The 95,958-nt window shown below is 32.7% G+C and carries 85 protein-coding genes, 4 tRNA genes and 3 rRNA genes (2 of these 92 only partly in view); 44 read left to right on the plus strand and 48 right to left on the minus strand.

Features of this window, described 5'->3' with window-relative positions:
• The 6 genes from JM82_RS02555 to rlmB form a co-directional block, all read left to right on the plus strand.
• Positions 1-680 carry the 3' end of a SusC/RagA family TonB-linked outer membrane protein gene (locus tag JM82_RS02555; RefSeq protein WP_145000920.1) on the plus strand. It extends 2,383 nt beyond the left edge of the window, so 680 of the gene's 3,063 nt are visible here — the last part of the coding sequence; the start codon falls outside the window, past its left edge; it ends in the stop codon at positions 678-680.
• Between the two features lie 12 nt (positions 681-692).
• The gene (locus tag JM82_RS02560; RefSeq protein WP_145000922.1) at positions 693-1,316 is read left to right on the plus strand and encodes a SusD/RagB family nutrient-binding outer membrane lipoprotein; all 624 of its coding nucleotides are present in this window, start codon (positions 693-695) and stop codon (positions 1,314-1,316) included.
• Positions 1,282-2,181 carry a SusD/RagB family nutrient-binding outer membrane lipoprotein gene (locus tag JM82_RS02565; RefSeq protein WP_145000924.1) on the plus strand — a complete coding sequence of 300 codons (900 nt, stop codon included), beginning with the start codon at positions 1,282-1,284 and terminating at the stop codon, positions 2,179-2,181. The genes JM82_RS02560 and JM82_RS02565 overlap by 35 nt, the downstream gene beginning before the upstream one ends.
• A 19-nt stretch (positions 2,182-2,200) precedes the next feature.
• Positions 2,201-3,100 carry a hypothetical protein gene (locus JM82_RS02570; protein WP_145000926.1) on the plus strand — a complete coding sequence of 300 codons (900 nt, stop codon included), beginning with the start codon at positions 2,201-2,203 and terminating at the stop codon, positions 3,098-3,100.
• A 13-nt stretch (positions 3,101-3,113) separates the two neighbouring features.
• Positions 3,114-4,127, plus strand: a complete 1,014-nt coding sequence (locus JM82_RS02575; protein ID WP_145000928.1) for a hypothetical protein — start codon at positions 3,114-3,116, stop codon at positions 4,125-4,127.
• 74 nt (positions 4,128-4,201) lie between these two features.
• On the plus strand, positions 4,202-4,936 hold the full coding sequence (rlmB, locus tag JM82_RS02580) for a 23S rRNA (guanosine(2251)-2'-O)-methyltransferase RlmB (RefSeq protein ID WP_145000930.1): 735 nt from the start codon (positions 4,202-4,204) through the stop codon (positions 4,934-4,936).
• Here rlmB and JM82_RS02585 read toward each other — a convergent pair.
• Positions 4,931-5,683 carry a rhomboid family intramembrane serine protease gene (locus tag JM82_RS02585; RefSeq protein ID WP_145000932.1) on the minus strand — a complete coding sequence of 251 codons (753 nt, stop codon included), beginning with the start codon at positions 5,681-5,683 and terminating at the stop codon, positions 4,931-4,933. The genes rlmB and JM82_RS02585 overlap by 6 nt on opposite strands.
• Before the next feature lie 243 nt (positions 5,684-5,926).
• Here JM82_RS02585 and JM82_RS02590 point away from each other — a divergent pair, with 243 nt between their 5' ends.
• The gene (locus JM82_RS02590) at positions 5,927-7,204 is read left to right on the plus strand and encodes a replication-associated recombination protein A (RefSeq protein WP_145000934.1); all 1,278 of its coding nucleotides are present in this window, start codon (positions 5,927-5,929) and stop codon (positions 7,202-7,204) included.
• Here JM82_RS02590 and JM82_RS02595 read toward each other — a convergent pair.
• Genes JM82_RS02595 through radC form a run of 4 tightly spaced genes read right to left on the minus strand, consistent with a single transcriptional unit; the run spans position 7,201 to position 10,729 of the window.
• Positions 7,201-8,052, minus strand: a complete 852-nt coding sequence (locus JM82_RS02595; protein WP_145000936.1) for a hypothetical protein — start codon at positions 8,050-8,052, stop codon at positions 7,201-7,203. The two genes, JM82_RS02590 and JM82_RS02595, sit on opposite strands and share 4 nt — an antisense overlap.
• A 2-nt stretch (positions 8,053-8,054) precedes the next feature.
• Positions 8,055-8,747 (minus strand): YjjG family noncanonical pyrimidine nucleotidase, encoded by a 693-nt coding sequence (locus JM82_RS02600; protein ID WP_145000938.1) that lies wholly within the window; start codon positions 8,745-8,747, stop codon positions 8,055-8,057.
• A complete protein-coding gene (locus JM82_RS02605; protein WP_145000940.1) occupies positions 8,731-10,029 on the minus strand; it encodes a polysaccharide deacetylase family protein in 1,299 nt (432 codons plus the stop codon). The genes JM82_RS02600 and JM82_RS02605 overlap by 17 nt, the downstream gene beginning before the upstream one ends.
• A gap of 1 nt (position 10,030) precedes the next feature.
• Complete coding sequence (gene radC / locus JM82_RS02610) at positions 10,031-10,729, minus strand: RadC family protein (RefSeq protein ID WP_145000942.1); 699 nt, start codon at positions 10,727-10,729, stop codon at positions 10,031-10,033.
• A 74-nt stretch (positions 10,730-10,803) separates the two neighbouring features.
• Between radC and JM82_RS02615 the strand changes: the two genes are divergently transcribed.
• Both JM82_RS02615 and JM82_RS02620 read left to right on the plus strand, forming a co-directional pair.
• Positions 10,804-11,397 (plus strand): FMN-binding negative transcriptional regulator, encoded by a 594-nt coding sequence (locus tag JM82_RS02615; protein ID WP_145000943.1) that lies wholly within the window; start codon positions 10,804-10,806, stop codon positions 11,395-11,397.
• A gap of 10 nt (positions 11,398-11,407) precedes the next feature.
• On the plus strand, positions 11,408-11,776 hold the full coding sequence (locus JM82_RS02620) for a DUF1304 domain-containing protein (protein WP_145000946.1): 369 nt from the start codon (positions 11,408-11,410) through the stop codon (positions 11,774-11,776).
• Here the strand turns inward: JM82_RS02620 and JM82_RS02625 are convergent.
• Positions 11,773-12,480, minus strand: coding sequence for a uracil-DNA glycosylase family protein (locus tag JM82_RS02625; protein WP_145000947.1), 708 nt, complete (start codon positions 12,478-12,480; stop codon positions 11,773-11,775). The genes JM82_RS02620 and JM82_RS02625 overlap by 4 nt on opposite strands.
• Before the next feature lie 118 nt (positions 12,481-12,598).
• On the opposite strand from JM82_RS02625, the gene JM82_RS02630 reads away from it, so the two are divergent.
• Positions 12,599-12,736 carry a 30S ribosomal protein THX gene (locus JM82_RS02630; RefSeq protein ID WP_145000950.1) on the plus strand — a complete coding sequence of 46 codons (138 nt, stop codon included), beginning with the start codon at positions 12,599-12,601 and terminating at the stop codon, positions 12,734-12,736.
• Here the strand turns inward: JM82_RS02630 and JM82_RS02635 are convergent.
• The 4 genes from JM82_RS02635 to JM82_RS02650 form a co-directional block, all read right to left on the minus strand.
• Positions 12,726-13,064: a hypothetical protein gene (locus JM82_RS02635; protein ID WP_145000952.1), complete on the minus strand. Its 339-nt coding sequence runs from the start codon at positions 13,062-13,064 to the stop codon at positions 12,726-12,728. The genes JM82_RS02630 and JM82_RS02635 overlap by 11 nt on opposite strands.
• Positions 13,021-13,779, minus strand: a complete 759-nt coding sequence (gene yaaA, locus JM82_RS02640) for a peroxide stress protein YaaA (RefSeq protein WP_145000953.1) — start codon at positions 13,777-13,779, stop codon at positions 13,021-13,023. Before yaaA ends, JM82_RS02635 begins: the two co-directional genes overlap by 44 nt.
• Positions 13,780-13,991: 212 nt before the next feature.
• Entirely contained in the window at positions 13,992-15,029 is a 1,038-nt protein-coding gene (locus tag JM82_RS02645) for an RluA family pseudouridine synthase (protein ID WP_145000955.1), read from the minus strand.
• A gap of 3 nt (positions 15,030-15,032) precedes the next feature.
• Positions 15,033-15,596 (minus strand): PASTA domain-containing protein, encoded by a 564-nt coding sequence (locus JM82_RS02650; protein ID WP_145000957.1) that lies wholly within the window; start codon positions 15,594-15,596, stop codon positions 15,033-15,035.
• A gap of 126 nt (positions 15,597-15,722) precedes the next feature.
• Between JM82_RS02650 and JM82_RS02655 the strand changes: the two genes are divergently transcribed.
• Genes JM82_RS02655 through coaD form a run of 3 tightly spaced genes read left to right on the plus strand, consistent with a single transcriptional unit; the run spans position 15,723 to position 17,813 of the window.
• Positions 15,723-16,697: a D-alanine--D-alanine ligase gene (locus tag JM82_RS02655; RefSeq protein WP_145000959.1), complete on the plus strand. Its 975-nt coding sequence runs from the start codon at positions 15,723-15,725 to the stop codon at positions 16,695-16,697.
• A gap of 39 nt (positions 16,698-16,736) precedes the next feature.
• On the plus strand, positions 16,737-17,345 hold the full coding sequence (locus JM82_RS02660; protein ID WP_145000961.1) for a zinc-ribbon domain-containing protein: 609 nt from the start codon (positions 16,737-16,739) through the stop codon (positions 17,343-17,345).
• Positions 17,346-17,357: 12 nt separating this feature from the next.
• A complete protein-coding gene (coaD, locus tag JM82_RS02665) occupies positions 17,358-17,813 on the plus strand; it encodes a pantetheine-phosphate adenylyltransferase (RefSeq protein WP_145000963.1) in 456 nt (151 codons plus the stop codon).
• A 46-nt stretch (positions 17,814-17,859) separates the two neighbouring features.
• On the opposite strand, the gene JM82_RS02670 is transcribed toward coaD, so the two are convergent.
• On the minus strand, positions 17,860-19,521 hold the full coding sequence (locus JM82_RS02670) for a SulP family inorganic anion transporter (protein ID WP_145000965.1): 1,662 nt from the start codon (positions 19,519-19,521) through the stop codon (positions 17,860-17,862).
• 96 nt (positions 19,522-19,617) lie between these two features.
• On the opposite strand from JM82_RS02670, the gene JM82_RS02675 reads away from it, so the two are divergent.
• From JM82_RS02675 to JM82_RS02695, 5 genes are all read left to right on the plus strand, one after another.
• Complete coding sequence (locus JM82_RS02675; protein WP_145000966.1) at positions 19,618-21,348, plus strand: M14 family metallopeptidase; 1,731 nt, start codon at positions 19,618-19,620, stop codon at positions 21,346-21,348.
• 79 nt (positions 21,349-21,427) lie between these two features.
• The gene (locus tag JM82_RS02680) at positions 21,428-22,954 is read left to right on the plus strand and encodes a carbon-nitrogen hydrolase family protein (RefSeq protein ID WP_145000968.1); all 1,527 of its coding nucleotides are present in this window, start codon (positions 21,428-21,430) and stop codon (positions 22,952-22,954) included.
• 107 nt (positions 22,955-23,061) lie between these two features.
• A complete protein-coding gene (locus JM82_RS02685) occupies positions 23,062-24,507 on the plus strand; it encodes a RimK family protein (protein WP_145000970.1) in 1,446 nt (481 codons plus the stop codon).
• 2 nt (positions 24,508-24,509) lie between these two features.
• Positions 24,510-25,742, plus strand: a complete 1,233-nt coding sequence (locus tag JM82_RS02690; protein ID WP_145000972.1) for a glutamate-cysteine ligase family protein — start codon at positions 24,510-24,512, stop codon at positions 25,740-25,742.
• Between the two features lies 1 nt (position 25,743).
• Complete coding sequence (locus JM82_RS02695) at positions 25,744-26,418, plus strand: N-formylglutamate amidohydrolase (protein ID WP_145000974.1); 675 nt, start codon at positions 25,744-25,746, stop codon at positions 26,416-26,418.
• Positions 26,419-26,473: 55 nt separating this feature from the next.
• On the opposite strand, the gene JM82_RS02700 is transcribed toward JM82_RS02695, so the two are convergent.
• Both JM82_RS02700 and JM82_RS02705 read right to left on the minus strand, forming a co-directional pair.
• Positions 26,474-28,645, minus strand: a complete 2,172-nt coding sequence (locus JM82_RS02700; RefSeq protein ID WP_145000976.1) for a T9SS type A sorting domain-containing protein — start codon at positions 28,643-28,645, stop codon at positions 26,474-26,476.
• A 168-nt stretch (positions 28,646-28,813) separates the two neighbouring features.
• A complete protein-coding gene (locus JM82_RS02705) occupies positions 28,814-29,395 on the minus strand; it encodes an NUDIX hydrolase (protein ID WP_145000978.1) in 582 nt (193 codons plus the stop codon).
• Positions 29,396-29,515: 120 nt separating this feature from the next.
• Between JM82_RS02705 and pyrE the strand changes: the two genes are divergently transcribed.
• Both pyrE and JM82_RS02715 read left to right on the plus strand, forming a co-directional pair.
• A complete protein-coding gene (gene pyrE, locus JM82_RS02710) occupies positions 29,516-30,160 on the plus strand; it encodes an orotate phosphoribosyltransferase (protein ID WP_145000980.1) in 645 nt (214 codons plus the stop codon).
• A gap of 59 nt (positions 30,161-30,219) precedes the next feature.
• Positions 30,220-30,627, plus strand: a complete 408-nt coding sequence (locus JM82_RS02715; RefSeq protein ID WP_145000982.1) for an SRPBCC family protein — start codon at positions 30,220-30,222, stop codon at positions 30,625-30,627.
• Here JM82_RS02715 and JM82_RS02720 read toward each other — a convergent pair.
• Positions 30,611-31,336, minus strand: a complete 726-nt coding sequence (locus JM82_RS02720) for a biotin--[acetyl-CoA-carboxylase] ligase (protein WP_145000984.1) — start codon at positions 31,334-31,336, stop codon at positions 30,611-30,613. The genes JM82_RS02715 and JM82_RS02720 overlap by 17 nt on opposite strands.
• A gap of 95 nt (positions 31,337-31,431) precedes the next feature.
• Between JM82_RS02720 and rsfS the strand changes: the two genes are divergently transcribed.
• The 7 genes from rsfS to JM82_RS02755 all read left to right on the plus strand — a co-directional run bounded on the left by rsfS (position 31,432) and on the right by JM82_RS02755 (position 36,589).
• Positions 31,432-31,803, plus strand: a complete 372-nt coding sequence (gene rsfS, locus JM82_RS02725) for a ribosome silencing factor (RefSeq protein ID WP_028283834.1) — start codon at positions 31,432-31,434, stop codon at positions 31,801-31,803.
• 9 nt (positions 31,804-31,812) lie between these two features.
• Positions 31,813-33,777: an ATP-dependent zinc metalloprotease FtsH gene (gene ftsH, locus JM82_RS02730; RefSeq protein WP_145000986.1), complete on the plus strand. Its 1,965-nt coding sequence runs from the start codon at positions 31,813-31,815 to the stop codon at positions 33,775-33,777.
• Between the two features lie 111 nt (positions 33,778-33,888).
• Positions 33,889-34,497 (plus strand): LUD domain-containing protein, encoded by a 609-nt coding sequence (locus JM82_RS02735; protein WP_145000988.1) that lies wholly within the window; start codon positions 33,889-33,891, stop codon positions 34,495-34,497.
• Between the two features lie 4 nt (positions 34,498-34,501).
• Entirely contained in the window at positions 34,502-35,323 is an 822-nt protein-coding gene (locus tag JM82_RS02740) for a phosphatidate cytidylyltransferase (RefSeq protein ID WP_145000989.1), read from the plus strand.
• A complete protein-coding gene (locus JM82_RS02745) occupies positions 35,313-35,963 on the plus strand; it encodes a phosphatidylserine decarboxylase family protein (protein ID WP_145000990.1) in 651 nt (216 codons plus the stop codon). Before JM82_RS02740 ends, JM82_RS02745 begins: the two co-directional genes overlap by 11 nt.
• Positions 35,964-35,967: 4 nt before the next feature.
• On the plus strand, positions 35,968-36,234 hold the full coding sequence (locus JM82_RS02750) for an acyl-CoA-binding protein (protein WP_145000992.1): 267 nt from the start codon (positions 35,968-35,970) through the stop codon (positions 36,232-36,234).
• Between the two features lie 7 nt (positions 36,235-36,241).
• Positions 36,242-36,589, plus strand: coding sequence for an SdpI family protein (locus JM82_RS02755; RefSeq protein WP_145000994.1), 348 nt, complete (start codon positions 36,242-36,244; stop codon positions 36,587-36,589).
• Here the strand turns inward: JM82_RS02755 and pafA are convergent.
• Positions 36,586-38,241, minus strand: a complete 1,656-nt coding sequence (gene pafA, locus JM82_RS02760) for an alkaline phosphatase PafA (protein ID WP_145000996.1) — start codon at positions 38,239-38,241, stop codon at positions 36,586-36,588. The two genes, JM82_RS02755 and pafA, sit on opposite strands and share 4 nt — an antisense overlap.
• 110 nt (positions 38,242-38,351) lie before the next feature.
• On the opposite strand from pafA, the gene JM82_RS02765 reads away from it, so the two are divergent.
• Both JM82_RS02765 and JM82_RS02770 read left to right on the plus strand, forming a co-directional pair.
• The gene (locus JM82_RS02765; RefSeq protein ID WP_028283826.1) at positions 38,352-39,092 is read left to right on the plus strand and encodes an MlaE family ABC transporter permease; all 741 of its coding nucleotides are present in this window, start codon (positions 38,352-38,354) and stop codon (positions 39,090-39,092) included.
• Positions 39,089-39,856, plus strand: coding sequence for an ABC transporter ATP-binding protein (locus JM82_RS02770; RefSeq protein ID WP_145000998.1), 768 nt, complete (start codon positions 39,089-39,091; stop codon positions 39,854-39,856). Before JM82_RS02765 ends, JM82_RS02770 begins: the two co-directional genes overlap by 4 nt.
• Positions 39,857-39,944: 88 nt before the next feature.
• Here JM82_RS02770 and JM82_RS02775 read toward each other — a convergent pair whose 3' ends face one another.
• The 3 genes from JM82_RS02775 to JM82_RS02785 are packed head-to-tail and all read right to left on the minus strand — an operon-like array spanning position 39,945 to position 43,144.
• Positions 39,945-41,426, minus strand: a complete 1,482-nt coding sequence (locus JM82_RS02775; RefSeq protein WP_145001000.1) for a DUF389 domain-containing protein — start codon at positions 41,424-41,426, stop codon at positions 39,945-39,947.
• 9 nt (positions 41,427-41,435) lie between these two features.
• A complete protein-coding gene (locus JM82_RS02780; RefSeq protein ID WP_145001002.1) occupies positions 41,436-42,518 on the minus strand; it encodes a mannose-1-phosphate guanylyltransferase in 1,083 nt (360 codons plus the stop codon).
• A 26-nt stretch (positions 42,519-42,544) separates the two neighbouring features.
• A complete protein-coding gene (locus JM82_RS02785; protein WP_145001004.1) occupies positions 42,545-43,144 on the minus strand; it encodes a SprT-like domain-containing protein in 600 nt (199 codons plus the stop codon).
• A gap of 125 nt (positions 43,145-43,269) precedes the next feature.
• On the opposite strand from JM82_RS02785, the gene JM82_RS02790 reads away from it, so the two are divergent.
• Positions 43,270-43,815, plus strand: a complete 546-nt coding sequence (locus JM82_RS02790; protein ID WP_145001006.1) for a CIA30 family protein — start codon at positions 43,270-43,272, stop codon at positions 43,813-43,815.
• 109 nt (positions 43,816-43,924) lie between these two features.
• Here JM82_RS02790 and JM82_RS02795 read toward each other — a convergent pair whose 3' ends face one another.
• From JM82_RS02795 to JM82_RS02810, 4 genes are all read right to left on the minus strand, one after another.
• The gene (locus JM82_RS02795; protein WP_145001008.1) at positions 43,925-44,524 is read right to left on the minus strand and encodes a fasciclin domain-containing protein; all 600 of its coding nucleotides are present in this window, start codon (positions 44,522-44,524) and stop codon (positions 43,925-43,927) included.
• Between the two features lie 161 nt (positions 44,525-44,685).
• Positions 44,686-45,276, minus strand: coding sequence for a porin family protein (locus JM82_RS02800; RefSeq protein ID WP_145001010.1), 591 nt, complete (start codon positions 45,274-45,276; stop codon positions 44,686-44,688).
• Between the two features lie 37 nt (positions 45,277-45,313).
• Positions 45,314-46,072 (minus strand): membrane metalloprotease, encoded by a 759-nt coding sequence (locus tag JM82_RS02805; RefSeq protein WP_145001012.1) that lies wholly within the window; start codon positions 46,070-46,072, stop codon positions 45,314-45,316.
• An 88-nt stretch (positions 46,073-46,160) separates the two neighbouring features.
• Positions 46,161-47,219, minus strand: coding sequence for a hypothetical protein (locus JM82_RS02810; RefSeq protein WP_145001014.1), 1,059 nt, complete (start codon positions 47,217-47,219; stop codon positions 46,161-46,163).
• A 333-nt stretch (positions 47,220-47,552) separates the two neighbouring features.
• On the opposite strand from JM82_RS02810, the gene JM82_RS02815 reads away from it, so the two are divergent.
• From JM82_RS02815 to JM82_RS02845, 7 genes are all read left to right on the plus strand, one after another.
• Positions 47,553-48,068: an RNA polymerase sigma factor gene (locus JM82_RS02815; RefSeq protein ID WP_145001016.1), complete on the plus strand. Its 516-nt coding sequence runs from the start codon at positions 47,553-47,555 to the stop codon at positions 48,066-48,068.
• A gap of 52 nt (positions 48,069-48,120) precedes the next feature.
• Positions 48,121-49,032: a FecR family protein gene (locus JM82_RS02820; protein ID WP_145001019.1), complete on the plus strand. Its 912-nt coding sequence runs from the start codon at positions 48,121-48,123 to the stop codon at positions 49,030-49,032.
• A complete protein-coding gene (locus JM82_RS02825; RefSeq protein WP_315897447.1) occupies positions 48,992-51,559 on the plus strand; it encodes a TonB-dependent receptor domain-containing protein in 2,568 nt (855 codons plus the stop codon). The genes JM82_RS02820 and JM82_RS02825 overlap by 41 nt, the downstream gene beginning before the upstream one ends.
• A 77-nt stretch (positions 51,560-51,636) precedes the next feature.
• A complete protein-coding gene (locus tag JM82_RS02830) occupies positions 51,637-52,566 on the plus strand; it encodes a hypothetical protein (protein ID WP_145001021.1) in 930 nt (309 codons plus the stop codon).
• A 90-nt stretch (positions 52,567-52,656) separates the two neighbouring features.
• Positions 52,657-53,319 carry a 3,4-dihydroxy-2-butanone-4-phosphate synthase gene (gene ribB, locus JM82_RS02835; RefSeq protein ID WP_145001023.1) on the plus strand — a complete coding sequence of 221 codons (663 nt, stop codon included), beginning with the start codon at positions 52,657-52,659 and terminating at the stop codon, positions 53,317-53,319.
• On the plus strand, positions 53,320-53,895 hold the full coding sequence (locus JM82_RS02840) for a Crp/Fnr family transcriptional regulator (protein WP_145001025.1): 576 nt from the start codon (positions 53,320-53,322) through the stop codon (positions 53,893-53,895).
• Between the two features lie 109 nt (positions 53,896-54,004).
• Positions 54,005-54,772: a hypothetical protein gene (locus JM82_RS02845; protein WP_145001027.1), complete on the plus strand. Its 768-nt coding sequence runs from the start codon at positions 54,005-54,007 to the stop codon at positions 54,770-54,772.
• Positions 54,773-54,869: 97 nt separating this feature from the next.
• On the opposite strand, the gene argS is transcribed toward JM82_RS02845, so the two are convergent.
• Positions 54,870-56,654: an arginine--tRNA ligase gene (argS, locus tag JM82_RS02850; RefSeq protein ID WP_145001029.1), complete on the minus strand. Its 1,785-nt coding sequence runs from the start codon at positions 56,652-56,654 to the stop codon at positions 54,870-54,872.
• 356 nt (positions 56,655-57,010) lie between these two features.
• Here argS and JM82_RS02855 point away from each other — a divergent pair, with 356 nt between their 5' ends.
• Entirely contained in the window at positions 57,011-59,143 is a 2,133-nt protein-coding gene (locus tag JM82_RS02855) for a tetratricopeptide repeat-containing sensor histidine kinase (protein ID WP_145001031.1), read from the plus strand.
• Here JM82_RS02855 and ctlX read toward each other — a convergent pair.
• Positions 59,076-60,008 (minus strand): citrulline utilization hydrolase CtlX, encoded by a 933-nt coding sequence (gene ctlX, locus JM82_RS02860; RefSeq protein WP_145001033.1) that lies wholly within the window; start codon positions 60,006-60,008, stop codon positions 59,076-59,078. The genes JM82_RS02855 and ctlX overlap by 68 nt on opposite strands.
• 83 nt (positions 60,009-60,091) lie before the next feature.
• Here ctlX and JM82_RS02865 point away from each other — a divergent pair, with 83 nt between their 5' ends.
• Complete coding sequence (locus tag JM82_RS02865) at positions 60,092-60,586, plus strand: hypothetical protein (RefSeq protein WP_145001035.1); 495 nt, start codon at positions 60,092-60,094, stop codon at positions 60,584-60,586.
• A 241-nt stretch (positions 60,587-60,827) separates the two neighbouring features.
• On the plus strand, positions 60,828-61,265 hold the full coding sequence (locus JM82_RS02870; protein WP_145001037.1) for a hypothetical protein: 438 nt from the start codon (positions 60,828-60,830) through the stop codon (positions 61,263-61,265).
• A gap of 69 nt (positions 61,266-61,334) precedes the next feature.
• On the opposite strand, the gene JM82_RS02875 is transcribed toward JM82_RS02870, so the two are convergent.
• The 7 genes from JM82_RS02875 to porU form a co-directional block, all read right to left on the minus strand.
• Entirely contained in the window at positions 61,335-62,021 is a 687-nt protein-coding gene (locus JM82_RS02875) for an SDR family NAD(P)-dependent oxidoreductase (protein WP_145001039.1), read from the minus strand.
• Positions 62,011-62,973: a M28 family peptidase gene (locus tag JM82_RS02880; RefSeq protein ID WP_145001041.1), complete on the minus strand. Its 963-nt coding sequence runs from the start codon at positions 62,971-62,973 to the stop codon at positions 62,011-62,013. The genes JM82_RS02875 and JM82_RS02880 overlap by 11 nt, the downstream gene beginning before the upstream one ends.
• Before the next feature lie 95 nt (positions 62,974-63,068).
• Positions 63,069-64,712, minus strand: coding sequence for a pyruvate dehydrogenase complex dihydrolipoamide acetyltransferase (locus JM82_RS02885; RefSeq protein WP_145001043.1), 1,644 nt, complete (start codon positions 64,710-64,712; stop codon positions 63,069-63,071).
• A 3-nt stretch (positions 64,713-64,715) separates the two neighbouring features.
• Positions 64,716-65,717: a pyruvate dehydrogenase (acetyl-transferring) E1 component subunit alpha gene (gene pdhA / locus JM82_RS02890; protein WP_145001045.1), complete on the minus strand. Its 1,002-nt coding sequence runs from the start codon at positions 65,715-65,717 to the stop codon at positions 64,716-64,718.
• A gap of 98 nt (positions 65,718-65,815) precedes the next feature.
• Positions 65,816-66,298 (minus strand): cytidine deaminase, encoded by a 483-nt coding sequence (gene cdd, locus JM82_RS02895; RefSeq protein ID WP_145001047.1) that lies wholly within the window; start codon positions 66,296-66,298, stop codon positions 65,816-65,818.
• 80 nt (positions 66,299-66,378) lie between these two features.
• Positions 66,379-67,578 (minus strand): type IX secretion system outer membrane channel protein PorV, encoded by a 1,200-nt coding sequence (gene porV / locus JM82_RS02900; RefSeq protein WP_145001049.1) that lies wholly within the window; start codon positions 67,576-67,578, stop codon positions 66,379-66,381.
• Between the two features lie 33 nt (positions 67,579-67,611).
• Complete coding sequence (gene porU, locus JM82_RS02905; protein WP_145001051.1) at positions 67,612-71,505, minus strand: type IX secretion system sortase PorU; 3,894 nt, start codon at positions 71,503-71,505, stop codon at positions 67,612-67,614.
• 266 nt (positions 71,506-71,771) lie between these two features.
• Between porU and gldJ the strand changes: the two genes are divergently transcribed.
• Positions 71,772-73,454 carry a gliding motility lipoprotein GldJ gene (gene gldJ, locus JM82_RS02910; protein ID WP_186439169.1) on the plus strand — a complete coding sequence of 561 codons (1,683 nt, stop codon included), beginning with the start codon at positions 71,772-71,774 and terminating at the stop codon, positions 73,452-73,454.
• A gap of 66 nt (positions 73,455-73,520) precedes the next feature.
• A complete protein-coding gene (gene murF / locus JM82_RS02915) occupies positions 73,521-74,798 on the plus strand; it encodes a UDP-N-acetylmuramoyl-tripeptide--D-alanyl-D-alanine ligase (protein WP_145001055.1) in 1,278 nt (425 codons plus the stop codon).
• A gap of 37 nt (positions 74,799-74,835) precedes the next feature.
• Here the strand turns inward: murF and JM82_RS02920 are convergent.
• Together JM82_RS02920 and JM82_RS02925 are read right to left on the minus strand one after the other, a co-directional pair.
• Positions 74,836-74,910: transfer RNA gene (locus JM82_RS02920), tRNA-Val, on the minus strand.
• Positions 74,911-75,012: 102 nt separating this feature from the next.
• Positions 75,013-75,087 (minus strand) — tRNA-Val (locus tag JM82_RS02925).
• 168 nt (positions 75,088-75,255) lie between these two features.
• On the opposite strand from JM82_RS02925, the gene JM82_RS02930 reads away from it, so the two are divergent.
• Positions 75,256-76,920 carry a hypothetical protein gene (locus JM82_RS02930; RefSeq protein ID WP_145001057.1) on the plus strand — a complete coding sequence of 555 codons (1,665 nt, stop codon included), beginning with the start codon at positions 75,256-75,258 and terminating at the stop codon, positions 76,918-76,920.
• Here the strand turns inward: JM82_RS02930 and JM82_RS02935 are convergent.
• The 9 genes from JM82_RS02935 to JM82_RS02975 all read right to left on the minus strand — a co-directional run bounded on the left by JM82_RS02935 (position 76,917) and on the right by JM82_RS02975 (position 86,913).
• On the minus strand, positions 76,917-79,406 hold the full coding sequence (locus tag JM82_RS02935; protein WP_145001059.1) for an Hsp70 family protein: 2,490 nt from the start codon (positions 79,404-79,406) through the stop codon (positions 76,917-76,919). The genes JM82_RS02930 and JM82_RS02935 overlap by 4 nt on opposite strands.
• 6 nt (positions 79,407-79,412) lie before the next feature.
• Positions 79,413-79,706 (minus strand): hypothetical protein, encoded by a 294-nt coding sequence (locus JM82_RS02940; RefSeq protein WP_145001061.1) that lies wholly within the window; start codon positions 79,704-79,706, stop codon positions 79,413-79,415.
• A gap of 45 nt (positions 79,707-79,751) precedes the next feature.
• A complete protein-coding gene (locus tag JM82_RS02945; RefSeq protein WP_145001063.1) occupies positions 79,752-80,969 on the minus strand; it encodes a bifunctional folylpolyglutamate synthase/dihydrofolate synthase in 1,218 nt (405 codons plus the stop codon).
• Positions 80,970-80,974: 5 nt separating this feature from the next.
• Positions 80,975-81,859, minus strand: coding sequence for an energy transducer TonB (locus JM82_RS02950; protein WP_145001065.1), 885 nt, complete (start codon positions 81,857-81,859; stop codon positions 80,975-80,977).
• 2 nt (positions 81,860-81,861) lie between these two features.
• Positions 81,862-82,254, minus strand: a complete 393-nt coding sequence (locus tag JM82_RS02955; RefSeq protein ID WP_028283795.1) for an ExbD/TolR family protein — start codon at positions 82,252-82,254, stop codon at positions 81,862-81,864.
• A 1-nt stretch (position 82,255) separates the two neighbouring features.
• The gene (locus JM82_RS02960) at positions 82,256-82,957 is read right to left on the minus strand and encodes a MotA/TolQ/ExbB proton channel family protein (RefSeq protein ID WP_145001067.1); all 702 of its coding nucleotides are present in this window, start codon (positions 82,955-82,957) and stop codon (positions 82,256-82,258) included.
• A 51-nt stretch (positions 82,958-83,008) separates the two neighbouring features.
• On the minus strand, positions 83,009-84,403 hold the full coding sequence (gene nhaD / locus JM82_RS02965; RefSeq protein WP_145001069.1) for a sodium:proton antiporter NhaD: 1,395 nt from the start codon (positions 84,401-84,403) through the stop codon (positions 83,009-83,011).
• Position 84,404: 1 nt separating this feature from the next.
• Complete coding sequence (locus tag JM82_RS02970; RefSeq protein ID WP_145001071.1) at positions 84,405-85,631, minus strand: Glu/Leu/Phe/Val dehydrogenase dimerization domain-containing protein; 1,227 nt, start codon at positions 85,629-85,631, stop codon at positions 84,405-84,407.
• 211 nt (positions 85,632-85,842) lie between these two features.
• On the minus strand, positions 85,843-86,913 hold the full coding sequence (locus JM82_RS02975) for an anhydro-N-acetylmuramic acid kinase (protein WP_145001073.1): 1,071 nt from the start codon (positions 86,911-86,913) through the stop codon (positions 85,843-85,845).
• Positions 86,914-87,006: 93 nt separating this feature from the next.
• Here JM82_RS02975 and JM82_RS02980 point away from each other — a divergent pair, with 93 nt between their 5' ends.
• Positions 87,007-88,149, plus strand: a complete 1,143-nt coding sequence (locus JM82_RS02980; RefSeq protein WP_145001075.1) for an acyl-CoA dehydrogenase — start codon at positions 87,007-87,009, stop codon at positions 88,147-88,149.
• Positions 88,150-88,208: 59 nt separating this feature from the next.
• On the opposite strand, the gene JM82_RS02985 is transcribed toward JM82_RS02980, so the two are convergent.
• The 6 genes from JM82_RS02985 to JM82_RS03010 form a co-directional block, all read right to left on the minus strand.
• Positions 88,209-90,641, minus strand: a complete 2,433-nt coding sequence (locus tag JM82_RS02985; protein ID WP_145001078.1) for a helix-turn-helix domain-containing protein — start codon at positions 90,639-90,641, stop codon at positions 88,209-88,211.
• A 358-nt stretch (positions 90,642-90,999) separates the two neighbouring features.
• Positions 91,000-91,106 (minus strand): 5S ribosomal RNA (gene rrf, locus JM82_RS02990).
• Positions 91,107-91,208: 102 nt separating this feature from the next.
• A 23S ribosomal RNA gene (locus JM82_RS02995) occupies positions 91,209-94,027 on the minus strand.
• 145 nt (positions 94,028-94,172) lie between these two features.
• Positions 94,173-94,246: transfer RNA gene (locus tag JM82_RS03000), tRNA-Ala, on the minus strand.
• 82 nt (positions 94,247-94,328) lie between these two features.
• A tRNA-Ile gene (locus tag JM82_RS03005) sits at positions 94,329-94,402 on the minus strand.
• Between the two features lie 82 nt (positions 94,403-94,484).
• Positions 94,485-95,958 (minus strand): 16S ribosomal RNA (locus tag JM82_RS03010); it runs 44 nt beyond the window's last position.
• The 16S, 23S and 5S rRNA genes sit together here with 2 tRNA genes alongside, the layout of an rRNA operon.

Consider the following 95,958-nt stretch of genomic DNA (forward strand, 5'->3'; position numbering starts at 1 on the left):
CTTTCCCTTTAATTAAAGGTACAGGTTACCAAAGAGATCCTAATGGACGTGTCTTAATTGACCCTTCTACAGGAAACCCATTAAAAACGTCTGAGTTTATTAATTTAGGAGTTGCAAACCCTGACTATGTATTAGGATTAAGTACTTCTTTAACTTATAAAGGATTTAGATTAGCTGGTGTATTTGATTACAGAACAGGAGGTCAATTCTGGGCTGGTACTAAAGACTGGTTATCATGGAGTGGACACTTAGTAGAATCTGCTGAAAACGGAAGAAGAGGATTTATTTTCCCTAACTCTGCTATCGAAACTTCTCCAGGAGTTTATGCTGCTAACACAAACGTTGTTACAGGTGGAACTACTTACGCTAACTACTTAGATTATTTCTCTAATGAATATAGAGATGTATCAGAAAACTTTGTATTAGATGCAACTGCATTTAAAGTAAGAGAGCTTTCATTAAGTTATAGCCTTAACCAAAAAGCATTAGATGCTATTGGATTTAGCTCAGTAAGAGTAGGTGTAAATGCAAGAAACCCGTTTGTTGTATTACCTAAAGAAAACAGAGGATACGCTGATCCAGAATTCTCTAACACTACAGGAAATGCTCAAGGTTTAAGTGTATCTGGACAATATCCAGCAACTAGAAGTTACGGACTAAGTGTTAATTTAACTTTTTAATAAAATTCAAAGATGAAAACAAAATTTAATATTATATTATTAGTAATTCTTACAATTACTATGTCATGTAGTAATTATTTGGATATCAATGACAATCCAAATAGTCCATCTGCAGATGTTGTAACGCCTGATTTAGTATTAGCAGGTGCATTAGCATCAACATACAGACAACAAGCTAGAAGAATGAACATTCTAGGAAACGTAATGATGAACAGATGGGGAGCTAACGTAAATGCTTTTACAGGTGGTTTCTCTGAAGAATTCTCATTAGCGATCGACAATGGATTTTACGATGACATTTACGATGGTCTTTATTTAACGACTGCTAACTTTCAAGCAATCATAGATTACGATGGTAGTGAGTATAACAACCATAAAGCGATTGCTAAAATTATGAAAGCATATTACTTTCAGTATTTAGTAGATTTATATGGTGATATTCCTTACACAGAAGCACATAAAGGTATTGATAACTTAACACCTTCTTATGATGATGATGCTACGATTTACAGATCTTTAGTAACTGAAATTGATGAAGCAATTGCTTTAATAGCTTCTTCTGGATCAGCAACAGCTGTAGGATCAGAGGATATCGTTTACGGTGGAGCAATGTCAAATTGGGCTACTTGTAGGTAACACAATTAAATTAAGACTATTATTAAGACAAGCAACTAAAGCTTATACTTTAGGAAATGACGCTGAATTAGCAACGTATTTAGATGCACAATTTGCTGCACTAGATGGTAGTAACTTTATTGCAGTTGATGCTGTAATTAATCCAGGATATTCTGATGGACAAGTTGCACAACAAAATCCATTTTACGCTTTAATGTTCTCTAATGATGAGTCTACTTCAGTAAGTTATAATTTTTACAGAGGATCTGATTACGCAATTGAATTCTTAAAAGGTAACTTCCCTGGAGCTGTACCAGATGCTAGATTAAGTGCACTTTACGGATTAAATGATGATGACCAATATGTTGGACATACACAAGGTTTTGATGGTACTCAATCTCCAGAAAGTCTTTCTCCAATTGGACCAGGTTTAGTAATAAACTCTGCTCAAGATGGTTATTTAATGACAGCTGCTGAATCTTTCTTATTACAAGCTGAAGCACAATTATTAAGTAAATTAAGTGGTGATGCTCAAACATCATTTCAAGCTGGTATTGATGCGTCTTTCAACTTATTTGGATTAGATTCTTCTACTTATAACCCAACTGCTCCAACTATTGGATGGGCTGGAACAGATGCTGAGAAAACTGAAGCTATCATGAGACAAAAATGGGTTGCTTTAAATGGAATTAATGGTTTAGAATCTTATATCGAGTTTACAAGAACTGGATATCCTTCAGGAATACCTTTAGCTACAACAGCGCAATCATCAACTAGACCAAAAAGATTATTATATCCTTCGTCTGAGTTAATATCAAATGCTTCTAATGTTCCTCCAGTAAGCAGTGCACAAGCATTTGCAACAGGACCATTCTGGGCACAATAAACTATAAAAAAGAAAAGAAATGAAAAATTTAAGAACTTATTTGTTAGCAGTTTTAAGCTGCTCGCTTTTAGCATCATGTATCGTTGATGACGAAATTGATGTAGACAATGAAACATTTAACGGTCCTTTAGTAGTTGGTTTTAAAACTGACGATAACTTAGGGAACTTTGTTGAAGAGCCAGGTGCTCAGTTTGATTTTGATATTCCTGTTCACCTTATTGGTGGACAATCAGGACAACCTTCAGGATCAACGATCACTATGTCTTATGAAATTGGAACATTTGCAGATTTAAAAATATCTGACGATGAATTAGCTGATTTAGAAACAATGTTAGATATTAATAATACACCACTTGATCCAAGTGATGATGTTAGAAAATATCCTATAGCTGTTCCTGGAACACATTTTGACTGGGTTGATACAACTTTAGAAACAACTATACCTGCTAACTCAACATTTGATTTAATTCCAATTAAAGTTAATAACGATGCTTTAGATAATGCAAAAACTACTGTTTTTGTAGTTAACCTAAAAACATTAGTAACAGTAGATAACGTAGTAATTTCTGAGCAATTAGAATCTACTTTAGTAAGATTACAATTATGTCGTACTGATTTAGCTGGAACGTATAGTGTAAACTATGCAACACCTGCTAACCACACGATTGTACACTTAGGAGCTGGTAACTATGAATTAAATAGTATGTTTGGATGGCCAAACAACACTTACAAGTCTTACTTCTATGCTTGTGCTGGTAACTTAATCTTTACTGAATGGCAATTTTCTAACGAAATTATCCAAGGTAGTCCAGGTTATGTTGACCAAGCTACAGGACAATTAGTATTCCCTGAATTTGGTATTGGTGGATCTGCTGGACCTATATATTCTGGAAGTACTTGGATATTAACTTTACAATAAAAAATATAAGACGATGAAATACATTAAAAATATATTATTATCATGTACTGTTGTAGCGCTTACATCATGTGTTAATGATGATGTAAATTACACTACTACAGATAAGCCTACTGTATCTATGACAGGGCAATCTGCTACTAGTATAATGGAAGGAGAAACAATTACTGTTTCTTTAACAACAGATGCTACTTATAAAGAAGAAATGGACTTTAAACTAGAATTAGTTTCTGGTGGTTCTAACTCTGACTATATTGTTAGCGATGCTGACGGATTAGCTACTGGTGCAACATCTGTGGATGATGGTTTTGGAGCGTTTGGTTACAAAATTGAATTTCCTGCATATGCAGAAAACCATACTTTTAACATTACTGCTGTACAAGACGTTCTAAAAGAAGGTACTGAAAATTTAAGATTTAAATTAACAAGTGCTGACAACAAAAATGGATTAGCTGCAGGTGGAGCTATCTTTATTGACCTAGAGGTGACTAACTTTGTTAGTGATTTACCATCTATCGTTGTTGATTGGGATATCCCTGTAACATATGTTACATTAGAACAAAACATACTTGAAACAACTTTAGATGATGTAGAGGTTTCTCATACTGAAAGTTTATGTGGTATTGCAGATTTCGACTTTTATTTAAACTCTTTTGATGCTTATGCATTTACAGGTGATTGTCCTGAAGTTGTTGATCAAAACACAGTTAATAGTGGTAGTATCGGAAACGGTGTATTAGCTGATGGTACATATGACTTAGTAGTTGACTTATGGGATTTCGACTTAGGTTTAGATGCTGATGTTAATGAAGTGTTAACTGGAGATTTTGCATTTCCTTTTAACGTTGAAATTTCTCATATTGGAACTTTTAACTCTGGAGTAATAAATATTCCTGCATTATATTTTTCAAATTCTTCAACTAGCGCAGCTGCTGGAGGATCGGGAGAAACTGTAGTTGCTACGATTGAAGTAGTAGGTGGAAAATATAAAGTTTACGATATGTTAGGTGAACTAGTTGCTGCTGAGTAATTATTATATTTCTTTTACAAGAAACTCATTAAAGAGCCTGCAATTTGCAGGCTCTTTTTTTATACCTTTGCGTCATGGATAAAACAACTCAAATATTTGGACTTAGAGCTATTATTGAAGCTTTAAATGCTGGCGAACATGTAGATAAAGTCTTTTTGCAAAAAGGACTTAAAGGCGACTTGTTTCAAGAATTAGAAACGGTATTAAAAGACAAGAGAATTAACTCGTCTTACGTTCCGGTTGAAAAATTAAATAGATTAACAAAAAACAATCACCAAGGTGCTGTTGCACAAATTGCTCCTGTTAAGTTTTATGATATTGAGGAATTGTTTGACATGGTGTCTAAAAAAAATACAACTCCGCTTTTTTTATTATTAGATCAACTTAGTGATGTTAGAAACTTTGGTGCTATAATACGTACTGCAGAATGTACTGGAGTAGACGGAATAATAATACAAAGTAAAGGTGCTGCTCCTGTAAATGGTGATACTATTAAAACAAGTGCTGGTGCAGTATTTAAAGTGCCTATTTGTAGAGTGGATCACATTAAAGACGCTGTGTTTTTTCTGCAAGCGTCAGATATTAAAGTTATTGCTGCGACAGAGAAAACGGATAATACATTATTTGATGTTTCGTTTAAAGAGCCCTGTGCTATTATAATGGGATCTGAAGGTCGTGGTATAAATCCATCTATATTAAAAATAGCTAATGAGAAAGCTAAACTACCTTTATTAGGTGAAATAGAATCTTTAAATGTTAGTGTTGCTTGTGGTGCCTTTTTATATGAAGCGGTAAGACAACGTCTATAACTCTTTATTTTTTTTATAAGTATAACTAATAGTAACAGGAAGCGTTACTTCTGGAAGATTATTTTCAGGTAACTCCTCCTCTACTGTGGTTTCGATAAAATTACCGTTTTCATCAAAATGTTTTAAAAACTCGTCATCGTCTTCGTTGTAATCGGGTTCTTCCCAAACATACCTTTTTGGTTTTGCTATTTGTTTTCTAAAAAATAAAGCAAATACTAATCCCACGATTAAACCACTTAAATGACCTTCCCAAGAGATACCTTCCTCCAAAGGAATAGTATTCCATATCATACTACCATATAAAAAAGCGACTAGTAAGGACAATGCAATTAGCCTATAGTGTTTGGCAAAAACACCTTTAAAAAAAACAAAACTAGCTAATACATATATTAATCCGCTTGCTCCTATGTGGTAAGATGGTCTACCAATGCACCAAGTTAAAAAACCAGATAATAGTATGCCATACAACAGTACTTTAAATGCGATAGGTCTATAAAAATAAAACAAGGCTGTACTTAACACAAATAAAGGTATGGTATTATGCCATAAATGGGAAATCCCAGAATGTATAAACGGACTGCAAATCACGCCTATTAACCCTGTTATTTTTTGAGGATAGATGCCTAAAAAATTAAGGGAAAATCCAAACCTAATTTCGATAGCAAAAATTAACCATAGCAATATTACAAACCCTATTGGATAAGCAATAACGTCTATGGTAAACTTAAAAGGTTCTTGTTGTTTCATTTGCAATACATATAGCAAATAGTTAACCACTTTTAATGTCTTGCAATAATGTCAGTCGGTTACTGCGTGAAGGATTACTCATGAATACTATTTAGAAAGAAATCGTGATGACTTCGTAATTGAATGATTTGTCTAAAATCCTTTTTGCCTTAGCAAAAAGATTGAGTAATGAAAGCCAGACTTTTTTGTTAAGAATGCGCAAAAAAGACACGCCTAAACAAAATTTAATTTAATTTTACAGTTATGAACACGCCTTTAGCAGAACGATTACGTCCACAAACTTTAGACGACTATATAAGTCAGTCACATTTAGTAGGTCCAAACGGGACTTTAACCAGTCATATTAATCAAGGCATTATACCTAGTATGATACTTTGGGGACCTCCTGGTATTGGAAAAACAACGTTGGCTAATATTATTGCGCAAACCTCTAAGCGTCCTTTTTATACTTTAAGCGCAATTAGCTCTGGTGTTAAAGATGTGCGAGAGGTTATTGAGAAGGCTAAAAATAGTGGTGGTTTATTTACTGCTAAAAACCCAATTTTGTTTATTGATGAGATTCATAGATTTAGCAAATCACAGCAAGATAGTTTATTACAAGCTGTAGAAAAGGGTTGGGTAACGCTAATTGGTGCAACGACTGAAAATCCAAGTTTTGAGGTAATATCGGCATTATTGTCACGCTGTCAGGTTTATATTTTAAAAGCTTTTGAAAAAAGTGATTTAGAGGACCTTTTAAAGCGTGCGATTGAAAAAGACGAATACTTATCTAAAAAGACTATAAAACTTAATGAAACGAGTGCCTTATTGCGTTTGTCAGGTGGTGATGCTAGAAAACTTTTAAACATCTTTGAACTAGTTGTTAATAGTGAGGATAAACCTATTATTACAATAACAGATGCTATGGTTTTAGACAAGGTACAAAATAATACTGTGCGTTATGATAAAACTGGAGAGCAGCATTATGATATTGTGTCTGCTTTTATAAAATCCATTAGAGGTAGCGACCCAAATGCTGCTGTGTATTATTTGGCTAGAATGGTTGAAGGTGGTGAGGATGTAAAATTTATTGCTAGACGTATGCTAATTTTAGCTAGTGAAGATATTGGTAATGCTAATCCAACTGCATTGGTTATGGCTAATACAACGTTTCAGGCTGTAAGCACGATTGGTTACCCTGAGTCTAGAATTATATTAAGTCAGTGTGCCACTTATTTAGCAAGTTCGCCAAAAAGTAATGCTGCTTATATGGCTATTAACCATGCTCAACAATTGGTTAAACAAACAGGAGATTTAAGTGTGCCTTTAAATATTAGAAATGCACCAACTAAATTAATGAAAGAGATTGGTTATGGCGAAGACTACAAGTACAGTCATAATTATGAAAATAATTTTGCTAGTCAAGAGTTTTTACCAAAAGAGGTTAGTAATACTAAGTTATACGACCCAGGAAATAATGCTAGGGAAAATGCCCAACGCGACTTTTTAAGGTCACGTTGGAAGGAAAAATATGGTTACTAAAACTTAATATTAATTGCCTTTATCTGTAAGTCATTATTAACGTAGTGTGCCAATACCCATTGATTATTCATTTTATAGATTAAAGCGTCTTGTCCTTTTACAATGTAATAATCCTCTTTACCTGAAAATAGAATAGTATAAACAACAGTGTTATTTGCGTCTAATAGATTATAACTAAATACAGATCCTGTTATTAATTGGGCTTTTAAGGTGTTATCTGCTGTAGTAGCTGCCTCTAAATTACTATTGGATTTGACAGCTGTATTGGTTGCTTTAACAACCTCATCTTTAGTTTTATCTATAGCTGTTACTTTAGGACTCTCTTCAGTTACTTTATTAGCTTTTAAAGTTTCTATTTCTTGTTTTAGCGCTTCCACTTGCGTTGTTGTACTATTTTCTGTTGTCGCTTTATAGGTGTGCTCAAAACTTGAAAAGGTATTAAATGCATTACGTGTTGCTTCGTTATAGGCTACGATGTACTTTTTATCTCTAGACTCGCCAATATCCGAAGTAAAGACAATTTCTTTTTTACAGTTTTCAAATTGGACGTTTACTTTGGTCTTAAATAATGAAGATGAATTTTTTAATGTTGCATACAATACTAAACAACCATTTGCTATAGCATCGTCTGGTAAAACATCGGTATTACTAAATACAGTGAAATTTTGTTTTTGTAATAAAAACGTAGTCAAACCATTTAATCTATATTGATCAGGTTCTGACTGAAAATCAAATTGATTAGCAACTACAACATACTTGTAATTATTTAACTTGTCTTGTGCGTTGACACTTGTTAGTAAGCTTACTAACATAATAACAATTACACTTACTTTATTTGAAATTTTCATAATTATAAATATTTTTTAATGTCTAATAAATGATTAACAACCTTAATTTCTGGACTAATTTCTGCTTTGTGGTAATTAAAACAAATGGCATCCAATCCAATATCTAATGCGCCTAAAATATCTGCTTCATAATTATCTCCTATCATGATACTGTTAGCTGAATTGGCATTAGCTAACTTTAATGCAAAATTAAAAATTTGAGGGTTAGGTTTTTTAACACCTGCAACCTCTGCACTTGTAACTGTAGTAAAATAATGATCTAACTTAGATCCTTTTAATTTATTGTTTTGTGCTTCCTTAAATCCATTTGTAATAATATGTAAATTATATTTGGTTTTTAGGTAATCCAACAACTCTACAGTGCCATCAAATACATGATTAAAACTGCTTAGATGGTTAATATAATCTTCAGACAATGTGTTAATCAAATCATCTTCAATGCTAAATTGTAAAGCATCGAAGGTTTCTTTTAATCTATTGTAACGCAAATTGTCTTTAGATACTTTTTCATCTCTATATAATTTCCAATATTTAAGATTTATGGGTTCGTAAAATTTTAAAAAATCGGCTAATTTAGTATTAACCTCATGTTTCTTAAAAAGAAAATCAAAGGTTAAAGCAGAGTTTTTGTCAAAGTCCCAAAGCGTATGATCTAAATCAAAAAATATATGTTCTACTTTATTTTTTTTTAACATCTAACATAATATTGAATAAGGTTTTAAAATGTTTCCAACGTTCTTGTTTATTAAAGGTGTAGTTATGAAACACAGGTACAAAAGTACCATTTACATTTTTGATACTTTTAATTAATCTTTTTAAAGATTGTTGTTTATCTAATAACGAGTGATATTTTAAAAATGCAAAATCTAATGCTTGATAAGGGACAATTTTAAGCGGTGTTTGCACTTCAAAATCTACATCATAAAATAAAAATGGAGTACACGTTCCGGCTCTAAACCCTAAATGATTAACGTAACCCATGGTATAGTCTTCAGGAATTTCTAACTCCACTAAATTACGATATGATTCTGGCAAATTAACTTTAGAAAACGAGTGTCTAGAACCCACTATAGCATTGTTTATAATACCCTCCATTCTTGTTTTTTCTTCTTTTAATAATTCCAAATTAGTTAAAGCAAAAAAAGAGGTCTTGATACCTATTTTGCAATAATCTGCAATGTGTTTGATTAACGAAATAAACTTTTGCTTTTGAGGATTGATATTTTTATCATAGGTTGAAAAATCGCCTAATAAAAAGAAAAACACAAACTTATATTTTGAAGCTTTTTGCTTATTAATAATATACTTGTAATTATCCAATGGATCACGCTTAAAACCGGTTAAAACCGAATAACGCTCGTACAAGCGTCTAAATTTAAAAGTAAAAAAATCTTTAAACGTACCTCCTACAGTGCGCATTATTCCTTTTAATTTATACTCGTAAGCCATAGGAACATCAATAACAGGAATTACAGTATACTTTTGTTCTGGAAAGCTAAAATCTGGATAAGTGGCTTGTAAAATAGCTTTAAATTTGTATGCCCAAATATCTACTACAGGTTGGTCTAAAAAATTGTTTTTATATGCTAAACTCTCTTCTGCTGTGTAGCGTCCAAACTCGTCTTTAAGATGTGGTAAATATTCTTCATACCTACTAATTAAATAAAAAGAGGCTGCAAAAATATCAAATGGCACTGCACTTTTATCTCCTGTTGGAAAAAAACATTTTGTGTATTCCCAAGGTAAGACTGTTATGTCAATATCTGATAATCCTTGCTCAAATAGCAACTCATTGCTACGCACAAAAATCTCGTTACTTAAAGGCTGTCTTGTATAAGACATTTTTAAACTATCATGTGCAATAAACTCTTCAATAACAGTAGTAAAACTAACAGGCACTCCTAAAATTCTAGTACAAATTTGTTTAAAAACATACTTTACTCTAGGTGTTATTTTATGTGTATAAACTAATAGCATATTACAGTATAGATTGATCTGCAAAGCTAAAATAACTTTGCTCTGTAATGATTAAATGATCTAAAACTTTTATATCTAAACTTTGTGCTGCTAATTTTAATTTTAAGGTCACATCCTTATCTGCTTGACTAGGTTTTAAAGTTCCTGAAGGATGATTGTGTGTTAATATTAAGCCTACTGCTCCAACCTCTAAAGCTGTTTTTAAAACCAATCTAGTGTCTACTAATGTACCTGTTATTCCACCTTTACTTAGTTGACTTTTGTGAATTACTTTATTTGAATTATTTAAATAAATTATCCAAAACTCTTCATGTGGTAACTCGCCAATAATAGGTTGCATCAATTCAAATACAGATTTACTAGAGGTTATCTTCTTTCTTTCTAGTGCTTCTCCTCCTCTACGTCTACGTCCTAGCTCCAAAGCTGCAATAATAGTTATTGCTTTGGCTTCCCCAATTCCCTTAAACTCCATTAATTGTTTTATGGTCAGTTTTCCTAATTGGCTTAAATTATTGTCTGTAGACGCCAGAATACGCTTACATAAAGCAACAGCACTTTCTTGTCTATTACCAGATCCTATTAAAATGGCAACCAACTCGGCATCACTTAAGGCGACTTTACCTTTGTAAAGTAGTTTTTCTCTAGGTTGATCGTCCTGAGACCAGTTTTTTATTGAAAATGAAGTACTTTTATCAGACATTTTATAAATCTACACAATATTTAGTAAATTTTAAATGAAATAAAATACTTTGAACTTATAACCTTATAAATCTATTGTATCCTCCAGCAAAACATCAAGAAAATGATAAAGGACACTTATTAGAAGTGATAAAAACATATCCTTTAGCAACTATTATATCTGTAAAGGATAACACTCCTTTAATTACACATTTACCATTAATATATCGTGAAACTGATGGTAAATTAATTGGCCACATTGATATATATAATCCACAGACTAATCTTTTAAAGGATGAAAACGAAGTCACTATCCTTTTTTATGGCCCACAATGCTATATATCGCCTAGCATATATACAACTACTCAATTACCAACTTGGAATTATATTAGAGTACATTTAACTGGAAAAGTGACTAAAATTGAAAGTACTGAAGCTTTAAAACAATCTTTGATTACCATGACTGAATTTTTAGAAGCTCCAGAACACAACTATGTTTTGGAGTCCGACAATCCTAGATTAGATAAAAATTTAGAGTATATTAAAATGTTTGAAATCACAATAGACACTTGGGAAGGTAAGTTTAAATTGTCTCAGGATAAAAAACCAAAGGATAAGGAAAATGCACGCGAAGCCTTAATAAAAGCTAACCAAGAAAGCATTAAACAATTTTTAGATTCAATTTTTTAAAAAGATAATTATGGATATACTATTAAACCTTGTTATTGGATTTGTAACGTTGTTACACGTATACTTTTTATATTTTGAAATGTTTGCTTGGGAAACTACAGGTCGTAAAGTTTTTAAAACTTTTCCAAAAGCGCTTTTTAAACCTACTAAAAGCATGGCTGCCAACCAAGGTTTGTATAATGGGTTTTTAGCTGCTGGATTATTATGGACTTTTTTTATAACTGATCAATACTGGCAATCCAATATTAGATTGTTTTTTTTAAGTTGTGTCGCTATTGCTGGTATTTATGGAGCGATGAGTGTTTCTAAAAAAATATTTTTTGTACAAGCACTTCCTGCTATAATAGGCATCCTATTGGTACTATTTATTAATTACTAAAAATACTCACTATACTGCATGACCCTAAAATCAAAAGTATTAAAACTTGGGTCTTTAGCTTTTAACTGCTTATATAATGGATTGCTACCAATAGCGATATTTGCTGCTCCAGATCCTGAGGTTAATGATACAGTTTTAATTAATCGCTCTTTTTTATTACTGAATAAATCAGCTTTAATGTTATCAACTGTGTTTACAGCATTTGGTAGCATAAATTGATGAATTTTAGGCGTGATTTTGGATACCAACTTTAAAGAAATATTATAGTCTTTAATATGTTTTCTAAAAAAATATTCAGGTCCATTTTTGCTGTTACCTCCTGTAAATAATAAGGTGTCAATATTTGGATACTTTAGTAAATAACCAATTAAATCGCGTAGATGTATATTGGTCATGCCTAGGTCTGAAGCATCTATTTTTTCTCGTTCTGCACTAGCTACAATATCACAAACACCAATTTTATTTTGAATTAAAAAACGCTTTCGTTGTTGGATGGCTTCTTGAGAGTTATCATAACGTAAACCTAAACTGTGAATTTTATCAATATATAACCACAAACTGTTATAATAGCTTCCATAGCAAAAGTCTACATCTTTTTCTAATAACTGTCCAGTAGTAAAACGTGGTGGTGGTAAAGTACCGACTATTAGCTTGGTGGTATCTTTTTTAATAAATGGTGGATATGGATGTATATGTTTAAACATCGTATAATTTAAGTATAAAATAAAGTCCAAATAAATTTTATAACAACTTTAATAATATAACCTTGTTTAAAAATAGTGCTTTTACTACCTTATACTATAATTTTAAAATAAAAAAAACATGGGTAAAGGAGATAAAAAATCCAAACGAGGAAAAATTAATAGAGGTACATTTGGTACTAGACGTCCACGAATTAAAAAACGTGTAAAACCGGAAACCAAAATTAATGTGGACAAAAAAGATACGGTTAAACCTTAAACCGTTCTCCTATTTTTTTACCAACTACATAAGCACCATAAATTGCTAAAATCAATATTACTATAGTACAAAAAATATACAGTGGATATAGTATAAAGTTATGCTCTGAATTTAAACAGATAGTGTCTGTTATACAAACAGTAATTACCTGATCGTATAATTTAGGCAACACAAAGCTAACTAACAATAAAGCTGCTATTACAGAAAGTAAATACGTTACATTCTTATTTTTTTTTGGCTTCCCTGTTGCTTTAAATAAATCGCGTTCTGATTGAGTACGTTTATTATCTTGTAAAGACCAAGTCTTTTTGGGTTGAGAGGTTTCCATCAAATTGATAATTATTGTAGTTAAACTGTTTTAAATCTTCTATGGTTTGAGCGTTAGTATCAATAACGTATTTGGCCATTAAACCTCTAGCCTCTTTGGCATAAAACGATATTATTTTAAGTTTACCGTTTTTAAATTCTTTAAAATTTGCTGTTACGACTGGTACTTTAAGTGCTTTTGTATCTACTGCTTTAAAATACTCGTTACTGGCTAAATTAAGAAACACTTCGTCGTCTTCTAGCTCTTGGTTTAAGGCTTTGACTATATCTTTTTTCCAAAATTCATATAGATTTTTATTGCTTCCTACTGGCATTTTTGTTCCCATTTCTAATCTGTAGGGTTGTATTAGGTCTAACGGTTTTAAAACACCATATAAACCAGATAAAATCCTGATAGTATCTTGGGCAAGGTCTAACTTGTCTGCTGCAATATTATAAGCGTCTAACCCTTTATACACATCTCCATTAAAAGCATACATTGCTGGTCTAGCATTATCCTTTGTAAAAGGTAGTGCCCAATCTTGATTACGGTTATAATTTAATTGTGCTAAATTATCGCTAATACTCATTAATTGAGATAGGTCTTTAGGCTTTTGCTTTTTTAATACCTTATTTAGTTTTGTGGATTGCTCTAAAAAAAGAGGTTGTGTCGCTTTTACTGTAGGTAATTTGCTTTCAAAATCAAGCGATTTTGCTGGAGATATAACTAGTTTCATTGTGTTTTTATTTCTGATATAAAAATACAAATTATATGACCTTTATAAAAGCTGAAACTATAGTAATTTTATATATTAAAATGTGTGTTTACTATCGCTAGTCTTTGCGTTAGCGATAGTAATGACATCCTTTTTTTGCTGCCATATATGGCAAAAAAAGATATAATGGATAGCGCGACCCTTGTGGTAACGCCCAAATTATATTTTATAACTTATTCCATGTGTTTGGAATAGCCTCTCCACTTTTCAATACATTCCTGAATATCGTCTGGAATTTCAGACTCAAAACTCATAAATTTATTTGTTGTAGGATGCACAAAGCCAAGTGTTTTTGCGTGTAGTGCTTGACGAGGTAATACTTTAAAACAGTTGTCTACAAATTGCTTGTATTTGGTAAACGTGGTTCCTTTTAGTATAAGGTTTCCGCCATAACGCTCGTCATTAAATAAGGTATGTCCAATATGCTTCATGTGGACGCGTATTTGGTGTGTGCGTCCTGTTTCTAGCTTACAGCTGACTAAAGTTACATAGCCTAAACGCTCTAAAACCTTATAGTGTGTTACTGCTGGTTTACCTTTGTCTGCATCGTCGTCTAAGTATACTGTGTTTTGCAGTCTGTTTTTTGGGTGACGTCCAATGTTACCTTCTATGGTACCTTCTTCCTCATCCATGTTACCCCAAACTATTGCGACGTATTCACGCTCACTTGTTTTAGCTTTAAACTGTGCTGACAAATGTGCCATAGCAACTTCCGTTTTTGCTACAACTAATAAACCTGATGTGTCTTTATCTATCCTATGGACTAATCCTGGACGATCGCTAGAGTTGTTAGGTAAATTATCAAAATGAAATATTAATGCATTGATTAATGTCCCAGAATAATTACCATGTCCTGGATGAACAACCATACCTGCTGGTTTGTTAACGACTAGTAATTGGTCGTCTTCATAAACAACATCTAATGGTAAATCTTCTCCTACCAATAGGTTTTCATGTGGTGGATGCTCAAAACGTACCGCAATAACGTCTTCCGGTTTAACCTTATAATTAGATTTAACTGGTACGTCGTTTACAAATATACTTCCGTTTTTGGCTGCATCTTGTATTTTATTACGTGTTGCGTTTTCTATTTTGTTCATTAACCATTTGTCTATACGTAATGGTTTTTGACCTTTATCTGCTGTAAAAGAATGATGTTCAAATAATCCATCTGCATCTTCCTCTTGTAATTCTGGTGTGTAGTCCTCCATAATTTAATTGCCTCCAGGACGGTTACCGTTACCTAACACGACATCTATTACTGCTGTTTTAGGCAGTTTTGTATTAGGTTTTAATGTTTCTCCTTTATGACGTAATTCTCTAACCATATCTTTACCAATATGATCAACATATATTGTTTTTCCTATTTTAAAGCCTAATGCTTCAATTGTTGGTTTTGCTTGTCTAAAACTTTTATGACTTAAATCAGGCACTGCTATTTTACGGTATCCTGACGGATTTAATGTAATGTATATTTTGCGGTTTTCTTTAACTTTAGCGCTAGCTTTTGGGTCCTGCTCTATTACAGAAAACTTTGGGTAATCGGGATTAAAATTAGCCGAGTCCTGAATTTGCATTACCAAGTTGTTTTTTTCTAACTCTATTTTTGCAACTTCTATCGATTTTCCTGTCAAATCCGGAACCGTTTCAAACTCGTTATTATTTGTAGTAATGTTTAACCACTTAAGCATTAAAAACACTAAAACAACCACAGCGACTACTGCTATTGCTAATTGCTTAAAAAACACTTTACTTTTAAGAAAATTGATGACACTCATTTAACTAATTTTTGTAGGCAAATATATAAAAACTAAAAGGTTTTATCTTCGGAATAAAATAAATGATATTTTTACAAAACGAATATTTTAATGGTTTATTGAATATCTGAAATAATTTAGATTTAAATGAAAAAAAACATTGCCATAATAATGGGAGGTTATTCTAGTGAATATAAGATCTCTCTTACCAGCGGAAACGTGGTATATCAAAATTTAGATAAGGTTAAATATAATGCCTATCGCATACATATCTTTAAAGACAAATGGGTTTATGTAGACGATGCAGATCAAGAATTTGCTATTGATAAAAACGATTTTTCTGTAACTATAGATAATAATAAAATTACTTTTGATTGTGTTTTTAATGCTATTCATGGTAGTCCTGGAGAGGATGGTTATATGCAAGGCTATTTTAAATTACTAAACTTACCGCATACCAGTTGTGGGATGTATCAAGCTGCTGTTACTTTTAACAAAAGAGATTGCTTAAGTATTTTAAAGCCTTACGGTATTTTAACTGCTGAAAGCTATTACCTAAATTTAGGTGATCCCGTAAATGAGGAGGATATTATTACTAAAGTTGGATTACCCTGTTTTGTAAAGGCTAATAAAGCTGGAAGTAGTTTTGGTATTACAAAAGTGCACAAAAAAGAAGACCTACAACATGCAATTAACCATGCCTTTAAAGAAGATGACGAAATAATTATAGAGTCTTTTTTAGATGGTACTGAGGTATCTGTAGGTGTTATTACTTATAAAGGCGAAACTAAAGTTTTACCAATTACAGAGATTGTTAGCGAAAATGATTTTTTTGATTACGAAGCTAAATACCTTGGTAAATCTCAAGAAATTACGCCTGCAAGATTAACTAAAACACAAGAAGCCAAAGTAAATACTGTAGCTAAAAAGGTCTATGAGGTTTTAAGAATGACTGGTTTTTCTAGAAGTGAATTTATTTTTAAAAATAACGAACCTCATTTATTAGAAATGAATACCATTCCTGGTCTTACTAACGCTAGTATTTTACCACAACAAGCGCAAGCTGCAGGAATTAGTATGCCTGATTTATTTGGAAATGCTATTGAAGAAGCTTTAAAATAAATAGCCTATATTTAATAATTAACCAAATCCCCAAACACTATGGTTTTTTACGGAAGTAAAGCTAGCAAACTTAAAGAAGGTCAACTTATAAATGTAAAATGTCCCAATTGCACAGAAGGACAAACCATGCATTATGCTATTTATGGTAAATATGCTTACGTATATTGGATCCCTTTATTTCCTATAGGTAAAACTTATGTTTTAGAATGCAACCATTGTAAACGCACGTACAGCCTAAAAGAACTACCTGAACAAATAAAACAAAAGTTTGAACTAGAAAAAACAGGCGTTAGGTTTCCGTTATGGTATTTTAGTGGATTGATAATTATTACTCTTGCTATTTTAGTTGCAACATACTTAAGTAAAAAAGATGACGAAAATGACACCTTGTACATTAACAATCCTAGGATTGGAGATGTGTATTCCGTTAAGGCATCACAAACTGGATATTACACATCTATGAAGGTTACTACAATCACATCAGATAGTATTTACGTCATTTTTAATGATTATGAAATAGATAGAAAATCTAAAATTTATAAAATAAATAAAACAGAAAATTATACCACAGAGCTAGATGGCTACTCAAAACAGGAAATAAAAACCCTTTTTGAGCAAGAGTACATTTACGAAGTGGATAGAGATTAAACTAAGATAATTATGAAACGAGCACTTTTTCCTGGATCCTTTGATCCTATCACATTAGGTCATTTGGATATAATAAAACGTGGCGTAAAACTTTTTGATGAAGTAGTTGTGGCTATAGGTGTTAACTCTGAAAAAAAATATATGTTTTCTTTAGAAGACCGAAAACGTTTTTTAGAAGACACCTTTAAAGATGAACCTAAAGTAAAAATAATGACCTATAAAGGTCTGACTATTGATTTTTGTAAAGAGATTAATGCTCAATTTATTTTACGTGGTTTACGTAATCCTGCTGATTTTGAGTTTGAAAAAGCAATTGCACATACTAACAGAAAACTATCAAAAATAGAAACTGTATTTTTATTAACTGCTGCCAGAACATCTTATATAAGTTCTAGCATTGTTAGAGAAGTAATAAGAAACAATGGTGATTACACTGTTTTAGTACCAGATAGTGTTAGGGTTAAATAACCTCACAATAAAAAAAGGCGAGCATCAAATGCTCGCCTTTTTTTATTTAAAATTTATACTCTGATAGTGGTTTAGGAAAATCTTCTGGATTAGCTGCTAAATGATACCTAGGATCATCAATAGCCTCTACAACAACCTCTCTAAACTTAGGACTAGATTTATATAGTAATACTTTACAATCTTCGCTTAAATGCTTTAAACGTATCTGCTTTCCTTCTTTCTCATACTTTTCAACTAAATTAAAAATAGCCTCTAATGCAGAATGATCACTCACACGAGATTCAACAAAATCTATTTCTATTTTCTCGGGATCGTTTTTAGCGTCAAACTTATCATTAAACGCTTGAATGCTTCCAAAAAATAATGGTCCCCAAATTTCGTAAACTTTAGTACCATCTTCTTTAATACGCTTTCTAGCTCTAATTTTTGTTGCGTTTTCCCAAGCAAATACTAAAGCCGAAATTATTACACCAATAAACACTGCTACTGCTAAATCAACAAATACTGTAACTAAGGATACCGTTATTAGTACCACTGCATCAGACATTGGTATTTTCTTTAATATTCTAAAACTAGACCATGCAAAAGTTTCGATTACCATCATAAACATTACACCTACTAAAGCTGCAATTGGCACCATTTCTATTAACTTATCTGCAAACAAAATAAAGGACAATAAAGTCACAGCCATCATAATTCCTGATAATCTACCACGTCCACCTGCATTAATATTAATAACCGTTTGACCAATCATACCACAGCCACCTGTACCACCAAACAATCCTGACACAATGTTTCCTGCACCTTGCGCAACACATTCTCGGTTTCCGTTTCCTCTGGTTTCTGTTAATTCATCAACTAAATTCATAGTCATTAAAGACTCAATTAACCCAACAGATGCTGCTAAAAATGCAGGTAAAGCAATAAATTTTAAAGTATCTAAATTAAATGGTAATTTTTCCCAAAGCTCCATATTTGGTGTTGGAAATTCTCCTTTTAATCCTGTTCCTCCACCTTCAATAATATAAGATCCTACAGTAGACACGTCCATATTAAAGCCAATAACAATTAAGCTGGTTACTAAAATAGCAGTTAATGCTGCAGGCAACTTTTTGGTTATTTTAGGTAATCCCCAAATAATTCCCATAGTTAATAATACCAATCCAATCATGGTATATAACTCAGAGCCTTGCATGTAGGTACTAACATATTCGTTTACTCCTGCATCAGATACTTTTAAGGATTTATGAGAAAACATTTTTACTTGAGCCATAAAAATAACGATAGACAAACCGTTTACAAATCCCATCATTACAGGATGCGGAATCAATCTAACAAATCGTCCTAATTTAAAAACACCTGCAAAAATTTGTATAATTCCCATTAAGACCACACAAGCCATCAGATAGAAAAACCCCATGTTTTCAATAGGTGTATCCATTAACATCCCTTTGGTATGACCATCCGCAATCATAGTTACAAAAATAACTGCTACAGCTCCTGCTGCTCCAGATATCAAACCTGGTCTACCACCAAAAATAGCTGTTATCAATCCAATAATAAAGGCACCTGATAATGCCATTAAAGGATCTATTTGCGCTACAAAAGCAAAAGCCACTACTTCTGGGATCATTGCTAAAGACACGGTTATTCCTGCTAATACATCATCTTTTGCGTTCGGAACTATTTTTCTAATAAACTCTGTCATTTCTTCAATTTTTCAAGCTGCAAAAGTACGTTTAATTACAACAATCACAAGTCTATAGTATTATATTTGTGTAACCGTTATTTAAAATTACAATCAATGAAAAAAATATTAGTCTTATTAATTTTAGTGGTTTCGTGTAAATCTACAACTAAAAAGGATTTTGATTTTGAAACTGTTTTTGAAAAATCTCAAGGATTAGAAACTGCCACTTACCAACAAACGATTCAGTATTACAAAGATTTAGCAACAGCTTATAATTCAATATCTATAGACTCTATTGGCAGTACGGATTCCGGAAAACCATTGCATTTAATCACATTAAATCCTGATGGAAATTTTGATTTTAAAACGATTAGAAACGATAAGCGTATTTTACTAATTAATAACGGAATACATCCAGGAGAATCTGATGGCATTGATGCCACTATGATACTATTTAGAGATATTGCTTCCGGTAAAATTGAAGCACCTAAACATACTGTATTAGTCACAATTCCTGTTTATAATGTTGGAGGTAGTTTAAATCGAAACACTTCTACAAGAACAAACCAAAATGGCCCTAAAGCTTATGGGTTTAGAGGTAACGCTAGAAACTTTGATTTAAACAGAGATTTTATTAAAAGTGATACCAAAAATGCTAAGACTTTTGCTCAAATTTTTCACTTGGTAAAGCCTGATGTTTTTATAGACAATCACGTAAGTAATGGCGCAGATTACCAATATACTTTAACGCATTTATTTACGCAACACAATAAGCTTGGTGGTACTTTAGGTAATTATTTACACACCAAAATGCAACCTAACTTAGAAGCTAAGTTAGCAACTAAACAATGGGACATTACGCCATATGTTAACGTATTTAATAAAGTGCCAGAAGCTGGATTTAGTCAATTTATGGATAGTCCAAGATATTCTACGGGTTACACTACTTTGTTTAACACCTTAGGTATGATGGTTGAAACACACATGCTTAAACCATACAAACAACGTGTAGAAGGCACCTTTGAGTTAATGAAATCCATGATTGAAATTATAGAAGAAGACCATGAACAAATTAAATCTTTACGTCAAAACTACAACCAACAACTTATTGCAAAAAAGACTTACCCATTGCAATGGGAAATAGATACCACACAAACCACATCCTTAAATTTTAAAGGTTTTGAAGGTAACATGATACCTAGCAACATTACAGATGCAGACCGTTTAAAATTTGACAGAAGCAAGCCTTTTACAAAGCAAATTACCTACCAAAATTATTTTAAGCCTAGTTTAGAAATCAACATACCACAAGCCTATATCATTCCTCAAGGTTGGTGGAATGTAATTGAACTTTTAAAATTGAATGATGTTAACATGACACCTTTAAGTAAAGATTCTACAATAACGGTACAGTCCTATAAAATTGACAACTACCAAACAAGGTCTCAAGCTTATGAAGGACATTACCAGCATTTTAATACAAGTATAAAAGTTTCGGAAGACGCCATTACATTTAATAAAGGCGATTATATTATTAAAACTAATCAAGAGGCTTTTAGATACCTAATTGAAACTTTAGAACCGCAAGCTCCTGATTCATTTTTTAACTGGAATTTTTTCGATACAATACTGCAACAAAAGGAAGGATTCTCGCCTTATGTTTGGGAAGATAAAGCCGAATTAATTTTAAGACAAGACCCAAAATTAAGAATCAATTTTAACCTTAAAAAATCTTACGACAAAGACTTTGCCTCAAATTGGTATGCTCAGCTTGACTGGATTCATAAACAGAGTGTTAATTACGAAAAATCACATTTACAATACCCTGTTTATAGACTAAAATAATGTCTGAAAAATAATTTTTATTGTTGATTATTGGATAAATTTTTATATTACATTTACTTAAAATTTCAAGTAAATAAAAATGAATCCACAAGACATTGAAAATATAGAATTAGCATATCTAACTTTAGATGATTATCAAGAGTTAAAAGAAGCAATGCAAGAAGCATATAAATCTATGCCTAATCTATATTGGAGAGAAAATCAAATTAAAACTTTAATTGACAAGTTTCCGGAAGGACAAGTTGTTATTAAAATTAACAATCAAATCGCTGGTTGTGCTTTGTCTATAATAGTTGATTATGACAGGATTGAAGCAGAGCATACCTACGAGGATATTACTGGTAACTATACTTTTAATACACACACAAAATCTGGTGATGTATTATATGGTATTGATGTATTTATTAAACCTAAATTTAGAGGTTTACGCTTAGGTAGACGTTTATATGATTACAGAAAAGAGTTATGTGAAAAACTTAACTTAAGAGGTATTGTTTTTGGCGGTCGTATTCCTAATTTTCATAATTACCAAAACGAAATGACACCTAAGGAGTACATGGATAAGGTAAAAAGAAAAGAAATTCATGACTCAGTTTTAAATTTTCAAATCTCAAACGACTTTCACCCATTAAGAGTTTTGAAAGGCTATTTAGAAGGTGACAAAGATTCTGGCGAGTTTGCTGTACTATTAGAATGGGATAATATTTATTATCAAAAACCATCTAAAAAAGCTGCTACCAAGAAAAAAGTGGTACGATTAGGTCTTATACAATGGCAAATGCGCTTGTATAAAGATTTAGAAGAATTAATGCAACAAGCAGAATACTTTGTTGACGCAGTATCTGGATATAGATCTGACTTTGCATTATTTCCAGAGTTTTTTAATGCGCCTTTAATGGCAGATAATAACCATTTGCCAGAGTCTGAAGCAATTAGAGAACTAGCAAAACACACAGAAGAAATCGTTCAGAAATTTTCAGAATTAGCCATATCATACAACATCAACATCATTACAGGAAGTTTTCCAGAAATGAAAGGGGATTTACTATACAACGTAGGCTATTTATGTAGACGTGATGGTACTTTGGAGCGTTATGAAAAACTTCATGTCACTCCTGACGAAGCTAAAGTTTGGGGAATGCAAGGTGGTACTAAATTAGAGGCTTTTGATACCGACTGTGGTAAAATAGGAATTTTGATATGTTACGATTCTGAGTTTCCAGAGTTAAGTAGACTTTTAGCAGACGAAGGTATGGACATCCTATTTGTTCCGTTTTTAACAGACACACAAAATGGATACTCTAGAGTACGCAATTGTGCACAAGCAAGAGCGATTGAAAACGAATGCTATGTAGCTATCGCAGGAAGCGTAGGTAATTTACCTAAAGTGCATAACATGGACATCCAATATGCGCAATCCATGGTATTTACACCATGTGATTTTGCCTTTCCAGCAAATGGAATAAAAGCAGAAGCAACAACCAACACAGAGATGATATTAATCGCAGATGTTGACATAGATTTACTACGCGAACTTAACCAGTTTGGTAGCGTTAGAAACCTAAGAGACAGACGTAAAGACATCTTTAGCTTAACTAAAAAATAAGCCAAAATTATTTATTAAAAATTTAACTAAACTGGTTTTACATTTTGTAAAACCAGTTTAAAAATAATATAACTTTACATAAATTAATATCGCGATCTTCGCATAAAATGAACAAATACATTGTTGTCAATCAACCAGAAAAATGGCATTTTTCGATTGAGAATATTACGGTAATTTCATCGCAAGATTATCTTACCAATCCTAAATTTTCGCTTTTAAAAAAAGCAAGAATATTTAATCTTTGCAAAGATTATAGTTACCAATCCAAAGGTTACTACGTCTCGCTTTTAGCCGAAGCTAGAGGTCATTTAGCCATTCCAACAGTAAGAAACATTGTAGATTTAAAAACACTTAAACTAGTCAAAATAGTTTCCGACGAGTTTGACGATGTTATACAACAAAGCCTAAAAAGCATTAAGTCTAGAGAGTTTACTTTAAGTATATACTTTGGTCAAAATGTGGCACAAAAATATAAAGAGCTAAGTAGTTTGTTTTACAAACATTTTCAAGTTCCTTTTTTACGCGTAAAGTTTCATCATAATAATAAATGGAACATACAAAGTATTAAAGCTATTTCAGAATCAGAAATTCCTTTAGACCATCTAGAAAGTGTTAACCTATTTGCTAATCAGTATTTTGCAAAAAAACGTTATGATACTCCAAAATTGACTACCTCAGATTTTGACTTAGCCATTTTGGTAAACCCAAACGATCCTGCTCCTCCTAGCAATACAAAAGCTTTAAAAAAGTTTATAGACATTGCTGAAAAGATGAATATTTATGCTGAAATTATAGAGCCTAAAGATTTAAGTCGTTTGTCCTCTTTTGACGCTTTATTTATAAGACAAAGTACAGAGGTTAATAATGAAGCCTATGCATTTGCGCGTAAAGCACAGCAAGAAGGTATCGCTATTATTGATTACCCAGAAGCAATTTTAAAATGTTGCAACAAAGTGTACATGGCAGAAGCGTTAAACAATGCTCATATTGCGACTCCAAAAACAGTAATTGTCCACAAGGAAAACAGAGCCTTAGTATTAGAACAAGTTGGTTTACCTTGTGTATTAAAAGCACCAGATAGCACGTTCTCATTTGGAGTAAAAAAGGCTAAAACAGCTAAAGAATATGACACCTTGGTAACAGATATGCTAAAAGAGTCCGATTTAATTATTGCACAAGAGTTTTGTCCTTCAGATTATGATTGGCGCATTGGCATTATCGACGATGTCCCATTTTATGCTTGTAAATATTATATGGCTAAAGGACATTGGCAAATCTATAACTGGAATGCTGACAAAAAAAATGATCAAGATGGTGACGCTGATTGCCTGCCTATAGAAGACGTCCCAAAGGATGTAATTACTATGGCAATAAAATCTGCAAAACTAATGGGTAAAGGCTTGTATGGTATTGATATAAAAGTGGTCAATAACAAACCAATGGTTATTGAAATAAATGACAATCCAAATATAGACTATGGCGTGGAGGATGCCTATTATGGCGATTTAGTTTACACTAAAATACTACAGGCTTTAAAAACTAGATTAGAATAATTATGTCTAAAAAATATCACTTATTTGAAGTTTACGGAATAGAGCTAGAATATATGTTAGTAAACACTAACAGCTTTAAAGTTGCTCCTATTGTGGATGTATTACTTACTAAAAAAAATGGTAAAATAACTTCTGATATCGAAAACGGATCTATCGCATGGAGCAATGAATTGGTTGGACATGTTGTTGAAATTAAAACGAATGGACCAACTAATGATTTAAATAATCTTGCAGAAGCATTTCATCAAAACATCATAGAAATAAATGGTTTATTAAAACCTTTAAATACAAAACTACTACCTACAGCGTCTCATCCTACAATGAATCCTTTAAAGGATACACAACTATGGAAACACAGTTATAGTGAAGTTTACGAGTTGTACAACAGGATTTTTGATTGTAAAGGTCATGGTTGGAGTAATGTGCAAAGTACACACATTAACTTACCCTTTTATGATGATAAAGAGTTTGAAAAACTACATGCAGCCATCAGGATAATTTTACCACTAATCCCTGGTTTATGTGCAAGTTCGCCAATTTTAGATGGTAAAATTACAGGATTTAAAGACACTAGATTAGAATATTATAAAACCAATCAAAAAGAAATTCCAGAAATGACTGGATTGGTTATACCAGAGCGTGTTTTTACAAAAGCGGATTACTACGCTACCATTTTTGAACCCATAAAACAAGTCATTAAAAAGTATGACACAAATAATATTTTAGATCATCATTTTTTAAATAGTCGTGGTGCAATTGCAAGGTTTGATCGAAATGCTATAGAAATTAGACTAGTCGACATTCAAGAGTGTCCAAAAGCTGACATTGCTATTTGCGCATTAATAATTGAAGTCTTAAAGCTTTTAGCTAATGAAGATACAACAAGTCTTAAAAAGCAAAAAAAATGGTTAAAGCAGGATTTGTTTTCTATTTTAAACGCAGTAATTAAAGATGGCGAAGCATATAATATCTCTAACTTAGACTACCTTGAGTTATTTGGAATAAAGCAAGCCTCTAATGTTAAAAACGTGTGGCAACAACTATATATATTAGTAAAAGATCATATTTCTAAGGACTACCAAAACGCATTAGAAGTCATTTTTAATCATGGTACGCTTTCAACCAGAATTGTTAACGCGTTGAATCATGATGTTTCGGTTAAAAACATTGAATTGGTTTATAAACAATTAGCAACATGTTTGGAGGAAAACAAAATGTTTATTCCTATAAGTTAAAATGAAATTAGTCATTACTTGTGAACATGGTGGCAATGCTATTCCTTTAGAATATAAACCCTATTTTTTAGATACTTTAGTTTTAGAAACACACAAAGGTTATGACTTAGGTGCATTGGATGTATTTAATTATTTAAAGCCTATTGCTGATTATTCAAATTTTAGTACTACAAGTCGTTTATTAATAGAATTAAATAGGTCTACTAATAATAAAAATTTATTTTCAGCATACACAAAAACACTGACAACAAAACAAAAACAAAGCCTAATTAACACGTATTATAATGACTACAGGCAAGCTGTAACAAAGTATATAGCATCAATCATAAACAACAATTTAAGTGTCATACATCTGTCTATTCATTCTTTTACACCTGTTTTAAACAATGCTATAAGAGACTGTGACATTGGTCTTTTATACGACTCTAGAAGGATTCAAGAAAAGCAATATGCAATGTCATTCAAAAAAAATATTTTAGCTTTAAATCCGGAGTATCGTGTCAGATTTAATTATCCCTATTTAGGAAAAGCCGATGGCTTTACAACTGCATTAAGACAACAATTTAAAAACAATTATATAGGCATTGAGGTAGAAATAAATCAGTCTTTTGCTGTAAATAATAAAATGCCAGAAAAGCTAAAACATGTTTTAAAGCAAAGCATTATTAATTTTTAAACATAAAAAAACCGTTACAATTTGTAACGGTTTTTTTATTATTTAATGTAATTGGTTATTTTCTAACCATTATCTTTTTAGTAAGTTGTCTTACTTCCGAGTTTAACTTAAGGATATAAAAACCTGCTTCTAAATCTGAGGTATTAATAGTATTACTATTATTAGATAGCTTACCTGTAAGTATTATTTTACCATTAACATCAATCATAGCGTAGTTAAGGACTTCATTTTTAAGTAAATCCACGTTAATATTTAATTGTGTTACAACTGGATTAGGGAACAATCTAATATCTGCAGATAATTGTGCTTCAATAGCTTGATTACCTTTTACCTGATCAACAGTTATACTACTATTTCTGTCTGTAGACCCAGTTACAATCACCATTAATTGACTACCAACAGTATCAAGATCTGCGCATATTTGGTTGCTTTCAATTAAATCTAAAACATCAAAAGCAGTTGATGTACCCAATACTAAATCGTTTAAATCTAATGTCTCTGGATCAAAAGCTAGAGTATGTACTGTGTAAAAACCTCCCATTTCTGGAATATCTAATACTAAGTTTTCACTAAATCCAACAATTGTTAAATCATCTCCTTTAGTAATTACTGTTGCTAAGCTATAGCCATCAGGTAAAATAGCATCGTTATTTAAATTAACTGTTACAGTAGACGCAACACCAGGAATAATTATAGCTAATCCACTAGAGATCGTTGAAGTTCCTGCAAATGTAGCTTGACAAGCTAATACATCAACTAAAGTAAAGTTAATGGATTGCGTATCACATTGTGTACCTGAAGCATTATCCTCTGAAAATAATTGAGATACTATTTGGTAAGAACCTGCTTCTAAATCCCAAGCAGCTGCTGTAGGATAAGAATATGGTAATGTGTTATCTGTTACCACAACAGAAGCACCTGTGGTTACATTAGTAATTGTAGTAGAAACACTTTGTGAAGCTCCTGTAATTAAAGTTGCTATTGCAAATCCTGCTGGTAAATCTGTAACATTATATGTTTGACCTTCAGTGATTGTTAAATCATCAGTTCCATTTGAGAAAGCAAACGCATCAATCGTACCACAAGGCTCTTCACAATTAATTGTAAATGTTACACAAGTGTTATCACATGCTGTTCCACTAGCATAGTTTTCTTGAAAAATACTAGCACATATTTTAAATGTACCGCAACCATGTGACCAAACTGAATTAGTTGCACCTGGATAAGTGTATGGAATTGCATTTTCTGTTTTAGTAAATACCTCTCCAGTATCTAAGTTAGTTAAAGTAAAAAATGCACTTTCTAAATTTCCTGAGGTTAATAACTTGATATTAAAATCTGCTGGAAGATTATCTAAATCATAATTTGCTTCATCTACAATCGCTACAGTAGCGTCAGCAAAATTTGAAAACTCATATCCTACAATTTGACTACACGTTGTTTCATCAATTGTAAAATAGATAACCTCTTCATCACATAAAGTCCCTTGAAAATAATTGTTTTCAAATATTTTTCCTATTAATTTAAAGTCTCCTGTTCCGTAACACCATGCTGCATTTCCCCCTGGAATTGTATAAGGTGTATAGTTTTCACCAACATTAAATGTTTGACCAGTTGTTAAGTTTACTAATATTAAATTAGCACTTTCCGACGCTCCATCAACTAATAAGTCAACATAAAAGTTATTTGGTAGGGCATCTAATGCATAAGTTTCATTATTTGTTATTGTCACATCTTGAGATCCATTTGTAAACTGAAATCCAGAAATTTCTCCACATGTTTCCTCTGGCTGACAAGTAATAGTAAATCTAATAGTTTCACTATCGCAATATGTCCCACAGCTATCGTATTTGTACAATTTAGCTTTAACTTCAAAATTACCACAACCATAGTTCCATGCGCCATTTCCTCCTGGAAAAGTATAAGGCAAATGATTTTCGTTTACGTTATAACATTGTCCTGTGTCTAAATTTCTAACATAAAATTTAGCACTTTGTGAGTAACCACTAACTAATAAGTTAACGTAAAAGTTATTTGGAAGATCGTTAATGTAGTAAGATTGGTTATGGCTAATTGCTGTAGTCGTCGATCCGTTAGAGAATTCAAAGCCAGCAATAGAACCACAATAGGTGTCTTCTAAGGCAAATGATTGAAAAGAAAAAGTCATTGCTAACAAGACTAGCATTGCTTTAAAATTAACCAATCGGTTAAGTAATTTTGTATACATACTGTGAGGGTTTTAAATTAATTACATTTACAAGTGCGAAAATAATTAACTGAATTCTCCTACAATAAAATATTGGCTAAAGTGTATAAAATTAACCATTAAAAGATAAAATGCTAAATACCTAGGACAAAACACACTACTGTGTTTTTTTTATAAAAAAATATGGTTTTAAAATAATAATTTAATATTGGCATAAGATTTTTTTAAAGCTTCAGATGCAGCCTCCTGATCCAACCACTCTACTTTTGTTATTCCTTCGTTTAATTGCGGAAATAAATTACCTTCAAATGAAGAATGCATTTCAAACCAATACGTAATTTTAAGTTTAGACTTACCATTTCGTTTAAAAATGTGGTAAGTAATAGGTAACGGTTTTATAATTTTTAATTTGGATACACCAGTTTCTTCAGCGACTTCTCTAATCGCTGTTTCTTCTATAGTTTCTCTTTTTTCTGTTTTACCTTTTGGCAAATCCCATTTATCATTTCTGTATATAAAAAGTATTTCACCTTTATCATTAAAGACTTTACCACCTCCTGCAACTACATTTGGTAATTTTTTCTTGAAGGATTTTAATAATTTATCGTCACTATGTCCAATTAATCTAACAGAATTTATCGATTTTTTGGACAGCGTATGGAGTACTAAATCCAAATCCACATCCTTAAGTAAAAAGTTTTTAAAATCAGTTTCTTTTTCCACCTTAGTAGTCAAAAAGATAGGCTTATCGTTTACAAAAATGCATTGCATAAAAAATAGTAGCTAGTTATAAATAGGTAAAAATATTAAAATTAATGACATTGAGACTTTATGCTAATTTATTTTAAAATTAATTTTAAGTAAAATTAAATAAATCTGTACTTTTGCCATATGATTTTTAACAAGCAAACTGCCAGACAAACAGCACAAGTTTTATTACAAATAAATGCAATAAAACTACAACCTAGCAATCCATTTACTTGGGCTTCAGGTTGGAAATCGCCAATCTATTGTGACAATCGTGTTGTACTATCCTATCCTCCAATAAGAAATTATATTAGAGAGGAAATGAGTAAATTTATTGAAGAACATTACGGAAAACCAGATGTTATTGCAGGTGTTGCAACAGGAGCTATTGGGATTGGGATGTTAGTGGCTGAATATTTAGGACTACCTTTTATATATGTTAGACCTGAAGCCAAAGGACATGGTCGTAAAAACCAAATAGAAGGTCATATAGAAAGTGGTCAAAATGTAGTCGTTGTTGAAGATTTAATTAGTACCGGAAAAAGCAGTCTTAATGCTGTCAAAGCGTTAAAAGAAGCTAATGTAAATGTAAAAGGAATGATTGCAATATTTTCCTATGGGTTTGACGTAGCAAAAGAAAATTTTGAAAAAGAAAATATCACTTTACACACCTTAAGTAATTACGAAAGTTTACTAACGGAAGCTGCATCTAGCAACTATATCTCTGAAAAAGAAATTGAGACATTAGGTCGCTGGAATGCCAATCCAAGCGTTTGGAACGTTAATTGATATTAAATTAATAGCAATACTATAAAACACTATTAATTTTAAATAACTTAAATACAAATATGAAACTAGAAAGCCCTAAAGTAACTTTAGATAAATCTCCAGAAGAGACCTTTATTTTTTTAAGCGATGTCAAAAACTTTAAAAACTTAATGCCTGAAAACATAAGTAAATTTGAAGTTTTAGGTGAAGACAAATTTTTATTTGCACTTAAAGGAATGCCAGAAATTGTCTTAAAAAAGAAAGAAATGACACCAAACAGCAAAATTGTTTTAGGTGCAGCTGGTGGAAAAATAGATTTTTCGTTAACAGGAAATATCACTGAAGTTGAAGCTAATAAAAGTGAAGTACAATTAACTTTTGAAGGCGAATTTAATGCCATGATGGCTATGATGATAAAAGGACCTATCAATAAATTTATTGAAACCTTAGCTACCAACATGCCTCAAGCCATTAATACAATAGCTTAATCGTTTTTAAATCATAGGTTTTTAAAACTTGATCTTCTATTAAGACCTCAAGTAAACCATGCTCAGAAACACCTTTTATAATACCAGAAAACAAACCTTCGGCAGTTTTAAATGTTGAAGGTTTTTCTTTTCTAAATAAATAAGATTCGTATTGCGATTTTATCCTATTAGTATCCTTGCATAAAAGGTCTAATTGTATTTCTAGCTGTTTTAGGATTATATGTAATATTTCATCTAAATCATAATTAACTCCTGTTACATTTTTTAAAGAGCTTGCTTGAGGTAAGCCATTAAAATCTAACTGATTCACATTAAGTCCAATACCAATTATTGAAGATTCAATAACGCTTTGTTTTATGACATTTTCAATCAAAACACCACACACTTTTTGATTAGCTGACAAAATGTCGTTAGGCCATTTTATGCTTAATTTAGGAATATTTAACTGCTCTAACACTTTAATAATAGATAAAGCTACAGACATGCTAATATAAAATTGAGACTCAAACGGAAAGAAATTTAATTTTTTATAAACACTAAACGTAAGGTTTTTAAAGGGTTGAGATTGCCAAAGTGTACCCATTTGACCACGACCATTTGTTTGATGACTAGTCACAATTGTAGTAAAATCTTGCACTGGACTGTCCAAACTAAGATTGCGAAGAAACCTATTTGTAGAATCGGTGGCATTAAGTTTGATTATACGCATATTAAATAATTATCTTCGTATTGTAAAATCTTATGATTTTTTTAGAGTATAAAGAACTTAAAAATAATAACTTTGCACAAATTTAAATTAAATTAATGGCGAAACAACAACCAAATATTGATGCCCTAATCGCTACAGTGATAGAAGGTATTGAAGATGTAAAAGGAAAAGAAATAAATATTCTTGATTTAAGAGAAATTGAAAATACGGTTTGTGACTACTTCGTAATTTGCGAAGGTACTTCTAACACTCAAGTAAACGCTATTGTTAATTCCATACAAAAAAAAGTTAGTAAAACACTTAAGGATAAGCCTTGGCACATAGAAGGAGAAGATAATGCTGAGTGGATACTTATGGATTATGTTAACGTTGTGGTACACGTTTTTCAAAAACATATCAGAGAATATTACGATATAGAAAGTCTTTGGGGTGATGCTAAAGTTACTGTTATCGAAACAAACTATTAAACACATTACATGGCAGATAAAAATAAAAAAGCAGCACCTAAAAAACCTAAATTTAGTCCATACTGGATTTATGGAGGAATTATAATTTTCTTTATTGCTCTTCAAATTTTTGGAAGTAGTGCTAGTACAGAAAATAAAACCTCGCCTTCACAGTTTTTTGAATTTTTAAAAGAAGGTGATGTAGAAAAGGTAGATATTGTAAACGAAACAACAGCTAAAATCTATTTAAGAAAAGAAGCTGAAAGTAAGGAAGTGCACAAAAAATCTAAACCTACTTCTATTTTTCCATCAACAACAAAAATGCCAAATTACTCATTTCAATTTGGAGACTTAGCGTTGTTTCAGGAATCAATCGAGAATATCAACAAGGATTTAGACCAAGATAAAAAAGCACAAGTAACCTTTACAATAGAGAGCAATCCTTGGGGAGAATTACTTTTTAGCTTACTTCCATTTATACTATTAATTGGTGTATGGATTTTTATAATGCGTCGTATGTCTTCTGGAGGTGGTGGAGGTGCTGGTGGACAGATTTTTAATATTGGAAAATCTAAAGCTAAGCTATTTGACGAAAACTCTGAAGTTAAGACAACATTTAAAGATGTAGCTGGATTAGAAGGTGCAAAAGAAGAAGTTCAAGAAATTGTAGACTTCCTTAAAAACCCTTCAAAATACACAAACTTAGGTGGTAAAATACCAAAAGGAGCCTTATTAGTAGGACCTCCAGGAACAGGTAAAACATTATTAGCAAAAGCAGTTGCAGGAGAAGCAAAAGTACCTTTCTTCTCATTATCTGGATCTGACTTTGTCGAAATGTTTGTTGGTGTTGGTGCTTCTAGAGTAAGAGACCTTTTTAAACAAGCTAAAGAAAAATCTCCAGCAATAATATTTATTGACGAGATTGATGCTATTGGTAGAGCTAGAGGTAAAAACGCAATGTCAGGAAGTAACGACGAGCGTGAAAACACACTTAACCAACTATTAACAGAAATGGATGGTTTTGGTACTAATACAAATGTAATTGTATTAGCTGCCACTAACAGAGCAGATATATTAGACAACGCATTAATGCGTGCAGGTAGATTTGACAGACAAATACATGTTGATTTACCTAACCTAACAGAACGTAAAGCAATATTTGAAGTTCACCTTAAGCCACTTAAAAAGGCAGAAGGATTAGATATTGAATTTTTATCAAAACAAACACCTGGATTTTCTGGTGCTGACATAGCTAATTTATGTAATGAAGCTGCTTTAATCGCTGCAAGAAAAGATAAAAAAGCAGTTGAAAAACAAGACTTTTTAGACGCAGTTGACCGTATTGTAGGAGGTTTAGAAAAACGAAGCAATTTATTCTCTGTAGAAGAGAAAAAGACCATTGCTTATCACGAAGCTGGACACGCAACAGTTAGTTGGTTTTTAGAACACGCAGATCCATTAGTAAAAGTAACTATAGTACCTAGAGGTCGTAGTTTAGGAGCTGCTTGGTACCTTCCTCAAGAAGCATACATTACAAGAACAAGCAAGTTTTTAGACGAGATTTGTGTTACAATGGGTGGACGTGCTGCCGAGAAAATAATCTTTGATCAAATTTCTACTGGAGCTTTAAGTGACCTAGAAAACGTAACCAAAAAAGCTAAAGCTATGGTTATGATATATGGATTAAATGAAAAGGTTGGTAACATTACATTTTATGATCCAGCAGGAGAAAATGGCTTTGTTAAACCATATAGTGAAAAGACTGCAGAGTTAATAGATAACGAAATTAAAAATATCGTTGAAACTGAATTCCAAAGAGCTTTAACACTATTAGAATCTAAAAAAGATGTTCTTAAAAAATTAGCAGAAAGACTAATTGAAAGAGAAGTTATTTTTAAAGATGACCTTGAAGAAATCCTTGGTAAACGCCCATTTGATAACCATGAAACTAAACTTGTTATTGAAGAAGCAGCAACCAACAACGAAGAGGAATAGTATATAAAACATAAATAAGTATTAAAAATCTTAGATTATCTCGTTTGATAGTCTAAGATTTTTTATATTTGATATTCCCATTAACGTAATTCTGATTATAGCAAAGTGTAAATGAGCCTTTTTAGAAAATTATTTAGTTCTAAATCTCAAGTAGAAAAGGAGGATCTAAAGTCCGACGACAGAGGCAAATATATGCCTAAAGAAGAGCTACCTATTGACGAAAGTTTTACTATAAACTTTAAAGAAAATGGTGGTAAATTCCTATATTGTGACTCTTTAGACGAAGTTTACGACAACTTAAATAATATAATACTAGAAAATAACTGGGAAGATCATTCTGCTTATTTTTATGACAATAACTTGAAAGATAAATTTAAATCTTCTCAACTTAAAATCAGTGACAAACTATCAGAATGCACTTATTTTATAACCACTTGCGAAAACCTAATAGCTAATGATGGCTCTTTATTGGTTAGCTCTAACCAGCTAGCTGAAAAAAAACTTAACGAATTCCCTAATAACGTTATAGTATTTGCAACTACAAGTCAAATAATATCAAACATAGGCGAAGGATTAAGAGAAATAAAGCATAAGAATAGTGTAAAAATACCTACTAACATCACAACTATTAAACATTTTAAGCTACAAGAGGAAAAAGACTTTTTATCTTACGGAAGCAGTACAAAAAACTTATATTTGCTGCTTTTAGAAGACCTTTAGTTTTATGAACGAAACCCTTACAAGAGCGCTATCAGGATTCTTATACGTAAGTTTACTTGTTGCATCATTATTAAACCAGCACGCATTTATCGTGTTGTTTTTTGTGTTTGGGCTAATTTGTTTAATAGAGTTTTGTAAACTTATACAGCTTAAAAGCGTCGCACCTTATATAATATTCACAATTCTATATTTTGTATTTGGCTATTGGCAATTTGTAATGAACTCTAACAAAGGACTAGATGAAGCCACGCAAATATTACAGGTACTTACCATTTTTGTGCAGTTAATTTTAATAAAGGATTTATTTTCCGAAAAGAAAATTCCGTTATTTAGCTCAAAACGTTTTATAATCACCACCTTTTATTTAACTAGTGGTTTTGTGTTTTTAGTATTAATAGCTAACCACAAAGGATCGTTTACACCAGAGTACATTTTAGGATCCTTTATATTGGTTTGGATTAACGATACCTTTGCTTATTTGGTTGGTAAAAATTTTGGAAAACAAAAACTGTTTCCAAGTATATCACCTAAAAAAACGGTTGAAGGCTTTTTAGGCGGACTATTTTTCGCTTCAATTGCCAGCTATTTTATTCATATATTTACAGAAACTTTAACCTTTACTAATTGGTTAATTCTAAGCATTATAATTAGTGTATTTGGCACACTTGGAGACTTAATTGAATCCAAATTTAAACGTCAAGCAAACGTAAAGGACAGTGGTGTAATCATGCCAGGACATGGAGGTTTAATGGACCGTTTTGACAGTATGATTTTTGCAGCTCCTTTTATTTATTTATTTCTAAGAATTTTAAAATATGTTTCATAAAGAAGGCTTTAAAATAATTGCAATCACTTTCCTATTAGTGGCAATTTTAGCGGTTGTTGTTGATAAATTTGTAGCATTACAATGGTTACAATATTTACTATTTTTCACACTTTTTGTTTTTCTATTCCTTATCCTACAGTTTTTTAGAAATCCAAAAAGATTAACCGTATTAAATGACAACACAGTCGTTTCTCCTGTTGATGGAAAAGTAGTTGTTATTGAAGAAGTATATGAACCTGAATATTTTAAAGAAAAACGCTTACAAGTAAGTGTATTTATGTCTCCAATTAACGTGCATGTTACACGCTACCCTATTGGTGGACAAGTAGCTTATAGTAAGTATCATCCAGGAAAATACCTTGTAGCTTGGCATCCAAAAGCAAGCACAGAAAACGAACGTACAACAGTGGTAGTAGATAACCCATTATACGGTAAAGTTTTATATAGACAAATTGCTGGAGCATTAGCTAAGCGAATTGTAAATTATGCTAAAGAAGGAGACGCTGCTAACCAAGGAGAAGACTCTGGGTTTATTAAATTTGGTTCGAGAGTAGATTTATTTTTACCTTTGGACACTAACATTAAGGTTGCCTTAAACCAAAAAGTAAAAGGAGGCGAAAGTATTATTGCCGAAATTTAATAGTATGACTACAGAGGAATTAAATAAAACTTTTGAAGATGCTGTGGACCGCATTAACGCACATACAGAACCTTTCCCTGCAGATTTCTTGCTTCGATTGTACGCTTATTACAAAAAAGCTACTAATAACTACGAAAGACCTAGTAGCAAAAAGCCTATAATTAACGCTTTTAAAACAAATGCTCTTTTTCAAATTAAAGACATTACTACTGACGAAGCTAAAGAAACCTATATAGAGTTAGTCAACAATTACTTTTTATACCGAAAATAAAATAGGTATGCCTTCTTCCTTTGAGAGCATATTACTCCCTAGTTTTATATCTGGAATAGTTTTTATTATTGCCAGTGTGATTACACTTACTTATCCTCCTAAAAAAATTAATTGGTATTATGGTTATCGCACAGATTTATCCATGAAAAATCAAAATAGTTGGGATTTTGCACAAAAGTATTCCTCTGTACAATTAATTATTGCTGGCTGTTTAATTATGATATTCAGCTGTATTGGTTTAGTCATACAGTTTAGTAAAATGGCACGTATTAGTATTAGTTTAATACTAATTTTTAGTGCCATTCTATTTATGTGGTTAAAAACCGAACGTGCTTTAAAAGCTAAGTTTAATTAATTTTCTAAAACAAACTCAAGCGGTTTACCTGTGGCTCCATTTGGAAAGCTAATCCCTAACAACGCAGACATTGTTGGTGCTATGTCAGGAATATTAGTATGTTGCATTGTGCTTCCTGTTTTTATTCCTTTTCCAAAAAACAGTAATGGAATATGCGTATCATAGTTTAAAGCAGATCCATGCGTAGATCCTGTTTTACTATAACTTATTACTGCTGGATCTAGCACAAATAAAACATCTCCAGAACGCTTTTGATTAAATCCATTTTGCAACAAGCTTTCAACACCTCCAGAAAACTCGGTAGTAGTCATGCTAGTTGCTGTATAAGCTTTTGAAATATGAGGATAGTCTATTATTGTATTTACAATTTCTTGTTGCACACTAGCTAAATTTAAACCATAGCTTTTAATCAATGCTCTATCCAAAAATATCTGGTTATTACTTATGTTTTTAATTAAATTTTCCGCTTTATAATTTAAAATGGTAGTTTCATTTAAGTTAGTTTTAAACCCATCTGTATCAAAATATCCTGAAGGAATTTTCACTGATTCTAGATAAGCAGGTACCTCAACAGCTCCATGATCTGACGATAAAAACAAGGTGTAGTTACCTTCTCCAACTTTTGCATCTAATGCTTCTAAGATACGTTGTATATCTTTATCTAATCTAATGTAAGTATCTTCTACTTCTTTACTATTAACACCAAAATTATGTCCTACGTAATCTGTACTAGAAAAACTAACGGTTAGCACATCTGTAATATTATCTTTACCTAACTGCTCACCATCAATAGCTGCAATTGCAAAATCTGCTACAATACTGTTTCCGTAAGGTGTTGCTTTAATAATGTCATAACCTCTATTCTCTTTACTTAAAGCCTTTAAATCATAAGGAAACGTTGCTGTGTCTTTTCCTTTAAAACCGCCTTCAAAAGCATTTAAATCGCTTCCACTTTCCGTGTACGTGTTTATATCGTATAATGTATTCCATTCCTTTAAATAACTTTCAGCAGCAGCTGTATTATTAAAATCTTGTACCCAACTAGGTAATGTATTTAAATAAAAAGTACTAGTTATAAAACGACCTTCATCTGCACCATGAAACCAATAAGCAGCATTTGCTGTATGTCCTGCTGGTAAAATGGCACCTCTATCCTTTACCGAAATCCCAATAGTCTTACCTTTCATTTGCGTAAATAATCTGTTTTCGTCCGCAAAAGTTGTAGTTTTAAGTCTATGTGGAGACATTTGACCTGCATTATTTAAAGTCCCTACAGGCTGTACCAAAGTATCTCCTGCACAGTAAACATAACTATCAGATACTTTGTCATACCAATTATTAGAAATAATACCGTGAGTTTTTGGTGTAGTACCTGTAAATATTGAAGCATGTCCTGGTCCAGTATAAGTTGGTACGTAATTAAAGTGATTATTTTTACAATTAAAACCGTCGTTTATTAATCGTTTAAATCCACCATCTCCATACTTATTATAAAATCTAGTTAAATAATCGTATCTCATCTGGTCTACTACAATTCCAACCACTAACTTTGGTTGCGAATTTAACTTAGTACTGTTTGATATTATAGTGCTTTTTTGTGATTGGCAACTAAGAAGAAAACAAATAATAAATAACGATAGAATAGCTCTCATTGTGACAAATTTAATTTTGAACCCCAAAAATACAGCTTTTAAAACATCTAATTTGAAATTAACATTAAATACGTGCTATAATTTTATATTTTAGCAGTAACAAATAACTAATGAATTACCTACACTATATTGGAACCTACTTTTTAATGGTTGTCGAAATGTTTCGAAAGCCCACAAAGTGGTCTGTAATGAAAAAATTAATACTTAAAGATATAGACGATTTAATTATCGGATCTTTAGGTATCGTTGCCTTTATATCATTTTTTGTTGGTGGTGTTGTTACCATACAAACCGCTTTAAATATTGACAACCCATTAATCCCAAAAAACTTAGTTGGATTTGCAACTAGACAATCTATTATTTTAGAGTTTGCACCAACTTTTATGTCCATAATTATGGCTGGTAAAGTAGGCTCTTTTATTACTTCTAGCATTGGTACAATGCGTGTGACAGAGCAAATTGACGCTTTAGAAGTTATGGGAATAAACAGTTTAAATTATTTAGTGTTTCCTAAATTTATAGCATTAACACTGTATCCTTTTGTAATTTCAATATCTATGTTTTTAGGAATCATGGGTGGATTAGCTGCTTGTGTTTATGGTGGTTATGCTACTATGCCAGATTATATTGAAGGAATACAACTTGACTTTAAGCCTTTTCATATGGCTTATGCCTTTATTAAAACATTACTATTTGCCTTTATATTAGCTACAGTACCATCATACCATGGATATTACATGAAAGGTGGCGCATTGGAAGTTGGTAAAGCTAGTACAACCTCTTTTGTTTGGACCAGTGTCATGATTATCCTTTTAAACTATATTTTAACTCAACTCCTGCTAAGTCAATGATAGAAGTAAAAAAACTACACAAATCGTTTGGAGATGCGCACATTTTAAAAGGCGTTACTACCACTTTTGAAAAAGGAAAAACTAACCTTATTATTGGGCAAAGTGGTTCTGGTAAAACCGTATTTTTAAAATGTCTTTTAGGTCTTTTTGATTACGAAGAAGGTAGTATTGCATACAATGGTAAAATCTTTGCTAAATTAAGTGAAGACGAAAAACGTGATATTAGAGCTGATATTGGTATGGTGTTTCAAGGAAGCGCGTTGTTTGACTCGATGACTATTGCCGAAAACGTTATGTTTCCTCTAAAAATGTTTACCAAACAAAGTAAAAGCGAAATGGAAGATCGTGTAAACTTTGTTTTAAAAAGGGTTAATCTTGGAGATGCACATAATAAAAAACCAAGTGAAGCCTCTGGAGGTATGCAAAAACGTGTTGCAATTGCACGTGCGATTGTTAATAAGCCAAAATATTTATTTTGTGACGAACCTAATTCTGGATTAGATCCCAAAACATCGATTGTTATTGACGACTTAATTAAAGAAATTACTGAAGAATATCAGATTACAACTGTAATTAACTCACATGATATGAACTCAGTTATGCAAATTGGAGAAAAAATTATTTTTCTTAAAAATGGTTTAAAAGAATGGGAAGGGTCTCGCTACGACATTTTTAAAACAGATAATGAAGCGGTTACAGACTTTGTATACTCTTCAGAATTGTTTAAAAAAGTACGTCAAATGTACCTAGAGGAACGCAGTTAAACACTCTATTATTTAAAGTCAAACTTAACTTCTCCAATAATATATTTTCAACTAAATTAATAGCTAAACTTATTGCTATACGTGATTTTTAGTTATTAGTTTGCTTAACAACCAAGGTGTCTAGTTTCAGCTTTAGCTTTAACCAACGATATAACTTATCTTTCTCTTTAGACAATTGATTAGCGTCTACTATAGTATCATTCCATTTAACAGTAAAAACAGCTAGCGTGTCAATGCTTTTAAAATTAGAGTTTACAACACTAGCATAAGATAAGGATTCAATATTTTCATAATTAATATTAACCTCTTTAGATAATTCTTCAAAAGGAATATAACCACGCTCTAGCTTAGATAACTCTTTTACTTTTTCTTCTAAAAATGTGATTTTTTGTTGCTGAGTCATTAAGTCTAAAGAGTCTCTTGTACGTAACTCTTCCATATATTCTAGATTATTGATCTCTCTGTTTTTAGTTTGATTAATTAATAATTTAGAATTTTTTAAGTACGTGTACTCTTGTAATCTATTTTCTAAAAAATGCTTCATGTCATCTGAAATTACATCTGTTCCAAATGTTGTTAACTCAATGTTAGAGTCACCATTTGGCGTGTAATTAGGCGTCGCATATTTTTGGATATAACTTGCATTAGGTAAAGACTTAAGCTCATTAGTAATAAAGTCTTTAGCATCTACTTTAAATTGACTCTCTCTTAATACGCTTAAAAAAGTAAACATAGCAGGAATCATTACAATAATAGCAACTAAAGAGGCAATTCTTGCAGTACGTTTACGCTTAGCAGAATTAGCATATTTAAGCATTGGAAAACGTAAAATTTTAAGTACTAAAAAAGTTGCTAAAGCAATAAATATTGTATTAATGGTAAACAAATACATGGCTTGACCAAAGTAAGTCCAATTACCTTTGGCTAATCCATAACCTGCGGTACATAAAGGAGGCATTAAAGCAGTCGCGATAGCTACACCAAAAATTACAGAAGCAATAGTCCCACGTTTAGTACGTGCAATAATTAAAGCTAAACCTCCAAAAAAGGCTATTAAAACATCACGTATATCTGGTTGTACACGACCTAGTAACTCTGAAGTATCTTCGCTTAATGGAAAAAATCTAAAAAACAAAAAGGCTGTTAACAAACTTAATACGATCATAATCGCTAAATTTATTAGCGATCGCTTAAGCGTATCAATATCATTAATTGCAATAGATAGACCTACACCTAAGATTGGTCCCATTAATGGCGAAATTAACATGGCTCCAATTACAACAGCAGTACTATTAGCATTTAAACCAATAGAGGCTACAAATATTGAGCAAATTAAAATCCATGCAGTAGCACCTTTAAAAGGTATATCTGCTTTAATAGCTTCGATAGTGGCATCTCTATCAGTATCGTCTCTAAAATCAAGTAATTCTTGAAGAAAGGTTTTTATACTTTTAAATAGGCCTTCAGCATCCTTTTTTACTGCTTCCTTTTTTTGATTAACCGCTTCGTTTTGTTTCTCTTCATTAGAGAAATTAAACTTATTCTCTTTAGGCTCGTTGTTTTGTTCCATAGTTAAAACCTATCCGTAATGCTCTCCAAAATTGTCTTTTACTTTTTGAAGTACTTTTTTAATATCTTGTTCTTTTGACTTGGGAAAGATAAGTAAAACTTCATCCTTATCTACAATAATATAATCATTCAATCCATCGACTACAACAACTTTATCCGCTTTAGTTCGTATCATATTTCCAGAAGCATCTTCCGTTAAGGTTTTTGCATTGACTACAGCATTATTGTTCTGGTCTTTATCTAATTTATCGTATAAACTTCCCCAAGTTCCTAAATCATTCCAATCAAAAGTTGCTGGAATTACGTATACATTGGTAGAGGATTCCATGATGGCATAATCCACAGAAATATTTTCAGCTTTAGGATAATTATCTCTTATAAAATCATCTTCAAATTCCGTATTATAAGTAGCCATACCTGTTTTAAACAAGTCAAATAATTCTGGCTGATTACTCTCAAAAGCTTTTATTACACTTGTTGCAGACCACATAAATATACCTGCATTCCATAGAAAGTTACCTTTTGACAAAAATTGCTTTGCAGTTTCATAATTAGGTTTTTCTCTAAACTGCAATACAGGACTTATATTATCATGAGATACAGTTCCTGTTTCAATATAACCATATCCTGTGTTAGGAAATGTAGGCGTAACACCTAACGTCATTAAAACATCGTTATCCTGACAATAGGTAAATGCTTGTTTAACATTTGTAGTAAAAGCTACTTCGTCTTCAATCCAATGATCACTTGGTGCTACAATCATTATTGCATCAGGATTTTCCTTTTGTATTTTTAAACTTGCATACAAAATACAAGGTGCTGTATTACGCATAGCTGGCTCCAACACAACTTGACGTTGGGTTACTTCCGGAAGTTGCTCTAGCACTAAGTCGTTATATTTTTCGTTAGTTAAAATGAAAATATTTTCTTTAGGTATTAGTTTACTTAATCGGCTAAATGTTTTTTGGATCAGCGTATCTCCTGTACCTAACATGTCATGAAACTGCTTAGGAAACTCCTCTGTACTTACTGGCCAAAACCGTGAACCAACTCCACCTGCCATTAATATTGCGTAATAATTTTTATTCTGCATGTCCTTGATGTTGTATTAAGTTTAACTTAATTATTTAAAATTTCTACCTCAGCATTGGCATTAAACAAATAGGTTTTACCTGTTTTTACCTCGACACACTCATGTCTAGTGCGTCTTTTTGCTCCTTTTTTAAACACACGTCCATTGTGTATTTTAAAAGTCTGATGTAGAGGTACTTCAAATATAAAGCTTTTATTATTTGGAGCGTCCAATAGCTTTAAAGCTAAGGCGAGTTGCACATCTGTGTCGCTAGACGCTTTTGGATTTATAAAATGTTTTGCAACTACAGGCAAAATGGACTCCGGAAACACCTGAGGATTAATAAAAGGTAGCATTAAATGCTGGAAGGTACGCTTCCACTCTGCTCCATGTGGTTTTATATGTCTGCCAAATTTAGAAAACGCTTCTAAATGGGCTATCTCATGTATTAACGTTATTAAAAATCGATATTTATTTAAACTGCCATTAACCGTAATTTGATGTTTTCCATTTGGTAATCTACGGTAATCACCATGCCTTGTTTTTCTTTCTTTTTTTACCATTACAACCAAATGATCGTGCTCTAAAAGTTGTAAAACTCTAGAGACTGATGCTTCTGGAATGTAATGAGAAATGGTGTTTTGCATGACTACAAAAATAATAGTTAATTAATATTAATAACTGAATTGATAAAATAAATTTAAATTGATTAAATATCACAAATTAACAGTCTATAAAAAGTTAACACTACTTTGTTTTTGTATCTTTAAATATGAAACAATTATTTTTTATAGTAACCTTATTTATGAGTACAACCCTAGGATTAACAATAGATTTTGGAACAGAAAAAGCAGGTGATGATTGGCGTATAGTTAACGATGGTGTCATGGGTGGATTATCCACGTCCAAAACAACTATATTAGAAGACAGCATTGTATTTAATGGCGAAGTTAGTCTAGAAAACAATGGTGGATTTGCAAGTATCCGCACGTTAATTACTGCAGGTGCATTAAGTGATTGCAAAACGATGACTATGCGATTTAAAAGTAATAGTACAGACCGTACCTTTGGAGTATCTCTTAAAAATAGTCAACAATACTACATACCTTATTATAAATACACCTTTACACCTAAAACTACAGAATGGACTACCATTACTGTAAATCTATCAGATTTTAAACATTACCGAATAAGTGAAGTTATAGGAAATACAATGCCAATAAAAGCTTTGGATGATGTCTATAATATTGCATTAATTATTAGCGACAAAAAAGCTGGAAATTTTAATATTGTAATAGATTATATCAAGTTTGAATAACACAATAGCCTTTTACCTGTAGACCAATAAATTTTTAATTATGTTACAAAAAGAAACCGCTTTCAATTTCTTGAAAGCGATTTCCCATCATTAAACAACCTAAAAAAAATTACTTAGGCATCACTACTGCATCTATTGCGTGAATTACTCCATTTGAAGCTGCAACATCTGCCATAATAACTTTAGATGTGTTTCCTTTTTCATCCATTAATACAACATCTCCATCTTCTAAAGACGCTGTTAATGATCCACCTTGTACTGTAGCAACAATAAATTTTCCGTTGTTTGCTTTAATAGCCTCAACTACTGCTGACGCGTTAAATTTTCCTGGTACAACATGATACGTTAAAACTGCAGTTAACATTTTTTTATTCTCAGGCTTCAATAATGTTTCTACTGTGCCTTCTGGCAATTTGTTAAAAGCGTCATTTGTAGGTGCAAATACTGTAAATGGACCTTTACCACTTAACGTTTCTACTAAATCTGCTGCTTTTACTGCTGCAACAAGGGTTGTAAAGTTTTCATTTCCAACAGCTACTCCAACAATATTATCATTGTCTTGTGTTTGCGCTACTATTGGCGAACTGTCTGCTGTGTTAAGCGCCATTTCTTTTGACTGAGTTTCTACATTTTGTGGTGCTTCTTTACAAGCATTTAATCCAATTAGCCCTACTACTGTAAAAGCCATTAATACATTTTTAGTTTTCATAGTTTTGTTTTTTTTGTTTACCCAAAGATAAAACCAGACAATAAATAAAACTATTATTTTTGTTTAAAGTTTAGTTAAAATTATTAAACAAAACGAATTCGGTCTAAAAAAAACCGAAACTGAATATTCCAATTTCGGTTAAACACTACAACACTAAACTACTAAAAACCAAAGCCTAACGAGAACTGCCATACTCTGTTTTTTGGTGATCCATCATCGTAAATATCTCCAAGACCTAAATGATAGCGCACACCTAAGCTAACATTAGCGTCGGATTTAAACCCTACTCCAAAATTTACACCATAGTCAAAGCTATTAGGCTCAAACTCTTGCGATGTATCAAATAAATCAAAGTTAGCATCATACGTTTCTTTGTGTGAAATAGCATAACCTATTTGTGGTCCAGCCTCCAAGTAAAAGGTACTTACAGGATATAGTTTTAAAGATAATGGCACATTAATATAATTCAGTTTTTGTGTAAACGTCCCACCATTAGTTTCTAGTTTATAACCTTGCTGCGAGTACATCACTTCAATTTGAATAGCTGCAAAATTGCTTAAATAAGATTCACCATATAATCCTACATGAAAACCGCTTCTTTGACCAGTTTCTTCATTACCATCGTATTGTACTGATGCTAGATTATAACCGCCTTTAATTCCTCCATTAGACTTAGACTTTATATCGTCTTGCGCATTTACTAAAAATAACGCTCCAAAACTTAGTGCTAGTGTTAAACATAGTTTTTTCATAATTAATAATTTAAGTAAGTGTTAAGTTGTTTAAAAATTATTTTCCTCCATTAGCCTGAAGGTCCGCAATACATTGCGCATCCAATTGTGGTATGGATCCTCCAGAAATCATAGACATTGCTCCATTACCATTTTCTGCTTTCCAATACATTAAGCAAGACTCAATATTACAATGCTTTGGATGCTCTAAATCTTCATGATTAGTTTGTAAAGGCGTACCTAAGTTGGTTAATCCTAAAATGTGTCCAAACTCATGAGTTATGACCGTAGATTCTAATATAGGCGTTGTATTTGTTATTGTGCCAGAAGTTAATTGTTGAATTGTTTCTTGATAAATCACAAACGATGTATTTCTATAAGCAGTGCCCAAAACAACTCCTGAATCTGTATTGTTAGCAGAAGCACCATCCGCAAAAAAAGCCCAAACTACTATTTGATTACTATTATTAAACAATAATCTATTAGCATCTTCAATGTCTACTATCTCTTGATTTGTATATGGTGTTAAACCAGGAGACGAGATTGCTCGTTTTTGTACCGAAATTCCATCTGGCTTAAAGGTCCTGTTCTCCAAAAAAGAAACAAAATTAGATATTGCAGTTTGAGAAGGCTCAAATCCTTCAACATATACTACCTCAACAACAAGACTAGAAAACGTAGTATCAGATAATAAATCATTGGCAGATGCACCAACATTTAACTTATTTGCTTGTGGATTGTCTAGTGGATCATTTTGCGAATCGTTTCTACTACATGACATTAATACCAACATTAATACTATGATTAAATACTTCATTTTTCTTATCTTTTTTCAATTATACAAAACAGCTATTGTATTAAAATAGCTGTTTTTCAGAAGGTATACATCACTACGCTGTAGTAACTTATATTTGTGTTAACACTAATGTTAACGCTGCGTTTGTCGTGCTTTGTAATGATATGGTCGTGTTGCTAAAACTTGTAACAGCCCAATTTTGATTTAATAAATTAAATGTGATATTCCCTGTAAAGGTTAAATCTAAAAACACTTCTGTTTGAGAAGCTACCTGATAAGTCCCTTGTACATCTTGCACAGCAACATTAACTGTATTCTCTGCTACCACAGATAAGTCGTTTGCAAAATCTATGGTAAACTCAGCAAAATCTGATGCTGTATCTACACCTGCGTTTATAACAGACTGTACCTGAAACAATCCATCAACCAATATCGTCTCTAAAGCATCAGCATCTTCAGCTGCTTGCTCTTCAACTCCTTGTACATTTAAACAATCCGAAATTGCTGCTTGCAATTCTGCGTCGCTATTAAATGTTACTGCTTGATTACCACTAGCATCGACAGTAGCTGTAATTGGATAATTTATTGCAAATAATTGATCATCACCAAAGTCACTTATATACGCATATAACTGCTGTTCGGTTTCTAATACAACACTTCCAGTTTGTTCTAAACTTAAACTATAGGTTAATAAGGTTATTGGAAAATCAATATCTACACAAGTAACCGCTTCCTCTCCTGATGCTGTTAAAGTTTGACATACATCAATAAAACCTTCATATATTGATTGGTTTTCAACAACAACTTCAGTATAATTACTTAGTCTAATTGTTACTGGAAATTGCAGTTCTACTATATCTTCATCTGTATTAAATTGTGCCAAAATATCAATCACTTGTTGATAATCTGCCTGATTAACAATAGTAACTTCTGTTCCGTTTACCGTTGCTGTGACTGGCAAAAGTATTGATGAACATGAGTTACCATCTAAAAAATCATCAAACGATCCATCATACATTGAGGTACGCTCTAAATTACTAGCAGTTTGAGAATTTGAAGTATTAGTATTTGGATTATCTCCACTTTCATTATCAATTTCATCTTGACAAGATGTTAATGTCATTAATGAAGTTAAAAATAAGGCTGTAATAAATTTTAAGTTTTTCATAATTTTAAATGTTTGTAAAGTTAATTTTTCTTTTTTTAATGAAATTATTTTCTTTTTGAAAGCTATTTTTTCGCCATGCTATTGGTAAGACAACTGGATTTTATTTTACCCTACCTTAAAATTTCAAATAAGTGATTAATTATATAAATTGAAGCGGTAAAGCTTGTTAACAAGATGATTATTAAGATTGTTTCAATGATGGTTATTAGTTTTTCGGTGTCCATGTTTACTATTTTAGATTGTTCTGCCAATAAGACAACACAAAATATTTTTACCCTACTTTTACGCGAACATTATATTTAGCCTAACCTATTTAAAAGCTAAAATTGGTTTATGAGTGAGAATACAAACAACCTCTGTGAGGAAAAAAACTTTAGTGATTTTTATATCAAGCATATGCAATCTGCGAGTAATTTTGCATTTTATAAATGTGGCGATTCTGCAAAAAGCCTAGACTTAGTACAAGATGCCTTTTCAAAAATTTGGGAAAATTGTGCTAAAATAAATTTTGATAAAGCCAAGACGTATTTATTTACATCTATTAATAATATGTTTTTAAACACCATAAAACATAATAAAGTGGTTATGGAGTATGCTAAAGCTGCACCTTATTTAGATATGGACAATCAAAGTCCAGAATATTTATTAGAAGAAGAAGAGTTTAAAACAAAATTGCAAAATGCAATTGCATTATTAACAGATGGACAGCGTGAAGTGTTTTTATTAAATAGAATTGAAGGTAAAAAGTATCGTGAGATTGCTACCTTATTAAACCTCTCGCAAAAAGCAGTCGAAAAACGCATGTCAATTGCTTTAAAAACTTTGAAGCAACATATACAGAATATTTAATCAAGTAGGGTAAACAAGACATTAGTTGTCTTAATATTGAAGGACGTTTACAATGAAAAAAGAAAAAAACATATTACAATGGTTTAATAACGAGTTGTCTAATCAAGAATTAGATGATTTAAAAAAATCTGAAGACTTTAAGACTTTAGAAAAAATAAAGCATTACAGCTCACAATTAGAAGCACCTAAAGTTGATGCCCAACAAGCGTTGCAACAATTTAAACAAAGACAATTAACAAAAACAAAACCTAAGGTTATTGCTTTAAACTATAAATCATTTTTAAAGATAGCAGCACTATTAGTAGTTATGCTTGGAGGTTCTTATTTTCTGTTTTTTAATAATACAGAATCGTTTAGCACACAAATAGCGCAAAACAAAACGATTACATTACCTGACAACTCTCAAGTTATTTTAAATGCAAAATCTAAACTGTCCTACAACAAAAAAACGTGGGACAAGCAACGTGACTTAAAATTAGATGGTGAAGCCTTTTTTAAAGTAGAAAAAGGTCAAAAATTTACAGTTAACACTACTGCTGGACTAGTACAAGTATTAGGTACACAATTTAACGTAAAAGAACGTGACAATTATTTTGAAGTGATTTGCTACGAAGGATTGGTTAGCGTAACACACAATAATAAAACCATAAAACTACCTAAAGGCAATGGGTTTAAGGTTACTAACGGAACCATTGATCTTATAACAAACAACACGACCACAAAACCAGATTGGATGCAAGCAGAAAGCAGCTTTACAAACATAGCGTTACAAGAGGTTATTGCAGAACTAGAGCGCCAATATAACATCACTATAAAAGCAACAGCTGTAGATACAACCCAACTGTTTTCTGGTACTTTTACACACAATAATTTAAACACTGCTTTACAATCCATAACCATACCTTTAAAAATTAGTTTTAAAATTGAAGGACAAACCGTTACATTTTATAACTATGGAGGTTAGACATTGGCTTGTTGGTTTGTATCTATTAATGGTATCTACTGGTTTTAGTCAAAACCAACAGATACCATTAGCTGATTATTTGACAACTATCGAAACCACTTTTAATGTCAAATTTAGTTATGCTGTAAAGGACGTGACTAATATTAATATTACACGACCTGCTAACACTTTAGACTTAAAAAGCACATTAGACTATCTAAATGCTAATACACTTTTAAATTTTAAAACACTAGACAACCGTTACATTACAGTTTCGGTGTTAGAAAAAACTATTTCTATTTGCGGTACTGTACTTTCTCCAGAAACAAATCAAGGTCTTTTAGGTGCTTCAATTGCTGTAAACAATACTTACTTAGGCACAACTAGTGATAATAATGGTCAATTTAATTTAAAGAAAATTCCGCTGCAAGCGACAATAACCATTTCGTATCTAGGATTTAAAGACCAAATTATTACTGCAAGAGCTTTTTTTGATAGTCAACAAGGCTGCAAACCCATTACGCTATTAGTAGATAACCAGATGTTAAATGAAGTTTTAATCACCAAATATTTAACCACAGGATTACAAAAATTAATAGACGGAAACATCGTGTTAAACACAGAACAATTTGGAATTTTACCAGGTTTAATAGCACCTGATATTTTACAATCCATTCAAGTACTTCCTGGCGTAGAAAGCGTTAACGAGAGTGTTGCTAATATAAATGTTAGAGGCGGAACCAATGACCAAAACCTAATACTTTGGGATGGCATTAAAATGTACCATTCTGGACATTTTTTTGGGTTAATATCTGCTTATAATCCATATTTAACCAACAAAGTTATGGTTACCAAAAACGGAACAAGTAGTCAATATAGCGATGGTGTATCTAGTACAATTAACATGTTTACTAAGGATAAAATTACAAACACTTTTTCTGGAGGCGCTGGTGTTAATTTAATTAGTGCAGATGCTTTTTTAGAAATTCCGATATCCAAAAAATTAGCACTACATATCTCAGGACGACGCTCCATTACAGATGCATTTAGCACACCAACATATGATAATTATTTTGAAAGAAGTTTTCAGGATAGCGACATTAACATCAATCCAAATCTAGACAATAGCACAACACAATCCGATTTTGTGTTTTATGATTATACCGCAAAAGTCCTTTTTGATTTAAACGATAAACACCAATTTAGAGCCAATATTATTGGTATAAATAATAATTTAGATTATACCGAAAGCAGTACAGATAGCAACACTACGACCTCTACAAAAACCAGCAATTTAACTCAAGATAATTTAGGTTATGGCGGAAACTGGAATGCACAATGGAATGATGCTTTTAGCACTAACCTGTCAGGTAGTTACTCGCAATACAACGTAGACGCTTCGGATTTGCGTGTGCAAACCAATCAGCGTTTAACACAAGCTAATGAGGTTTCAGAAACTAGCTTACAATTAAAAACAGAATACAAACCTAACGGTAATCTTTCTTTTATTAATGGCTATCAGTTTAACGAGATTGGTATATTAAACCAAACCACAGTCACTGTTCCATCCTACTCTAAAACAAAAAAAGACGTCTTATTAAACCATGCTTTTTTTACAGAAGTACAATACCATAAAAACAACACGTACGTAAAATTAGGTGCACGTGCCAATTACTTCCAGAAATTTGACCAATTACTAATAGAACCTAGATTAAATGTACGACAAAAACTATCTAACCAATTTGCTATAAAACTGGAAGGCGAATTTAAAAATCAAACTGCCACGCAAATTGTAGATTTTCAGGATGATTTTTTAGGTGTAGAAAACAGACGTTGGATACTGGCAGACAACCAAAGCATACCAATTTCAAAAAGTAAACAAGCCTCTTTTGGTATAGACTTTAAACAACATAATTTTAATCTAGATTTGACTAGCTTTTATAAAGTAGTCCATGGTATTACTGCCAGAAATCAAGGATTTTATAATAACTTTCAATATTTAAACGCTATTGGAAATTACACCTCTAAAGGTGTCGAGTTTTTAGCTAACAAAACAGCAGACCGTTTTAGCACATGGTTAAGTTATACGTACAGTATTAACGACTATCAATTTGACAGTTTTACACCATCTGTATTCCCAAATAATGTGGATATTAGACACTCGGTGTCATTAGGTTTTAATTATACTGTATTACAAAATTTACAACTCTCCGTAGGTAGTGTTTGGCATTCTGGTCAGCCGTATACCAATCCACTTGCCAGTAGTCCAACCGTCCAAATCAATAATAACTACTACGTTAACTACGACCAACCAAACAGTCAAAATGTGGATCCGTTTTTTAGATTGGACGCATCTATTAATTATGACTTTAATTTTACAAAGGACTCAAAACTTAGTTTTAGAGCTGGTGTAATAAATCTAACCAATCACCATAATACCATAAATCGTTATTTTGAAGTCGATCCAGAAGACACCAACAAAACCATCCAAATCGATAATAAATCCCTAGGATTAACACCAAACGCTAGTTTGCGTTACAGCTTTTAATAGCTTATCTTTCTTAACATTAAAGGTTTTTAAAAGACCCTTTTAGATGCACAATTGATAAGCAACACCATTTTAAGATGAAAAAAACTATCATAATACTTTTTCTATTGTTAGCAATAACCGCTTGCAAGAACAACACCAACCAACCACAGTCACCAACCGAAACACCTTCCGAATACCAAGACACTATAACAACCCATTACCAATTATATAAACCTACCCAAAAAGCAAAAGCAGTATTAATCCTTTTTGGCGGTTTTCCGGAACAAGCAGACGACATTAAAAAAGAATTTAAAATTCTGGAACTTGCTAAAAAAAACAATATTGCTGTCCTACTATCTAACTACAATCAAAAACTATGGTTAGACACACAAGACAAACAACAACTAGCTACTTTATTACAAAACGCTATTACTGATAACCAATTACCAACAGATGCCATTTATATTGGTGGTTTTTCCAGTGGAGGCGTTGTAAGTCTACTGCTAAGCGATTTTATAACAGTCTCAAAACAGTATAACATTACTCCAAAAGGTGTCTTTATTGTGGACTCACCTATTGACCTAGAAGCCTTGTACAAAGCGTCCCAAAAAAATCTAGCTCGACAATTTTCTGAGGTCTCAGTCGAAGAAAGCACATGGATACAAAACACATTAACTGAAGCTTTTGGACCACCAGAAACCAATCTGGACAACTACCAAAACAATAGTGTGTACACATACAGTAGTAACTACACAAAAAACCTACAACATTTAAAGGATACAAAAATACGACTGTACACAGAGCCTGATACACTATGGTGGAAAACCAACCGAAAGGCAGATTATGACCAAATGAATGCGTATTACATTAAAAAATTAGCCGAACAACTACAAGCACAACAGTTTAAAAACGTGCAATACATACCAACCAAAAATAAAGGTTACCGATCCAATGGAGACAGACATCCACACAGTTGGTCTATCATAGATGTGGAAGATTTGGTAGCTTGGATTTTAAACGACTAACTATTTAAAATAAATTAATTATTTGACATACATCAAATAATATGGTTTACTACAACTTTAGTTTTGCATCTTAATAATTATAAAAAAATTATGATACTTACAGAACTAAATTCAAAAGAATTATCTGGCTATACAAGTCAAGATCGTGTTGAAAACGCATTGCAACAACTTCGAGAAGGAAAAGGAATTATTTTAACAGATGATGAAAATCGAGAAAATGAAGGCGATTTAATATACTCTGCACAACACATGACCTTAAAGGATATGGCACTTATGATAAGACATTGTAGTGGTATAGTTTGCTTATGTTTAACTAATCAAAAGGCCGATATATTAAAACTTCCTTATATGGTAAAAGAAAACACCAGTAGTTATCAAACCCCTTTTACCATTTCTATCGAAGCAAAAAAAGGGGTAACCACTGGTGTATCAGCTAGTGATAGACTAAAAACTATACAAGTGGCTTGTAACAGTAATGCCACAAGTAAAGACCTTGCAAAACCTGGTCATATTTTTCCTTTAAGAGCCAATAAAAATGGTGTCCTAGAAAGACCAGGACACACAGAAGGTAGTATTGATTTAATGAAGTTGGGAGGCTTAAAACCAGAGGCTGTATTGTGCGAATTAATGAATGAAGATGGAACGATGGCTAATACAAATACAATTATATCATTTGCAAAACAACATGATTTAATAGTCCTATCTATACAGGATATTATTGATTATCGTAAATTTATAAGAGACTACAAATAAATGACAAACTACATTGAACTCACCAATTTTATAAAGAAGAATATTGACATTGAAGATAAAGACCTAGAAGTGATACTATCTTATTTTAAAATGATTAAAAAAAGTAAAAATGCTATTTTACTATCTAATGGAAAAAATAGTCAGGTTAGTTATTTTGTGAAAAAAGGTTGTTTACGCCTGTATTACATAGACGAGGAAGGTAAAGAAATTACACGTTACATTGCTTTTGAAAATCAATTTGCCACAGAGCTTGTCAGTTTTATAACCAATGAACCTGCTCAGGAAACCATTCAGGTTATAGAAAACAGTGAGTTACTATATATCACACATGATGATTTTAGACACTTAATGACTATCATACCTATATGGAAAGATTTTTACAGAATCTATTTAGAAAAAGCTTACGTAAATAATTCACGACGCTTGTTATCGTTTACAGCTTTAGATGCATCAGAAAGGTATAAACAATTGTTTAAAATAAATCCAAATATTGTCAAGCGACTACCAAATAAAATAGTGGCATCTTATATTAACATATCACAAGAAACCTTAAGTCGAATAAAATCTAAAATCTAATTTCATATTATATTAACTACTCTATTCATTAAAAAAACTTCAAACATATAAATCATGATAAATAGGTTACCTTTCCAAAAAACAACTTAATACATAATAAACCTAATAAATGAAAAAAGTAATTTACACCTTTGCACTTTTAGCAGTCTCATTAATGTCTTGTGAAAGTAGTTCTGATGATGAAACAACTCCTCTTGACGCCACACCTGCTAACGAGACAATATTACCGACTCAATTAGATATTGTTTATTCTGATGGAGAAACCGAAACGATTACATACAGTTATGATGGAATGAAACTTATAAAAGAAGAATCATCTGATGGTTACTATACAGATTATGTTTATACAGATAATATATTAAGCGCAATTAATTACTACGAGGATACTGATCCTGAAATCCTAGAATCATACACGTACGATGTTCAAGGACGTGTTGAAACAATTTCAACCAATATTATTGGCGTAGGTATATATGAGTATAGCCAAACTTACAATTCAGACAACTCTGTAATTACACAAACCTCAACAACTTCTGCTGGCGCAACACCTTCTACCACTACAGTTAGCAATGGTAATGTAGTAAACTCTACAGATGGAACATATTACACGACTACTTTCAATTATGACTCTAAAAATGGCGTGTTTAAAAATATAGATGTAAGAGATGTATTGGTAACCATTGAATCTGAAAATGGTTATGCTACTAATTTCACATTAAATAATCGCACTAGCGAACAGGTAGTAGATAATCAAACTTTAGATAGTGAAAACTATACGTATACTATGACTTACACTAGTTTTGATTACCCAAGAACGGTTCAAGAAAGCGAAGAAGGAGATATCACATTATATACTTACACGTATAATAACGATTAAAGTCTACAGCGTATTACTTTAAAATAAGCAAAAAAAATCATAAAAAAAAACGCTTTCAATACTTGAAAGCGTTTTTTTATATAGTAAAGTATTAAGCTTACATGCGCTCTGGCACTGCAACACCTAATAAGCTAAATGCATTTTTTATAGTATTTGCTACGGTTTTAGATAGCTGTACTCTAAATACAATTTCGTTTTGTGTATCTGCACCAAGTATTGATACGTTTTGATAAAAACTATTAAAGGCTTTTACCAAGTCGTAAGTATAATTAGCAATTAACGCAGGACTGTGGTTAGTTGCTGCTTGCTGTATTACTTCTGGAAACAATTGTAATTGCTTGATTAACTCACGCTCCTTGTCGTCCAAAGTCACTTGGTCTGCACTTAGCGTTATAGCCTCTGTGATATTAGCCTTACGTAGTATAGATTGGATTCTAGCATACGTATATTGTATAAAAGGTCCTGTATTACCCTGAAAATCGATAGACTCTTTTGGATCAAATAAAATACGTTTTTTAGGATCTACTTTTAAAATGTAATATTTTAAAGCACCTAAACCAATGGTTTTATACAGGTCTGCTTTTTCTTGATCTGTATAACCGTCTAGCTTACCTAAATCTTCAGAGATGGTTTGTGCTGTGTCAGCCATTTCGACAATTAAATCGTCAGCATCTACAACTGTACCTTCTCTACTTTTCATTTTTCCAGAAGGTAAATCTACCATTCCGTAACTTAAATGAAACAGGTTTTTAGCCCAATCAAAGCCTAGTTTTTTAATAATTAAAAATAGGACTTGAAAGTGGTATTCTTGCTCATTACCAACAGTATACACCATACCACCAACATCTGGATAATCCTTAACACGTTGGATAGCTGTCCCAATATCTTGGGTCATGTAAACTGCTGTTCCGTCAGAACGTAATACAATTTTTTCGTCTAAACCATCTGCTGTTAAATCGCACCAAACCGAACCATCTTCTTTTTTAAAGAACACGCCAGATTTTAAACCTTCGGCAACAAACTCTTTTCCTAAAAGGTAGGTTTGACTTTCATAATATAAATTATCAAAATCTACACCTAGGTTTTTATACGTTTGGTCAAAACCTTTATAAACCCAACCGTTCATGGTTTGCCATAAAGCAACAACATCCTTATCTCCTGCTTCCCATTGTTGTAGCATTTGTTGTGCTGCTACTAAAATTGGTGCTTCTTTTTTGGCGTCATCTTCAGTTTTACCTTCTGCTATTAACGCTGCAATTTCTTTTTTATATTCTTGGTCAAACTTAACGTAGTAGTTACCTACTAACTTATCGCCTTTTAAACCAGTAGATTCTGGTGTTTCACCATGACCAAAACGTTGCCAAGCTAACATACTTTTACAAATATGTATTCCTCTATCGTTTATAATTTGTGTTTTGTATACTTTTTTACCAGACGCCTTTAATATTTCGGCTACGCTATATCCTAATAAGTTGTTTCGGATGTGACCAAGGTGTAATGGTTTGTTTGTATTTGGCGAAGAATACTCAACCATTACGGCTTTATTTTCCGCGGAAGCGTTAACAAAACCAAATGTGTCTTGATCCTTAATAGAATTAAAATAATTTACAAAATACGATGCCTGAATCTCTAGATTTAAAAAGCCTTTAACTACGTTAAACCCTTCTACTTCTGCGACATTGTCCACCAAATAATTACCAATAGCCTCACCTATTTGCACAGGATTACCTTTTACAACCCTTAACATTGGAAACACAACTACTGTAATATCTCCAGCAAATTCTTTACGTGTTGCTTGGAATTCTACAGTTTCTAAATCTGCGCTATAAACGGATTTAAAGGCTTGTTTAACGTGTTGCTCTAAGATGTTATGAAGGCTCATTGATTATATTTTTTGAAAGGGCAAATATAGCATTTATTGAGCATAAACTAAGGCTTTTTGTTATCCTTATTAGCTTGGCGTATTGGATTAAAAAAAGTAAAATACAACTTTAACATAATTGTTATTATATATGCTAAGTAAGTCTAAAAATAATAAAAATACCGTTAGTCTAATTTTTTGGCATTACCACTTAAAAATTATGATATCAGCATTTTAATAATCATTTTTAACCCTCGAAGAAAAATCCCTCCAGTTTCTTCTGTAATCAAACTAACTATTAAGTCATTACCCTAATTACGGTTAGATTGCTTTTATGTGCAATTTATCTTACATTTGTTGTAATGCTGTATATTTAAATGAAGCGACTGATTGTCCTTTTATGCCTACTAAATTTAGCTTTTGGCTTTTCGCAAGAAGAAGAGCTGGAAAGCTTGACTATTCAATTAGCTTATCAGGATCCTGATATCTCTAAAGTTGATACGTCGGTTAGCATTATTAAATTACTTTTTAAAACCGAAGATTACAGCAAAGCATTAAAGTTTATTAAGCAAAGTGAAAAACTAGCTAAAGACTTAGACTATAAAAAAGGACTGGCTGAAATTACATACTACAAAGCTAAAATCCACCATCAAGAAGGACAATACCAAATGGCTGTTGGCGAATTTAAAAACGCTAAAACGTTATTTACCACTATTAAAGACACCATTACTGTTGCTAAAATAAATAGTGATCTTGGCTTTATAGAAATTGAAAATGGTAATTACAAAGTTGGTTTAAACTATGCGTTGTCTGCGATACAAGAGTTAGAAAAACGATCGCTTTTTAATGATTTATCTACCAATTATGAAAGTCTTGCTAATGCCTACCAAAACGCCAATGTTTTAGACAAAGCAATTACCTACAACATAAAAAAGATAGAGGTCGATAATAAAATTAATAATATTAAAGGACTTATTGCTACCAATAAAAAACTAGGAGATATTTACACTTCTAATAAAAATTATAACCAAGCCATTAGTTATTACGAAAGCGCTTTGGGTTATGCTGGCAATAATGACGAAACCACTAGAGCAAACATTTTACCTTATTTAGGTAATGCATATTTAATGGATAAGGATTATAAAACGTCTGCAAGATATTTATTAGAATCCATTAACCTGAACAGACGTTTTGAAAACCAAGAAGGTGTGTTGATTGCTTTAAATAGTTTAGGCGAATTATACCTAAAACAAAACCGTTTAAGTACTGCACAGGAACAATTATTGGAGGCTTCCAATTTAAGTCGCTTATTAAACAATGATGAGCAATTACTTAAAAATTATAGATTAATGAACACGTTAGACAGTATTAAAGGCGACTTTGATAATGCTTATGTGTGGCAAAGCCAGTATTATAGTTTAAAGGAAAAAATAGATGCTGAAAACAATAAAAAATCGGCAATCATAAAAATTGACACCATAGATGACACTACTGCTGAAGTGGATAATATTATTTTACCTGTTACCACCAATGATACGGTTGTTAGCAAGAAAAAATATGACAAATTTAAACTAATCTTTTACGCACTACTAGCTGCTTTTGCTGTGGTCTTAACCTTTTTTGTACTGTTTTATTTAAAACGAAATAATAGATTAAAATATACCAGAGAGCTAGAGGCTAAGAATAAAAAAATAGAGTTGCAAAACGAAGCTATTTTAGAGCAAAGTAAGCATCTAGAAAACATTAATAAGGTTAAAGACAAATTGTTTTCCATAGTCTCTCATGATTTAAAAGACTCGTTAACCTCTACTAAAGGGTTTATTGATTTATTAAAAGAAGGACAGCTTACGCAAGACGAATTTCATAGTTTATTACCAGAACTAAGCGAAAATGCTAATAACGCATCACTACTACTATTTAATCTATTAAACTGGTCTAAGTCTCAAATGCAGTCTTTAGAGCCAAAACCAACCTTATTTGATATTCAAGAAGTATTTGCAGAGAAGGTAAAACTTATGGATCAAAAATTTGATGCTAAAGGTGTCAAACTAATTGATAAAACGTTACGCGATTTTGTTTATGCAGATCGAAGCATGATAGAAATTGTAATACAAAACCTATTAGCTAATGCTGTTAAGTTTTGCAACAGAGGCGACCTTATTACTATTACCAATCAGATTAGTAATGGTAAGTCTATTATTAGCATTGAAGATACAGGTGTTGGTATTACTAAAGAAAACCAAAGCAAACTTTTTGGCAACAATACTTTTACCACTAGAGGTACCAATAAAGAAAAAGGTACTGGATTAGGACTAACTATATGCCGAGAGTTAGTAGACTTAAACAATGGAAAAATTTGGGTGGAAAGCGAACTAAATATAGGGAGCACTTTTTATATAGAACTCCCTAAAAGTAGAATTGAAAATTTAAGTGATACTGAAACTACACCTTTGGTAGAAACACCTCAGCCATCATACAGCGAGCGCTACCACCTCCACAAGTCTCAATAGTTTCTAAACTACTTGATAATATTGGACAGTGTGCTTCAATTAATTGTATTTGAGTTGGCGTTAAACTGTCATGAGCAGCTTGACTCATCACTAAATAAAGTTTATCATCCTTACCTTTAACTTGCAACATGTTACCAGCAAATTGGTGCATTTGTGCTTCAGTAATTTTAATAACTTTTTTGTTGTTTTTCTCTAAGTTACTCACCACATTTTTGCGTTCTTTTTTATCATCAATAGTATCTAAACATATGACAGCAAAAGTCTCGGCTAAACACATCATTACGTTAGTATGATAAATTGGTAAGCGCTTACCATCAACCGTTTGATTTGCAGTAAAAACGACTGGTGTGTATTCAAAATCTTCGCAAAATTCGATAAATAAATCCTCATCAGCTCTTGGTGATAATGCACAATAAGCAATCTCGTTTACACGATCTAACAATAAACTTCCGGTACCTTCTAAAAATAGCCCTTCGTCCTCTGCAGATGTGTAATCTATAATATTATTAATTTTAAAACCTTCTTGTTCTAATCTTAAAAACACATCTTCGCGTCTTTCTCTTCTTCTGTTTTCAGCAAACATAGGATACATAGCGATGTCACCATTTTCATGAAAACTCACCCAATTGTTTGGAAAAATAGAGTCTGGAGTATCCAAAGATGCCTTATCATCTATCACAATTACATTTACACCTACAGCTCTAAGTTTGTCTACATAAGCATCAAACTCGTCTTGAGCTTTTTTATTTATTTCGACATTTTTAAGATCTAAATCCTCTTGAAAATAGTTATTTACTGCTGTTTGCTCATTCATCCTAAAATTTACAGGACGAATCATTAATATTGTATTTGCTGTTTGATGCATATTAAAATTTTTCACAAAAGTAAATTAATTTAAAAAGAAAAGCATTTAAAAAATAAGTAAATTGAAATCTTAAAAATCACCTTATGGAATTTGTACAACAGTATTTACAAAGTGAGCGTTTACTTGGCTTAAGCGCAGGAATTATAGGCTTATTATCTATTACTACTGGTATAATTTTTTACGTTAACAAACCACAATTTAAAGTCTTTGCGATTACAATGTTAATCATTGGATTAATAGAAGCTGGATTATTTATAACTGGTTACTTTTTAGTAAACAATCAAAATAACGTAAATAAAAAAATAGAACAATTTGAAAGTAATAAAGACAACTATTTAAAGACTGACAAAATAGTTGTGGATAAAAACCTGAAAGCCTTTTTTATCCTTAAATTAATTTATGCCATAACGTTTATAACCTTAGCTATTGTATTATCTAAGATTAACCTTAAACCCATGTATTTTGGCTTATTTACAGCTTTAATGATCCATCTAGCTGCTGCTATTGTAATTGATACATTTGGAGAACGTTATACTAAAATATATAAGACCAATATTGAAACTACATTAAAATTATAATCACTTAATAATTAGTTTTTATAGCGATGCGCTTAATAATTAATCCCTGATAATAAGGATTCAATAAAAGGATAAAAACATCGATATCCAACACAAACCAACTAAAGACTATTAATAATTTAGATTAAATGTTAAAAATATACGATTAAACAATAGAAAAATTTGTTTTATAATTAAAAATATCTTTTCTTAGTAGTATATTAATAGCATTCCCTTTACACCTAACTGATTAATAGCAACTATGAGATTTTCCCTTATTCTCTTGTTTGTGCTTTCACTAAGTACATTACAAGCTCAACAAAATAACGTTGAAACAGCAAATTCTACCGACTATCTGCAAGTCACTAGATATAGATTACAACCAAAAGATTTAAATCTAGACCATGTTATTGACACTGAAAAAGTCTATATAAAAATATATTATAATGAAACCGCTAGTATTTTGGATGATTATAATTTTTTTAAACCTAAAAAAAACGAAATCTTATTTTTTTACGGAACCAATGCTGAGAACCAAAAATCAGAAATGTTTTTTAAAGTTCATGACAGCTTAAAAGACGTCTATAAAAAGAAAGATTTTAATCAATTAATGCAAGTCATTAAGGTTTTAGAATACAATGTCTTTTCTGAAGATAAGTTTTCAAGTGCTGAAGCCTACGCTGCATTAGAACGTGTGTAATACAAGTATTATATTTAAAAAAATGGCTGACCTTTAATTAAGTCAGCCATTTTTATTTGGTGTAGTTTTTTATGGTGTGGAGTTAGAAACCTGTAACAGTTTACCGTTGTATAATTTATGTCCAGTCAATGCAAAATTAGCCATATAATCTGCCATTTGCTTAGCTGTAGTTGGTGCTTGATAACCTGGAAATGCTTCTTCTAACATTTCAGTCTGCACAGCCCCTAACGCTAACACGTTAAATGAAGGTCCTGTTTCTTTATACTCCTCTGCTAAAAGCTCAGTAAGCGTAATAACAGCTCCTTTACTTGAGCTATATGCAGACAGTCCTGCAAACTTCATACTACCCTGTACGCCTCCCATTGAGCTAACTGTAATAACATGACTATCTTTATTCATATAAGGTAAAACAGTCCTTGTCATTTCGGCAACACCAAACACGTTTGTTTTATAAATGTTTTCAAATTCGTGCATACTTGTTTCTGCAAAAGGTTTATTTAAAACAGCTCCTGCATTATTGATTAAAATATCTACTTGTTTCCAATTATCATTAATAAAAGCATTCACTTTTTTATAATCTTCAGTATTACCTAAATCAAACGAAAAGGAGGTTATATTATCAAAATGAAGGTTATTTACAGGTTGTGCATTTCTTGACAATGCTAAAACGTTATGGCCTTGATTAGCAAAAATGTGCACTAATTCAAACCCAATACCACGACTAGTTCCTGTTATAATTATATTTTTAATTTTCATTTAATGTAATTTCTTTTGTTGGTGTATTACTCATTTTTTCAATACCTGGAATAATACTATTAATTAATTGTACCATATGATTGTAATCTAACTTATCTGCTTCATCATCTACGTGGTGATAATAGTCGTAATTAGATAAATCGCATGAAGAGATCGTATGACATGGTAAGTTGAACTCTTTGTAAAAAGCATAATTATCTGACTGTCTAAATAGATTATACTTGGCAGCAACCTCTGAATAACCTACTACTTTAGTACCAGAATATTCATTAATTTTTTGTGCTATATTAGACTTATCAAAACCTGTAACAAATGCAATGTAATCTCTGTCTTTAAAAGGCACACCAATCATTTCAAGATTAATCATTGTGTACATATTAAAATTATCTTGTTTTAATCGTTTTGCTAAATGCGCAGAACCTAATAAGCCTTTTTCTTCCGCAGAAAAAGTTACAAAAAGTAAGCTTCTTTTATTAGTCTTTTTAGCACCAAAATATTTTGCTAAGGCTAAAACACCACTAGTTCCAGCTGCATTATCATTAGCTCCATTAGCTATACTGTCATTTGCAACCGTTTTACTTTGACCTATATGGTCATAATGTGCACCAATTACAATAAATTCATTTTTTAAAGTAGCATCATTACCTTCTAAATAGCCAACCACATTGTAAGCGTCCAAATCACCTACTTTAAAATTGTCACGATAGGTGTCAAAAAATGGCTTAATACCATAAGCATTAAACTTAGACTCAACATAGTTTGCTGCTTCACCAATACCTTCTGTTCCTGTATTTCTTCCTTTTAGATCGTCAGATGCCAAAAAAGTTACAATATCTTCAATTTCTTGGGTAGTAACAGTATAATCTTTTGGATCTAAAGAGGTCGTATCAACTTTTGTTTTACAAGCATTAACCATTACTGCTAATGCGCATACTAATAATATTTTTTTCATATTTAGTTTGATTTGACTTTAAAGATAAAAAAATCCCAAATCAAATATATTGAAATGGGATTTTATATAATTTAAATTTTAGCTATTGCAAAACCTTATACTAACATCGTCACTGGATTTTCAATATACCCTTTTAATGTTTGTAAGAATTGTGCTCCTGTTGCTCCATCTACAGTTCTGTGATCACAAGCCAACGTTAACTTCATAGTATTTCCTGGTACCACTTGACCATTTTTTACTACTGGTTTTTGAACTATTGCTCCTACTGAAAGTATTGCTGAGTTAGGTTGATTGATGATAGACGTAAAACTCTCTATACCAAACATCCCTAAATTAGAAATAGTAAAAGTACTACCTTCCATCTCATCTAATGATAGTTTTTTATTTCTAGCACGACCTGCATAGTCTTTAACTGCTGCTCCAATTTGTGGTAAAGACTGCTCATTTGCAAACTTAACAACTGGTACTAACAATCCATCTTCAACAGCTACTGCTACTCCAATATGAACGTGATTATTTAATCTCATTTTATCGTCAAACCATTGTGAGTTGACTTGTGGATGCTGACGTAATGCTAAAGCACATGCTTTAACAATCATATCATTAAAAGAAATTTTAACGTCTGGAATTGAATTATACTGAGTTCTAAACGCCATAGCATTGTCCATATCAAACTCTACATTTAAATAGTAATGTGGCGCAGAAAACTTAGATTTAGCTAAGTTTTTAGCAATTGCTTTACGCATTTGAGAGTTTGGTTTCTCATCAAAATCTTCCTGTCCTGATGCTACAAATTTAGCAACTGGTGCAGATGATTGTGCTGCTGCAGCTGGTGTAAAGTTTTCGATATCGCGTTTAACAATACGTCCATTTTCTCCAGATCCTTTTACAAGAGATAAAGTAATCCCTTTTTCTTCAGCCATTTTTTTAGCTAAAGGCGATACAAATATACGACCTGTAGACGTGTTAGATGTTTCTGCTTGAGCAGTTGCTTCTGGTTTATTATCTTGTTTAGCCTCTTGCTTAGGTGCATCCTTTTTAGGTGCTTCTTTTGGCTTATCTCCTGTTTTAGTATCACTACCTGATACTTTAAAGTTTTTAGCTATACCAGAAACATCAGTCCCTTCAGGTCCAATAATTGCTAATAATGCATCTACTTTAGCCGAGTCACCTTCTTCTAATCCGATATATAATAATGTACCAGACTGGAACGATTCAAACTCCATAGTAGCTTTATCGGTTTCAATTTCTGCAAGGATATCTCCTTCTTCTACTACATCACCTACTTTTTTTAACCATGTTGCTACAGTACCTTCTTCCATGGTATCACTTAACCTTGGCATTGTAACTACTGTTACACCTTCTGGAATATCTTGTGTACCTGAGCTAGATTGATCTTCTTCAGTTACTGTATCTTCTGTACTCTCTTCAGATTTGTCTTCAGTCGTTTCTGGAGAAGACGTTTCATTACTACCGTTTAGCAACTCAGAGATATCTTCACCTTCTTCACCAATAATAGCTAAAAGTTGATCAACTTTAGTTGTTTCGCCTTCCTGTACACCAATGTGTAATAAAACACCTTCATGAAAAGACTCAAACTCCATCGTTGCCTTATCGGTTTCGATTTCTGCTAAAATATCTCCTTCTTCTATTTTATCTCCTACCTTTTTTAACCAAGCAGCGACAGTCCCTTCTTCCATGGTGTCACTTAAACGTGGCATGTTTATAATTTCTGCCATAGCTTATTTTATTTTATGGTCTATAAATGGATAATCTTCTTGATCATAAACAGCGTCGTACATCACATTTTTTTCTGGATATGGAGACTCTTCTGCAAATTTCTCACACTCAGCAACCTGTTGTTTAACACGCTTATCAATTACTTTGATATCTGCTTCTGTAGCATAATCATTATCAAGTATGATTTGTTTAACCTGAGTTATAGGATCTAATTTTTTGTATTCTTCTATTTCGTCTTTTGTTCTGTAGTGTTGTGCATCAGACATAGAGTGACCTCTATAACGATACGTTTTAACCTCTAAAAATGTTGGTCCATCACCACGACGTGCACGTTGTATAGCTTCGTCAAATGCTTCTGCCACTTTAATTGGATTCATTCCGTCAACAGGTCCACAAGGCATTTCATAACCTAAACCTAATTTCCAGATATCTGTATGGTTAGCTGTACGCTCTACAGATGTACCCATTGCGTAACCGTTGTTTTCGCAAACAAAAACTACTGGCAACTTCCATAACATTGCTAAGTTAAAAGACTCATGCAAAGACCCTTGTCTAGCTGCACCATCACCAAAACAACATATGGTTACACCATCAACACCATGATATTTGTCTCCAAAAGCAATACCTGCTCCTAAAGGAATTTGTCCTCCAACAATACCATGACCTCCATAAAAACGGTGTTCTTTAGAAAATATATGCATAGAACCACCTAAACCTTGAGAGGTTCCAGTTGCTTTACCAAATAATTCTGCCATAACACGCTTAGGATCCACACCCATACCAATTGGCTGTACGTGGTTACGGTAAGCAGTTATCATTTTATCTTTGGTTAAATCCATTGCATGTAAAGCTCCTGCTAACACAGCTTCTTGCCCATTATACAAGTGTAGAAAACCTCTAACTTTTTGTTGAATGTAGACTGCTGCAAGCTTGTCTTCAAACTTTCTCCAAAACAGCATGTCTTCATACCATTTTATATACGTTTCTTTTGTTACTTTTTGCATTGGTGACGTTTGTATTTTTTTAACGAATAACAAAAGTAACACTTTAGTTATTAATGAAAAAACTGAAAATAGTTATTTTTGTTACGAAAACGATATAGTTACAGTGCTGATTTATCAAAAATAAGCGGAAGTAGGTTTGCTAATGAATTTGAGCGTACTACTTTACCTGTTTCTCCCATAAAAAACAGCTCGATTGGAATATCTTGTTTTACCTCGTATTCTGCAATTGCCTGTCTACAAGCTCCACATGGTGGAATTGGTGTTAGCGTTGGATGTACTTGAGATCCAGCTATTATAGCCATTTTTACAAATTTTGCTTTTGGGTATTTTGCACCAGCATAATAAATCGCTGTACGCTCTGCACATAATCCTGATGGATAAGAGGCGTTTTCTTGATTACTTCCGGTAACAATTTCTCCGTTATCCAGTAATAAGGCTGCTCCTACACTAAACTTTGAGTAAGGTGCATAGGCATTGTTTCTAGCTTCTGAAGCTTTACTCATTAATGACTGTACATCTTCTGCGACGTCACTAATATTATCAAATACCTGTAATGTTGTTTCAATTTTTACTTCCTTCATAATTTAAATATACGCAACTATTTTAGACAAAAAAACTATTGTTTTCACAATAGTTTTTAAGTTGTTTTATTTATTACTGATTAATACTCATCATACGTTCCTGCACCTAAATTAAAGGTTAAAGAAAAACGCAGTGTACTTTCCAGTGGACTTTGTACTTGAGAGGCTGAGAATAAATATGATAAATCTACATTTATAACATTATATTTAAATCCTGCTCCTAATGCAAAAAACTTACGTGCACCTTTTGTTTCGTGCTCATTAAAATATCCTGCTCTAAATGCAAATGAATCTTGATAAGTATACTCTGCACCTAAGGCGTAGGTAAATTCTTGTAATTCTTCTTTAAAACCTCCTGGAGCATCTCCAAATGATTGAAATACACCTGATAAAAATGGCACGTCTGGGTCTTCACCTGATACTATATAAGTAGGCTCATCCGCATTCTGAACACCATCTTCATTAGTATCATCAAAACCTAAAAGAGGAGGTGTTGGCACTAATAACTTAGAAAACTCTGCAGTTACACCAACAGTATTGTATTGATCTAATATAAAATCAAAACCAGCTCCTAATCTTAAATTAGTTGGTTGGAAATTATCTTGACCAGCTTCATCATACTTAAATTTTGGACCTAAGTTCTGGATAGCAAATCCACCTCTCCAACGACCATTAAAATCGTTATAGGCTTGCTCTTCACTTTGATAATATCCTGAAATATCCACACCAAAAGTACTTGCTGCTTTAGTATCATTATCTCCAATATTAAGTTTCAAATCAGATTGCAAATAACGCATCGCTACAGACATCCCGAATTGATCGCTTAATCGTAAGGCATAAGATACATCTACTGTAAACTCGTTTGGTCTTTGCACCAAAGCTTCAGAAAACTCGTCCTGAACAAACTCGATATCACCTAAAGAGAAATATTTAAAACTAGCTGCAAAAGCACTATTATCATTTAGTCTATTAAAATAAGTTACGTTACCTAAAAAGATATCGTTTACTAACTTACTTAAATAAGGTGTGTAACTTATAGCAACACCAGATTTTGTTTCTGAAAACACATATTTTGCAGAATTCCATTGCTGAGAGAATGCGTCTGGAGAAGTTGCAACACCCATGTCACCCATTGCTGCTGCTCTAGCATCTGGAGCTATTAATAAAAACGGTACTCCTGTAGTAATTACTCTAGTATCGTTTGGGTTAGTAATAGTCGTTTGCGAAATACTCTTAAGAGATAAAAAGAAAGCTATCGCTATTAAAATTTTATTTTTCATGAATCAATTTTAGTTAACAAATATAATTTTTTATTAGAGGATTACAAGTTTCTCTATTTTTTCTACTGATTTATTGGTGCTTTTTGAATGGACTTTTAGTTTATAAACATAGGTTCCTTTTCCTATTTTGTCTCCAAAATCGTCACGACCATCCCAAATAATGTCTCTAGAAGTAGATTTTACTGTTTTACCACCTACCAATGATGTTTGACCATTTAGCGTTTTTACTAATTTACCAGATATAGTAAATATTTGTACAGAGATATCTAAAACCTCTGAGCTGTTATGACTAAACCAAAACTCGGTGTAATTAACAAATGGATTTGGATAGTTTAGTACGTTATTAATAACTAAACTTTCGTTTTCATTGTACACTACAAATTGGATTTCAGCTGTAGCTGAATTATTATATACGTCCCAAGCTTTAAGGGATAATGTATGTAAACCTGGCTCTAAATCCCTAAAAGGAAACCCTAAAGACCCTCTTGTATAATCGTCAACATCTGTTAAGTAATAGTCATTTAAAACGTATGGATTAACCTCGTCACCATCCAATAAAGCTACAATATCGTGACCAATTCCACTTGCGGTATTTATTCCGTTTTCATCCTGAAATTTAGCTATAAGTGTTGGCGACTCGTTGGTAATTCCTCCAGAAACAAAAGCCTCATCATTCATAAACAACGTAATAACTGGTCCAATATTATCCTCTGCAGCATCAGGATTAATACCACCGATTTTAACGGTTTCGATACTAGCACCTGACTTATCGTTTAACGTATTATCTTGGGTTGCATAAAAACTAACTTTACCAGTTCCGACAGGGATACCAATATCTTTAGGAACTATAAAATCAAATTCAAATTGTCCATTAGTAATAGTGGCTTGACCTCTAAAAACAATAGATCCCAATGTTTTATAATTTAGCTTAATTAGCGATGTACTATTGTAAGTATTATCATTCGCTAATGTTTCTCTTTCAATTTCTTTATCAAAAATGGTCGTTGTTAAGATACCATTATAATTAGTTAACACATTACCATTTACATCTGTTACTTCTCCTGCTAATTTAGCATAACTTAATGCTTGTAATACATCTGTATCCTGAGTAATTGGCACATCGTTAATTTTAGTAAGTCTAATGTTTGGATCTGGAAATGCTAATTTTAGCGCTGGATCACCAATACAAAATGCTAAGTTTTTTTGAGAGTTAGAAAAATTGGGGTCATTTTTAGCTAATCTTAGTGCTTCTGCAACAGATGGATATTCGTAATCACTATATGTATCTAATGTACTATATGAAAATAAATACTCTTTTAAAATCTTATTAAAGTCTTTTCCTACCGTTACAAAAATCTGTCTTGTAGTGGTTACTAACGCAATTGCTCCAGCGGATTTATTCCAATAAATTAACTCTCCAGCAGTTACCCTTAAAGGGTTATCAAACCTTGTAAACTCACAAGTTACTGTTACAAATAGATTTAGCTTACAATCGTTATTTAAAGCTTCAGCATCATCTTTTTGAAAAATACGTTCAAAAGCCAAACCGTCTTCTCCTCCATGCCCAAAATAATTAACCATGATGGCTCCTTTTTCGATAGCATTAGTAATAGCTTCTGTTACTTCTGGATATCTATCTCCTCCAGCAGATGCTTCTTGTTGGTAGGAGTCCGTGTGTATTTTAGTTACATTTATAAAAGGTTTAAATTGTGCAACTTCATCTGCAATCTCGTCTGTTGTTTCTTGTAATGTTGCTTCCCAAGCCTCATCAACATCATCAGATATTACTACAAAATTATTACGCCAACTACCTAAGGCTCCTTTTGAATAATAGACTTCAATTTTATCTACCATTTCTTTAGCTCTTTGCGGTGTATCTGCCACTATTCTACCAACTGCTACATCTAATTTATGGGAATTATTGTAGGCATCAATATTACCTTCATTTGCATCTAAATAAGCATAAAAGTCATCCGATATAAATGAATTTGACAAGTTAAAACTGCTGTAAGCATTCCAAGTTGGAAAATTATACGTGTTATCGGATATTCTACCTTTATAGTCAAATGAGGAATCTCCAAAAATGCATAAATACTTTACGCGATTATTTGGCGTACTAGCATTATCATAAACATATTTTACAAAATTCCTGATACCTGCTATATCTGGATTTCCGTTTGAAAACTCATTATAAATTTGGTCTAATGTTACAACCTTTACATTAAGATTATTTTTATCTCTGTTAATTTGCGCCAATCGTTGTGCTTGAGACAAATGAGAACTGGTGGTCAGCATTAAATAGTCAACATCCTGAAAGCTACCTTGGTTATTTAAAAATATAGTTCCTTTTAAATTTTGATTATTTACTCTACTGTTACTTGCCAAATTTGGTTCAAAATAATCCTGAGAACTAACAGTCACAAACTTTTTTAAACTACCCATTGGTGCATTAAAACTAATTGTACCTGCTGCTGCAGAATTACTTATTGAAGAAACTTCATATAAATTAGTTACATCCCAAACCTCTTGTACCTGAGCTGCATTAGAAACCACATAATTGGCTACACCTGCAGTTGACGCTGTTTGATTATTTTTAAATACAAATTGTTTTCCGCTAAAAGTTAAAGCTCTTGTGGCTTCTACAGCAACATAATCTAAATAAGAGGTCGCACTCGGGTTTCCTTGATTATTAAAATCCAAAGTAACGTTTACACTATTGCTAGCCACAGATGTTGTCCCTTGATAAGAACCTCCTGTTACATAAACACCATCTATTGGACTAGTTGCATTCATGGATATATTACCAACAGCATTACTATTTACACTCAAAGCAAAACCACTAGCACTAGATGAAGTAGACACTGTAACCACTTTTAAACTCACAGGAACAGAGGGTACTAAATTAGGAAAATCAAAATTAAAGGATTGCGAGTTTTCTACTCCAAAACGCTCACCAAACCATCGTCTTCCAACAAAAATTATATTCGTTTCATCTATTTCATGAAACTTATAATCTTGAAAGGTATTAACCACCAAATCCGGAGTACCTGATGCCTGACTAAAATTTTGGATCCTTTTACCTTGTCCAGAACTAATATTAAGATAGTAAACCGCTTTATTGGTATACGGATTAATATTGGTATTAATATTACTATCCGACACATTTGCAGAAGGTCCGACAGCATAAAACAACACATAATCGTTATCATTAAAAACACCATCTTCCTCACCTACTACTTTAATAGCATTTTCAGTGGGATCAAAAGGAAAATTAGCACTATTTGCAAAAGGCATCATCATACCTCCATTTCCATAGATTTTTAAATTTCTTGGATCAAAACTAGAAACGTTAATTCCCATTTGATTTAAAAACGACTTTGAAAGCTTAAAAACACCAGTTTTAGGTATTTCAAACTTATACCACTCACCACTATTCAAAACAGAATTTGTGATAACTTGAGAATTATTTAATCTGCTACTATTGTTAGTTGCAGAGTTATTATACTTAATAGTAAAGCTAGTTACCTTCTTATAATTATTACCTTCTTTTACAATAGGACTTAAAGTAAAAACAGCATAATTAGTGGTTCTAGCAGCTCCATTTTTTAAAGAAAATTGTAAAGTTGTTGGTATTGTCGATAAGTTAACATCCTTTAAATCTTCTCTAGCAATAGGAAGATAATTAACGTTGGTTACTTCAATAGAGTTTTCGGCAACAAAACCATTTACAATCCATTGCTCCACAAACTGCAAACCTTCTGACAAATCAAAAGAGAAGTTTTTAGAAGGTGAAAACGTAGGTATATTTAAAGAATAACTATCTGTAGCATAAGTTTGGGTATTATCCCATGCTAAATTAAACTTTTTTTCTTGTGAAAATATTGGCGTTAGGTAGAGTACTAGTAGTACTAATAAAATCTTTTTCATTGCATTAATAACGTCTTATTTTAAATGATATTACTTAAATCTTAATAATTTCATAAAAACAAGTCAAAATTACGATAATAATTTTTAATAACCTGCGTTATACAGTTCCAAAACATCGATTAAAAGCAAATTTAATATCGATGTAACGTAAAAAAATAGGATGAAATGCATTTAAATTTTACTCAAAAATAACATTTTATGTTGTTTTGTTGGGTTTAATTATTATATTGCGACTCCAAAAAAACATTATTAGCTTACATAAACGCATGAATATGAAAAAAGTAATTGTATCAAGGTTGTTATTCGTTTTAGCGATTTCTTTGACCTTGGTTGGTTGTAAAAGATCTGGTAGCGGTAGTAATACCTCAAGAGCTACTGGATGGCAGATTAACTCTAAAGATGGTGGTTTTCAATACAATACCAAATTTAAAGAACAAGAAACTGCTCCAGGATTAGTTTTTGTAGAAGGTGGAACTTTTACAATGGGTAGAGTCCAAGACGACGTTATGCATGATTGGAATAATACTCCTAATCAACAACACGTTCAGTCTTTTTATATGGACGAAACTGAAGTAACTAATAAAATGTATTTAGAATATTTAGATTGGATTAAAAGAACATATCCACCTGAAGAAGAAAACTTCAGAGCTATCTACAATGGTGTTTTACCTGACACGTTAGTTTGGAGAAACCGTTTAGGTTACAACGAAGTTATGACAGAAAACTACTTACGTCATCCAGGCTACGGAGAATATCCTGTGGTTGGAGTAAGTTGGATTCAAGCTGTTGAGTTTGCTAACTGGAGAACTGATCGTGTAAATGAGCTTTACTTACAACAAGATGGTTACTTAAAGCAAGGAAGCCAATTAGAAGCTACTGCAGATGCTAATTTTAGTACAGATACTTACATCAATGCTCCAACACAAACGTTTGGTGGTAATGAAGACATTATAAAAGGAGGAAAACTTAGACCTCAAACTAATGCTGCAGGTGACGAAATTAATGTTTTTGCATCAAGAGAAACAGGTATTATATCTCCTAAATACAGACTACCTACTGAAACTGAATGGGAATATGCTGCTTTAGGATTATCAGAAATAAGAAGCTACAACGTCTACAGAGGTCGTAAAAAATATCCATGGGATGGACAGTACACACGTTCTGGAAGTCGTAAAATAAAAGGAGACCAATTAGCCAACTTTAAACAAGGTAAAGGTGATTATGGTGGAATTGCAGGATGGTCTGACGATGGTGCAGATATTACTGCTCAAGTTAAATCTTACGCTCCTAATGATTACGGTTTATATGATATGGCAGGAAACGTTGCAGAATGGGTTGCCGATGTTTACAGACCAATAGTAGATGATGAGTTTAACGACTTTAACTATTATAGAGGTAACGTTTATACTAAAAATGCAATCAACGATGATGGTACAGTTAAAATTGTAACTACAGACGAGATTGTTTTTGATACACTTCCAAACGGAAAAGTAGTACCTAGAGATTTACCAGGAGAAATTGCTACACAACCAATAGACGAAGAAGAAACTTACTTAAGAACAAACTTTGATAGAAGTGACAACCGTAACTTTAGAGATGGTGACTCACAATCTTCAAGATACTACGCTGATAGATTTGGAGATGACGAAGGAGAAGCTAACGAAGATGCTTCTACACGTAAAATGTACAATGCACCTAAGCATAACATAGAAATGGATTCTTCAGGAAATATGATCAGAGAGTATGACAAATCCAACAAACGTACCTCTTTAATAAACGATGAGGTAAGAGTTTACAAAGGAGGATCTTGGAAAGATAGAGAGTATTGGTTAGATCCTGCACAAAGACGTTACTACCCTCAAAATATGGCTACAGACTATATTGGGTTTAGATGTGCAATGTCTAGAGTTGGTTCAAAATCTAAAGGAACACGTAAGTCTAAAAACTAAAAATATTATTTTTAATATATTAAAAAGTCCTAACATTTGTTAGGACTTTTTTTATACTTTTATTTCATGAAAATAGACGCATTACACCAACTTTTTTTATCCTGTACATCCATAAGTACAGATACTAGAAAAGTAAAAGATACTTGTATGTTTTTCGCTTTAAGCGGAGAAAATTTTAATGGTAATACCTTTGCAACCGAAGCTTTAAATAAAGGCGCCAAATACGCTATTATAGACGACCCTAAGTATAAGACATCAGATAATACTATTTTAGTAAAAAATAGTCTAAAGACACTGCAAGAGTTAGCCACATACCATAGGGACTACCTAGGTTTAAAAATCATTGCCTTAACGGGAAGTAACGGAAAAACAACAACCAAAGAGCTTATTAATGCTGTAATATCTCAAAAATATAATACTACAGCAACCATAGGTAACTTGAATAATAACATTGGTGTACCTTTAACATTACTATCTATGGATAAAAATACTGAAATTGGTATTGTTGAAATGGGAGCAAATCATAAAAAAGAAATTGCTTTTTTATGTAACATAGCTAAACCTGATTATGGATACATTACTAATTTTGGTAAAGCCCACTTAGAAGGCTTTGGAGGAATTGAAGGCGTTATTGAAGGTAAAAGTGAAATGTATGAGTACTTGATAAGCAATAATAAACAAGTATTTTTTAACGCTGAGGATCCTATTCAAAAAGATAAACTGAGTACTTATAATAATAAGATAGGTTTCAACGATAGTATAACAAACAATTACAATTACACCTTATTAGACACCAATCCATTTGTTTCGTTTAAAACAGAAGACAAGGTTATCAACTCTAATTTAATAGGCACATACAATTACACCAATTTATGTGCAGCTTGCACAATTGGTAGACATTTTAAATTGACAATACATCAAATACAAAATGCAATTAAAAACTATGTACCAACAAATAATAGGTCTCAAATAATTGACAAAGATAGTAACACCATTATTCTAGATGCCTATAATGCTAATCCATCTAGTATGGACGTGGCATTAAATAACTTTAGCATCCATAAGGCTAAAAACAAAATAGCAATATTAGGAGACATGTTTGAATTAGGGATTTCTGCTGCTGCAGAACATCAAAATATAGTAAACCTATTAGCTGATTTAGATATTAATAAAGTAATTTTAATTGGTGAAAATTTTTACAAAACTAAATTACACCATACCAATTTAGAACAATATAAATCCTTTGAAGATTTTAAAAACAATTACAAAACAATTAAAGACAGTGCGTTATTAATAAAAGGCTCTAGAGGAATGGCTTTGGAACGCGTATTAGAATTATTATAAATAAAAAAATCCGAAACAAATGTTTCGGATTTTTTTGTGGGCGACAAGGGATTCGAACCCCTGACCCCTTGGGTGTAAACCAAGTGCTCTGAACCAACTGAGCTAGTCGCCCTAATAATAGGTTTGCAAATATATGTTAGATTTTGATTAAAAACAAAATTCCATATCAAATAATAACATAAAAAAATCCAAAACTAAGTTCTGGATTTTTTTGTGGGCGACAAGGGATTCGAACCCCTGACCCCTTGGGTGTAAACCAAGTGCTCTGAACCAACTGAGCTAGTCGCCCTATTTATTAGGTGTGCAAATATACATTAGTTTTTGACATCTCAAAACCTTTTATTCAAAAAAAAACAACATTTTTTAAATTTAAAAATTAACTCATTAATATATAGTCCCTAACAAAATAACTTTTTATAAAAATTTTAATATTTTTGGTAACAAATACACTCCAAATTTGAAATACATCTCTATAATTGATCAATTAGGTATAGATATTAACGCTATTATTACCTTAGATGACGCTAAAATAATTAGACTACAAAAGCAATTAAAAGCTAATGCTGTACTAAATAATACAAGTAACCTTGGAGAATTAGCCCTATTAATTGATCAGCTTAAAGATGAAACGATAAGAGAACATCATGTTTTTATTGAACAACATGACTGGTTAAAACAAATAATTAGCGGAAACTATAGTAACATTCCACAAAGCTCTATTAACCTTTATGAGGATAACATCGAAGACCTTTATGAATTAAAACATTTTTTAGCGCCATATTTTAGAGCGCATCTTAAACCGTTTTTAACCGAAACACTAAATAAAGGCAAATACATATTACTATTTAATGTTATAAAAAACTATAAATTATTTACTGAAGAGATTGAACAAATTATTATAAACTTTTTTAGTGCTAAACTAAATTTTGCTACAGTTTATATTCAAAATAACCGATTAGAACTATCTCATGCACCTGTAGGTTATATTACAAATAGAAACTTTATAAATTGCTTGAGTCAATATCCAAATTCGTTTACAGAGGAGGTTAATGACTTAAATTCAGTGATCATAGACACCTACAATTCTAAACGAAAAAATGTAAATGATTCTGACTTTAATTTTGCTGCTAAAACGATGGTTGCTTTTGGAGCATTGGAGGTATCAAGTTATATGCTAAAGGATATATTAACTTCTAATGCAGAAATTGCAAAACCATATGCTTATAAGACTACTGGTAAATCCAAATCTGGAACAACAGTCGGAATTTGGAGCATTGTAGTCTTTATACTTATTATTATTAGACTTGCCTCATTAGGAATTAATAGCTCTAATCGAAATGATTCACGCATTAATATTGATAATCAAGAATTATTTGAAGCTGTTAGAAAAATTAAACAGCGTCAAGACTATCAAAAAAAGATAGACTTACCACTACAAGAAACCTTAACAACTGAGGATGTAGTTGAAACAACATTAAACAATAAACCTATAATTAGTAGTGAGAAGATAACATTACCTGATGTTAATAGTAAACAAAAAGCAAAAGATCATACTAGATTTATTTATTCTTTAAAATTAAAAACTAATAGAAAAGAACCAGAAATAGACAATAGTGCACCTACTAAATTAAATGAATTTACGAATCCATATCCTAAAACTTTTAATAAGATTGAAGCTTATGCTTATGGTGTGGCAAATAATTCCGAATACAGCTTGGTTAAAAACAGCAGTAGTAAAGATTTAATAGTATTTAAACTTCAAAAAGGGATTGATCAATCGATTTACATACCAAAAGACGAAAAAATTTACATCAATTTAAAACCTGAAGATTCATTACTATTTTATACAGGAAATGGATTTGTAGTCGATAACTTTTCTCATTTTAAAAATGATGCTGAATTATCTAAACTTTATGTCGTCAAAACTATTGGTCCAAAATTAAATCATGAAATTAACGTGCTTCCTTATAAGTTAAGTATTTACGAAAAAAGTATAATTAATTCTGATATTAAAATAAAAGACACCAGTAAATTAGATGTAATAGACAGCAAGAACATTAATTTAAATGGTATTAATATTGATAAAATTTACACTAATTGGTACAAGAAAAAACACAACTAACGCAACCCTGTTTTGCTATCGTCTTTAAATAGTTTTTGTTTATCTTTTTCTCTATCTGGAAGTAAAGCATACAGTGCATAAACTATGTGTTTTAACGAAGTGTAATCCTTACGCTCTAGTACTTGATCACCTTCCTTAATTAACTGCTCTGCTTTTTTCTTGTTTTCAAATTCTGAGCTATACTTTAATCCTAAATAATAACCAATAAAGTTTTCATCGTTAGATTGAATTATAGAATTATATAAAACATCAAGTTCTTTAATTTTGGCTCTAAGTAAATATTTATCTCCAGAGTTAACAACCTCCTTTTCATTGGCTATAACTTTAAGATATTTGGGTCTGTATTTCTCGTTTTCGTCTTTATTAATTTCCCACTCTACACCTTCTTTAGACAACTTATACTCTTCTATTTCTAAAGCTATAACTTTGTTTCTTGTTAAAGTATCAAACGCTTGAATTAACTTTCGCTTTTTATCATCCAATTGATATTTTTGATCAGATACATCATTATCATCAAGCAACGTGGTTTCAATCTGTATTTCAATTAAACCAACTCGTATTTGTTCTAAAGTATTAGAATATTCAAAATTTTCATCTTCGACTTGCTCTCTTATCAAATGTTCTACCTCGGACAATACTGCATTTATTTCCATGTTAATCTTACTAATACTTATCGCACGTTCTGACTGGCTAAATACATTTTTAAATTCTTGATCGCAAGCTTGTAAATAAACATTTATTTTTAAGTCTCTAGACTCGGTTACTTCCAATTCAATCTCTATATCTGTACCTTTAATTAAATCATCTTCCAAATCTTTACCCGAAAACTCAATATAACCAATGCTTAATCCAGAACTAGGTAATCCATTGGATTGACCTTCCACAATATTGATTATTAAATTAGCATCAGTATTTTTAAGTATGGTTTTAGAGGCTGTTTTATATATTTTTTTCTTTAAAGGTAAAATGCTTCCTTTTCTAAATATTTGTTCCAAACGTGTAGTTGACGCATCAATATCGTCTATTTCCATACAAATATCAATAGGTAACGGTTGACCTAAAACATTGTAACTACCTTGATTAATAGCCACAGTACTAATAGTTTTTACAACATTTAAATCCTGATCTAACACTTGGATTTTAAACCGGTTTAATTGTCCTTTTAGTAATGGGACAAACTCAGAAAACCCATTATTTACAATAGTCTTGATACCAGAATCATAACCACCATCAACCCTTGTAATTCTATAATTAAAATTATCACTAGCCACTTTACAAGTAATTAACTCTTCTAAATCTCTAGTATTTTGCTCATAAAAAAGTTGAGTCTCCACTGTATCAACTTCAACTTCTTGAACAACTGCGTCATCCTCTTTTATAGTCGTTGGTTTTGATCCAGCAAAATAAGCTGCACCATCAACCACTGCGGATGTTGGGTCAATACTTGAGTCTACAAGTATCCCTGTTTCTTCTTTTATACGCTGTTTTATTAATGGCACATAAGTACTACCACCAATTAAAATTAGGCGATCTATTTGAGAATTTAAAAGTTGATTTTGAGAAATCACTTTTTTAATAAACGCTATGGTTTGCTCAACTTTTGGTAAGATAACAGCTTCAAATTCTGCTCTTGTAATAATTATTTGTTCAAATAAATTATCATTATTTATATCTATATCTAATTCGATTTCTGTTTCAGGATAAACCGATAGTTCTTTTTTAGCTTCTTCTGCTTTTTTAAGTAATTCAAAATATAGCCCTTTGTATTGACTTGACTTGGATTTAATTGCTTTAAACAGATTTGTAATATTTGTTTTAGCTTCTATTTTAGGAATAATAATTTTTTCGACAATAAGATTATCAAAATCTGCTCCACCTAAAAAATTATCACCTTCATTATCAATCACCTTTAATTCTCTGTCATTGACTTCAACTAAAGCCACATCAAACGTACCTCCTCCAAAATCATAAACTATCCAATTTTTAGACGTTTGAATATCTAAATTGGATTGATTTGCAAACGCTAAGCACGCAGCAATAGGTTCTTGCAATAAAACAACTTCTTTAAATCCAGCCAAATATCCAGCTTTTTTAGTTGCATTAGATTGTATTGTATCAAAAGAAGCAGGAATTGTGATTACTGCAGATTGCAGTTGTACATCATCCAAAACAAAGTTTCTAAGTTCTTTTAATAATAACGAAGACAACTCGATTGGACTAACTTCTTTATTAATGGAAGGTATAAAGTAAGTTTCCTGAGTTCCCATTTTACGCTTAAAAAGCATACACACGTTTTCGGCATCCTTTTCTAAATAATCTAAAGCTTTATCACCAATAATGGTGCGGTTTCCTCTAAAAGCAACACAAGAAGGTAACGTCTGTTTTAAACCTAAAGGGTTATTATATATCTTTACTGCACCATTATTATAGTTAGCAATTAAACTGTTTGTGGTACCTAAATCTATAGCAAAATTAATAGTTTTCATTGGTGCTTATTCTACAATTACAATTCCTTTTTGTACTAAAGTATTTTGGTCATTTATCTTTTTATAGACTATAGGTTTAAGTACTTTAACAATTTTCATTTGTTCATTAAAATCTCCTGTAATATTAGCTTCGACATCAGTCATTTCATTACGATAGGTTTGACCAATAGGGTTTATAATATTGTAACCTAAGTTTTCAAACTCATGATTAATTCTGTCAACATTTCTATTAAACAACGATAAATTTTCTTTATTGCTTTTAAGTTGAATAGAAAATACTTGATTGATAATTTCTAACATTTAAAGAGGAATTAGATGAAAGTGTAAGATACAATTTATATAAAATTAAACCACTTCGGCAACCACAAAAGTACTTCCTCCAATGTAGATAACATCATCAACCGAAGCTGCTTTAAGTGCAAAATTATAAGCCTCACTAACCGAAGCATAGGAGTTACCACTAAAACCATTATCCTGAAAAAGTGTGGACAAAATATTTTGATCCAACCCTCTAGGCACATCTGGTTTACAAAAGTAGTACGTTGCCTTTTTAGGTAATAAAGGCAATATAGACACAACATCTTTGTCATTAACAACACCAAATACAATATGTAAATGTTGATGTGTTTCTTTTAATAATTGCTGTATGGCTAGTGTCAAGCCTTCTTTATTATGTGCAGTATCACAGATTACTTTAGGATTAGTTCCTAACGTCTGCCAACGACCTTTTAAATCTGTATTTTTAACAGTATTGAGTAGCCCTGTTTTAATGTTTTGATTAGATATTACAAATCCTTTTTGTTGTAATTGCTTAATGGATTGTATAACGCCTTTAATATTTTTTGATTGGTAACTTCCCTTAAGGTCAGTTGTAAAATCTTCACTTGCTACTTGATCTGCAAAATGTATTGGGCTATTATTCCTTTCAGCGAAAGCGGTAAAAACAGACTGCGTCTCAGGTTGCGTTTCACTAATAACAACAGGAATATTAGGTTTAATTATTCCCGCTTTTTCTGAAGCTATTAAACTTAAGGTGTTACCCAAAAACTGAACATGGTCTAAACCAATATTAGTAATTAAAGACACTTCTGGTGTAATAATATTTGTAGAGTCTAAACGACCACCTAATCCAACCTCAATAACAGCAATATCTACTTTTTGTTTAGCAAAATAGTCAAATGCCATGCCAACTGTCATTTCAAAAAAAGACAATTTATTAGCATCTAAAAACGTTTTGTTTCGTTTTATAAAACCAATTACAAAGGGTTTACTAACCACTTTACCATTAATTTTAATACGCTCTCTAAAATCTTTTAAATGCGGAGAAGTATATAAACCTACTTTATATCCTGCTTCTTGTAAAATAGACGCCAACATATGACTACTAGAGCCTTTACCATTGGTTCCTGCAACATGTATAGATTTAAATTTATGCTGTGGATTTTTAAGATGCTTAGCTAAATATATGGTATTAGTTAAGTCTTTTTTAAAAGCAGTCTGACCTTGTTTTTGATACATTGGAAGTTGAGAGAACATCCAATTTACGGTCTCTAAATAAGTCATGATTATTATTGACCTAATTTAAAATTGATACTAACATAACCAATTTGACGCTCTGGAGCTTTAGGATCTGCTTTCCATTTGTGGGATTCTGCAATTTTTTTAGCAGGTATCATTAAACACGCAGCAGTATTTTTTGTTCCTTTTACTCCTGGCTCAGCTTTTACTACTTTACCAGAACGATCTACTTCAATTCTAACAACAACTAATCCAGCCTCGTTACAATCTTGTCTAAAAATTTGATTGGTAGGACGACCTCTTCCATTCAAACCATAACCAACACCATCTCCATTTCCGTTTCCTTGACCAGAACCACCAAAATTACTAGGTCCATAAGCATTACCTGTACCAGATCCATTTCCCGGACCATTACCAGGACCATCATTATTAGAGTCTGAAGGATTTTCAGAATTACTTATTCCGTTAATTAAAGCATCGTTTGCTTTTTTAATATCATCTTGTCTCTTTTTTTCAGCTGCATCTGCTGCTGCTTTTGCTGCCTTAGCAGCTTTTTCTTGAGCCAACTTATCTGCTTTAGCTTTTGCTATAGCATCATTTTCTTTTTTAGCTTGCTCCTTTTGTTTTTTGATTAAAACCGCTTCTTCATCGTCTTGTGTTAAAACATCTTCTTTTGAAGTTGCAGCTGCTGCCTCTTGTTGTTGTTCTACCTCAGGCTTTGTTTCTTCTGGTTTAGTTTCGGTTGGTGCTGCTGCTTGGGCAGGTGCACCTCCACCACCACCTGACGATCCTCCAAAATTAATAGCAACTCCAAACTCTTCTGGTGGATCCATATAATTTTGACCAACCACAAAAAGTAGCAATACCAATATCAGCGTAATTAATGCTGTGATTTTTGCCGAATTGCGTTCGTGTTTGGTTTGAAGGTACTTCATTATTATTGTGCTTTAACTGCCAATGTGGATTTAATCTTGTTTCGGTTTGCTATATCCATAATATAGACAACGTGTTGCATCTCTACACTTTCATCAGATCTAATTGTAATTGTCGGAGACTCTACGTTACCAACTTTGGCTAATACTTCTGCCTCTAATTGGTCTTTAGAAACCTGTTTCATATCTACATAATAATTGACGTTTTTGTCAACACTTACAGATACATTTTTAGTTTGTGTAGTCTTGCTAGTAGATTTTGGTAATAACAAGTCTATAGCTTCTGCAGATACTAACGTTGATGCAATCATAAAAAAGATAAGCAACAGAAAAACTATGTCTGTCATAGACGACATATTAAATTCTGGTGTAACTTTATTTCTTCCTCTTAATCGCATATTAGCTAGGTTCGTTTAATAAATCTAAAAATTCAAGCGAGTTTGCTTCCATTTGATACACCACTTTATCTGTTTTTACAACTAAGTGGTTATATGCAACGTATGCTACAATACCAACAATTAGACCACCAACAGTGGTGGTCATTGCTGTATAAAGTCCGTCTGCTAAAGTTTTAATATCTATTGATCCTCCTGAATTTGCAATTTCAAAGATTGATAAAATCATTCCAATTACTGTTCCAAGAAACCCAATCATTGGTGCTGCTCCAGATATGGTAGCTAATACACTCACGTTTTTTTCTAAGCTATAAATCTCTAAACGTCCTGCGTTTTCTATTGCTGTATTAATATCCTCTAAAGGTTTTCCTATTCTAGAAATCCCTTTACTAATTAATCTAGACACTGGAGAGTCTACAGTACTACATAAGTTTTGAGCAGATTCTATCTTACCATTACTAACATAGTCTTTAATTTGATTCATGAAATTTGAATCTACTTTGGATGCATCTTTGATCGCAAACAAGCGTTCAAAATAAATATATACAGCCATAATCAATAATACAAATAGTAATGCAATGATAATTATACCAGCAGTACCTCCTGTTGTAATCAGTTCTATTATTGATAAAGTTTTCTCAACTGGTTCTCCTTCTACTAATGGATCTACCGCTTGAGCAGTGTCTTGAATTAATTTGCTTAGCATATTATAAAATTAGATACGTGTATAACGTTAGATTTTTGTTTTGAGTATATATTAAAATAAAGTTCTGGTCCAGAAAAACACTAAAGTTCCTGCTAAAAACCCTGCTAATGCTAACCATGAGATTTTTTTGAAATACCAGAAAAAGTCAATTTTCTCCATTCCCATTGCAACAACTCCTGCTGCAGATCCAATGATTAACATACTTCCTCCTGTACCTGCTGAATAAGCAATAAAGTGCCAAAGCTCGTTATCAATAGGTTGAGAAAACATACCTAAACTAGCTGCTACCAATGGTACATTATCAATAACTGCAGATCCAATACCTAATAAAATAATTACTAAATCCGAAACACCTTCATGATGTAACTCTGTTCCCATCATTGGCATACTATCTTGTAAAGTAGATGCAAATCCAAATAAAATACCTAAAGATTCTAAAGCTGCTACAGCCATTAAAATACCTAAGAAAAATAAGATACTTGGTAACTCAATTTTTGATAATGAATGGTGTACAGGACTATGGTGTGCGTGTGCATCACTTTCTTCTGAATCATGGTTAGATAAACTAAATTTAGCAGAACTATAAATTTCTGCAAATATTGCTACCACACCTAAAGCTAACATCATACCAACATAAGGAGGTAAATGTGTTACTGTTTTAAATATTGGAACAAATACAATTGCACCTAATCCAAGGTATAACATTGTACCACTAAATCTGCTTTTTGGTTTTTCTTCTACTACTTCCTCAACCGCTAAATCACCTTTAAAAGCTGGTAAAAAAGAAGCTATAAAAGTAGGTACTAGCATACATATTAAAGATGGTAATAGTAAGTATCCAACTAAATGTCCTGTGGTAACTTTTTTACCAATCCATAACATAGTTGTTGTAACATCTCCAATTGGTGACCATGCACCACCTGCATTAGCAGCAATAATAATTAAACCTGCAAACCAAATACGTACATTTCTGTCATTAACAATTTTTTGTAAGATAGAAATTAATACAATAGTTGCAGTTAAGTTATCTATTATAGCAGAAAGTATAAATGCTAAGAAGGCAAAAATCCATAATATTTTGGTTTTCTTCTTTGTTTTGATAAAGCTTTTAATAGTAGAAAATCCATCAAAATAATCAATAATTTCTACGATTGTCATAGCTCCTAAAAGGAATACTAAAATCTCTGCTGTTTTACCTAAATGGTGAAGCAATGTTTCTTCCATTAAGTGCATCTTGGTTTCATGTCCTAATGAAGCATATCCTTCTACCAGCCCATGATTGGCAGAATCAAACCACTCTGTAAAAGAGTCTAATCCTAATGAAATTAACGCCCAACTTATAGCCATCATGACTAAAGCAGGAATTAACTTATCAATCTTTATATTATGCTCTAATGTTATAGCTAGATAGCCTATAACAAATACTAAAATTATTACTGATTCCATATTATACTAATTGTTTTAATGCTATTTCAAAAGCAGTTTTACTAATTTCTTTTTTAGAAGCGTTTTTTGCATGTACGTTTTCGATTGCTTTTTTAATAATATTAGATGTATCATTAAAAATAGCTTCATCAGTCATTTGCACTTTACGCTCCATAAAGTAAGCAAATACACGTGCCATACCACAGTTTGAAATAAAATCTGGTATTAAGCTTACACGCTCATCTGTTTGTTCCATGATAGATCCAAAGAAAATTTCTTTGTCTGCAAAAGGTACATTTGCACCACATGATACAACCTCTAAACCTGTATTAATCATTTGATCAATTTGATCCTGGGTAATTAATCTTGATGCAGCACAAGGTGCAAAAATCTCAGTTTCTAAAGACCAAATGCGCTCATTCATTTCAGCAAAAGGTATCATGTTGTCCGTTGCTAATGTATTTCCGTTTTTAGTTAAGAAAAAGTCTTTAATTTCTTCAAAAGAAAAACCTTCTTCATTTATAACTCCTCCAGAAATATCAATAATTCCAACAATTTTAGCTCCCATTTGTGCTAAATAAAAAGCTGCTGCTGATCCTACATTTCCAAAACCTTGAACTACTGCACGCTTACCTTTTACGCTTCCGCCATAAACATCATAATAATGTCTAACAGCTTCTGCAACACCATAACCTGTAATCATGTCTGCTACAGTATACTTTTTGGCTACATCTGGAGAAAAGTTAGTGTTTTCTAAAACTTTTATTACTCCTTGACGTAACTGTCCAATACGGTTAATTTTATCTGCTTCTGTTGGCTTAAAATGTCCATTAAAAACACCTTCTTGTGGATGCCAAACACCAGAATCTTCTGTAATTGGAATTACTTCATGGATTTCATCTACATTTAAATCTCCTCCTGTACCGTAATAACTTTTTAACAATGGAGACACTGCTTTGTACCAACGCTCTAAAACACCACGTTTTCTTGGGTCTTTTGGATCAAAATTAATTCCTGATTTTGCACCACCAATAGCTGGTCCAGACACAGTAAACTTTACCTCCATAGTTTTAGCAAGGGATAAAACTTCATTCATATCCAATCCTTTTCTCATTCTGGTACCACCACCTGCAGCACCACCTCTTAAAGAATTTATAACTGTCCAGCCTTCTGCTTCTGTTTCAGAATCTTTCCAATTAAATACTATTTCTGGTTCTTTATTTTCGTAAATTTTTAATAAGTCTTTCATGTTTGATTTTTGGTTTCAACTTTAATATTTTTCTCTCTGGATTAACATTTAAAGTAGCTAAAGTTGATTCATCTTACGAAGTGTTAGATTAATTAATTTAACAAATATAAAAAAACAAAAAATGGCTTTTAATAGTCTGGTCATTTTTATTATAATAAATTATTGTTAATAATTATTGACTTGGCTTCATGCAATAATTTATCACTATTATTTATTTTTTTATATTGAATATTTTCCCTGACGAATGATCTTTTAAAGCTCCTGTCACTGATTTCAGACAGTTGTTTTCTCCTCGTAATTTTAATATACCTAAGAAGCCAAAAATTAAGGCTTCTTTAAATTCTATAATGTTTTTTGAAGGTATTATTATTTGATTTGATGTTAATTTAGTTATTTCTTCAAGTAAAAAATCGTTAAACACGCCTCCACCTGTTGCTAAAACCAACGTATTTTGCTTTTGATTTATAACTTTAGCTATCTGAAATGCTATATGTTTAACATACGTATGTAAAACGTCATTGATTGGTAAATTATAACTATCAACTAGTGGAAAAATATTAGTCTTTACCCACTCCAACCCTAAAGATTTAGGAGCTTTTTCATAATAGAAAGCTAATTGATTTAGCTGATTAAATAATTTTTGATGAAAAATACCTTGTCTAGCAAGTATACCTTTATCATCAAAATCAAAACCTAATACGCCTACATATTTATTTAGTACAATATTTACAGGACAAATATCAAAAGCAATTCTATTTGCATTTTCTTGTGAAGAGATATTAGCAAATCCTCCTAAATTTAAACACCAATGATATTGCGGAAACAAAAATTGATCACCAATTGGAACCAATGGTGCACCTTGACCGCCTAACTCAACATCTTGAATTCTAAAATCACACACTACAGTCTGTTTAATTAAATTTGATAATTGAGGTAAGTTACCTATCTGTAAAGTATACCCTAATTCTGGTCTGTGTAGTGCTGTATGACCATGAGAGCAAACTGCATCAATATTACTAATGTTATTAATTTTTATAAAATTGTTGATAACAGAAGCCAAAAAGGTAGTATACTCTTCATCTAACTCGTTTAGCTCAGACGTACCTAAATTTATTAAATTTTTAAGCCTATTTAGCCAAGTTTTAGGATAAACAACAGTCTGAGCAATTTCAATTTTAAAACTCCAATTAGTAGCTTTTTTAAATGAAATTAAAGCAAGATCAATACCATCCAAAGACGTCCCTGACATCACGCCAATCACTGTATAATTGTCTTTTATCATATAATGTAAAAATAACTATAACGATTGAAAATATGCTAATAAAAACTTATCTTTGTATCCAAATTTTATTAAATCAACAATCTTACATAAATTATGGATTTTAGCCTTACTGAAGAGCATATAATGATTCGCGATGCAGCTCGCGATTTTGCACAAACAGAATTATTACCAGGTGTTATCGAACGTGATAATGCACAAACGTTTCCTGATGAATTAGTTAGAAAAATGGGAGCGCTTGGTTTTATGGGTATTATGGTAGACCCAAAATATGGAGGAAGTGGTATGGATGCTATTTCTTACGTATTAATTATGGAAGAATTATCTAAAATTGATGCTTCAGCTTCAGTTATGGTCTCTGTAAACAACTCTTTAGTTTGTTACGGACTTGAAACTTATGGTACCGAAGAACAGAAACAAAAATACTTAACTAAACTAGCAACTGGAGAATCTATTGGTGCTTTTTGTTTAAGTGAGCCTGAAGCTGGTAGTGACGCAACATCACAAAAAACAACAGCTATAGATAAAGGTGACCATTATGTTATTAATGGTACAAAAAACTGGATTACAAATGGTGGTCGTAGTGATGTATATTTAGTTATAGCACAAACTGACAGAGATAAAGCTCATAAAGGTATTAATGCTTTTATAGTAGAAAAAGGAACACCTGGTTTTGATATTGGTCCTAAAGAAGATAAATTAGGTATTAGAGGAAGTGATACACACACACTACAATTTAATGACGTAAAAGTACCAAAAGAAAATAGAATTGGTGAAGATGGGTTTGGTTTTAAATTCGCAATGAAAACTTTATCTGGTGGACGTATTGGTATTGCTGCGCAAGCTTTAGGTATTGCTGCAGGTGCTTATGAGTTAGCATTAAAATATAGTAAAGAACGTAAGGCATTTGGCACAGAAATCTGTAATCACCAAGCGATCGCGTTTAAATTAGCTGATATGTATACAGAAATTGAAGCTGCACGTATGTTAGTAATGAAAGCTGCTTGGGATAAAGACCAAGGTAATAATTACGATATGTCAAGCGCAATGGCTAAACTATATGCTAGTAAAGTGGCAATGGAACAAACTGTTGAAGCTGTGCAAATACATGGTGGTAATGGTTTTGTAAAAGAATACCATGTAGAACGTATGATGCGTGATGCTAAAATCACACAGATATATGAAGGAACTTCAGAAATTCAGAAAATAGTAATTTCACGAGGTGTTATCAAAGGGTAATCCTGAATACTGAAATATAAAAAAAGGCTTTAAAATTAATTTTAAAGCCTTTTTTATTACTAAGATATATCATCTAAAACTAATCTAATCTCTCCATAACTATACTTGTCAGCTATTTGAGATTTCAAATCTGAAAGATTTTCAAAAGTATGTTTAGGGATTAATGCTTTCAATTCTTTATAATGCTTTTCAGAGATCAAATCTGTTATTTTAACTTCACCTGACGGTATAAAACTTGCAAGGTGCCCAAAGATAGTATTCACATTTAAATCACGTTCAAAAGCTATTTGATCTATTGATTTACCTGCTTTAAAAATCTGTAAAGACGTTTCTTTTGTATCTCCCTTTTTACGTTTTGGTTTAGCCTTTTCAAAAATCTCTTTACTATTGGAAACCTCAATGTCATTCTCCTCGCAATACTCTCTTATTATTTGTATAATTTCGTTACCATATTTGGCAACACGTGTTTTACCAAATCCATTGACATTTAATAGTTCGCTTTGACTGGTTGGTAATGTTTCGCACATTTCATATAATGACTTTTGTGTAAATATTTGAAAATGAACCAAATCTTCTCTTTCTGCAATTGTATTTCTTAATTCTCTTAATAATTCAAACAATTCTACATTAGTAGTGCCATCTATAACAGTCTTCCTTGGAGTTTTAGATTTTTCCTTTGTCAAAAACACAGATTTAGCGCGTAATTCTAAAAATAATTTAATTGAAAAGCCTGAATCCAAATTAGAAAAATACAACTGTTTAACGCCTATTAACTCTTCTAAAGTATCTAATTGTTTATTAAAATCCGTATCTAGTGTTTTATTATCTGTAGTAAAATTAAAGCTTTTATAAATTTGAATTATGTTAACATCCAATTGCTGTTTATAATACGCTAGTGCTTTTTTAAATCTAGACTGAATTTCATCACTAGTCTCCGGAGTAGTAGACTCTTTTGAAATTTCTAATAACTGCGCTTTAAATCCATTTGCTACTTTTAATAAAGTAGCGACGCAATCTTTTATACTAGTTAAAGGATTTTCTATATTACCCTGAAAACTACCTCTGTTTTTATAATATATATCTAAAAGCCTATTAGTTGGGTACAAAAATTGATAAAAATCGAAAATTTCAGAGATTAAATTTAATTGAAAATGCGTTTTAGATTGTTGAAGTATACTCTCGTCTGGTTGATTTTTCTCTGCTTCAATATTAAAATTGATAACATTAGCATCACTTATAATTTGACTAGAATTAATCTTGCTTTTCAAAACTAAACCTTCTAAAGATTTACATCTACTCAAAGCGACGTAAGTCTGCCCATGCGCAAATGCACCTTCAGAATCTATGATTGCCTTTTCAAAAGTAAGACCTTGACTTTTATGGATCGTTATTGACCAAGCTAAACGTAATGGAATTTGAGAGAAGGATCCAATTTTGTTTTCAGAAATAGCCTTAGTATCCTTATCAACCGCATAATTTATATTTTCCCAAACCTCTGGTTTCGTAATTATATTGAAATCATCATCTGGACACTTAACAACAACTTCATCTTTATCGAGTAATATAACTTTACCTATCTTTCCATTAAAATAACGCTTGTCTGCAGAACTATCATTTTTAACAAACATAACTTGAGATCCGACTTTAAGTACAAGCGATTCTTTATTAGGATAAGAAAACTCAGGAAACTTACCCTCTACTTTTGCTTTATATGTCTGAGACCTACCTCTTAGCTTCTCAAGTTTAGCTTTATTAGTGTATTCTGCCTTATTATTATGTGTGGTTAATGAAATATACCCATCATCTTCTTTAGGTTCAAAATCAGGCTTATACCTTTTATTTAACTCATTTGCTGACTCAAGGGAAAGCGAATTAGTTCTAATTTCGTTTAATATATTAATGAATAAAGGGTTGTCCTGTCTATAAATATGTTTTAATTCAACAGAAATCGGATTACATTGTTGATAGGCATGACTACTAAAAAAGAAAGCGTCATTATAAAACGGTTTAAGTAAGTGCCATTCATTATCTTTTACAACGGGAGATAGCTGCTGTAAATCCCCTATCATCAAAACTTGAACACCTCCAAAAACTAGATTTTTATTTCTATAACGACGCAAAGTTTTATCAATACCATCAAGTACGTCCGCTCTAACCATACTTATTTCATCAATAATTAATAAGTCCAATGACTTAATAATATTGATTTTAGTTTTACCAAACTTTCGATTAAATCCACCACTAGAGTTTAAATCGTCATTTGGTAAAATAGGTCCAAAAGGAAGTTGAAAAAATGAATGAATTGTAACCCCTTTTGCATTAATAGCAGCAACTCCAGTTGGAGCCACTATAACAATTCTTTTTAAGGAATTCTTTTTTAATTTATGAAGAAACGTCGTTTTACCCGTACCTGCTTTACCAGTTAGGAAAATATTTCTATTCGTATTATTAACGAAATTATTAGCTAAATCTAATTCTTTATTCTCGCTCATTCTCTTATTCAGTCATAATGTATCAAGATATATAAATACTAACTAAAACGAAAGTATTCTATATAAATATTAAACTTAGAATATATTTAACAATTAACAAAATGCTTAATAAACAATTCATTTACAATAATCAATTGCTAAACTATAAAGCAAATAGCATCTTTCGATTTATTTAATACTAAACACCAATATCATATATTTATATTTGCTTATATAATTTACAAAAGTAATGTTAAGCGATATTCCTAAATTTAATTTTCCTATACATCTTTTTGCTTATACCCTTTCCCTTGCGCCTATTTACTTTAATTTTTAGGCACAAAAAAACCCTTCATAAATAAATATGAAGGGTTCTCTAAAAAGGCGACGACCTACTCTCCCACAATGCAGTACCATCGGCGCAAATGGGCTTAACTTCTCTGTTCGGAATGGTAAGAGGTGAGCCCCATCGCTATAATCACCTTAAATCTTTCGGTGTATGTAGTATTAACTACTTAACCGTATATAATAACATATTGAAAAAATGATTCATGAAAATTTTGTATTGAACTTTATAAAAAACAGGCGTACAATAAGCCTATGGGTTATTAGTATCACTCGGCTATGACATTACTGCCTTTACACCTATGACCTATCAACGTAGTCATCTCCTACGACCCTTTAAAGAAATCTCATCTTGTGGTGGGTTTCGCGCTTATATGCTTTCAGCGCTTATCCCTTCCCAACGTAGCTACTCTGCAATGCTCCTGGCGGAACAACAGATACACCAGAGGTTAGTCCAACTCGGTCCTCTCGTACTAGAGTCAGATCCACTCAAATTTCTAACGCCCACTGTAGATAGAGACCGAACTGTCTCACGACGTTCTGAACCCAGCTCGCGTGCCACTTTAATGGGCGAACAGCCCAACCCTTGGGACCTTCTCCAGCCCCAGGATGTGACGAGCCGACATCGAGGTGCCAAACCCCCCCGTCGATATGAGCTCTTGGGGGAGATCAGCCTGTTATCCCCGGCGTACCTTTTATCCTTTGAGCGATGGCCCTTCCATACGGAACCACCGGATCACTATGCTCTACTTTCGTACCTGATCGACTTGTAGGTCTCTCAGTCAAGCTCCCTTATGCCATTGCACTCTACGCACGGTTACCAAGCGTGCTGAGGGAACCTTTAGAAGCCTCCGTTACTCTTTTGGAGGCGACCACCCCAGTCAAACTACCCACCAAGCACTGTCCCTTCATTGAAGGTTAGACTCTAGACAAGCAAAGGGTGGTATTTCAACAATGACTCCACAACGCCTAGCGACGCCGCTTCAAAGTCTCCCACCTATCCTACACATTACTTATCCAAAACCAATACTAAGCTATAGTAAAGGTGCACGGGGTCTTTTCGTCCCACAGCGGGTAATCGGCATCTTCACCGATACTACAATTTCACCGAGCTCATGGCTGAGACAGTGTCCAGATCGTTGCACCATTCGTGCAGGTCGGAACTTACCCGACAAGGAATTTCGCTACCTTAGGACCGTTATAGTTACGGCCGCCGTTTACTGGGGCTTCATTTTAGATCTTCGCCGAAGCTAAACCCTCCACTTAACCTTCCAGCACCGGGCAGGTGTCAGGCCATATACGTCATCTTTCAATTTAGCATAGCCCTGTGTTTTTGATAAACAGTCGCCTGGACCTTTTCACTGCGGCCACCCCGAAGGGTGGCGACCTTTCTCCCGAAGTTACAGGTCTATTTTGCCTAGTTCCTTAGCCATGAATCTCTCGAGCTCCTTAGAATTCTCATCCCAACTACCTGTGTCGGTTTAGGGTACGGGCTGCTTCTCTTGCTTTTCTTGGAAGTCGATTCGCTAGATTATCACCGCGACCGTAGTCTTAGTGTACTATCGAGGTGTTACCACTCTCTTCAACGCACAATTCCGTCTGTGCGCACTAACTTTTCGCCTCCGTCACTTTTAATGAGAGCAGGTACAGGAATATTAACCTGTTGTCCATCCACTACCCCTTTCGGGTTCGCGTTAGGTCCCGACTAACCCTCAGCTGATTAGCATAGCTGAGGAAACCTTAGTCTTTCGGAGTGCGGGTTTCTCGCCCGCATTATCGTTACTTATGCCTACATTTTCTTTTGTAGCTACTCCAGCATACCTCACAGCACACCTTCAACGCCACTACAATGCTCCCCTACCACTTTTACAAGTCCATAGCTTCGGTAATATGTTTATGCCCGATTATTATCCATGCCGAACCGCTCGACTAGTGAGCTGTTACGCACTCTTTAAATGAATGGCTGCTTCCAAGCCAACATCCTAGCTGTCAAAGCAGTTCAACCTCGTTTTTTCAACTTAACATATATTTTGGGACCTTAGCTGATGGTCTGGGTTCTTTCCCTTTCGGACATGGACCTTAGCACCCATGCCCTCACTGCTGATTAACATTTTATAGCATTCGGAGTTTGTCAGGAATTGGTAGGCGGTGAAGCCCCCGCATCCAATCAGTAGCTCTACCTCTATAAAACTATAAATCAACGCTGCACCTAAATGCATTTCGGGGAGTACGAGCTATTTCCGAGTTTGATTGGCCTTTCACCCCTACCCACAGGTCATCCGAAGACTTTTCAACGTCAACCGGTTCGGTCCTCCACTGTATGTTACTACAGCTTCAACCTGCCCATGGGTAGATCACACGGTTTCGCGTCTACCACTACTAACTAAAGCGCCCTATTCAGACTCGCTTTCGCTACGGATCCGTGACTTAATCACTTAACCTTGCTAGCAACGGTAACTCGTAGGCTCATTATGCAAAAGGCACGCCGTCACCCCAAAGGGCTCCGACCGCTTGTAAGCGTATGGTTTCAGGATCTATTTCACTCCCTTATTCAGGGTTCTTTTCACCTTTCCCTCACGGTACTAGTTCACTATCGGTCTCTCAGGAGTATTTAGCCTTATCGGATGGTCCCGACTGATTCACACAGGATTACTCGTGTCCCGCGCTACTCAGGATACTACTATCTTACTGTTCTTTACTTATACGGGACTATCACCCTCTTTGGTTAGTCTTTCCAAACTATTCTAATTCATTACAGCTCAAATATTGTAGTCCTACAACCCCAGCATTGCCTTAACAATACTGGTTTGGGCTAATCCGCGTTCGCTCGCCACTACTAACGGAATCACTTTTGTTTTCTTCTCCTCCGGGTACTTAGATGTTTCAGTTCTCCGGGTTTACTTCCTTTCGGATAACATATCTTCAATATGCTGGGTTGCCCCATTCGGATATCTACGGATCAATTTGTATGTGCCAATCCCCGCAGCTTTTCGCAGCTTATCACGTCCTTCATCGCCTCTGAGAGCCTAGGCATTCCCCATACGCTCTTATTTAGCTTATTGTACTATTTGCTTTTTAATGAGTTCTATGCAGTATTATACTACGATTAGTATAATACCACATTAATTTTAATGAGAAAAATCTCACTAAATTTTCATGTATCTTTTTTCAATATGTCAAAGAACTTTTTCAGTTAAAACTGAATAGTGGAGAATATCGGAGTCGAACCGATGACCTCCTGCGTGCAAGGCAGGCGCTCTAGCCAGCTGAGCTAATCCCCCATATAGGAATCCCGAATGTTCTATTCAGAATTACTTATTTAGAATTGACAACTTCTAGAATTTCCTTTTATCATAGTATTAGTAGTCTCAGGCAGACTCGAACTGCCGACCTCTACATTATCAGTGTAGCGCTCTAACCAGCTGAGCTATGAGACTCTACTATAATAGATTATAAATCAACAGCAGGAGAATAAACTTTTTGTTTACATAAAAAAACACAATAATTGTCTTTCTCTAGAAAGGAGGTGTTCCAGCCGCACCTTCCGGTACGGCTACCTTGTTACGACTTAGCCCTAGTTACCGATTTTACCCTAGGCCGCTCCTTACGGCGACGGACTTCAGGCACTCCCAGCTTCCATGGCTTGACGGGCGGTGTGTACAAGGCCCGGGAACGTATTCACCGCATCATGGCTGATATGCGATTACTAGCGATTCCAGCTTCACGGAGTCGAGTTGCAGACTCCGATCCGAACTGTGATAGGGTTTATAGATTCGCTCCTGGTCACCCAGTGGCTGCTCTCTGTCCCTACCATTGTAGCACGTGTGTAGCCCAGGACGTAAGGGCCGTGATGATTTGACGTCATCCCCACCTTCCTCACAGTTTGCACTGGCAGTCTTGTTAGAGTTCCCGACATGACTCGCTGGCAACTAACAACAGGGGTTGCGCTCGTTATAGGACTTAACCTGACACCTCACGGCACGAGCTGACGACAACCATGCAGCACCTTGTAAATTGTCCGAAGAAAAGTCTATTTCTAAACCTGTCAATTTACATTTAAGCCCTGGTAAGGTTCCTCGCGTATCATCGAATTAAACCACATGCTCCACCGCTTGTGCGGGCCCCCGTCAATTCCTTTGAGTTTCATTCTTGCGAACGTACTCCCCAGGTGGGTCACTTATCACTTTCGCTTAGCCACTCAAACCGAAGTTCGAACAGCTAGTGACCATCGTTTACGGCGTGGACTACCAGGGTATCTAATCCTGTTCGCTCCCCACGCTTTCGTCCATCAGTGTCAGTATATTATTAGTAATCTGCCTTCGCAATTGGTATTCTATGTAATATCTATGCATTTCACCGCTACACTACATATTCTAACTACTTCATAATAACTCAAGACAACCAGTATCAAAGGCAATTCTACAGTTGAGCTGCAGGATTTCACCTCTGACTTAATTATCCACCTACGGACCCTTTAAACCCAATGATTCCGGATAACGCTTGGATCCTCCGTATTACCGCGGCTGCTGGCACGGAGTTAGCCGATCCTTATTCTTACAGTACCGTCAAGCTCTCACACGTGAGAGTGTTTCTTCCTGTATAAAAGCAGTTTACAACCCATAGGGCAGTCTTCCTGCACGCGGCATGGCTGGATCAGAGTTGCCTCCATTGTCCAATATTCCTCACTGCTGCCTCCCGTAGGAGTCTGGTCCGTGTCTCAGTACCAGTGTGGGGGATCCCCCTCTCAGGGCCCCTACCTATCGTTGCCATGGTGTGCCGTTACCACACCATCTAGCTAATAGGACGCATAGTCATCTCTTACCGTAACCTTTAATGTCATCTTGATGCCAAGTTAACATACTATAAGATATTAATCCAAATTTCTCTGGGCTATCCCTTAGTAAGAGGTAGATTCTATACGCGTTACGCACCCGTTCGCCGGTCGTCAGCGGAGCAAGCTCCCTGCTACCCCTCGACTTGCATGTGTTAAGCC

Origin of the sequence: Olleya sp. Hel_I_94 (assembly GCF_007827365.1) — a bacterium.
Classification (GTDB): Bacteria; Bacteroidota; Bacteroidia; order Flavobacteriales; family Flavobacteriaceae; genus Olleya.

What these genes read in the sequence shown, in the direction of transcription:
- JM82_RS02560 (WP_145000922.1), top strand. Translation starts at nt 693, where the DNA reads ATGAAAACAAAATTTAATATTATATTATTAGTAATTCTTACAATTACT.
- JM82_RS02570 (WP_145000926.1), top strand. Translation starts at nt 2,201, where the DNA reads ATGAAAAATTTAAGAACTTATTTGTTAGCAGTTTTAAGCTGCTCGCTT.
- JM82_RS02575 (WP_145000928.1), top strand. Translation starts at nt 3,114, where the DNA reads ATGAAATACATTAAAAATATATTATTATCATGTACTGTTGTAGCGCTT.
- rlmB (WP_145000930.1), top strand. Translation starts at nt 4,202, where the DNA reads ATGGATAAAACAACTCAAATATTTGGACTTAGAGCTATTATTGAAGCT.
- JM82_RS02585 (WP_145000932.1), bottom strand. Translation starts at nt 5,683, where the DNA reads ATGAAACAACAAGAACCTTTTAAGTTTACCATAGACGTTATTGCTTAT.
- JM82_RS02590 (WP_145000934.1), top strand. Translation starts at nt 5,927, where the DNA reads ATGAACACGCCTTTAGCAGAACGATTACGTCCACAAACTTTAGACGAC.
- JM82_RS02595 (WP_145000936.1), bottom strand. Translation starts at nt 8,052, where the DNA reads ATGAAAATTTCAAATAAAGTAAGTGTAATTGTTATTATGTTAGTAAGC.
- JM82_RS02600 (WP_145000938.1), bottom strand. Translation starts at nt 8,747, where the DNA reads ATGTTAAAAAAAAATAAAGTAGAACATATATTTTTTGATTTAGATCAT.
- JM82_RS02605 (WP_145000940.1), bottom strand. Translation starts at nt 10,029, where the DNA reads ATGCTATTAGTTTATACACATAAAATAACACCTAGAGTAAAGTATGTT.
- radC (WP_145000942.1), bottom strand. Translation starts at nt 10,729, where the DNA reads ATGTCTGATAAAAGTACTTCATTTTCAATAAAAAACTGGTCTCAGGAC.
- JM82_RS02620 (WP_145000946.1), top strand. Translation starts at nt 11,408, where the DNA reads ATGGATATACTATTAAACCTTGTTATTGGATTTGTAACGTTGTTACAC.
- JM82_RS02625 (WP_145000947.1), bottom strand. Translation starts at nt 12,480, where the DNA reads ATGTTTAAACATATACATCCATATCCACCATTTATTAAAAAAGATACC.
- JM82_RS02630 (WP_145000950.1), top strand. Translation starts at nt 12,599, where the DNA reads ATGGGTAAAGGAGATAAAAAATCCAAACGAGGAAAAATTAATAGAGGT.
- JM82_RS02635 (WP_145000952.1), bottom strand. Translation starts at nt 13,064, where the DNA reads ATGGAAACCTCTCAACCCAAAAAGACTTGGTCTTTACAAGATAATAAA.
- yaaA (WP_145000953.1), bottom strand. Translation starts at nt 13,779, where the DNA reads ATGAAACTAGTTATATCTCCAGCAAAATCGCTTGATTTTGAAAGCAAA.
- JM82_RS02645 (WP_145000955.1), bottom strand. Translation starts at nt 15,029, where the DNA reads ATGGAGGACTACACACCAGAATTACAAGAGGAAGATGCAGATGGATTA.
- JM82_RS02650 (WP_145000957.1), bottom strand. Translation starts at nt 15,596, where the DNA reads ATGAGTGTCATCAATTTTCTTAAAAGTAAAGTGTTTTTTAAGCAATTA.
- JM82_RS02655 (WP_145000959.1), top strand. Translation starts at nt 15,723, where the DNA reads ATGAAAAAAAACATTGCCATAATAATGGGAGGTTATTCTAGTGAATAT.
- JM82_RS02660 (WP_145000961.1), top strand. Translation starts at nt 16,737, where the DNA reads ATGGTTTTTTACGGAAGTAAAGCTAGCAAACTTAAAGAAGGTCAACTT.
- coaD (WP_145000963.1), top strand. Translation starts at nt 17,358, where the DNA reads ATGAAACGAGCACTTTTTCCTGGATCCTTTGATCCTATCACATTAGGT.
- JM82_RS02670 (WP_145000965.1), bottom strand. Translation starts at nt 19,521, where the DNA reads ATGACAGAGTTTATTAGAAAAATAGTTCCGAACGCAAAAGATGATGTA.
- JM82_RS02675 (WP_145000966.1), top strand. Translation starts at nt 19,618, where the DNA reads ATGAAAAAAATATTAGTCTTATTAATTTTAGTGGTTTCGTGTAAATCT.
- JM82_RS02680 (WP_145000968.1), top strand. Translation starts at nt 21,428, where the DNA reads ATGAATCCACAAGACATTGAAAATATAGAATTAGCATATCTAACTTTA.
- JM82_RS02685 (WP_145000970.1), top strand. Translation starts at nt 23,062, where the DNA reads ATGAACAAATACATTGTTGTCAATCAACCAGAAAAATGGCATTTTTCG.
- JM82_RS02690 (WP_145000972.1), top strand. Translation starts at nt 24,510, where the DNA reads ATGTCTAAAAAATATCACTTATTTGAAGTTTACGGAATAGAGCTAGAA.
- JM82_RS02695 (WP_145000974.1), top strand. Translation starts at nt 25,744, where the DNA reads ATGAAATTAGTCATTACTTGTGAACATGGTGGCAATGCTATTCCTTTA.
- JM82_RS02700 (WP_145000976.1), bottom strand. Translation starts at nt 28,645, where the DNA reads ATGTATACAAAATTACTTAACCGATTGGTTAATTTTAAAGCAATGCTA.
- JM82_RS02705 (WP_145000978.1), bottom strand. Translation starts at nt 29,395, where the DNA reads ATGCAATGCATTTTTGTAAACGATAAGCCTATCTTTTTGACTACTAAG.
- pyrE (WP_145000980.1), top strand. Translation starts at nt 29,516, where the DNA reads ATGATTTTTAACAAGCAAACTGCCAGACAAACAGCACAAGTTTTATTA.
- JM82_RS02715 (WP_145000982.1), top strand. Translation starts at nt 30,220, where the DNA reads ATGAAACTAGAAAGCCCTAAAGTAACTTTAGATAAATCTCCAGAAGAG.
- JM82_RS02720 (WP_145000984.1), bottom strand. Translation starts at nt 31,336, where the DNA reads ATGCGTATAATCAAACTTAATGCCACCGATTCTACAAATAGGTTTCTT.
- rsfS (WP_028283834.1), top strand. Translation starts at nt 31,432, where the DNA reads ATGGCGAAACAACAACCAAATATTGATGCCCTAATCGCTACAGTGATA.
- ftsH (WP_145000986.1), top strand. Translation starts at nt 31,813, where the DNA reads ATGGCAGATAAAAATAAAAAAGCAGCACCTAAAAAACCTAAATTTAGT.
- JM82_RS02735 (WP_145000988.1), top strand. Translation starts at nt 33,889, where the DNA reads ATGAGCCTTTTTAGAAAATTATTTAGTTCTAAATCTCAAGTAGAAAAG.
- JM82_RS02740 (WP_145000989.1), top strand. Translation starts at nt 34,502, where the DNA reads ATGAACGAAACCCTTACAAGAGCGCTATCAGGATTCTTATACGTAAGT.
- JM82_RS02745 (WP_145000990.1), top strand. Translation starts at nt 35,313, where the DNA reads ATGTTTCATAAAGAAGGCTTTAAAATAATTGCAATCACTTTCCTATTA.
- JM82_RS02750 (WP_145000992.1), top strand. Translation starts at nt 35,968, where the DNA reads ATGACTACAGAGGAATTAAATAAAACTTTTGAAGATGCTGTGGACCGC.
- JM82_RS02755 (WP_145000994.1), top strand. Translation starts at nt 36,242, where the DNA reads ATGCCTTCTTCCTTTGAGAGCATATTACTCCCTAGTTTTATATCTGGA.
- pafA (WP_145000996.1), bottom strand. Translation starts at nt 38,241, where the DNA reads ATGAGAGCTATTCTATCGTTATTTATTATTTGTTTTCTTCTTAGTTGC.
- JM82_RS02765 (WP_028283826.1), top strand. Translation starts at nt 38,352, where the DNA reads ATGAATTACCTACACTATATTGGAACCTACTTTTTAATGGTTGTCGAA.
- JM82_RS02770 (WP_145000998.1), top strand. Translation starts at nt 39,089, where the DNA reads ATGATAGAAGTAAAAAAACTACACAAATCGTTTGGAGATGCGCACATT.
- JM82_RS02775 (WP_145001000.1), bottom strand. Translation starts at nt 41,426, where the DNA reads ATGGAACAAAACAACGAGCCTAAAGAGAATAAGTTTAATTTCTCTAAT.
- JM82_RS02780 (WP_145001002.1), bottom strand. Translation starts at nt 42,518, where the DNA reads ATGCAGAATAAAAATTATTACGCAATATTAATGGCAGGTGGAGTTGGT.
- JM82_RS02785 (WP_145001004.1), bottom strand. Translation starts at nt 43,144, where the DNA reads ATGCAAAACACCATTTCTCATTACATTCCAGAAGCATCAGTCTCTAGA.
- JM82_RS02790 (WP_145001006.1), top strand. Translation starts at nt 43,270, where the DNA reads ATGAAACAATTATTTTTTATAGTAACCTTATTTATGAGTACAACCCTA.
- JM82_RS02795 (WP_145001008.1), bottom strand. Translation starts at nt 44,524, where the DNA reads ATGAAAACTAAAAATGTATTAATGGCTTTTACAGTAGTAGGGCTAATT.
- JM82_RS02800 (WP_145001010.1), bottom strand. Translation starts at nt 45,276, where the DNA reads ATGAAAAAACTATGTTTAACACTAGCACTAAGTTTTGGAGCGTTATTT.
- JM82_RS02805 (WP_145001012.1), bottom strand. Translation starts at nt 46,072, where the DNA reads ATGAAGTATTTAATCATAGTATTAATGTTGGTATTAATGTCATGTAGT.
- JM82_RS02810 (WP_145001014.1), bottom strand. Translation starts at nt 47,219, where the DNA reads ATGAAAAACTTAAAATTTATTACAGCCTTATTTTTAACTTCATTAATG.
- JM82_RS02815 (WP_145001016.1), top strand. Translation starts at nt 47,553, where the DNA reads ATGAGTGAGAATACAAACAACCTCTGTGAGGAAAAAAACTTTAGTGAT.
- JM82_RS02820 (WP_145001019.1), top strand. Translation starts at nt 48,121, where the DNA reads ATGAAAAAAGAAAAAAACATATTACAATGGTTTAATAACGAGTTGTCT.
- JM82_RS02830 (WP_145001021.1), top strand. Translation starts at nt 51,637, where the DNA reads ATGAAAAAAACTATCATAATACTTTTTCTATTGTTAGCAATAACCGCT.
- ribB (WP_145001023.1), top strand. Translation starts at nt 52,657, where the DNA reads ATGATACTTACAGAACTAAATTCAAAAGAATTATCTGGCTATACAAGT.
- JM82_RS02840 (WP_145001025.1), top strand. Translation starts at nt 53,320, where the DNA reads ATGACAAACTACATTGAACTCACCAATTTTATAAAGAAGAATATTGAC.
- JM82_RS02845 (WP_145001027.1), top strand. Translation starts at nt 54,005, where the DNA reads ATGAAAAAAGTAATTTACACCTTTGCACTTTTAGCAGTCTCATTAATG.
- argS (WP_145001029.1), bottom strand. Translation starts at nt 56,654, where the DNA reads ATGAGCCTTCATAACATCTTAGAGCAACACGTTAAACAAGCCTTTAAA.
- JM82_RS02855 (WP_145001031.1), top strand. Translation starts at nt 57,011, where the DNA reads ATGAAGCGACTGATTGTCCTTTTATGCCTACTAAATTTAGCTTTTGGC.
- ctlX (WP_145001033.1), bottom strand. Translation starts at nt 60,008, where the DNA reads ATGCATCAAACAGCAAATACAATATTAATGATTCGTCCTGTAAATTTT.
- JM82_RS02865 (WP_145001035.1), top strand. Translation starts at nt 60,092, where the DNA reads ATGGAATTTGTACAACAGTATTTACAAAGTGAGCGTTTACTTGGCTTA.
- JM82_RS02870 (WP_145001037.1), top strand. Translation starts at nt 60,828, where the DNA reads ATGAGATTTTCCCTTATTCTCTTGTTTGTGCTTTCACTAAGTACATTA.
- JM82_RS02875 (WP_145001039.1), bottom strand. Translation starts at nt 62,021, where the DNA reads ATGAAAATTAAAAATATAATTATAACAGGAACTAGTCGTGGTATTGGG.
- JM82_RS02880 (WP_145001041.1), bottom strand. Translation starts at nt 62,973, where the DNA reads ATGAAAAAAATATTATTAGTATGCGCATTAGCAGTAATGGTTAATGCT.
- JM82_RS02885 (WP_145001043.1), bottom strand. Translation starts at nt 64,712, where the DNA reads ATGGCAGAAATTATAAACATGCCACGTTTAAGTGACACCATGGAAGAA.
- pdhA (WP_145001045.1), bottom strand. Translation starts at nt 65,717, where the DNA reads ATGCAAAAAGTAACAAAAGAAACGTATATAAAATGGTATGAAGACATG.
- cdd (WP_145001047.1), bottom strand. Translation starts at nt 66,298, where the DNA reads ATGAAGGAAGTAAAAATTGAAACAACATTACAGGTATTTGATAATATT.
- porV (WP_145001049.1), bottom strand. Translation starts at nt 67,578, where the DNA reads ATGAAAAATAAAATTTTAATAGCGATAGCTTTCTTTTTATCTCTTAAG.
- porU (WP_145001051.1), bottom strand. Translation starts at nt 71,505, where the DNA reads ATGAAAAAGATTTTATTAGTACTACTAGTACTCTACCTAACGCCAATA.
- gldJ (WP_186439169.1), top strand. Translation starts at nt 71,772, where the DNA reads ATGAATATGAAAAAAGTAATTGTATCAAGGTTGTTATTCGTTTTAGCG.
- murF (WP_145001055.1), top strand. Translation starts at nt 73,521, where the DNA reads ATGAAAATAGACGCATTACACCAACTTTTTTTATCCTGTACATCCATA.
- JM82_RS02935 (WP_145001059.1), bottom strand. Translation starts at nt 79,406, where the DNA reads ATGAAAACTATTAATTTTGCTATAGATTTAGGTACCACAAACAGTTTA.
- JM82_RS02940 (WP_145001061.1), bottom strand. Translation starts at nt 79,706, where the DNA reads ATGTTAGAAATTATCAATCAAGTATTTTCTATTCAACTTAAAAGCAAT.
- JM82_RS02945 (WP_145001063.1), bottom strand. Translation starts at nt 80,969, where the DNA reads ATGACTTATTTAGAGACCGTAAATTGGATGTTCTCTCAACTTCCAATG.
- JM82_RS02950 (WP_145001065.1), bottom strand. Translation starts at nt 81,859, where the DNA reads ATGAAGTACCTTCAAACCAAACACGAACGCAATTCGGCAAAAATCACA.
- JM82_RS02955 (WP_028283795.1), bottom strand. Translation starts at nt 82,254, where the DNA reads ATGCGATTAAGAGGAAGAAATAAAGTTACACCAGAATTTAATATGTCG.
- JM82_RS02960 (WP_145001067.1), bottom strand. Translation starts at nt 82,957, where the DNA reads ATGCTAAGCAAATTAATTCAAGACACTGCTCAAGCGGTAGATCCATTA.
- nhaD (WP_145001069.1), bottom strand. Translation starts at nt 84,403, where the DNA reads ATGGAATCAGTAATAATTTTAGTATTTGTTATAGGCTATCTAGCTATA.
- JM82_RS02970 (WP_145001071.1), bottom strand. Translation starts at nt 85,631, where the DNA reads ATGAAAGACTTATTAAAAATTTACGAAAATAAAGAACCAGAAATAGTA.
- JM82_RS02975 (WP_145001073.1), bottom strand. Translation starts at nt 86,913, where the DNA reads ATGATAAAAGACAATTATACAGTGATTGGCGTGATGTCAGGGACGTCT.
- JM82_RS02980 (WP_145001075.1), top strand. Translation starts at nt 87,007, where the DNA reads ATGGATTTTAGCCTTACTGAAGAGCATATAATGATTCGCGATGCAGCT.
- JM82_RS02985 (WP_145001078.1), bottom strand. Translation starts at nt 90,641, where the DNA reads ATGAGCGAGAATAAAGAATTAGATTTAGCTAATAATTTCGTTAATAAT.